This is a genomic window from Mesorhizobium oxytropidicola (assembly GCF_056174625.1).
The window spans coordinates 3,457,482-3,572,034 of sequence record NZ_CM149692.1; the positions used below are offsets into that span (position 1 = coordinate 3,457,482).

The window sequence follows — 114,553 nt, forward strand, 5'->3', positions numbered from 1 at the left end:
GCCGATATTGATCAGAAGTTCGCCGGCAAAATGCGGCGAGACTTTCAGCTTGGCCACCTCGCCCGCGGCATAATTGTCCTTGTCGAGAGCGATCTCGAGGCCGTCAGGCGTTTCAGTGGTGGTCGAGGCGACATACCAGCCGGCATCGAATTCATAGCTGGTGGCAGGCCCTTCGGGGTCCGAGGTTTCGACCTCGAGCCGGTACTGGCCCCAGTCGACCGGAACGGAGACGGTGGCGTCGCCATCGGCGCTAAGGTCGATCTGGCCGTTGGCGATCGACTTGGTCAAGGAGACCGGCTCGTAGTTCCAGGAATTGTTGTTACGGTACCACTGGTAATTGCGTTCGACCTTGACCAGCGTCCACTGCGCGCCTTTCAGCGCCTCGCGCTTGCCGGCCGGATCGACGGCGATCAGGCTGAACTTGGCCGTGCCGCCCTGCGGCACTTCATCATCGGCGAAATCCGGACGGATGCCGATCATATGGCCTTGCGGGCGGATGCCGATATTGAGCGAGCGCTCGATGGCGCGGCCACCGGTTTCGCGCATGCGCACCGTCACCTTACCGTTGACCAGCTTGGTGGTCGAGGGCAACTGGTCGACAGTGATCGGAAAGGTCGCCTTGCCGTCATCGCCAACCACGGGCAGGTCGGTGAGTGGCGTGACCGTGGGCTCCGCCGACTGCTCGTCGGCGAGGCCGAAGGAGAAGTTGGGGAAGCGGTCCCAGTCGCGCGCCGTCGACAGCGTCAACTCGCCTTCCAGCGCCAGGCCCGCCGCCGGCGCGCCATAGAGGAAGCGGCCGTCAATGTTGATGTTGGCGGTTTCGCCGCGCTCGATCTCCTGCTTGTCGGCCTTCATGTCGAATTCGATGCGATCCGGCACGAAATCCTCGACCAGGAACATCTGCGTGGCGGCGGCCGGCTGCTTGGGATCGGTGTAGATCGACACCGACCAGGTGCCGCGCATCGCGTTGGGTTCGAGCGGCAGGTCGACGGCATGGCCACCGGCTGAAGCGCCGTCGCTGACGATGCGGCGGTCCTCGACGCCGTCGGGACGAGAGAAGATGAAGGTCAGCGGCAGATTCTCCACCGCCTTGGCGGCGCCATCGCGGGCAAGGGCGGCAACATGGACATCCTCGCCGGCACGATAGATGCCGCGTTCGGTCCAGGCATAGACGTCGAGCGCGCCGGGCGCCGCGCGTCCGGTGACGCCGCGGTCGGACAGGTCGAAGCCGGCCTTGGACATGTCGAGGAAGACGAAATCATTGTCGCCCTGCTTGGCCATCAGCACGGCCGGCACCATGCCGCCGTCGCCGCGCGTCAGGCCGGGATTGAAGACGGCGTGGCCGTCGGCATCCGACGTCGCGGTGCCGAGAACCTCGTTGTTCCTGGCAACCAGCGTCAGTTCGGCGCCGGCTATAGGCTTGGCCGAGCCCAGCGAACGGGCAAAGACATTGAGACCGTCCTGACCGGTATAGGTCGACAGGCCGATGTCGGAGACGACGAACCACTGTGTGGCCAGCGAACCGTAATCGTCGCTCTTGTCGTTGACGGCCTGGGCGGTCAGCACATAGACGCCGGGCTTGCGCTGCGGCAGCGCTTCATCGACCGGGAAGGAGGTGGTGACCTCCTTGTTGAGGTCGTTGACGATGTCGAGCTGGCCCTTCCAGACCGGCGCGCCCATCTGCTCGGAAATGTTGGAGATGTCATAGCTGTCGAGTTGGTGCAGGAACTGGTAGCCCGACAGAAGCTGCGCCAGCGAACGATCGCCGATGCGGTAGAGCTTCATTTCGGCGGCGTTCATGTTGACGGTGACGACCGGAATGCCACGGCGTGCGCCGGCCGGCAGCACGAAGCTGTCGCCGGTGAAGCGGGCGGATGGCGCGCGGTCCTGCACATAGATCGACAGCACCACCGGAGCGGCGGTCACTTCGCCGATGGCCGCCGGCAGGCCGGCGCGGAAGGTGACGTCATAATGCTGGCCGTGTTCGAGCCCTTCGACGCAGATCTGCTTGTCCTTGGCCTCGACGCCTTTCGGCGGCGCGTTGTCGACGGTCACGAACTGCGCATAGTCGACGCCGGTTTTGACCAGTTCCTCGGAGAATTGCGCGCAAATGCGCGGCGCGCTGGTGTCGGCATCGACACTGTGGTCGATGACACGGAAACCCTTGCGGGCCTTCAGATCGGCATAGTCGGCCTGCACGGCCGGCGACGTCACCAGCGCAAGGCTGGCTTCATAGGCCTGCAGCGCCGGGCGGTAGAGATCGCGCTTGTCGAGGCCGGCGCCGAGCAGCGTCAGCACGTCGGCGCGCGTCTTGGTGGTGCGCAGCAACTTATAGGCGTTGAAGGCGGCCGAAGTGGCGTTCATCGGGAAGGTGGACGCTTCGGAGGTATTGGTGGCAGGCTGCACGGCCAGCGTTTCGCGCGCCAAATTGAGCCAGAGCTGGCCATCGTCGGGCATTACCGAGACCGGCGGACTCGTATTTCTGCATGGCGGAGCGATGGTCGCCTGTCAGAACGGCCTGTTCGGCGGAGCCGATCAGGGCGGCCATGCCTTCGGTCGGCTTGTCAAAGGCCGGGCCAAGCAGCCTGTTGCGGTATTGCTGGGCCTGATCGGCCATCCAGTTGGGGAAAAAGGCGAGTTCCGGCGGGGCGCCGATATCGGGATCGCCGTCGATGTTGACGATCTTGCCCGCAACCGCTCCGTTGAAGGGCTTCAACTGGTTGTAGTCGGATTTGAGAAAGCACCATTTGGCCTTGGTGTTGTAGGTGAAGGCGCGGCAGGCCGGATCGCCAAGGCATGTCGTCTTGCACTGGTCGAGGGTGACATTCTGGTCGGATCTGAGATCAAAGCCGAAATAATCGGAATTGTCGGTCGTTGCGATTCGCCGGGCCTCGGCCGCTTGCGCGACGCTGTTCCAGGCTAAGACATTGGCCCAGGCGAAGAAGAGAAGGATCAGGATCGACAGACCACGAGCCGCGCGCATTGCCATAACACCCTCCAGACAATTGCAGACGTCCAGGCATGTTCAAGCTTCAGTCAAGCTTGTCAACACAAGGACGCGGCAGGGTTCCGCCTGCCAACGGTTTCCTTTCCGGCCAATGACCGGTAGTACCTCCATAGGACAGGGGATCACGCATTCTTGCGGCGACGCAAAAGGTGTGAATTCCAAGCCCGTCCTATTTCAGACAATTGGATTGTGGCCCCTTTACGAGCGCTTCAGAACTTCATTCCAATTTTAGTTTTGTAACCTAGGTTGTCTTAATGCCGGCGCATGAAGAGCAGATGTCAGGAGGGACCGCGCCAGGGCGCGCTCTTCCGCGCGCCCTGCTTTTGGCCATGATTTGCGCGACCGTGCTGGTTGCCGAATCGCAGCCTGCGGCTGCTTTCGAGCTTTTCGGCATCAAGCTGTGGGGATCGTCCAACGACGAGGACGCCGACATTGTCGACCCGCTGCGCTATGCCGTGACCATCACCGTGCCCGATGCCGACAAGGACCTTATCAAGAAGCTTGAAAACGCCTCGTCGCTGAAAGGCGACGAGGACCGCCCGGTTTCGGGCTCGCTCGGGCTGATGGCAAAGGCGCGCAGCGACCGTGAACAGCTGGTCGCCGCCCTCTACGCTGATGCCCGCTACGAAGGCCTGGTGACCATCACCATCGACGGCAAGCCGATCGACGAATTGCCGCCGGACGCTGAATTCAAGGGTCCGCAGCCGATTCCGGTGGCGATCAACATCGCCGCCGGGCCTAAATTCACGCTTGGCAACATCAGGCTGGAAGGCGACGCGGCCGGGCTGATGAGCGCCGATTATGGCCTGATATCAGGCGGCGACGCCGGGTCGGGCGCGGTGCTCAAGGCCGAGGCGCTGATCGTGCGGACGCTGAAGGAGCAGGGCAGGCCGCTGGCCAAGGTGACCGACCGGCAGATCGTCGCCGACCACGCGACCTCGACGCTCGACGTGACGCTGACGGTGGCAGCCGGTCCGGTCGCCGGCTATGGCGCGACGACGGTGGAAGGCACCGAGAAGGTCGACCGCGACTTCACCGAGTACATGACCGGGCTGAAGCGCGGCAAGCAGTACTCACCGCAGGAGATCAGCGACGCGCGCGACAGGCTGCTGGCACTCGAGGTCTTCAACAGCGTGACGTTCAAGGAAGCCGACAAGCTCGACGCCGACGGCAACATTCCGATCGGCGTCCAGGTCAGCGAGCGCAAGCCGCGCTATTTCGGGCTGGGCGGCACCTTCTCGAACACCGAGGGCCTTGGCCTGGAAGGCTATTGGGGGCATCGCAACCTGTTCGGCCACGCCGAAAAGCTGCGCATCGACGGTGCCATCAGCGGCATCGGCAACAACAAACTGTCCGAGCTGAACTACAATGCCGGCATCATGTTCGAGAAACCCGGCGTGATCGGACCGGCGTCGAAGTTCTTCGCCAGCGTCAAGACAGTGCTCGAGCATCCGGACGCCTACGACCATTTCTCGGTCAAGGGCAGCACCGGCCTGTCCTATGAACTCGACAAGAAGCAGACCGTTTCGGCGGAAGTGGCGCTCGACTATTCCAGGATCACGGATGCGTTCGGCAAACACAAATATCTGATCGCCAGCATTCCGCTGCAATATGTCTACGACAACAGGGACAACCGGCTGAATCCGACCACGGGCTTCCGGCTGCTGGCCTATGCCGAGCCGAGCTACGACATTATGAGCGGCGCGGCCTTCCTCAAGCTGAAGGGCGAGGGATCGGCCTATCAGTCGCTGGATACGGCCTCGAAGTTCGTGCTGGCCGAGCGCGTCGCCGTCGGTTCGATCGTCGGCACCGGGCTGGAGAACGTTCCGGCCGACCGGCGTTTCTATTCCGGCGGCGGCGGTTCGGTGCGCGGCTATGCCTATCAGGGTATCGGCCCGAAAGATTTCACCGGCCAGCCGATCGGCGGCCTGTCCTTCTTCGAGACCTCGGTCGAGATGCGCATCGCCGTCACCGACACGATCGGCATCGTGCCGTTCGTCGATGCCGGCACGGTGTCGACCAGGTCGATGCCCAATTTCTCCGACGTCAAGGTCGGCGCCGGTGTCGGCCTGCGCTACGTCACACCGTTCGGGCCGCTGCGCATTGATGCCGCCGTGCCGCTCAACCGCGATCCCAGCGATCCGCATTTCGGCATCTATGCCGGCATCGGGCAGGCGTTTTGACATGAAGACGGTCCGGCGCATCCTTCGCATTGTTCTTTATACGCTGCTGATCGTGGTCGCGGGCGCGATCGGCGCACTCGTTGTGCTGACCAAGACCGAGCGCGGACGCGACAATCTCGCCGGCATCATTTCGCGGCTGGCCTCGAACGACGACCGAAAGGTCACCGTCAGCGGCATTGACGGCATCTGGTCGGGCGCGCTCAGCGTCGATCATGTCGTGCTGGAAGACCGCCAGGGCGCGTGGCTGGTGGCGCGCAAGGTGGCCGTCGACTGGTCGCCGCTTTCGCTTTTGTCGAAAAGCTTCAGCGCCGACCGCATCGCGGCCGAGCGCATCGAACTGGCACGTCTGCCGGTGGCCGGCACGCAGCCGCCGGCGCAGGGCGGCACGACGACGCTGCCGGTTTCCATCGACATCAAAGAGATCGACCTGCCGGAAATTGCCCTTGGCCAGCAGCTGGCCGGCAGTGGCATCGCCGAACTCGCTGCCAAGGGGATGCTCAAGGCCGACGCCGCGCCGCTGGCGGTCGAAACGACGCTCAACGTCACCCGCCATGACGGCAAGCAAGGCAATGTTGACGCCAAGATCCATTTTGCGCCGGCGGACAACAGGCTCGACCTCGACCTCAAGGCGTCGGAGCCGGCAGGCGGCATCATCGCCAATCTGCTCAAGCTGCCCAATACGCCGCCGGTCGACATAGCCGTCTCGGGCACGGGACCGCTTGCCAACTGGAACGGCATCGCCACATTCATGGTCGATGGCAAGATCGTTACGCAGCTGACGGGCCGTCATCAACTCACCGACAAGGGCAATCACCTCGAGGCCAAGGGCGACGGTGAGTTCGCGCCTTTCCTGCCGGAAAATTTGCGGCCGCTCTTTGCCGGCAAGACCAGTTTCGATGTCGCCGGCACCGCCACATCGGCCGGCGGCGTCAGCATCGACCGGGCCAGCATCGAAAGCGATGCCATACATGGCGCAGCGACCGGCATCGCCGACCCGGCCGGCGCCAGCGATCTGTCGGTTGAAATTGCCGCCAAAGGCGCCCCTGTGCCGATCACCGTGGGCAATGCGGCACAGCCGATCACGGTGGTCATCCGGAACATCACCGCCCGCGCCTTTGGCGACGGCAAGGCGCCGATCATCGACATCGGTGCTTCGCTGGTTTCTGTGGTTGCGGGCGGCACGCAGCTGAACGATATTTCAGCACAGATCCATTCCGACGGCTTCGACATCCAGAACCGCGCCGGGCCGTTTGCCGTCAAGCTGACCGCGGGTGGCCTGAAGACCGATGTGGCGACGCTGGCGCCGCTGATCACCGGCAAGGTCGACGTCGACCTCGGGGGATCGCTGAGCAAGGACGCCATCACCATCGACCAGGGCACGTTGCGCTCCGATGCGCTGAACGCTTCGCTGACGATGACGGTGGCGCTTGCGGACCTGTCGATGCAGCTCAAGATGAATGCCGATGCCGTGTCGACCGCTTTGCCGCCGCAGATCAGCTCGGTGCTCGGCGAGCGGGTGAAATTCTCGGCCGCCGCCACCCGCGATCCGCAAGGGGCGTTTGCCGCCAATTCGATCTCGTTGACCTCCGGTTCGCTGAGCGCCAGCGGCACCGCCAGCGCGCAAGGCAGCGACATCCAGGCCGACATCAAGGGCACGCTGGGCGACGTTTCGGTGTTGTCGCCGATGGTCGGCGTGCCGGTTGCCGGCGGCGTCGATTTCGCCCTGTCGGCAAGCGGCCCGCGCTCGGCTCCGGATTTCACCGTCTCCGCCGATAGCGACAGCCTGACGGCCTCGGGCCGGACGGTGAAGGCGATCAAGCTGACGGCGAGCGGCAAGGCCGACATAGCCAGCCCCTCGGCTGACGTTTCGCTGACCGGGACCGTCAACGACCAGCCGCTCGACATCAAGGCGGCGCTGGTGACGAGCGAGGGCAAGCGCTCGATCAACGGTTTCCTTGTTTCGCTCGGCGACAACAAGGTTTCGGGCGACCTGGCGCTCGATGACAAGTTCATGCCTCTCGGAACGCTGACGCTGGCGGCGCCGGCAATCGACCAGTTGGCGGCACTCGCCGGCCAGCAGGTGACGGGTGACATCAACGGCACCATCAACTTCGCCAAGGAGGGCGACGCGCCGTCCGTCACTATTGATGCGAAGAGCACCTCGATTGCGCGCGGCGAGGTGACGGCCAAAACGATCGCCGTCAATGCGCTGATCGCCAACTATCTCAAGGCGCCGGCGTTCTCCGGCACCATCAAGGCCGACTCGGTTACCTCGGGCGCCACCGAAATCAGCGGCATCGGCGTCGACCTGAAGCGCGACGGCGACTGGACCAATTTCACCGGCGGCGCGACGATCGCGGGTATTCCAGCGACCGCCGCCGGCCGGGTCAAGATCGCCCAGGGCACCACCAGCGTTGAGATCGCCTCGGGCGAAGCCACGGTTCGCGGCATCAAGGCTGCAATCGCTGAACCCTCGACGCTGACCATCGCCAATGGCACGACCAGCGTCGAAAAACTGGCGCTCGATGTCGGTGGCGGTTCGGTGATGCTGTCGGGCACCGCCGGCCAGACGCTCGATCTCGCGGCACAGTTTTCCGCGTTGCCGGCGGCCCTGGCCAATGATTTCGTGCCCGGCCTCGATGCCGTCGGTACACTCGGTGGCACGGCGCAAGTGACGGGAATGCCGGCTGCCCCCGAAGTCCGGTTCAACGCGCAGCTTGCCGGCGCCGAAACCAGCCAGACCCGCCAGGCCGGGCTCGGGCCGCTCGCAGTCGATGCGGCCGGCAGCTATACCTTGGCCGGCGGCGTCGCCCTCGACCATGCGACGCTGACCGGCGACAAGATTTCCGGCACGGCCTCCGGTACCATCAATCCGAACGGCGCCAGCGACTTTTCGGTGGATCTCACCTCATCCGGCCCCAGCCTGCCGCTGACGGTCGGCAGTGCTGAGAGCCCGGTCAAGATCGAGGTCAAGTCCTTGTCGGCAAAGGTGGCGGGTGAGAGCACGCAGGCCCGCCTGGATGTCTCCGCGATCCTGCCTTCAGTGGCCACCAGCCCGGCGAGAGTGGACGGGCTTGCCTTGGCGCTGCATTCGGACGCGTTCGATCTCAAGAACCGTGCCGGACCGGTTTCCGGTACGGTGTCGGTGGACAAGGTCGGTCTCGACAATGCCGCGATCGCGCCGCTGATCGCCGGCAAGGTTACGGCCGCGCTAAACGCCCGGCTGACGCCGGACGGCGTCGCCATCGACAGCGGCTCGCTCAAGAGCGATGCGCTGAACAGCCAGGTCGCCGGCCAGGTCTCGCTGCGCGACGGTGCCATCGATCTCACGCTGAGTGCGGATGCCCCGTCATCGGCCTTGCCGGCGGCGGCGCGCGGCATGCTCGGCGAACGCGCGCAGATTAGCGCGACGCTGAAGCGCGACCCCAATGGCAGTATCAATGTCGATGGGCTGAAACTGGTGTCGGGCGCACTGACCGCACAGGGGCAGGCGAGCCTTGCCGACAACAAGCTGGCTGCCGACATCACCGGTGCTCTCGCCGATGTCTCGCTGTTGTCTAAAGACGCCAAGGGCGCCATCGCCTTTGCAGTGAATGCCCAGGGGCCGGCGATCGCCCCCGATCTGTCGCTGACGGTCAACAGCGATCGACTGCTGGTGGCTGAGCGCGAGATCACCGGGTTGAAGCTCACCGCCACGGGCAAGGCGGATGCCGCCAACCCGGCGGCGAATGTGCAACTGACCGGCAATGTCGCGGGACAGGCCTTGCAAGGCAGCGCCGTGCTGGCAACGGCGGACGGCAAGAGCGCCATCAATGGCCTGCTGCTGTCGCTGGGCAAGAACCGGATTTCCGGCGATCTGGCGCTTGACGACAAATTCGTGCCTGAGGGCACCATCTCGCTCGACCTGCCCGATATCGGCCCGCTCGCCGCACTGGCACTGGAAAAGGCCGAAGGCGACGTGCGCGGCACGATTGCCTTCACCAGGAATGGCGCGGTGCCGCAAGTCGCCATCAAGGCGGCCACCGCTTCGATCACGCGCGGCGATCTCCAGGCGAAGGCGGTTTCCATCGATGCGCTGATCGCCAACTATCTCGCCGCACCGGTGATCTCGGGCAAGATCCGCGCCGACACCGTCATATCGGGCGGCACCGTGATCAGCGGTATCGATGTCGATCTGAAGCGCGATGGCGACTGGACCGGCTTTTCCGGCGGCGCCACGGTTAAGGGCATTCCGGCCAAGGCCGCTGGCCGGGTGAAGGTGGCCAATGGCACCACCACCATCGAGCTCGCTTCCGGCCAGGCGACGGTGCAGGGTATCAAGGCGGCCATCGCCCAGGCTTCGACGGTCAGCATCGCCAATGGCATGACGACGCTGGACCGGCTGGTGCTCAACCTTGGCGGCGGCACGGCGACGGTGACCGGCAAGGTCGGGCAGGCGCTCGACATCAATGCGACGCTGGCGAAGGTGCCGATGTCGCTCGCCAACAGTTTCTCGCCTGGGCTAGACGCAACGGGTTCGATTTCCGGCACCGTCAAGGTGACCGGCGCGCCTGCGAGCCCTTCCGTTGCCTTCAACATAGACGCGGCGGGCGTGCAGACGTCGCAAACCCGCGGTGCCGGTGTCGGCGCGGTGAGCGTTTCCTCGTCCGGTACCTTCGCCGGCAACAAACTGACCTTCAACGCCAATGTCGGCGATGGCGCCGGCCTTGGCCTCAAGGGCGGCGGCACGGTGACGACGGCGGGCACGCCGGCGCTGGTGCTTGATTTCAATGGCGCCGTGCCGTTCGGCGTTCTCAGCCAGAAGCTTGCCGCGCAAGGCCTGGCGCTGACGGGAACGGCCAACGTCAATGTCCAGGTGCGTGGTCCGGCGACATCGCCGGTCATCGGCGGCAGCATCAGCACCTCGGGTGCGCGGCTGGTCGATGCGCGCTCCGGGCTGGCCGTCAACGATCTCACGGCCGACGTCTCGATTGGCGGCGGCGTCGCCAGGATCAACCGGCTGACCGGAACACTGTCGACGCGCGGCAGCCTGTCGGCCAGCGGCACGGTCGGCATCAACCCCGCGCAAGGTTTTCCGGCCGACCTGTCGATCAAGCTCACCGATGGGCGCTATACGGATGGACGCGTGGTGACCGCCAATCTCGGCGGCGACCTGACGATCAAGGGGCCGCTGACATCGGCACCGGTGATTGCCGGCACCGTCAATCTCGCCAAGACCGTCATCACGGTTCCGGATAAATTGCCCGGCTCGCTCTCGGCGCTCGATGTCAAGCACAGGAACGCGCCCAGCGCGGTCAGGGCGCAGGACAAGGCACTGCGCCCGGCGACGACGTCAGGCAAGAGCGGCGGCAGCGGTCTCGCGCTCGACGTCACCGTCAACGCGCCGAACCAGATCTTCATCCAGGGCAGGGGCGTCGATGCAGAACTCGGCGGCTCGCTCAAGCTGACCGGCCCGGCCTCGTCGCCGCAGGCGGTCGGCACCTTCACCCTGCAGCGCGGGCGGCTGTCGATCCTCGGCAAGCGGCTGACCTTCACGGAAGGTACCGTCGGTTTCTCCGGCTCGCTGGTGCCCTACCTCAACCTGACCGCGACAACGACGACGACCAGCGCCACCGTCACCATCGTGGTGTCGGGCGAGGCGACCAATCCGAAATTCACCTTCTCCTCGGTGCCGGCACTGCCCGAGGACGAGGTGCTGGCGCAATTGATCTTCGGCCGCTCGATGTCGAACCTGTCGCCGCTGCAGATCGCGCAACTGGCCGAAGCCGCCGCGCAGCTGGCCGGCGTTGGCGGATCGACCTCGCTGCTTGAAAACCTGCGCAGCGCGATCGGTGTCGACGATCTCGACGTGACCACGGACAGCCAGGGCGGCACGGCGGTCTCGGCCGGCAAATACCTCAACGACCGTACCTATGTGACCATCCAGAAGGGTGACAAACCAGGTTCGGGCAAGGCGACCATCGACCTCAATGTCGGGCGCGGCGTCAAGTTGCGTGGCGAGGCGACCGACGCCGGCGAGGCCAAGGGCGGCATCTTCTACGAAAAAGAATATTGAGGGGCTGGCCCTCACCATGGCCGAGACTGGTGCTGTCGTAACTGATGTAAATGTTTCAGTTTAATCGCCTAAAAGAGATTTAGGCGAAATCTGGGCGCACTAGCAAATTTGCGTCAAGACTGTCGTTATCACGCGAACCGCCCCCCTTCCAAAGTTGCACATTCGCTAACATGTTCCCATCCCACGCTGTCTTTGACATCATGGCCTGGATGCGGAATGTTAAAAGGCGGAAAGCCAACAATGGGAGTTAAGTCATGACGATCTACAAGAGTAACGGCGATCGCGTTCCGGATCACATCCTGGCCATGGCCGAAGAAGCCAAGGCAGGCAATGTGGACCGCCGCGAATTCCTGGCCATGGCCAGCGTCTTCGGCGCCTCGACGGCCATGGCCTACGGCCTGCTCGGCCTCGCCGATCCGACGCCGGCCAAGGCAGAGGACGTGAAGGGCAAGAAGGGCGGCACGCTGAAGGTCGCGCAATGGATCAAGGATCCGAAGGATCCGCGCAAGGCCGACTGGTCGGAAATCGCGGATGCCGAGCGCCAGGCGCTCGAGCCGCTGGTCAAGTACACCACCGAATACACGTTCCGCCCCTATCTCCTGGAAAGCTGGGACGTCAATGACGACGCCACGCAGTACACGCTGCATGTGCGCAAGGGCGTGACGTGGTCGAACGGCGATCCCTTCACCGCCGATGACGTCATCTTCAACCTGAAGCGCTGGGCCGACAAGAAGGCCGAAGGCAATTCCATGCCTGGCCGTCTCGGCTCGCTGGTCAAGGACGACAAGCTCGACGAAAGCGCCGTGACCAAGCCGGACGATCACACGGTCGTGCTGAAGCTCACCAAGCCCGACATCGCGCTCATCCCGAACATGTGCGACTATCCCGGTCTCATCGTCCACAAGAGCTTCGACGAGAAGGGTGGCGATTTCAAATCCTGCCCGATCGGCACCGGACCGTTCGAACTCGTCTCCTACGACGTCGGCCAGAAGGTGGTCTACAAGCGCCGTGCCGACGACAAGTGGTGGGACGGCGAGGTGTTCCTCGACGGTATCGAGTTCATCGACTACGGCACCGATCCGGCTGCCATGGTCAGTGCCTTCGAAGCGGGCGAAGTGCACACCAACTTCGAGACCTCGGCCGACTATGTGTCGATCCTCGATGGCATGAACCTGGTGAAGTCGGAAGTGGTGACCGCGGCGACCATCGTCTGCCGCACCAACATCAAGAACAAGCCCTATGACAACCAGAAGGTGCGTCAGGCGCTGCAGCTCGGTGTCGACAACGCCGTCGTTCTCCAGCTTGGCTACGGCAATGCCGGCACTGTCGCCGAGAACCACCATGTCTGCGCCATTCATCCGGAATATTTCGAGCTGCCGAAGATCAAGCGAGATCCGGCCAAGGCGAAGGCACTGATGGCGGAAGCCGGCCAGGCCGACTTCGAGCACGAACTGATCACCGTCGACGAGGACTGGCACAAGAACACCGGCGACGCCATTGCCGCGCAGTTGCGCGACGCTGGCATCAAGGTGAAGCGCACCGTGCTGCCGGGTTCGACGTTCTGGAACGACTGGACGAAGTATCCGCTGTCGATGACCAACTGGAACATGCGCCCGCTCGGCGTCCAGGTTCTGGCCATCGCCTACCGCACCGGTGAAGCCTGGAACGAGGCGGCCTGGTCGAATCCCGATTGGGATGCCAAGCTCAACGCCGCGCTTTCGGTGGCCGATGCCGCCAAGCGCAAGGAGATGATGAAGGATATCGAGCAGATCCTGCAGGATTCCGGCATCATCATCCAGCCGTACTGGCGCAAGCTCTTCAGCCACTCGGTCAAGGCGGTGCAGAACTACAAGATGCATCCGACCTACGAGCACGACTACGGCAAGGTCTGGCTCGACCAGGCCTGATCCGGATCGAAGGGGGAAGGGGCGCTTGCCCCTTTCCCCTCGTTCTCTTGCAGCGATCTGAAGCCACGAGTGTGCACTGCAAAAAAATTGCGGACTCCCCGGATAAGGTCATGCAATAAATCAGGCGCTGATTGCATCCGAGGGCCTGTCTGACAGCCAGCCCGCCGGCAACGGTGGACAAGGCTTTGGAGCCGGCTCAAACCCCAACCCCGTCGGCAGGGGGCCGCCATGCTTTCTTTCATTATCAGGCGTCTCGGCACCATGGCATTGACGATGCTGTGCCTGACGATGATCGTCTTCTTCCTGATCAACCTCGAGCCCAATCTGAAAAAGCTGGCGATCAGCCAGACCGAAATGCACACATCGGCCGAGCAGCTCGAGAGCTGGCTGGTCGAGCATGGCTACCGGCAGAATTTCTTCATCCGTTACGGCCAGTGGCTCGGCGTCCTGCCCAAGCAACCGGTGACCGATCCGGCGACCGGCAAGCCGGCGCAGCGCTTCACCTTCTGTAACGATCCCGTGGTGCCGACCTTCGCCGGCGTCCTGCAAGGCGATTTCGGCTGCTCGACCAAATTCAAGGCGACGGTGGCCTCCAAGCTGTTTCCGGCACTTGGCGCGACCGGCATCCTGATGTTCTGGGTGCTGGCGGTCATGGTTCCGATCTCGCTCCTGATCGGCATCCTGGCCGGCATGCGCGAGGGTTCGCGAACCGACCGGGTGCTGTCCGTCGCATCCATCGCCTCGACGGCGACGCCTGAATATGTGTCGGGCGTCATCTTCACCGTCATCTTCGCCTCATGGCTCGGCTGGCTGAACGGGTCGGCGGCGTCCGCCAGCCAAGGCATCACTTTCTACAACTTCACGCTGCCGGTGATGACGCTGGCGATCTACGGTATCGGCTACATCGCGCGCATGACGCGCGCCTCGATGGTCGAGGTCATGACGCAGCAGTATATCCGCACCGCCCGCTTGAAGGGCCTCTCCTTCGGCAGTGTGGTGGTCAAGCATGCGCTGCGCAACGCGCTGATCGCGCCTTTCACTGTCATCATGCTGCAGTTCCCCTGGCTGCTCACCGGTGTCGTCATCGTCGAGGTGATGTTCCGCTACCAGGGCTTCGGCTACACGCTGGTCGAAGCTGCCGGCAACAACGACATCGACCTTTTGCTCGGCTGCTCGCTGGTCTCGGTGTTCATCGTCTTGATTACGCAGCTCATTTCCGATGTCGGCTACGCGTTTCTCAATCCGCGTATCAGGGTTCAGTAGGGGACGAAGCGGATGCAGGTCCAATATATCGGCGCCTTTACCATCATCCTCGAAGTGCTTTCGCGCTTCTGGCCGGTGTGGATCGCGCTCGTCATCGTCATGGGGGCGAGCTTCGCCTACAAGAAGAAGCTCGCACTCTACGGCCAATTGTTCGACAGCGGCGTCGGCATCGTCGGCGTCGGCATCTGCCTGTTCTGGCTGTTCACGGCGATCTTCGCATCGACCATCTCGCCTTTCGATCCGCTGGCGCAGGTGCCCGTCATGAAGGACACGCTGCCCGGCGCCATCGAGCCGCAATCGGGGCTGGTCTATCTCTTCGGCGGCGACAAGCTGGCGCGCGACGTGTTTTCGCGCATGGTCTATGGCAGCCAGATCGTGCTGATCATCGCGCCTGCCGCGACCGGCTTCGCGCTGATGGTCGGCATCACCCTCGGCCTGCCGGCCGGCTATTACGGCGGCAAGATCGACACCGTGCTGTCGTTCCTGGCCAATCTGGTGCTGGCCTTCCCGGTTATCCTGTTGTTCTACCTCCTGGTGACGCCGGGGATCATGGACACGCCGATCCCCTATGCGCTGGCCGGCGTCTTCTTCCTGTTTCCGATCATCTTCTTCTGCGTGCTGTTCTGGACACGCTTCAAGAACCGGCCGGACCGGATCTACATCCTGCTCGGCCTGACGCTGATCATTGGCGGCTGGATCTACCTCGGCCTTGTCTTCGACAGGGACCCTCTGCACATCGTGCATATCGACCCCAACCAGTTGAACATCTTCGTGGCGGTGGTGTTCGCCTCCAGCCCCGGCGTGTTCCGCATCGTGCGCGGCCTGGTGATGGACATCAAGACGCGTGACTATGTGGCGGCGGCGCAGACGCGCGGTGAATCGCCCTGGTACATCATGCTGTGGGAGATCCTGCCCAATGCGCGCGGACCGCTGATCGTCGATGCCTGCCTGCGCATCGGCTACACGACGATCCTGCTCGGCACGCTCGGTTATTTTGGCCTCGGCCTGGCGCCGGAAAGCCCCGACTGGGGTACGGCGATCAAGGACGCCAGTCGGCTGCTGCGCTCCTTCATCCACCCGGCGCTGCCGCCGACGATCGCGCTGATGTCGTTCGTGCTGGGGCTTAACCTGTTGGCCGACTCGTTGCGTGAGCAATCGATGAAAGATTGATTGACGGGCTTCGGCCCGCATCTGGTAAAATTGGATTGGAGCGACCCATGAACGAGGCAGTTCGAAATCCCGCGGCACCGATCATCGAGATCGAAAACCTGTCGATCTCCTTCTTCACCCGTAAGGGCGAGATACCGGCCGTCATGGATTTTTCCTGCACGGTCATGCCGGGCGAAGCGATGGGCATTGTCGGGGAATCCGGCTGCGGCAAGTCGACCGTGTCGCTCGGCATCATGCGCGACCTCTCCAACATCGGAAAGATCGTCGGCGGCAAGATCAAGTTCCAGGGCAAGGATATGGGCGAGCTCTCCGACGAGGAGCTGCGCGCCATCCGTGGCAACAAGATCGCCATGATCTACCAGGAGCCGATGGCCAGCCTCAATCCGGCGATGAAGGTCGGCCAGCAGCTGATGGAAGTGCCGCTCATCCACGACAAGGTGTCGAAGGAAGAGGCCTACAAACGCGCCCTCGACATGGTGCGCTCGGTCAAGCTTCCCGACCCCGAGCGCATGATGCGCTCCTACCCGCACCAGCTCTCGGGCGGCCAGCAGCAGCGCATCGTCATCGCCATGGCGCTGCTGTCGAAGCCGGCGCTGCTGCTGCTCGACGAGCCGACGACGGCGCTCGACGTGACGGTGGAGGCGGGTATCGTCGAACTGGTCAAGGGGCTGGGCGAGAAGTTCGGCACGTCGATGATCTTCGTGTCGCACAATCTCGGCCTCATCCTGGAAACCTGCGACCGCATCACGGTGATGTATTCGGGCGAGGCGGTCGAGACCGGCAAGATCAAGGACGTGTTCGACCGGATGCGCCATCCCTATACGCAGGGGCTGTTCCGTTCGATCCCGCTGCCGGGCGCCGACAAGAACTCGCGGCCGCTGATTGCCATACCCGGGCAATTGCCGCTGCCGCATGAGCGGCCCAAGGGCTGCAATTTCGGCCCGCGTTGCCACCATTTCGTCGAGGGCGTCTGCAACGCCGCCGAAATCCCCATGGTCGAGGTCGCCGGCCACGAGGGCCATTTCTCGCGCTGCGTGCGCTTCAACGAGATCGACTGGGAGGCGCTGCCGCCCGGCGCCAAGAAGGTCAATGAGCGCGTCGTGCCCGGCGCACCGGTGCTCAAGATCGAGGATCTGAGGAAGTACTACAAGGTCGGCGGCAGCGAGGTGTTCGGCTCGAGCGAAGGCCGCGTCGTCAAGGCCAACGAGACGATCTCCTTCATGGCGCGCGAATCCGAGACCGTCGCCATCGTCGGCGAATCCGGCTGTGGAAAGTCGACGCTGGCCAAGGTGCTGCTCGGACTGGAGACGGCAAGTGCCGGCACGGTAACTTTGGGCAACAAGGAAATCCAGTCGACCGGCATCGAGAACCGCAGCGTCGAAACCGTGTCGTCGATCCAGATGGTGTTCCAGAACCCGTTCGACACGCTGAACCCCAGCCATTCGGTCGGTTCGCAGATCATCCGCACGCTGGAGAAATTCAACGTCGGCAAGACGGTCGCCGACCGGCGCAAGCGCATGCTCGAACTGCTCGACCTGGTGAAGCTGCCGCGCGCCTTCGAGACGCGCAAGCCGCGCCAGCTGTCCGGCGGCCAGAAGCAGCGCATCGGCGTGGCGCGTGCCTTTGCCGGCGATGCCAAGGTGGTGGTGGCCGACGAGCCGGTCTCGGCGCTCGACGTGTCGGTGCAGGCGGCGGTGACCGAACTGTTGATGGACATCCAGCGCAAGAACAAGACGACGATGCTGTTCATCAGCCACGATTTGTCGGTCGTGCGCTACATCGCCGACCGCGTCGTCGTCATGTATCTCGGCTACATCGTCGAGCAAGGCACGACCGACCAGATCTTCGCGCCGCCCTATCACCCCTATACCGAGGCGCTGCTGTCGGCGATCCCGATCGCCGACACCAGCGTGGTCAAACGGCACATCGTACTGGAAGGCGATATCCCATCGGCGATGAATCCGCCGTCGGGCTGTCCGTTCCAGACGCGCTGCGGCTACAAGAAGCTGGTGCCGGACAATCTCTGTGAAACCAAGGTGCCGCCGGTCAAACATCTCGGCGATGGCCATATGAGCCTGTGCTGGCTGGCCGACGACGTGCTGGCGAAGATGGAACCGGTGATCAAGTTCGACAAGGAGCATGCAGCCCACGAAGGCGTGCCGGAAGACGCGCCGCATGTCACGGATGCAGGCTCGACGGCCGCCGCGCCCAAGCGTCCGCGCGGCAAGAAGCCGAGTTGAGAGGCTAAGGCCGAGGCGCGTTCAGTTGCTGCACTGCCGTAGCTGTTCGGCATAGTCCCGTGCCATTTTCTCCGTCGCCCGGGCATAGCCCTGCACGCCGGCATCGCCACGATTGCCGCGGCCATAGGCGGTCCAGCCGAGATAGTATGCGAGGTAGAGATTGTAGGTGTCGTTGCGGGCGACGCCGTAGGTGTCTGCTGTCTTGGAATGGTACCAGCCGACGAAATCGACGGCGTCGGCGAATTTGGTGCGCCGCGCCGCCCAGTTGCCGGTTTCGCGCTGATATTGCGACCAGGTGCCATCCAGCGCCTGCGAGAAGCCGGTGGCCGACGAGACGTGCTTCCACGGAATGAAGCCGAGCAGCTTGGTGCGCGGCGGCCGGGCATTGCTCTTGAAACCGGATTCCTTGCGCACCGTCGCCATCAGCACCGGCACGGGGATGCCGTATGTCCGAGAGGCGCGTTCGGCCGCCGACTGCCAATTGTCGAACCAGCCGTCATTCTGGTCGAAGACGGCGCAGACATTGTTGATGTGGCTGGGCGCGGTCGCGCAGGCCGACAATGCCAGCAACACGCCAACCGCTACAATTTTACTAAAACTCGACCTACGCATTGGGTGAGCAATAGGCCGAAATCATAAAGGGAATCTTGCTGTGTCCGTTAACGCATCGCCGGCGCCAGCTCTCGGGAAAATGCTATATTGATACTACGACATCTTCTGTCGCTTTTTATAAAAGAGAATTACAAAAATGCCGCCTTGGCTAAAATCACGCCTGTAAACGGCGTATTTCTGACAGCTTGCCTGGTTTGCCGAGGCTTTGATGCCGGGCATGAATGAACCAAGACGCAAGCGCGGCGCCGAGCGCACCAGCAACCGGGGGCCAGTGCCCATCCCGCAACTGCCGCAAAGGCGCGTGACCAATCCCTATCCGCCGATGGCGTTGCTGTCGCCAGATCAGATCGAGGCGATCCACCAGGCGTCGATGCATATTTTGGAGAATTTCGGCATCGAGGTGATGAGCCCGAGGGCGCTGTCGCTGTTCGAGAAGGCGGGTGCTGTGGTTGATCACGCCTCGGCGAATGTCCGCATCGATCGCGGCATGGTCGACGAGGCGCTGAAGACGACGCGGTCCAACTATACGCTGACACCCCGCAACCCGGCCAACACGATCCATCTCGGCGGCAACACGATCAATTTCACGCTGGTTGCCGGCCCGCCCAATGTGCACGACATGGAACGCGGCCGCCGCGCCGGCAATTTGCGCGACTATGCCGATCTCACCCGGCTGGCGCAGCATTTCAACTGCGTCCACATGCTCGGCAACCAGGTCTGCGCGCCGGTCGAACTGCCGGCCAATTCGCGCCATCTCGACACCTATTTCACCAATCTGACGCTGACGGACAAGAGTTTCCATGTCTCGGCGATCGGCCGGGGCAGGGCGCTGGACGGCATCGAGATGATGGCGATCGCGCGCGGATTGACGCTCGACCAGCTGCGCGACGATCCGGGCATCGCCACCATCATCTCGGTCAACTCGCCGCGCCGCTTCGACGAGATGATGGCCGAAGGGCTGATGACCATGGCCGAGTTCGGCCAGTCGGTGGCGATAACGCCGTTCACGCTGATGGGGGCGATGAGCCCGGTGACGCTGGCGGGTGCTTTGGCGCAGCAGAATGCCGAGGCGCTGTTCGGCGTCGTGCTGACGCAGCTGGTGCGGCCGGGGGCGCCGGTGATGTATGGCGCCTTCACCTCCAATGTCGACATGAAGTCGGGCGCGCCGGCCTTCGGCACGCCCGAAAACACCAAGGCCAACATCGCCTCGGGGCAATTGGCGCGGCGCTATGGGCTGCCCTACCGGACGACGCCGGGCTCGGCCTCTAATGCCGCCGACGCGCAAGGCGCCTATGAGACGCTGATGGCGTTGTGGGGCGCCGTGCTCGGCCATGGCAATCTCGTCTACCACGCCGCCGGCTGGCAGGAGGGCGGGCTGACGGCGTCGTTCGAAAAATTCATCATCGATGTCGAGATGATCCAGCACATGATGGAGTTCCTGCGCCCGATCGTGGTCGACGAGGCCGAGCTTGCCGTAGAGGCGCTGGGCGCGGTGCCAACAGGCGGCCATTTCTTCGGCGAGCCGCACACGCTGGAGCGTTACGCCACCGCCTTCTACCAGCCGATGCTGTCCAACTGGCAGAATTTTGAAGCCTGGCAGGAAGGCGGCGGGCTCGACGCGACAGCGCGCGCGACGCGGCTGTGGAAGAAGGCGTTGGAAGACTATGTCGAGCCGGTGATGGATATCGCCGTGCGCGAGGCGCTGGAGGCGTACATGGCCAGGCGCAAGGAAGCGATCGGGCAGGGCGAGCCGTGATACCTCCCATCCCTATTCATCTCACCCATCCAATCCGTTGATATCAGAGAAAAATCCATGAAATCGCATGCAAAGGTCGTGGTCATTGGCGGCGGGGTCGTCGGATGTTCCGTGCTGTTCCATCTCGCCCGCCATGGCTGGGCCGACGTGGTGCTTCTGGAGCGCGACGAACTGACCTCCGGCTCGACCTGGCACGCGGCGGGCGGCATGCACACGATCAATGGCGATCCCAACGTCGCCAAGCTGCAGAAATACACGATCTCGCTCTACAAGGAGATCGAGGAGTTGTCGGGTCAAGCGACCGGCGTGCACCTGACCGGCGGCGTGCTGCTCGCCGCGACCGAGGCGCGGCTGGACTGGCTGCGCGGTGTCGTCGCCAAGGGCCGCTATCTCGGCATCGACCTGGAAGTGATCTCACCGAGAGAGGCGGCCGAGCTGATGCCGCTGCTCGATCCCAAGCAGTTCGTCGGCGCCGTCAGGAACAAGGAGGACGGCCATCTCGATCCGTCGGGCGTCACCCATGCCTATGCCAAGGCCGCGCGGAAACTGGGTGCCGAGGTCGAGCGCTTCACCAAGGTCGAGGACATTGTGCGGCGGCCCGACGGGATGTGGCGCGTCATCACCAACAAGGGTGAGGTGGTGGCCGAACATGTCGTCAATGCCGGCGGCCTGTGGGCGCGCGAGGTCGGCCGCATGGTCGGGCTCGAACTGCCGGTGCTGGCCATGGAGCACATGTACCTGATCACCGAGGACATGCCGGAAGTCGCCGCCTGGAACGCCAGGACGGGTACGGAGATCATCCATGCGGTTGATTTCGACGGCGAGCTCTATCTGCGCCAGGAACGCGGCGGCATGCTGATGGGCACCTATGAGAAGGCCAACAAGCCATGGTCCGAGTATCAGACGCCGTGGAATTTCGGCCATGAATTGCTGGCGCCGGACATCGACCGCATCGCGCCGTCGCTCGAAGTCGGCTTTCGCCACTTCCCGGCCTTCCAGCACACCGGCATCAAGCAGATCATCAACGGGCCCTTCACCTTCGCGCCCGACGGCAACCCGCTGGTCGGGCCGGTGCGCGGCCTTCCCGGCTTCTGGGTCGCCTGCGGCGTCATGGCCGGTTTTTCACAGGGCGGCGGCGTCGGGCTGGCGCTGTCCAACTGGATGATCGAGGGCGACCCCGGCGCCGACATCTGGGCGATGGATGTGGCGCGCTACGGCGACTGGGCGACGATGGCCTACACCAACGCCAAGGTGCGCGAAAACTATTCCAGGCGCTTTTCGATCCGCTTCCCCAATGAGGAACTACCCGCCGGACGGCCGCTGAAGACGACGCCGGTCTACGATCTTCTGTCGGCCAGGGGCGCCCAATGGGGCGTCGCCTATGGGCTGGAAGTGCCGCTCTGGTATGCGCCGGAAGGCATCAAGGACGAGTTCTCCTGGCGGCGCTCCAGCGATTTCACCCATGTCGCCAGGGAGGTTGCGACGGTCCGCGACGGCGTCGGCCTGGCGGAGATTTCGAGCTTCGCCAAATACAAGGTGACCGGCGAGGGGGCGGTCGCCTGGCTCGACCGCATGCTTGCCTGCAAACTGCCGAAACCCGGCCGCATGACGCTGGCGCCGATGCTGAAAGACGACGGCAGGCTGATCGGCGATTTCACGCTGGCCAATCTGGGCAGCGATGGCTGGTTCCTCGCCGGCTCCGGCATTGCCGAGCAGTATCATATGCGCTGGTTCGAAGCGCATCTGCCGGAGGATGGCTCGGTCCATATCGAGGCGCTGGGCGCGAAACTCACCGGCCTTGCGATTGCCGGGCCGAAGGCGCGGGAAGTGCTGGCCAAGGTCAGCCGCGCGGATGTTTCGAACGCGGCATTTCCGTTCATGGCGGTGGCCAGGATGGATATCGGCATGGCACCGTGCCTGGTCGGCCGCGTCAGTTACACCGGCGATCTCGGCTACGAGATCTGGGTGGCGCCGGAATATCAGCGTGCGGCTTATCATGCACTGATGGCGGCCGGCGAAGAATTCGGCATTGGTCTGTTCGGCTCGCGGGCTCTGAATGCGCTTAGGCTGGAGAAGAACTACGGCTCATGGGGGCGCGAATACCGGCCGATCTACGGGCCTCTCGAAGCGGGGCTCGACCGCTTCGTCGCCTATGGCAAGGAGGCCGATTTCATCGGCAAGGCGGCAGCGCTGGCCGAGCGCAAGCAAGGCGGCAAATTGCGGCTGCGCAGCTTTATCGTCGAGACGCAAGATGCCGATGTCATCGGCGACGAACCGATCTGGTTCGGCGGCGCGGTGCGCGGCTGGGTGACGTCGGGCGGCTATGCCCATCACTCGAAAAAGTCCGTTGCCGTCGGCTATGTGCCGAAGGAGATCGCCGAGGAGAGCGACGGCTTCGAAATCGAGTTGCTGGGCAAGCGCCATGCGGCGCGCATTCAAGCGGCGCCGCTGTTCGATGCGAATTTCGAACGGATGCAGGGGTGAAGGTTCCCCCCCGCTTGCGACATCAGGCCTTGCTGCGGTTGTCGAGCGCGAAGGCGCCGGCGCCTGCAAACACCAGATAGAGGAAGATGAAGCAGAAGGAGATTGCCGCGTCGCCGCCATTGTTGGCCGGGAAGAAGTCGCGCGGGTAGTGCGCCATGAAATAGGCGATCGCCATTTCACCGGCCAGGAGGAACGCGACCGGGCGCGTGAACAGGCCAAGAGCCAAGAGAATGCCGCCGGCGAATTCGAGGATACCAGCGGTTGTCGTCAGCCCGTTGAGGGCGTGAGACTCGGCGCTGATGGGGAAGTTGAACAGTTTCTGGCTGCCATGCTCGATAAACTGCAGCGCGGTCATGATGCGCAGCACGCCGAGCGCCTGCGGTCGGTATCGGGAGAGGCCTTCGAAAAGCTTCATCTAAAACTCCATTTTCACCCTCCCGATCCGGCCATAGATTGTTGCCCGGCGATGGACCATTCACTTCCCATGGCGTGCCATCAACAATCGGTGATTGGAAATGTTCACCGGTATGCTCTTTGATATTGTTCTCGCCCTGGTTGCATTTATATCGCTATGGTTGTATTGGTATGGACACTCTGAACATGTGGATTCCCTTGCCATGAAAAAAACCGTCATCAGCCTATTCGTATTCCTTGCAGGCACCAGCTTCGCCATGGCGGAGGACGCCGGCTGCGAGGCCTTCAAATGGCCGGTGACGCGCGAACAGGCGCTGTTTGCCGCGGCGCCCGCAGCACCGCCTGGAGCGACGCTGGCGGTGGGCGCTGCCGCGGATCTGGCACTGGTCCCGGCGGAGAAAGCCGGTTTCACGCTGCCGCCCGAGCGCGCGCCGGCGGAGGGCACGTTCGGTGCCGTCGCCAGCGTGGAGGTGCCGGCCGAAGGCGCCATTCAGATCAGCCTGTCGGGCGAGGCCTGGATCGATGTCATCCAGGACGGCAAGGCGGTGAAATCGGCGGGCTATAGCGGCGTGAAAACCTGCCCCGGCATCCGCAAGAGCGTGCGCTTCAAGCTCGCGGCCGGACCGGCCACCGTCCAGTTCAGTGGTGCGAAGAAGGCTGAGCTGAAGGTCGCGGTGCTGACGCCGGAATAAGACGGCCAGGCAGAGGCATGCGGCCTTTCATCGGAGGTGCGATGAAAGGCCGTCGCTTCGAACCAGCGGTGTTGCCGTCAACGCACCGGCGCCATCAGCGCGAAATGCGCGCCTTGCGGGTCCTGGCACTGCACGATCCAACTGCCGCCGGGGACCTCCATCGGCCCCATCAGGATCTTGCCGCCATTGTCGGTGACACGCTTTGCGGCCGCGTCGATGCCGGTGACGTTGAAATAGAACTGCCAGACCGGGACGGGGATCTGCGCAGGCTTGTTCATGATGCCGCCGCCGGATTCAGGGCCGGCCGTGAAAGTCTGGTAGATGCCCATCGGACCCATGTCGAAATCGCCGGCATTGGCCCAGCCGAATTGGCCGGAATAGAAATCGAACGCGGCCTTCCAATCGCTGGTGTAGAGCTCGTGCCAGCCGATATGGCCAGGCGTGCTGGCCGGCACGACGGGCTGGTCGGGGCCGTTGGGCTGCAGGAACATGAAGGTAGCGCCTTGCGGATCGGCGACGACGGCAAAACGGCCGACGCCCGGAATGTCGTCGGGCTGGCGATGAACAGCGCCGCCAGCAGCCTTCAGTGCCTTGGTCGAAGCATCAACATCTTTGGTGTGGATATAACCGAGCCAGGCGGGCGGCATGCCCATCTTGGCGGCATCCTCGGGCATCGTCATCAGGCCGCCGACGCCGCGTTCGCCGACATTCATGACGATGTAGCGCGGCATGCCGGGCGCCTTGTCGAAGGGCTGCGCCGTCCAGTCGACAATTTTGGTGTAGAAGGCTTCGGCGGCGTCGAGGTCTGTTGTCATCAGCTCGTACCAGAAGAAGGGCATCGGGGATTTCGGCATGGTCGGTCTCCTCACCGTTCAAGCATCGATCGTTGTCCGATCCACCCCAGGACGATCCTGGCGGCGGAAATCCGACAACCGCCCGGACAATAATGTCTGCCCATGACATGCGTTCCCCGGTTGCGCGCCCCGCGGTTTTCGATTTTTGTACGGCAAGGGGGTTGTTCATGCGCCTTATGTCGCTCACGCCAGAGCTTGTCGCACTGTGTCACAGGGAAGAGGCCGATCCCGGCCCGGACCCAAGCTGGACCGAGTTGAAGGACGGGGATTTCCAGAGCCTTGCCTTGCGGCTTTCCGGCGAAGCGGATGAGGGGCCTCTCTGGGTGTTCGCCTATGGCTCGCTGATCTGGAAGCCGGAATTTGAATCGGTCGAGCAACGGCTCGCTACGGCCTTCGGCTGGCATCGCTCCTTCTGTCTCGACATGGTGCGCTGGCGCGGCAGCGCCGCGCAGCCGGGGCTGATGATGGCGCTCGAACGCGGCGGACGCTGCAACGGGGTGATCTACCGCTTGCCGGAGGGCGAAAAGCCGGCGCAGATCGAAAGGCTGCTGCGGCGTGAGATCAGCGACCATGAGAGCGTCAGCTCGGTCCGGTGGCTGCCAGTGCATACGGCGCAAGGCGCGCTGCGGGCGCTCGGCTTCTGGGTTGGCGTCAAGGGCAGGGGAACGTCACTCGGGCAGCCGTTGGACAGAGTGGCGAGCATATTGGCCAGAGCCTGCGGCCATATCGGCTCCGGCGCGGAATATCTCTACAATACGGTCAGCCACCTCGAAGCGTTCGGCATCCATGACCGCAATCTGTGGCGGCTGCAGCAACTGGTGGCGGACGAGGTCCGGGCTATCCATGGCCGGCCGGTCGACGAGGACCATCCAGCCCGACAAGAGCAGCCGTCCACTGCATAACATGAGTAAAACAATCATGTTTTTATCGAGCCTTTTCAGCAGCTTGCGGTGAAAATTGACCAATTGATAAAAAAATAAAACGTGCTAGCCTTCCCCAAAACGAAAACATGGGGAACTGACAATGCCAGAAGGCCAGTTCAAGGAAGGTATCGTCGGCGGCCGGCTTGCGGCCGAGCAGTACGCGGACAATTTTTCCGACCTGCATCCGCCGCTCGATCATCACGAGGCGCTGGTCGAATCCGACCGCTGCTATTTCTGCTATGACGCGCCGTGCATGAACGCGTGCCCGACCTCGATCGACATTCCGCTGTTCATCCGCCAGATCTCGACCGGCAACCCGATCGGCTCGGCCAAGACCATTTTCGACCAGAACATCCTTGGCGGCATGTGCGCCCGCGTTTGCCCGACCGAAACGCTGTGCGAAGAGGTCTGCGTGCGCGAGGTGGCGGAAGGCAAGCCGGTGCAGATCGGTCGCCTGCAGCGCTACGCCACCGATGTCGCCATGGCCGAGAACAAGCAGTTCTATCCCCGCCCCGAGCCGACCGGAAAGACGGTTGCAGTGGTCGGCGCCGGCCCGGCCGGCCTTGCCGCCGCGCACCGGCTCGCCCGTCATGGTCATGACGTCACCATACTGGAGGCGCGGCCGAAGGCCGGCGGCCTCAACGAATATGGCATCGCCGCCTATAAGAGCGTCGACAATTTCGCCCAGGCCGAGGTCGACTATGTCACGGCGATCGGCGGCATCGACATCCAGAACGGCAAGGCGCTCGGCCGCGACTACCAGCTCTCCGACCTGATCCGCAACTACGACGCGGTGTTCCTCGGCATGGGGCTCGGCGGCGTCAACGCGCTGCGCGCCGATGGCGAGGATGCCGCCGGCGTCACCAATGCGGTGGAGTTCATCGCCGAGCTGCGCCAGGCCAGCGATCTCGCCGGCCTGCCGGTCGGCCGCCGCGTCGTCGTCATCGGCGGCGGCATGACGGCGATCGACGCCGCCGTGCAGTCGAAACTGCTCGGCGCCGAGGAGGTGACGATCTGCTACCGGCGCGGCCAGGAGCACATGAATGCCTCCGGGTTCGAGCAGGACCTGGCCGCCGCCAACGGCGTCACCATTCGCCACTGGCTGCAGCCGAAGCGCGTCATCGCCGACGGCGGCAAAGTGTCGGGCATCGAACTGGAATACACGGCATTGAAGGGCGACAAGCTTGCCGGCACCGGCGAGACGCTAACGCTCGTCGCCGACCAGGTGTTCAAGGCGATCGGCCAGAGTTTTGTCCCGGCTGCCCTCAACGGCAGCGGAGCCTCGATCGACCTCGAAGCCGGCCGCATCAAGGTCGATGCGGAAGGGCGGACATCGCTGGCCAAGGTCTGGGCCGGCGGCGACTGCATCTTTGGTGGCGACGACCTGACCGTCTCGGCCGTGGCGCAAGGGCGCGACGCGGCGGAGAGCATACACAGGAGTCTGACGCAGGGATAAGGATCATGGCCACGGTGGAACCGGGCGTCGCCCGTCACTACGACATAGCGGGTCTCGAGCAGCGCATCCTTGCCGCGCTCGCCGAGACCGGCGTGGACATTGCCCATCTGCGTGCCGGCGATCTTGAAGCGGTCGACGAATTCCACATTGGCGGTATCGCCGCCACCAGGGAACTGCTTGGCCAGATGGGTTTGAAGCCCGGAGCCAGGCTGCTCGACATTGGTTCCGGCGTGGGTGGTCCGGCCCGTTTTGCCGCCAACGATGCCGGCGCCGATGTCACCGGCATCGATCTCACGCAAAGCTATGTCGACATCGCGACCAGCCTGTCGAAGCGCACGGGAATGGCCGAGAAGACGCGCTTCGTGCAAGGCAGCGCACTGGACATGCCATTCGCCAACGCCAGCTTTGACGCGGCCATGATCCTGCATGTCGGCATGAACCTTCCCGACAAGGCAAGGCTGATGAGCGAGGCCGCGCGCGTGCTCAGGCCGGGCGGCGTTTTTGCGGTCTACGATGTGATGCGGCTTAAGGACGGCGCGCTGACCTATCCCGTGCCATGGGCGTCAAACGAGACCATGTCCTTTGTCGCCACGCCAGACGACTATCGCTCGGCGGCCACGGCTTCCGGCTTCTCCGTCGTCGCCGAGAGGCAGCGTGGTGCTTTCGCCGTCGAATTCTTCGCCGCGATACGTGCCCGGATGGCCGCCGCACAGGCGGAAGGAAAAAAGCCGGCGCCCGGCGTCGGCCTGGTCATGGGCGAAGATGCCCGCACCAAGATCGCCAATATCACCGCCGCGCTTGAAGGCGGTATTCTCGCACCCGTTGAACTGCTTCTTCGTCTCGGCTGAAAGGGACCTGTCATGGCAGACATCCGCAACAATTTCGTCGGCATCAAATCGCCAAATCCGTTCTGGCTGGCCTCGGCACCGCCGACCGACAAGGCCTACAATGTCGTCCGCGCCTTCAAGGCGGGGTGGGGCGGCGTGGTGTGGAAGACGCTGGGCGAGGAAGGTCCGCCGGTGGTCAACGTCAACGGCCCGCGTTACGGCGCGATCTGGGGCGCCGACCGGCGCCTGCTCGGCCTCAACAACATCGAACTGATCACCGACCGCGACCTGCAGGTCAATCTGCGCGAAATCAAACAGGTCAAGAAGGATTGGCCCGACCGCGCCATCGTCGTTTCGCTGATGGTGCCTTGTGTCGAGGAGAGCTGGAAGGCGATCCTGCCGGTGGTCGAGGAGACGGAAGCCGACGGCATCGAACTTAATTTCGGCTGCCCGCACGGCATGTCGGAACGAGGCATGGGCGCTGCCGTCGGCCAGGTGCCGGAATATATCGAAATGGTGGTGCGCTGGTGCAAGGCCAACACCCGCATGCCCGTCATCACCAAGCTGACACCCAACATCACCGATGTGCGCAAGCCGGCGCGCGCCGCACTCGCCGGCGGCACCGACGCGGTGTCGCTGATCAACACCATCAATTCGATCACCGGTGTCGATCTCGACAGCTTCGCGCCTCAGCCGACCATCGACGGCAAGGGTTCGCATGGCGGCTACTGTGGCCCGGCGGTGAAGCCGATCGCCATGAACATGGTGGCCGAAATCGCGCGCGATCCGGAAACGCATGGGCTGCCGATCTCCGGCATTGGCGGCATCACCACCTGGCGTGACGCGGCCGAATTCATGGCGCTCGGCGCCGGCAATGTGCAGGTCTGCACGGCGGCGATGACCTACGGTTTCAAGATCGTGCAGGAGATGATCGCCGGCCTGGAAAACTGGATGGACGAGAAGGGCCACCGCTCGCTCGACGACATTGTCGGCCGCGCCACGCCCAACGTCACCGACTGGCAGTATCTCAACCTCAACTATGTCGCCAAAGCGCGTATCGACCAGGACGCCTGCATCAAATGCGGCCGCTGCCACATCGCCTGCGAGGACACTTCGCACCAGGCGATCACCAGCATGGTCGACGGCGTCAGGCATTTCGAGGTGATCGAGGCCGAATGCGTCGGCTGCAACCTCTGCGTCAATGTCTGCCCGGTCGAGAATTGCATCACCATGGAGCCGCTGGCCGCCGGCGTGATGGACCAGCGCACCGGCAAGCCGGTGTCGCCGGTCTACGCCAACTGGACGACGCACCCGAACAACCCGATGGCCAAGGTGGCTGCGGAGTAGGGTTTGTTCCAGCGCAGGTAGGGCTGCTTGGCAGAACTTGGGTTCCTCGCCCCACGGAGTGGGGAGAGGTGGCCCGGCCAAGCCGGGACGGAGAGGGACTTTCGGGACGACTGGGAGCTTACCCAGGCTTCAGATCGCCTTTCATCTTGCTTGCGCCTGATTCCTCACCGGTTTTGACTTCACAAAGGTCGTCCCCCTCTCCGTCCCGGCTTCGCCGGGCCACCTCTCCCCCGCTTTGCGGGGTGCGAGGAACCCAAGTCCTGTGAAGCCATCGCGAACATGTGCATTTCCGCATTTCCCTATTGCAGATAAAAATTATCCACGATAAAATATATCCATAAATAGGAGATCGGCATCATCATGAAGTTGGGCGAGGGCGTTGAAGCTGCCATCCACTGTGCTGCTACGCTGGCGAGCGTCGAGGGCAACAGCACCATGCCGGGCGCGGCCCTGGCCGAGGCCTTCGGACTGTCGCCGAGCTATCTCTTGAAGCATCTCAACATGCTGACCGCCGAGCGCATCCTGGAATCGGTATCGGGTCCGGCTGGCGGCTACCGGCTGGCGCGGCCGGCCGAACGCATCACGCTGCTCGACATCGTGCTGGCGGTCGAAGGGCGCGAACCGGCGTTTCGTTGCGGCGAAATCCGCCGCAACGGTCCGGTCAAGATTGATGCCTCGGCCTATGTCAAACCCTGCGGCATCAATGCTGCGATGCTGAAGGCGGAGCGCGCCTATCGGGCGGCGCTGGCCGAAGTGAAGCTGTCCGACATCGTGGCGGACTACGCGGCAGAGGGCGATCCGAGATCCTTTGCCGCCAGCTGCGCCTTCGTTGCGCGCCACCAGCGGCCGCAGAAACCCAATTCAACCCCGCAAACCCCAAAGCAGATGTGAAAGGAAAGACGATGAAGCCGAGACTGCAATTTTTCGCCAAGGCGCCCGAGATCATGAAGGCGGTGTCGGCGCTCAACAAGGCGGTCGACGAATGCGGGCTGGAGGTCGGCCTGCTGCACCTGATCAAGCTCAGGGCTTCGCAGATCAATGGCTGTTCCTACTGCGTCGAGATGCACAGCCGCGAGGCGCGGCGCGACGGCGAAACCGAGCAGCGGCTCTATCTCGTCGCGGCCTGGAAGGAATCGCCGCTGTTTTCCGAACGTGAGCGCGCTGCCTTCGCCTGGACCGAAGCCGTGACCCTGATTGCCAACAATGGCGTATCGGACGAGCTCTATGCCCGCACGCTCGAGCATTTCTTGGAAGAGGAACTGGTCAAGCTGTCCGTTGCGCTGGGCATGATCAACACCTGGAACCGGCTCTGCATCCCGTTCCAGGCCATTCATCCGATGCCGGCCGCCAAGGCGGCCTGACTTGTCCTGATGTGTTTTGGAGCGCCGTCGAGGAGGTGGCGCTCCAACTGTTTTCAAGGGGAGTGTTTTATGCCTGCCGATTTACCATCGACCTTCTTGTTTCTCGGCCGCCTGTTGCTCGGCGGCGCTTTCGTCTTCGCCGGCCTGCGCAACATCCAGAACGCGGCCTTCCTCACCGGGCTGATGGCCGCGCGCGGCGTGCCACAGGCGCGGCTGGCGCTGTGGGCCGGCATTGTCCTGCAGATCCTTGCCGGCGCCTTGGTGATAGCTGGGCTGTGGACCGTGATCGCCTGCGCGGTGCTGGTGCTGTTCCTGATCGTCGCCACGCTGATGTTCCACAATTTCTGGGATCATCAAGGCCCGGACCGCGCGGCGCGCATCAACGGCTTCGTCGGCAATGTCGCGCTGAGCGGTGGTTTCCTGACGCTGATCGCGCAGTCCGTTTAAAGGCTGAGGTCACGCCGCGAACCGCAGACCACCATCGCAGGTCAGCACCTGGCCGGTCATGAAGCCGTTGGAGACGAGGAAGGCTATCGCCGAGGCGACGTCCTCGGCGCGGCCAATCCTGCCCACAGGGGTCTTGCCGGCATATTCGGCAAAAACCGCCTGCCGCTGGTCCTCAGGCAAAAAATCCCACCACGGCGTATCGATCACACCAGGCGCGACGACGTTGACGCGCAGCGGCTTCAGTTCGACAGCCAGGATCGGCGTCACGGTCAGCAGCATGCCGTTGACGGCGCCGATGCCGGCGACGCCGGGCATGGTGACCTGAGCCGACACCGCCGAGATGAAGGTTACTGACCCCGATTTGTTGAGCGTCAGCAAGGCGGCCTGCAGGCAGGACAGTTGCGGCCGCACCTTCTCCTCGACGCCGCTGCCGATATCGGCAAGGTCGAGCGTCGCGAACGGGCCGAGGCCCTTGCCGCCGCTCGCCGCCAGGACGAGGTGGTCGAACGGGCCGAGACGCTCGAAGAACTGACGCACCTCGTCCGGCTTCGAAGCATCGAAGGCGGCCTTGTCGGCGGCGCCGCCGAGGCTTTTCCAGGCACCGTTGAGCTTGTCCTGGTTGCGGCCGGTGATCGTCACCTTCATGCCGGGCCCAATCAGCTTGCGCGCGGTTGCCAGGCCGATGCCGGAGGAGCCGCCGATGATGACTGTGTGTTCGGTGGTGTTGGTCATGAGTGCTGTTCCCTGGATTCTGGGGAGGCTGGGCCGACAAGGTCGAGGCTCAGGCTTCGCAATTGTTGCCTTGCCCTGGCGTCGTAAGCCTGGGCATCGGCGCCGGGATTCGCGCAGGCCGTCGAAATAGAGGCCGCTGCGCCCTGCGAGCGCGGATGAGGTCGCCAGATTAACGATGGCGTCGGCGCCGGTTTCGACAGAGCTCCATGGCGTCACGCCGGCCTGCCTGACCATGGTCGTGTCCATGTAGCTCGCCGGATGCAGCGCATTGACGGTGACGCCGGTGCCGTTCAGTTCCTCCGCCAGATCGACGGTGAACAGGATCTGCGCCAGCTTGCTCTGGCAGTAGGCACGCACGCCGCTATAGCCATGGGTCAGCATGACATCGCCAAAGTCGATCGCCTGCTGGCCGGCCGAGGCGACATTGACGATACGCGCTGGTGCGCTCGCCTTCAGCAGCGGCAGAAGTTCCGAGGTCAGCAGGAAGCCGGCGAGATAGTTGACCGCGAAACGCAGTTCGTAGCCATCGGCGCTGATCTGTCTTTTGGCGCCTGCCGTGCCGATGCCGGCATTGTTGATGAGGATGTCGAGCCGGTCCGTTCGGGCACGCACGGCCTCGGCAAGGCGGCGAATTTCGGCCAGCGAGGCGAGGTCGGCGGCGAAGAACTCGGCTCCGCCGCCGACGGCCTCGATTTCGGCTGCCACGGCCTTGCCACGCGCGGCATCGCGGCCGTGCACCAGCACGCGGGCGCCGGCGGCACCCAGCCGTTGCGCGACGACGCGGCCGACGCCGTCGGTCGAGCCGGTGATGAGGATTGTCTTGTCTTTCAGGTCCATGTCGGGAGCCTCCTGTCTGTTGCTCCAGACGCAAGATGGGACGTCCCACGGATCTCAAACAGTTCAAACTTTATCCTGGTATCAGTACTGCTATAATAGACATCATGGACGCTCCCTCTCATTCCGCTGAAGACAGCCGCCGGCGCGAACTCGGCGCTTTCCTGCGCTCACGCCGCGAAAGGCTGACGCCCTCGGCGACCGGCATCACGACCGGCCTCAGGCGGCGCACGCCAGGCCTGCGCCGCGAGGAGGTGGCGATGATCGCAGGCGTCGGCACCACTTGGTACACCTGGCTGGAGCAGGGCAGGGACGTGCGGCCTTCCGTGGAGGTGCTGACGGCGCTGTGCGGGGCGTTGCGCCTCGACGCCGCCGAGAAACGGCATCTCTTCACACTTGCCGGCCGCCAGCAGCCGGAGCGGCGGCGCATCGCGGCAGGAAAGGTCGAAGGCCCCTTGCTGCATATGTTGCAAAGCCTTGTCCTGCAGCCTGCCTATGTCGTCGGCCCGCGCTGGGACGTACTGGCATGGAACGACGCGGCCGTTGCCATTTTCGGCGATTACGGCCTGCTCGAGGGCGACGCCCGCAACATCATCCACGGCGTGTTCACCGATCCGCACCGGCGGCATTTGCTGGTCGACTGGGAACAGCTGGCGCGTGCAACCCTTGCCGCGTTCCGCGCCGAGAGCGCCAGATATGTCGGCGATCCGGATTTCGAGCGGCTGATCGCGCTGATGATGCGCTCAAGTCCCGAGTTCCGGGAATGGTGGCCGCAACGCGACGTCGTGCACCGCCTGTCCGGCATGAAGCATCTGCGCCACCCGATCGCCGGCGCGATGGTGTTCGAGCATATGAGCCTGTCGATCGATGACGGTTCGGACATGAAGCTGATCGTCTACACGCCGCTTGCCGAGCACAACTCGATCGCCAAGCTGCAGAAGCTGCTGGACGCGCTGCCGGCCGAGCGGCGCAGCGCCTGAGAGGGGTCAGCCCCTCGGCTTCAGCCCCTCAAGAAACAGTTGCTCCAGGAACCGTGCCGCGTCCTCGAAGCGGCCGTCGCCGCCGCGGTTCGGTCCGAGCACGGCGCGGACCTGGACGTCGAAATCGGCATAGTGCTGCGTGGTTGCCCAGATTGAGAAGATCAGGTGCCAGGGGTCAGTCCGGGCGATCTTGCCGGCACGCATCCAGCCCTTGATGACGGCGGCCTTCTCGTCGACCAGCGTCTTCAGTTCGCCGGCCAGCAGCGGCATGATGCGTGGCGCGCCTTGCAGGATTTCATTGGCGAACAGCCGGCTCTCACGCGGAAAATCGCGCGCCATTTCCAGCTTGCGCCTGATGTAGCTCCTGAGTTCGGTCATGGGGTCGCCGATGTCGTCGAGCTCGCGTAGCGGTGCCAGCCAGGTGTCGAGCAGGCGCTGCATCAACGTCTCGTGAATGTCCTCCTTGCGGCGGAAGTAATAGAGCAGGTTCGGCTTCGACATGCCGGCGGCTTCGGCGATCTGGTCGATGGTCGAGCCGCGGAAGCCGTTGGTGGAGAACACTTCGAGTGCCGCCTCCAGGATGAGCTCGCGCTTTTCCTGCTGGATGCGGGTGCGGCGAGGGGCTTCCGTGCCGGTGTTCACCGTTGCGAACCCTCATGTTGGCGGTCATCTGGACCAATTCTCTGGACCAGTTTTTCTCTGGGCTGTGGAACGCACTTCAGGAGCCGCATTTCCGCTAGTAATCCCTTGACCGCCGACAGGGCGGTGCTAACGTTTGTCCAATCGGTCAAAAATTTGCGTAGCATGAAAACGGCGCAAAGACCAAGCGTTGGACGCACCGAAACAGGTTACAAGGGGAAGTCTTGGTCATGTCCAACCGGCTGAAAGTCACGCCGAACGATCTCAGCGCATTCTGGATGCCGTTCACGGCAAACCGGCAGTTCAAGCAGGCGCCACGCATGTTCGTGTCCGCCAAGGACATGCATTACACCACCAGCGACGGCCGCAAGGTGCTGGACGGCACCGCCGGCCTCTGGTGCGTCAATGCCGGCCACTGCCGGCCGAAGATCACCGAGGCGATCCAGCACCAGGCCGCCGAACTCGACTACGCGCCGGCCTTCCAGATGGGCCATCCGATCGTGTTCGAACTGGCGAACCGCCTGGTCGACCTGGCGCCCAAGGGCATGGACCATGTCTTCTTCACCAATTCCGGTTCGGAATCGGTCGAGACAGCGCTGAAGATGGCGATCGCCTATCACCGGATGAAGGGCGAGGGCGCGCGCACCCGCCTGATCGGCCGCGAGCGCGGCTATCACGGCGTCAATTTCGGCGGCATCTCGGTTGGCGGCATCGTCTCCAACCGAAAGATGTTCGGCACGCTGCTCGGCGGCGTCGACCACATGCCGCACACGCATCTGCCGGAAAAGAACGCCTTCTCGAAGGGCGTGCCGGAGTATGGCGCGGAACTCGCCAACGAGCTGGAGCGCATCGTCGCCCTGCATGACGCCTCGACCATCGCCGCTGTCATCGTCGAGCCGGTCGCCGGCTCCACCGGCGTCATCCTGCCGCCCAAGGGCTATTTGCAAAAGCTGCGCGAAATCTGCACCAAGCACGGCATCCTGCTGATCTTCGACGAGGTCATCACCGGTTTCGGCCGTCTTGGAGCGCCGTTCGCCGCCGACTATTTCGGCGTCACGCCCGACATCATGACCACCGCCAAGGGCGTCTCCAACGGCGTCATCCCGATGGGCGCGGTGTTCGTGAAGAAGGAAATCCACGACGCGTTCATGACTGGCCCCGAGCACATGATCGAGTTCTTCCACGGCTACACCTATTCGGGCAATCCGATCGCTTGCGCGGCGGCACTCGGCACGCTCGACACCTACAAGGAAGAGGGCCTGCTCACCCGTGGCGAGGAACTGGCGCCCTATCGGGAAGACGCGCTGCATTCGCTGAAGGGCGAGCCGCATGTCATCGACATCAGGAACATTGGCCTGATCGGTGCGATCGAACTGGCGCCGATCGCCGGCAGCCCGACCAAGCGGGCCTTCTCGGCCTTCGTCAAGGCGTTCGAGCGCGGCGCGTTGATCCGCACCACCGGCGACATCATCGCGCTGTCGCCGCCGCTGATCATCACCAAGGGCCAGATCAACGAATTGATCGACCATGTGCGTGAAGTGCTGAGGTCGATCGATTGATGATCTGGGCGCGGATATCCCTCCCCCTCGAGGGGAGGGTGGCCGCGAAGCGGTCGGGTGGGGTCGGTGCGACCGGACGCCGACCTGATCTTTTGCCGCGAGGCCGCCGCTGATGCCCCGCACTCGTGTGAGCTACGAAATGCGCCAGAAGGCGCGCGCGCTTCGAGTTCACGCGACCAAGGGTGAATCCCTGCTCTGGTATGAGCTGCGCGATCTCAAATCGATCGGCATAAAGTTTCGCCGCCAGTGCCCGATCGGGCCGTACATCGTCGACTTCGCCTGCTTTGGTGTGAAGCTGGTGGTCGAGGTGGATGGCGATCTGCACGAGTATGAAAGGGGCAAGCGGCACGACGCCGTCCGCGATGCCTATCTGCGTTCGCTCGGCTTCGATATCTTTCGCGTTGACGAGCCCGATGTCATAAACAGCGCTTGGCATGTCGCGCAGGCGGTCAAGGGGAAGGTCGAGCTTATGTCAGGCGACCCCACCCGACCGCTTCGCGGCCACCCTCCCCTCGAGGGGGAGGGGGACGCCGCGCAATTGGAGAGGTTTTGAATGGCCGCACCCGGCGAGAATTTGCGAATCAATTCAGACCGTTTGTGGGATTCGCTGATGGAAATGGCGAAGATCGGCCCCGGCATTGCCGGCGGCAACAATCGCCAGACCGTGACCGATGAGGATGGCGAGGGCCGGCATCTGTTCAAGCGCTGGTGCGATGCCGCCGGGCTGGAAATGGGCGTCGACGAGATGGGCACGATGTTTGCCCGCCGCGAAGGCACGGACCCAACCCTCCCGCCGGTCTATGTCGGCAGCCATCTCGATACGCAGCCGACCGGCGGCAAATATGACGGCGTGCTCGGCGTTCTTGGCGGCCTGGAGATCGTGCGCTCGCTCAACGATCTCGACATCAAGACAAAACATCCGATCGTCGTCACCAACTGGACGAACGAGGAAGGTGCGCGCTTCGCGCCGGCGATGATGGCGTCGGGCGTGTTCGCCGGCGTGCTCGACCAGGCCGATGTCTACGAGCATACCGACAAGCAAGGCAAGAAATTCGGCGAGGAGCTCGAGCGCATCGGCTGGAAGGGCACCGAGAAGGTCGGTGATCGCAAGATTCACGCCTTCTTCGAACTGCATATCGAGCAGGGGCCGATCCTCGAGGACGAAGGCATCGACATTGGCGTCGTCACCCATGGCCAGGGCCTGAAATGGCTGCAGGTGACGCTGACCGGCAAGGAAGCCCATACCGGCTCGACGCCGATGCCCAAGCGCCGCAATGCCGGGCTCGGCATGGCCCGCGTGATCGAACTGGTGCACGAGATCGCCATGGACTATCAGCCCGATGCCGTCGGCGCGGTCGGCCACATGGAAGTGTTCCCGAACTCGCGCAACATCATTGCCGGCCGCACCGTCTTCACCATCGACATCCGCTCGCCCGAGAAGGAAGTGCTTGATGCCATGGACGGCCGCATCCGCGAAGGCATCGACACGATCTGCGAGGCACTCGACATTCAGTATAAGATCGAGCAGGTCGGCCATTTCGATCCCGTGACTTTCGATGCGGGCTGCGTCAAGGCCATCCGCGATGCCGCCGACCGCCTCGGCTATACCCACCGCAACATCGTCTCGGGCGCCGGCCACGACGCCTGCTGGATCAACCGCGTCGCGCCGACCGCCATGGTGATGTGCCCGTGTGTTGACGGGTTGTCACACAACGAGGCCGAAAAGATCACCAAGGAATGGGCCTCGGCTGGCGCTGACGTTCTGTTCCACGCGGTGGTGGAGACGGCCGTCATCGTGGAGTGAACTTAGACATCTAAATTCCAAACGCCGCTCATAAAGAAGCGCGAAGAGAACAAGGGAACAGAAAATGACCAAAGTTATCAAGAACGGCACCGTCGTCACCGCCGACCGCAGCTGGAAGGCCGATGTGCTGTTCAGCCACGGCAAGATCGTTGCGATCGGCTCGAACCTGCATGGCGACCATGAATATGACGCCACCGGCTGCTACGTCATGCCCGGCGGCATCGACCCGCACACCCATCTCGAAATGCCGTTCATGGGCACCTATTCGGCCGACGATTTCGAATCCGGTACGCGGGCCGCCCTTGCCGGCGGCACCACGATGGTGGTCGATTTCTGCCTGCCGTCGCCACAGCAATCGCTGCTCGAGGCCTTGCAGATGTGGGACAACAAGACCACCAAGGCTGCCTGCGACTATTCCTTCCACATGGCGATCACCTGGTGGGGCAAGCAGGTGTTTGATGAGATGGCCACCGTCGTCGACAAGGGCATCACCTCGTTCAAGCACTTCATGGCCTACAAGGGCGCGCTGATGGTGGATGACGACGAGATGTATGCGTCGTTCCAGCGCTGCGCCGACCTTGGCGCGCTGCCGCTGGTGCATGCGGAGAATGGCGACGTGGTCGCCGCTTTGTCGCAGAAGCTGCTGGCCGCCGGCAACAACGGCCCGGAAGGCCATGCCTATTCGCGGCCGCCGGAAGTGGAAGGCGAGGCCACAAATCGCGCCATCATGATCGCCGACATGGCCGGCGTGCCGCTCTATGTTGTGCATGTCTCCTGCGAACAAGCCCACGAGGCCATCCGCCGGGCGCGGCAGAAGGGCATGCGGGTGTTCGGCGAGCCGCTGATCCAGCACCTGACGCTGGATGAGACCGAGTATTTCAACAAGGACTGGGACCATGCGGCGCGGCGCGTGATGAGCCCACCCTTCCGCAACAAGCTGCACCAGGATTCACTGTGGGCCGGCCTGCAGGCTGGATCGCTGCAAGTGGTGGCGACCGATCACTGCGCCTTCACCACCAAGCAGAAGCGCAACGGCATCGGCGACTTCACCAAGATCCCGAACGGCACCGGCGGCCTCGAGGACCGCTTGCCAATGCTGTGGACCACGGGTGTCAACACCGGTCGGCTGACGATGAACGAGTTCGTCGCGGTGACCTCGACCAACATCGCCAAGATCCTCAACATGTACCCGAAGAAGGGCGCCATCGTCGAAGGTGCGGATGCCGACATCGTCGTCTGGGATCCGAAGCGGAAGAAGACGATTTCTTCGAAGAAGCAGCAGTCTGTCATCGACTACAACGTCTTCGAAGGCTTCGAAGTGACCGGCCTGCCGCGCTTCGTCTTCTCGCGCGGCGAGCTGTCGATCGAGGAAGCCGAGGTGAAGGCGAAGCCCGGCCATGGCCAGTTCGTCGGCCGCGAGCCGAACGCGGCGGTCAACCGGGCGCTGTCGACGTGGAAAGACATCACCGCGCCGCGCAAGGTCGAACGGTCAGGCATTCCGGCGACCGGAGTCTGAGCTTGGCGCGTTCGGCCGCGCTCATCTCGTTGGTCCTGGCTACTGTTGCCGGTGGTCCGGCAAGTGCGGCCGGGGTGCTGGCCGGCTCCTGGGGCAATGATGTCGGCTGTGCCGGCGTTAAGGCCGGGTATCAGGACAGCGATGCTTACATCCTGCTGACCGCAGAAGGCATCGAGACCTATGGCAGTGGTTGCCGGTTCGAGCAGCAATTGACCTCAGTGCCGGGTACGCAATCGTTGCGTTCCACCTGTTCCGCCGAGGGCGAGGCGGGGACGACGATCGAAACAATTGTGGTCACCAACAAGGGAGAGGATGGTTTCTTCGTAACCATTCCCGGCCTTGAGGAACTGGGGCCGCTGCAATCATGTTCTTAACGTTGGGCAATGGGGGAATGAGCATGCGTGGTTTTAGTCTGTCTGTTGCGATGGTTGTCGTTTTGGCTGCTGGCCAGGCTTTCGCGGCAGGCATCGACCTGTCGAAGCCCTATGGCGACCAATATGGCTGCATCAACCGCAACGGCCAGGAAGTCGCCGCCGATCAGATGCTGCTTTTGACGGACAAGGAATTGATCACCGCCGCCAGCGCCTGCACGTTCACGAAGACGCAAGCGCAGGCAGACGGATCGCTGGTGGTGACGGCGACATGTGAGGCCGAAGGCGAAGACGGACAGGCGCCGACCAATTTCACCATCAAGCGCAGTGCCAAGAACGCCAAGAAGCTGACGATTACCGATGCGGACGGCAACGTCATGGGGGAAGTTGCGCGGTGCAAATGACCGCGATCCCATCAGCGTCAGGCGACCAGCGCATCCAGTTCCGGCAGCAGGACGACGCTCTCCTGTTCGTTGGGATCGGTGCGCGCAATGACGGCCGAAGAGGGAGCGTTGCTCAGATTGGCCGGCAGATGCGGCACACCGGCCGGAATGTAGAAGAGGTCGCCGGCCTTGACGACGATGTGGTGCTCGAGCCGGTCGCCATACCAGGTATGGACCTCGCCGGAGAGCACGTAGATCGCGGTTTCATGGTTCTCGTGCAGATGCGCCTTGGCGCGGGCGCCGGGCGGCAAGGTGAGCACGTGCATGCAGATGCCGGAGGAGCCGACCGACTCCGTGGCGATGCCGGCGAAATAGGTCAAACCCTGCTTGCCTTCATAAGTGCTTTCAGGGCGGATAAGATGACAAGTGGGTTTGGGCGACATCGGGGAACTCCGGGCGTCGATTTGAGTGGGACAGCTTAATGGGACAGGGCCAAATGGGACAGGGTAAGTGGAAAACAACATCGCGATAAAAGCAATCGGAATCCGGCCGGCGCCGCTGTGGCGGGAACAGGCAGGCAACGGTCGATGACAGGGATTTCGCCAGCCGTCGTCGCGGCAAGCAAACTTGGCCTCACCTTCCAGACCAATGACGGCCCCGTTCAGGCGCTGTCCAATGTCGACCTGACGATCGGCAAGGGCGAGTTCGTCTCCTTCATCGGACCGTCGGGTTGCGGCAAGACCACGCTTTTGCGCGTCATCGCCGATCTGGAGAAGCCGACATCAGGCACGATCTCGGTCAACGGCATGACGCCTGAACAGGCGCGCGAGAAACGCGCCTATGGCTATGTCTTCCAGGCGGCTGCGCTGTTTCCCTGGCGCACGATCGAACGCAATGTCGCGCTGCCGCTGGAGATTATCGGCCTGTCCAGGGCCGAGCAGGCCGAGCGCATCAAGCGCACGATGGAGCTCGTCAACCTCTCGGGATTCGAGAAGAAATACCCCTGGCAACTCTCCGGCGGCATGCAACAGCGCGCCTCGATCGCCCGCGCGCTCGCCTTCGATGCCGACCTGCTTTTGATGGACGAGCCGTTCGGCGCGTTGGACGAGATCGTGCGCGACCACCTCAACGAGCAGCTGCTTGAGCTGTGGGGGCGCACCAACAAGACCATCTGCTTTGTCACCCACTCCATTCCGGAGGCCGTGTATCTGTCGACGCGGATCGTGGTGATGTCACCGCGTCCGGGCCGCGTCAGCGACATTATCGAATCGACGCTGCCGAAGGAGCGGCCGCTCGACATCCGCGAAACGCCGGAGTTTTTGGCGATCGCGGCGCGCGTGCGTGATGGGCTGCGGGCAGGGCACAGCTATGATGATTGAGGCGGCCCGCTAGATGGACTCCTTCCGCGACAAGCTCGTCCCCGTCACCTCGATCCTCGCTGGCGTGGTCGTGCTCTGGTACGTCTTCGCCGTCATCCTCAACGCGCCGTTCCAGCGCGATCTCGACACCCGTGCCAACGAAACCCCCGGCGCCGTCGAGTTCATCGGCAAGACGCTGGCGCAGCCGAAGCCGACACTGCCGGCGCCGCATCAGGTGGCGGTGAACTTCTTCGAAAACACTTTCCTGCGGCCCGTCACCTCGAGCCGCAGCCTCGTCTACAATGCCTGGGTGACGCTGTCCTCGACGCTGCTCGGCTTTGCCTTCGGTACCGCGCTCGGCATCATCATTGCGGTGGGGATCGTGCATGTGGCGACGCTCGACCGCAGCCTGATGCCGTGGATCATCGCCTCGCAAACCATTCCGATCCTGGCGGTGGCGCCGATGATCATCGTGGTGCTCGCGGCCATCGGCATCACCGGGCTGATCCCGAAGGCGATGATCTCGACCTATCTGTCGTTCTTCCCGGTAACGGTCGGCATGGTGAAGGGGTTGCGCTCGCCCGAAATCATGCATCTCGATCTGATGCACACCTACAATGCCAGCCCCTCGCAGACCTTCTGGAAGCTGCGCGTCCCAGCCTCGGTGCCGTTCCTGTTCACCTCGATGAAGGTGGCGGTGGCGGCAAGCCTGGTCGGCGCCATTGTCGGCGAACTGCCGACGGGCGCGGTCGCCGGCATCGGCGCCAAGCTGCTCGCCGGCGCCTATTACAGCCAGTCGATCGACATCTGGTCGGCGCTGGTCGCTGGTTCGATTATGGCGGCGCTGCTTGTGATGATGGTGGGCATTGCCGGCCGCATCGTCGACCGCGCCATGGGTGGGAGGCCGGCATGATGGGCGCCAAGCAAAGTTGGCGGACGGCCTTGGCATTCTCCCTGGTCGCTTATCTGGTTTGCCTTTTGGCCATCATGGCCTTCGGCCCCCGCTTCGCCGCGCCCTACAACAACTTCGCGGCCGGAGTTGCGATAGCGCTGTTGCTCGTCGCAGTGTTGGACCGTCTTCCCAACAAACTGTTTGAAGCGGTTCTGCTCTTTGTATGCGCCCATGGAACTGCGGTTATCCTCATTGCCGGCATTGCTGGTCGTGAGGGAACGGCGGGGCGTGTCTATTACATATTGCTTACGGCTGCATGGCTGCTCGGCTGTCGCTTCGTGGCCCTGCTGTCTTCCTTGCGCCCTACCGCGACATGGGAGCGGACCGCGCTGCGCTTGATCATCCCAGCTGTCTTCGGCGCCTGGATCCTGATCATCTGGGAAGCGGTGACGCGGGGCGCCGGCATTCCCTTCATCCTGTTGCCACCGCCGAGCGCCATCGGCGCGCGCATCGCCGCTTCGCTGCCGGTGCTCGGCGCCGATGTGCGGCAGACCATCTTCAAGGCGGTGATCTTCGGCTATGTCGTCGGCAGCGGTGCCGGATTCATCACCGCGGTGCTCGCCGATCGCGTGCCGTTCCTGCGGCGCGGGCTCTTGCCGATCGGCAACATGGTCTCGGCGCTGCCGATCATCGGCGTGGCGCCGATCATGGTGATGTGGTTCGGCTTCGACTGGCAGTCCAAGGCGGCTGTCGTCATCATCATGACCTTCTTCCCGATGCTGGTGAACACCGTCGCTGGGCTGTCTGCGTCAGGCCATATGGAGCGCGACCTGATGCGCACCTATGCGTCGGGCTATTGGCAGACGCTGCTGAAGCTCCGGCTGCCGGCGGCGGCGCCTTTCATCTTCAACGCGCTGAAGATCAACTCGACGCTGGCGCTGATCGGCGCCATCGTTGCCGAGTTCTTCGGCACGCCCGTCGTCGGCATGGGCTTCCGCATCTCGACCGAGGTCGGGCGGATGAACATCGACATGGTCTGGGCCGAAATCGCAGTTGCAGCACTAGCGGGTTCGGTCTTTTATGGCGTGGTCGCTCTTGTCGAAAGAGCCGTCACGTTTTGGCATCCCTCTGTCCGTGGTGGATAGGGGCGGTGGGTTTAGGGCACTAACTTCAGAGGGTAGAAAAATGAAAAGACTGATTATTCCCGTTCTGGCCGGCGCGATGTCGCTGGCCGCCTTCCAGGCAATGGCCGCCGACAAGGTGACGTTGCAGCTGAAATGGGTCACGCAGGCCCAGTTTGCCGGCTACTATGTTGCCAAGGCCAAGGGTTTCTATGAGGCCGAGGGCCTCGACGTCGACATCAAGCCGGGCGGCCCCGATATCGCGCCCGAGCAGGTGATCGCCGGTGGCGGCGCCGATGTCATCGTCGACTGGATGGGCGGTGCGCTGGCTGCGCGCGAAAAGGGCGTGCCGCTGGTCAACATCGCCCAGCCGTTCAAGAAGGCCGGCATGGAACTGGTCTGCCCGAAGGACGGTCCGATCAAGACCGAAGCCGACTTCAAGGGCCATACGCTCGGCGTCTGGTTCTTCGGCAATGAATATCCGTTCTATGCCTGGATGAACAAGCTTGGCCTCAAGACCGATGGCGGCCCGGATGGCGTCACCGTTCTCAAGCAGAGCTTTGACGTGCAGCCGCTGATCCAGAAGCAGGCGGATTGCATCTCGGTCATGACCTACAACGAGTACTGGCAGCTGATCGACGCCGGCTACAAGCCGGAGCAGCTCACTGTGTTCAACTACTCGGCGATGGGCAACGACCTGCTTGAAGACGGTCTCTATGCCTCGGAAGACAAGCTCAAGGACCCGGCCTTCGAAGACAAGATGGTGCGTTTCGTGCGCGCCTCGATGAAGGGCTGGAAATACGCCATCGACAACAATGACGAAGCCGCAGGCATCGTCATGGACGGTGGCGGCCAGGACGAGAACCACCAGAAGCGGATGATGAGCGAAATCGCCAAGCTGGTCGACAATGCCGACGGCAAGCTCGATCCGGCGACCTATGAGCGCACCGCCAAGGCGCTGCTCGACCAGAAGATCATCACCAAGGAGCCGAAAGGCGCCTACACCACCGCGATCACCGACAAGGCGATCAAGTAAACTTTGCAGAGCGTGATCCTGCAAAGGTCATGCTCTGACGTAAAATGGAACGGCGCCCTCAGAGGCGCCGTTCCTTTATGGTGTTCATGACGAAGCTGGTCTCGATCGAGGCGACGCATTTCAGCCGCGCGATCTTCTCCTTGATGAAGCGCTCATACTGTTCGAGGCTGCCTGTCACCACCTTCAGCACATAGTCGCGCGAGCCGGTGACGAGGTGGCACTCCAGCACCTCTTCCCAGCCGCGGATTGCCTCCTCGAACATCACGATCTCGTCCTCGTTCTGGCGGCTGAGCCGGATGGTGGCGATGGCGACCATGCTCCAGCCGAAGGCGGCGGGATCGACCAGCGTGGTGTAACCTCTGATGACGCCGGTCTCCTCCAGTCGTCGCACTCGCCTCAGGCAGGGCGACGGCGACAGGCCAATGCGCTCGGCAAGCTCGTTGTTGGTGATGCGGGCGTCCGCTCGCAGTTCGCGCAGAATCCTGAGGTCGAAATCATCGGCTATCTTCTGCTGCACTTTTGCTCTCTCTCGGCAGTTTGTTGCCGATATGCAGCCACGCGAGCCCAAGAATAGCAAGGACTGGCTGATCGGGATGGCATAAATTGCGGCGCGACATCCCTCGAACGCAGGAAAAGCCATGACCGCGCCACGCCCGTCGAAAACCCATATCGGCAACCACAAGCTCCATCCGGAGACGCTGATGCTGAGCTATGGTTTTGACCCGCAGCTTTCGGAGGGCGCGGTCAAGCCACCGGTGTTCCTGACCTCGACCTTTGTGTTCAAATCGGCGGAAGAGGGGCGAGACTTCTTCGACTACACATCCGGCCGCAAGGAGCCGCCGAGCGGTACGGCGTCAGGCCTGGTCTATTCGCGCTTCAACCATCCCAACAGCGAGATCGTCGAAGATCGGCTGGCGATCTATGAGGGGACGGATGCCTGCATCCTGTTCTCGTCGGGCATGTCGGCGATCGCCACCACACTGCTCGCCTATGCCCGCCCGGGCGACGTCATCCTGCATTCGCAGCCGCTCTATGGCGGCACCGAGACGCTCTTGACGCGCACGCTGTCCGGCTTCGGCATCGGTGCTGTCGGCTTCGCCGACGGCGTCGACGAGAAGGCGGTGCGGGCGGCCGCCGATGCCGCGGTTGCGAAGGGGCGCGTTTCGGTCATCCTGATCGAGACGCCATCGAACCCGACCAACAGCCTGGTCGATATCGCGCTGATGCGGATGATCGCCGACGAGATCGGCTCCAAGCAAGGGACGACGCCGATCATCGTCTGCGACAACACGCTGCTCGGCCCGGTGTTCCAGCGGCCGATCGAGCATGGCGCCGATGTTTCCGTCTATTCGCTGACCAAATATGTCGGCGGCCATTCCGACCTGATCGCGGGTGCGGCCATGGGCAGCAAGGCGGTCACCAAGCCGATCAAGGCGCTGCGCGGCGCGATCGGCACGCAGCTCGATCCGCATTCCTGCTGGATGCTCGGCCGCTCGCTGGAGACGCTGTCGATCCGGATGGAGCGGGCCAATGACAATGCGCGCCTGGTGGCCGAATTCCTGCGCGATCATGCCAAGGTCGAGAAGGTGCATTATCTGCCGTTCCTGGGCGAGGACACACCGGCGGGCCGCGCCTACATCAGGCAATGCAGCGGCGCCGGCTCGACCTTCTCCTTCGACATCAGGGGCGGACAGAAGGCGGCTTTCGCCTTTCTCAACGCCTTGCAGATCTTCAAGCTGGCGGTAAGCCTCGGTGGCACGGAATCGCTCGCCAGCCATCCGGCGGCCATGACCCATTCCGGCATTCCCTTCGACGTGCGCCAGCGCATCGGCGTGCTGGAGACCACGGTCAGGCTGTCGATCGGTGTCGAGCATCCGGACGATCTGATCGCCGACCTGACGCAGGCGCTGGCGGCGGTCTGACGGCTCTCTTCTCGAAGCTGGAAGGGGCGGGCGATCGCCCCTTTTTGCTTTCCCGGTCACAAAAACGTGTGCAGGGAAACATTGCGCCGCCCAGCCGTTGCGTTGGAGCATGCGCGCGTCGGGGGACCGTGACCCATGCGACAGCCAATCGGAGGTTCTTCATGCGCACACATTCTTTCCTGCCGGTATTTTCGGCGCTGGCCATTTCGACCGCTTTCCTGCTCGCATCCCCGGCCATGGCCGAGGTGGTGAAATACAAGGCGACACTCGATGGCAGCCAGCAGAGTCCGCCCGTCACCACCAAGGGCAAAGGCACCGCCACACTCACCTTCGACACCACCAAGAAGAAGCTCAGCTGGGACGTCAAATATTCCGGCCTCAGCGGACCGGCAACGGCGGCGCATATTCATGGCCCGGCGGCGATGGGGGCGAATGCCGGCCCCGTCATCCCGTTCAAAGGTAAACTCAAGAGCCCGATCAAGGGGTCGGCGACGCTGACGGATGCGCAAGCCGCCGACCTGGCGGCCGGCAACTACTATGTCAACGTCCACACCGCCGCCAACAAGGACGGCGAGATCCGCGGCCAGATCGAGGCAGCGAAGTAGCGCAAACCGCGTCGACAAAAGGGGGCGGGCGACCGCCCCCTTTTTGGGTTGGATCAGGCCTTGTCGCGGATTTGCGTCATCGTCCGGGTTGGCGTGATCGCTTCGGGATCGAGCCTGATCTCGACGATTGAGGGCTTGCCGCTGGCGCGGGCACGTTCGAAGGCCGGCGCGAAGTCTGCCGTCTTCTCGACGGTCTCGCCATGGCCGCCATAGGCGCGCGCCAATGCCGCGAAGTCAGGGTTTTTGAGATCGGTGGCGACGACGCGGCCGGGGTATTCGCGCTCTTGGTGCATGCGGATGGTGCCGTAAATGCCGTTGTTGACGACGACAACGATGATCGGCAGGTCATATTGCACTGCGGTGGCGAACTCCTGGCCGTTCATCAGGAAGCAGCCGTCGCCGGCAAAGGCGACCACGGTGCGATCCGGATAAAGCGCCTTGGCGGCAACCGCGGCCGGCGTGCCGTAGCCCATCGAGCCGGAGGTTGGCGCCGCCTGCGTGGCGAAGCGGCGGGAGCGGTGGAAGCGGTGCACCCAGGTGGCGTAGTTGCCGGCGCCGTTGGTGAGGATGGCGTCGTCGGGCAGCATCTTTTCCAGATAGTTCATGATCGGGCCCATATGGACCGGGCCGGGGCCGCTTTCCGGCGGTGTCGACCAGTCGAGATAGGCAGCATGCGCTTTTTCCGTCTCGCCCGCCCATACAGGCTTGGCCGCCGGCTTGCGCTTGGCAAAGGCTTCGACGAAAGCGGCGGGCGAGGCGTTGATCGCCAGTGTCGGCCGGTAGACGCGGCCGAGCTCGCCGGCGTCGGCGTGGACATGCACCAGCGCCTGGTCGGGATAAGGGCTTTTCAGCAGCGTATAGTCCGAGGAAGGCATCTCGCCCATACGGCCGCCGATCAGCAGCACGACGTCGGCTGCCTTGATCTGCGCCGCCAGCTTGGGGTTGATGCCGATGCCGACGTCGCCGGCGTAGTTCGCATGAAGATGGTCGAACAGCATCTGGCGGCGGAAAGAGCAGCCTACTGGGAGCGACCATGTCTCTGATATGGCGCGCATGTGCGCCACAGCGTCCTCATTCCAGCGTGTGCCGCCGAGGATGACGAACGGTCGCCTGGCGCCGTTGAGCAGCGTTTCCAGCGTATCGAGCTCGGCCGCGCCGGGATACGTCTCGACCGGCGTGTAGGGGAGCGCTTCCGGCGCCTCGACTTCGCTGGTCAGCATGTCCTCCGGCAGCGAGATGACAACCGGGCCAGGCCGTCCCGACGTCGCCACGGCGAAGGCGCGGGTGACGAATTCGGGGATGCGCGAGGCATCGTCGATCTCGACCACCCATTTGGCGATGTCGCCGAAGAACTTCTTGTAATCCACCTCCTGGAACGCCTCGCGCTCCTTGGCGTGGCTGGCGACCTGGCCGATGAACAGGATGAGCGGAACCGAATCCTGCATGGCGATGTGGATGCCGGCCGAGGCGTTGGTGGCGCCGGGGCCGCGGGTGACGAAGCAGATGCCGGGCTTGCCGGTCAGCCGACCCTGGCAGTCGGCCATCATCGCCGCACCGCCTTCCTGGCGGCAGACGATGGTGCGGATCACCGAGTCATGCAACGCGTCGAGCACCGCGAGGTAGGATTCGCCGGGCACGCAGAAGATGCGGTCGGTGCCGTTCGCTTCCAGCGCGTCGACAATCAGTTGTCCACCGGTCTTCATTTCGCTGATTTCTCCAGTTCGGCAAGGATTTCGTCGGTGTGTTCGCCCAGTCGCGGCGAGGGGCGCTCATAGACCAGCGGGGTGCCCGACATCACCATCGGCGCGCGCACCGAGGGCAGAAGATTGCCATGGCCGTCGTCGAGGTCGAGCCGCATGCCGCGCGCGATGGTCTGCGGGTCGGCGAACATCTGGCCGATCGTGTTGATCGGGCTCGCCGGCACGCTTGCTGCTTCCAGCTTTGCCAGCAGCGGATCGCGATCGATCGTGCTTAGCGCCTCGATCATGTGCTCGCGCAGCTTCACCCGGTTGGCGACCCGAGCCGGATTGGTGGCGAAGTCGGGATTGGTCGACAGTTCATCGAGCCCGACGGCGGCGCAGAATTTGGCGAACTGACCGTCATTGCCGACCGCCAGGATGATGTGGCCGTCCCGGACCGGCACCACCTCGTAAGGCGCGATGTTCATATGCGCGTTGCCCATCTGCACCGGCGACTTGCCGGAGACGAGATAGTTGAGGTTCTGGTTGCCGAGCGCCGAGATCTGCGTGTCGAACAGTGCCATGTCGATATGCTGGCCTTCGCCGGTCTGGTCGGCATGGCGCAACGCGGCCTGGATGGCGATGACGGAATAGAGCCCGGTAAAGATGTCCGAGATGGCGACGCCGGCCTTTTGCGGCTCGCGGCCGGCCTCGCCGGTGATCGACATCATGCCGGCCATGGCCTGGATGATGAAGTCGTAGCCGGCGCGTGGCGCGTAGGGTCCGTCCTGGCCGAAACCGGTGATCGAGCAATAGACGAGGCGCGGGTTGATCTTGCGCAGGCTGTCATAGTCGAGCCCGTATTTCTTCAGCCCGCCGAGCTTGAAATTCTCGATCAGCACGTCCGATGTGGCGACCAGACGGCGGATGGTCTCGGCACCCTTAGGCGTCGAAAAATCAATGGCGATGGAACGCTTGCCGCGATTGCAGGAATGGTAGTAGGCGGCGGACAGGTTCTCCCCGTCATGGCTCATGACGAAGGGCGGACCCCATTTGCGGGTGTCGTCGCCGCCATCTGGGCTTTCGACCTTGATGACATCGGCACCGAGATCGGCAAGCAATTGCCCGGCCCAGGGCCCGGCAAGGATGCGGGCGAGTTCGACGACGCGGACGCCTTTCAGGGGTGGTTCGGCCATAAATCACCGTGATTGCTGCGAAAGCAGAGCCTCTATCAAGCCCGGCAGCGGCTGTCACGGCCCTTGCAGTGGGCCAACGGGCCGGTTCGAAAGGATGCGGGTCGTTATTTCAACACGCTGTCGGCCCAGGCGGCGAAATCATCCATGATGATGTCGCGGTTCACCTCGTTCAGGCTTTCGTGGCGGGTGTCATCGTAAACCTTTGAAACGAGATTCGAAAAGCCCATCCTGCGCATGCGGTTGGCAAGATGGGTGATGCCCTTGCCGTATTCCGAAGCTGGGTCTTCTCGCCGCCGACGATGGCGACGGGAAGGTCGCGCCGGACGCCGGCAAAGCCGGCATCCTTGCCGCCGTTCAGCGCCATCGAGACCACGTCCTGCCACATCGACACCGAGGCATCCCAGCCGCACAGCGGATCGGCGATGTATTGCGCTACCTCCGCTTCGTCGCGCGACAACCAGTCGAACGGCGTGCGGTGGTTGGGCACCGCCTTGCCCCAGGCCTGGAAGGTGAGTTTGGGCAGCAGGCGTGACGGGACATCGGAACCAAGCCGCATGCGTTCCCAGGCGAGAATGCCGAGCGCCACCTGCCCAAGCCGCCCTTGCGAGAAATTGCCGTTCCAGATCGCGGCGGCATGGACGCGTGGCGAGTGTTCCGAAAAGATAGTTCAGCGCCACCGACGCGCCCATGGAATGGCCGAAGAGGATGACCGGCAGGTCCGTGCATTCGCCGGCGATGAGATCGTGGATGGCATCGACATCGGCGATCACCTTGGTCGAGCCATCCCTATCGGCGAATCTCCCGAGCGGTGCATCTGATGCCTTGGTCGCGCCGTGGCCGCGATGGTCGTGGACATAGACATGGAAGCCGCGCGCGGAGAGAAAATCGGCAAAGCGGGCATAGCGCGCGGCGTGCTCGGCCAGCCCATGATTGATCTGGACGACGGCGCGTGGCCGGACTTCGGCATGCCTGACGAAAAGGCTGAGGTCGGCGCCGGTCGGTGAGCGGACCATGCGTTGTTGATTGAAAGGCATGGCAGCCCGATCTCCCCATTTATCGTTGCTGGCTTTGTTTGCGCCGGCGCCGGTTTGGCGTCAATCCACACCAGCTGCTTCGCGCGACGATGTCTCTTGCGTTTGACCAACAAAATATCGCAATTCTGACATGGAGACAGAGGCAGTCTGTCGCCCACTTTCTCAGCCGGGGATTTCTCATGCGCATTGGTGTCGTTTTCGGATTGGCCATGCTGGCGGTGTCGCTGGCCAATGCTGCGCATGCCGACGTCAAGATGAGCGGCACCTTCGTTGCCGACGCTGCCTGTCCGGCAACGCAGGCCATCAAGAACGGCAAGAACCCCGGCAATGTCTCGACCGATGCCGGACAGAGCTACCAGCTGCTTGCCGGCAACAAGGATGCGCCGACGCATTATCTGATCCTGGTGCCGGGCGCCGATCCGGAACGCCGCTGGGTAAAGGTCACTTGCGGCCATCTGTCGGGCAGCAATGCCGCGACGGTGCCGGCGGCACCTGGCGGACAAGGCAAGCCTGCCGCCTCGGGAAAACCCGAATATGTCTTCGCACTGAGCTGGCAGCCGGCTTTTTGCGAGACCAAGTCGAACAAGACCGAATGCAGGGCGCAGAGCCCGAACGAGTTCGATGCCACCAACTTCACCTTGCACGGCCTGTGGCCGCAGCCGAACGGCAATTTCTATTGCCAGGTGGGGGCAAGCGACAAGGCCAACGACAATCCGGCCCACTGGAAGGATCTGCCGCCCGTCAATCTCGACGCCGGCACCCGCAAGGAGCTTGATCAGGTGATGCCGGGCACGGCCTCCCAGTTGGAACGGCATGAATGGATCAAGCACGGTACCTGCTACGGCAAGAGCCAGCAGGAGTATTTTTCCGATGCGCTCGGCCTGATGCGACAGGTGAACGCCTCGCCGGTGCGCGAACTCTTCGTCAAGACCATTGGCGGCAAGCTGACGGCGGACCAGATCCGTGGCGCCTTCGACACCGCCTTCGGCGCAGGGGCAGGGGACCGTGTGCGGGTATCCTGCGTCATCGATCCTTCGAACGGCCGGCGGCTGATCGGCGAACTGACGCTCGGCCTTGCCGGCCCGATCGGCCCGAACAGCTCGCTCAAGGACCTGCTGCTGGCCTCGGTGCCGACCAACAAGGCCGGTTGCCCGACAGGCACCGTTGACGCGATCGGGTTCCAGTAAGGACGCCGCGGGCTTTCGATACGCCGTCGACGGCTGTCGCCGGCCAGTGAAGTGGTGCTATGCTGTCCCCGGCATCATTGAACGGGGGCGGCAATGAATGGCATGACAAGCAGTGCGCTGGCGCGGCTGGCTTTCTGGGCCAAGGGCATGGTTTCGATCAACGACGCCCGGATGGAGTGGCCGGGCTTTTCCTACAGCGATGCCGAGTGGGCGCGCATGCGCACACTGTCCGAGCCGATCGGTGCCTGGACCTACCAGCTGTTCACCATCGTCAACGCGGTGATCTTCATCGCCATCGCGGCCATCGGCATGTTCGCCGTCTTCCTGCCGCTGGCGACGCTGCTTTTTCCGGTGCCGGCTGAAACCAGCGCGCTGAAGTTTTCGCTGTTGCTGGCCGCTTGTGCATTCCTCATCATCGGGCTCGGCCTGCCGATCTCGATGCGCCTTTCGGCCATGCTGGTGGGCGGCAAGACGGTGCGCGCGGCGCTGGTTCCCGCCACCGGCGATGAGGCGCTGGCCGCAAAAGTGTCCTGGCAGATCAACCGCATCATGCTGATCATGTGCGGGCTGCTGGTACCGGGCATTCTTTTGTTCATTGCCTATGACATCCAGGCGGGACCGATCATCACCGCGCTGAAATGGCTGGCGATTGCGCTGATGGCGGTCTCGACGCTGACCGGCATTGCGCGGCAGAGAAAATCCTAGATCAGAACTAGAACTGCGCCGACTTCGTCCAGGCAAGGGCGGTGTCCGGCTCGTGGCCGACCGGCTCACCGATGACTCGGTCGCGTCCGGTCGACTTCGCCTTGTAGAGGCGCTGGTCGGCGAGCGCGAACAGGTCGGCAAGGCAGCGTGTCGTTTCGCCGACAGTTGAAACGCCGGCGCTGACGGTCAGTTCGAAGCGGCTGGTGGCGGCCGATGCCTTGACAGCGTGGCGGATGCTTTCACCAAACAGCCTGGCGACCGGATGCGGGCGCGAACTGAGGATGGCGAATTCCTCGCCGCCGATCCGGAACACATGGTCTTCGGCGCTCGCCACTTCGCGAAGCAGGCTTGCGACCGCTTTCAGTACCTTGTCGCCTTCGGCATGGCCGAAACGGTCGTTGATCGACTTGAAATGATCGACATCGACGATCAGCAGGCTGAGGGGTCTTGCCGTGCGCAGGCTGACCTCGACGGCGGCTTCACCGTCGGCGTCGAAGCGCCCGCGATGCAGCAAGCCGGTCAGGCCGTCGCGGCCGACATGTTCGACCAGCGCTTCATAGCGCTCGCGATAGGTCAGGGTTTCGAAAATATCGGTCAGCCCGCGCGGCAGCGCAATGTCGCGGGCCTCGAACCATTTCAGGTAAGCCACGAGCATGGCGCTGAAGGTCAGCGCTGCCGCCATCTTGGCGAACCAGCCGCCGAAGAACACCGCGATCGGCGCGCCGGCGACGAAATGCAGAGCAGTGAAGAAGCCGGCCTGGTCGAAGGTCAGCACGCAGGCAACCGAGGTCAGGATGCGCGCGAACTGAGCCTTGCGTAGATGGCGCCCAAGTTTCTCATAGAGCAGGATGATCAGGATGGCGTCGATGACGAGCAGCGTCGTGCCCCACACCATCAGCCAGCCCATCTCGTCGATGAAGCCGATATCGGGAAGCTTGCCGTCGGGGAGGGGAGCGATGACGTGCAGGCGCAAGAGCAGCACCAGCCCGATCATCAGCGCATTGCCGAGCAGCAGGCCGTAGATCGGCTGGCGCACGGTGGCGGCGTCCTCCTTGATGTAGAGCAGGAGGAGCATCACCAGCTTGCCGAAAACAGCACCGCCGAGCCCGGCGAGACCATGCCGAACGGCAAGGCGACATAAAAGACGCTGGCGAGATAGGTCTCCAGGAAATGCATGACGCCGAGCGCGCAGACGAAGACGCCGAGGCCAATGCGCTTGCGAAAGCGGAAAAGCGTCACCATGACGCTGAAGTAGACGACCGCTTCGGCAATGAGCAGGAAACTGTTCAGCAATGCCGTCGATCCGCTTTCTCTACCGGAATCGCGGCCAGCCAGCGATTCCACCCCGATCCTGTTGTGACGCGGAAGGGTTAACCAGGGATTTCAACGCGCCTTGAGACCGGTGGAAAACTTCGCCGGTCAGCGCACACTTGTCCGTGTGTTCGGCTTGATCTGGCAAAAGCGATTGCCGTTCGTCGCCGCATCGCCTACATAGCGGCCAACCTCCATTCAATTCGACAATCCAGTCAAGTTTTCAGGGAAAGCGCGCGTGGCACGCCAGTTCATCTATCACATGGCCGGCCTCAACAAGGCCTATGGCACCAAGAAGGTGCTCGAGAACGTTCATCTGTCCTTCTATCCCGATGCCAAGATCGGCATTCTCGGCCCCAACGGCGCCGGCAAGTCGACGATCCTCAAGATCATGGCCGGCATCGACAAGGAGTGGAGCGGCGAGGCGTGGCTCGCCGAAGGCGCCACCGTCGGCTACCTGGCGCAGGAGCCGGCGCTCGACGCGAGCAAGACGGTGTTCGAGAACATCATGGAAGGCGTCGCCGCCAAGACCGCCATCATCGAACGCTACAACGAATTGATGATGAACTATTCCGACGAGACGGCCGACGAGTCGGCCAAGCTCCAGGACGAGATGGACCGGCTGAACCTGTGGGATCTCGAACAGCAGGTCGAAATGGCGATGGAAGCGCTGGGCTGCCCGCCCAAGGATGCCGACGTCACCAAGCTTTCGGGCGGTGAGCGTCGCCGCGTCGCGCTCTGCCAGCTTCTGCTGCGCCAGCCCGACCTTCTGCTGCTCGACGAACCGACCAACCATCTCGACGCCGAAAACCACGGCGTGGCTGGAAAAGCATCTGCGCGCCTATCCCGGCGCCGTGATGATCATCACCCACGATCGCTACTTCCTCGACAACGTCACCGGCTGGATCCTCGAACTCGATCGTGGCCGCGGCATTCCCTATGAGGGTAACTACACCAAATATCTCGAAGCCAAGGCCAAGCGCCTCAAGCAGGAAGGCCGCGAGGACGACGCCCGACAGCGCGCCATCGGCCGCGAGCGCGAGTGGATCCAGTCGAGCCCGAAGGCGCGGCAGACCAAGTCCAAGGCGCGTATCCAGGCCTTCCAGGACCTGCTGGACGCAGCCGACAAGCGCCGCCCGACCGACACGCAGATCGTCATTCCGCATGGCGAGCGGCTCGGTAATGTGGTGATCGAGGTCGACGGCCTGTCGAAGGGGTTTGGCGACACGCTGCTGATCGAGGGCCTGGAATTCAAACTGCCGCCGGGCGGCATCGTCGGTGTCATCGGCCCGAACGGCGCCGGCAAGACGACGCTGTTCCGCATGATCACCGGCCAGGAAAAGCCCGATGCCGGCACCGTCCGCGTCGGCGAGACGGTCAAGCTCGGCTATGTCGACCAGAGCCGCGATGCGCTCGATCCTTCGAAGACCGTGTGGGAAGAAATCTCGGGCGGCGCCGAAGTGGTCAAGCTCGGCAAGTTCGAGGCCAACACGCGTGCATACTGCGCGTCGTTCAACTTCCGCGGCGGTGACCAGCAGCAGAAGGTCGGCAATCTCTCCGGCGGCCAGCGCAACCGCGTGCACCTGGCCAAGATGCTGAAGACCGGCGGCAATGTGCTGCTGCTCGACGAACCGACCAACGATCTCGATACGGAAACGCTTGCCGCGCTCGAAGATGCGCTGGAAAATTTCGGCGGCTGCGCGGTCATCATCTCGCACGATCGCATGTTCCTCGATCGTCTGGCGACCCACATCCTCGCCTTCGAGGGTGACAGCCATGTCGAATGGTTCGAGGGCAATTTCGAGGACTATGAGCAGGACAAGATCCGCCGGCTCGGGCCCGAAGCCGTCAACCCGCACCGCATGACCTACAAGAGGCTGACGCGGTAGGATCGTTGCGAGGGATCGTCGTTTGACCTAAATTGGGCTGACGGAGCTTTCGATGATCACAATCAAATTGCCGCCCAAGACCGAGAAGCTTCTGGCCGACATGGCCAAGGCCAGCGGTCGAACGGCCGATCAGGTCGCAGTGGATGCTATCCTCGAGGCCATCGAGGATTGGCAGGATGCCAAGATCGCGGACGAACGCCTGAAAGATGATGACGGTGTTCGCATTCCGCTGAAGGAGATGATCCGCAAGCTTGAACGTCGTGAAGTCGAGGAGCGCGCCAAGAAGCCTGCCGCTGAATGACTTGGCGCGTCGAGTTCACCCGGCGCGCCGAGCGAGACATCGAGCAGCTTTCGACGAAAGATCAACGACGCATCCTGGAGTTCTTAAATCAGAGAGTTTCGACGCATCCCAATCCGAGGGCGCTTGCTAAGCGCCTGACCGCGACCAAGGAAGAGACTTGGCGTTTTCGCGTCGGTGACTACAGGATCATCACTCAGTTCCATGACAGCAGGCTTGTCGTCCTGGTCGTGGAAGTGGGCAACCGTCGCGAGGTCTATCGATGAACAGTACCGCTGCTTCACAAAAGCCCGACTGGTCCGCCGCCCAATATCTGAAATTCGAAGACGAGCGCACGCGGCCGGCGCGTGACCTCGTCGCGCAAGTGCCGGTCGATTTTCCGCGCCGGGTCGTCGATATCGGCTGCGGGCCGGGCAACTCGACCGAGCTTTTGGTCGAGCGCTGGCCGGATGCGCAGGTGAGCGGGTTCGACACCTCTCCCGACATGATCGAGAAGGCGAGGGCGCGCCTGCCCAATGTCAGCTTCGACCTGGCGGACGCGGCGACTTGGCAGCCGGCCGAGCCGGTCAATGTGATCTTCGCCAACGCGGTGTTCCAGTGGCTGCCCGAGCATCCGGCAGTCTTCCAGCGGCTGATGGGCTTTCTCGCCCCTGGTGGCGCGCTGGCCGTTCAGATGCCTGACAATCTGCTTGAGCCTTCACATCAGGTGATGCGCGAGACCGCCGCCGAAATGCCGTTCGCCGCAAAGATGGCAGGCGCGGCGCGCGGACCGTTGCCGCCGGTGTCGTTCTATTACGACCTCTTGTCGCCACTCTCCGACCGGCTGGATATCTGGCACACGGCCTATAATCATCCGCTTGCCGACGCCGAGGCGATCGTCGAATGGGTAAAGTCGACGGGGCTGAAGCCGTTCCTCGATCCGCTCGATGTCGACGAGCGCAAGATGTTCCTGGACAACTACACAGCCAAGATCGCCAAGGCCTATCCGAAGACCGCGAATGGCAAGGTGCTGCTGCGTTTCCCGCGAATTTTCATTATCGCCAAGCGGGCCGGCTAGGAAAGAATTACCCACTTCGCCAGCGGCCGGTTGCCGCTGCTTGACCCGGTTTCGCGGCCATGGCCAACTCATCGCGTGGGGCCATGATGGCCATGATGGCAGGGGGTGGATGATGACTTTGAAAAGATTGCTTTATGGTGGCGGCGCGTGCGCGGCAGCCCTTCTGGCATTCTCGGTTTCGGCCGAGGCCAAGCGGGCGCGCTGCTTCACCACGGATGACGGCTATTTCGCGTGCACCTACCGTGCGATCGACGATGCCGGCAGCTTCCGCATCTCGGCGCCGGGCTACCCGACCTATGTGCTGGAGATCGACGGGCCGGGCTTTGCCTATGGTTATGTCAATCTCGGCCGCCGCAACGTGCCGTTGCCGGGACAGTTTGTGCGCAGCCGCGACGACGGCGCCTGCTGGAACAACCCGCAGACGAACACCAAATTGTGCGCCTGGTAAGATCGGATTCAAGCCGGCAAAACCTTTGGTTTAAGCCGGCGTAAACCGGCCGGATGAGAAAAGTGTTGCGCCGAAGCGTTTCGGCGCCCACATGAAGCCGCAACGCCCGCGGATGGGACAGACTGAAACATGCATCGCGTCATCATCAGCGGCATCGGCGCTGAAATTCCTGAAGCTGTCATCACGAACGAAGAGCTGGTCGAGAGCTTCAACAGCTGGGTCGACACGGAGAACGCGCGCCGGCAGCGCACCGGCGAGGCGCTGCTGCAGAAATCCGACAGCGACTTCATCGTCCATGCCTCGGGTGTGAAATCCCGTCATGTCATCGAGCGCGAAGGTATTCTCGACCCGACCCGGATGACGCCGCGCATTCCGGCGCGGCCGGACGATGCACTGTCGCTGGAAGCCGAATTCGGCATCGCCTCGGCCAGGAAGGCGCTCGACCATGCCGGAATTGAATCGTCCCAGATCGACCTCATCATCTGCTCGGCCTCGCATCACCAGCGTCCCTATCCGGCGATCGCCATCGAAATGCAGGAGGCCTTGGGTACGAAGGGCGCCGGCTTCGACATGGGGCTTGGCTGTTCGTCCGCGGCGGCCGCGCTGCATATGGCGGTCAATCTGGTGCGCTCGGGCGCGCATAAGCGCATCCTGGTGACGACGCCGGAAATCATCACCGGCCATCTCAATTTCCGCGACCGGCAGACGCATTTCATCTTCGGCGACGCCTCGGTGTCGATGGTGGTGGAGGGACTTGCCCAGGGCGACAAACGGCCGGGGCGTTTCGAGGTGTTGGACACCCGCCTGTGGACGCAGATGTCGAACAACATCCGCACCAATCTCGGCTACCACAGCCGCACCGCCCAGGATGATCCCTACATGATCAATCTGGAAGGCAATCTGATCAAACAGGTCGGCAACAAGGTGTTCAAGGAAGTCACCGTCGCCGGCCAGAAATTCATCGTCGAGTTCCTGGCCGAGCACGGGCTGACCCCTCAGGCCGTCCGGCGATTCTGGCTGCATCAGGCCAATGCGCGAATGAATGCGATGATCCTGAAACTGTCCTTCGGCCACGATGTCGATCACGACCGTGCGCCGATGGTGCTGGAGCGGCTGGGCAACACGGCGGGTGCCGGCGCCATCGTGGCACTGTCGGAAAACCATGCCGACATGAAGCCCGGCGATTTCGGCTTGATCTGCGCCTTTGGCGCGGGGTATTCGATCGGCGGCGCGCTTATCAGAATGCTTTAACGTGCGCCGATATTCAGGTGATGCCGGCCTGCAAACGAAGGCTTTCTGCGCTTCCGGTGCTCGCGTACTTGAGTACGCTCCGCTCCGGTTCTCGAAAACCATCGTTTTCGGCTCGGCCTGACCTGAATCTCAACACACGTCAGGGCATTTCGAAACTTCTGGCCTGAAAGGCCAATCGGACTTTCGTCCCCAGTTGGACCGCTTAGCGCCCGTCTTCCACTCCCGTTCAGCCTGACCTGACCCTCGACACAGCCTGTGTCGGGGCGGGCTTGAATCAACGCGATCCCGTTTCAGAAAGGAGAGTTTCCAATGGTTGATGCCCGATGCAGTTGCGGCGCTCTCACGCTGACGCTTCCAGGACCCTCAAAACTGGTTGTCGCCTGCCATTGTCTCGACTGCCAGCGCAGAACCGGCGCGCCCTTTGGCGTCGGCGCCTTTTATCCGGCCGAGGCTGTCGCCATCTCCGGAACCCCGAAGGAATTCACCCGCGATGCGGCAAGCGGCGGCAAGGTCCATAGCTATTTTTGTCCCAACTGCGGCTCGACGGTCTATTGGAAGGCCGACAGGCTGCCGTCGATGATCGGCGTTGCCGTCGGCGCGCTGGCCGACCCGAAATATCCGCCTCCCATCCGGTCGGTCTTCGAACAGTCGAAACATGATTGGGTTCAAATCGACGGTGGCGTCGACCATTTTCGGCAAGGCAGCGCGACCAGCAAATCGGGCTGAACGGCGTCGCAGCGCAGCTTGCCGTGTCAGGCCGGCGTGAAGGGAACCAGCATCGGCACCCGCCGCGCGTAATCGTCATAGGCGGGGCCAAGTTCGCCGCGCAGGAAACGTTCCTCGAGCTTTGCCTTGATGATGATGCCGATGGTGAGCAGTGCGACACCTGCAATGCCCCAGACCGTGCCTTTCGCCGCCATGGTGGCGAGAAGCGCCAGCAGCAATCCTGTATAGATCGGATGCCGAACGAGGCCGTAGGGGCCGGTATCGACGACGCGGTGGTCTGCCTTCGCGGTCACCGAGGCCGACCACAGCCTGCCCAGATGGATGCGTGCCCACCACGAGAAGATGAGGCCGATGGCGATCAGGGCAATGCAAACCCAGGCCTCGGCCAGGGTTGGCGTCCACAATCTCAACCTGCCTTCGTAGCCGTGCGCCGGGACGAACAGCAGGACGGTGCCTGCCAGCCAGAAGATACGATAACGAACCTCCGCTCCGATGGTGGCGCGTTTGTGAGCCGGATCAGCCCATATGGCGGCTGCAAGCCAGGTGACCACCCAAATCAGCCAGAGCAGCCCGATTACCGTCGCCGGTCGCATGAGAAAACCTCCGCAGTGTCAGGTCTTTTTATGCATGTCGTTTTCCCAAAACCGAGGTCACTTTTGGGCGACATGCATCAGACCACCATGAAAGCGATCCGACGCGGCGGCAATGCGGCACCAATTCCATTTCCGGTAAGAAGATCGTGATCCTCATTCACTCGAACAACTGAACATCCACTGCACGCCATAGGCGTCGACCAGCATGCCAAAACTGCTCCCCCAATATTGCCGCGCCAGGGGCACGGTGATGCGGCCACCGGCGGCCATGCGGGAGAAGAGGTCCTGCATGGCGGCGAGGTTATCGAACTCCAGCATCGTGGCGGAGCCTTTCATCGGCTCCGCATCGTCATTGTCGGAGGCATGGAACAGAACGCCTGGACCTTCGAAGCGTGCATGCAGGACCTTTCCGCGCATGGCTTCGGTTCGCACCGGCATGCCATTATCGCCCCAGCGCAGCAGGATGGTTCCCCGGCCAAGGCCGCATTGTTCGTAGAAAGCCAGTGCCGGCTCGCAATTGGTGGTGAAGAACAGCGAAGGGGAGAGCCGCATCCTATCTTCCCCATCATCAGTGCGCGGCGGCCATGGCGGCAGCGACGAGCGCGTCTCCCGTAAATTGCCTGTCACCGATGCCCCAGCCGCCGTCAGGCGCGTTGACGATGTTGATCCAGGTGTTTTCGGGCCTGTGCTCGGGCACGCAGAGCTCGGCGACAATCCCGGAGGCGGCGTCGATGAAGGCCTTGCGGGCCTCGACTGAGGCAAGTCCGATATTGGGCAATTTCAACTCGACCATGACCACGGGCCGGTTGGCGCCGCCGGCATAGATGTGGTGGGGCGGCAGGACGTGGACGGTGCCGCCGACAATCGCGGTGAAGAACGAATTGCCGGTGGCGCCGGAGGCTTCGATGAGGGCGGCGCTGAGGCGCGGCAGGATCTCGCGCTCTCCGGCCACTGTCAGTACGCCTTCCGGCGCGGTCACGGTGATGGGCATTCGGTCTCTCCTTGTCCTCGGGCTGCACGGCCTTGCCGGAAGATCGTCTTCCGGCTTGCTATGTTTCGTATCAATTGTTACGTTATGCTCGCTGAGCAAGTCAACAGGTTTCGTATCGATCACTATGGATAATTTGGAAAAGGCTAGGGGTGGTCGTCCCCGCGCGTTCGATCCCGACCGGGCGCTGGATGCGGCGATGCATCTGTTCTGGGAGCATGGCTACGAGGCGACGTCGCTGGCCATGCTGCGCGAGGCGATGGGGCTGACGCCGCCGCAGATCTACAACGCCTTCACTGACAAGGAGACTTTGTTCCGCAAGGCGCTGACACGCTACCACGAGACGGAGATCGGCTTTGCGCTGGACGCGCTGAGCGCGCCGGTGCCGACGCGCGAGGCGATCCGGCGGTTGCTGCTGGGGGCGGCGGAGGCCTATTCCCGGCCCGGCAAGCCCGGCGGATGCCTTTTCGTTAGCGGTGCCCTGGCGGCCTCACCGCAGGCGCAAGCCATTGCCGATGAGCTCAAGGCCTATCGCAAGGCGAGTGAAGCGGCGATCGCCGAGCGGCTGGCCAAGGGCAGGGCGGTGGGCGACCTGCCGGAAGGCTTCTCCGTCGAGAGCTTCGCCAAATACATCGCCGGCGTCATGAACGGCATGTCGATCCAGGCGCGGGACGGCGCATCGGTCGAAGAGCTGCGCATTTTGGCCCAAACCGCTCTTGCGGCCTTGCCGGCCGAAGAGCAAAAACGGGGAGCATGATTCAAGGACGGAACGCCATGCTGGATCTCTTCCCCGAGGCCGAGAAGCCGGCCGACATCATCCCGGCCAAGAAACTTTCCGCCCGCGCTGCAGCGCTCTATGTCGCGCCGGCGGATCATTTCCAGACGCGCCTGGTAGAGGAGTTGCGGCTCGGCTTCGACGGCATTTTGGGCGATTTCCACGCCGGATCGACGCGCCGCTCGGGGGGGCGCGAGCCCTGGTATCCGCGCGGCACCGAAATGCGCAACGAGCGGCAGCTGTCGATCGTGGCGGCGGATGAACTGGCCATCGTCGCCGAGCGGATGGGTTTGCCCGAGATCAAGCCGGAATGGGTCGGCGCCAATCTGGTGATCGAGGGCGTGCCGCATCTGTCGATGCTGCCGGCGGGCACGCTGCTGTTCTTCAAGGACGGCGTGACCCTCAAGGTCGACGCCCAGAACGGACCATGCCGCCTCGCCGGGCGATCGATCGCCGAAAATGCGGGAATGGCCGACATCGAAGCCGGCGCACTGTTGTTTCCAAAAATGGCGAAGCGGTTGCGTGGCGTGGTCGCCTGGGTCGAGAAGCCCGGAACGATCAGCGCCGGCGAAGAGATTTCGGCGCGGGTGCCGGAACAGTGGATTTACTAGGCGTAGCCGCGGGCCCTCCTCGTGGCCGAAGAGCTACGCCGCCCACTGAGCGGCGTAGCAGAAGCGCTGGGCCTCAGCCCTTACGGTTCTTCCTCGCGCCTTGCGCCATGACGGAAACGTGGTCCCACTTGTCCCAGGTGGCGAGGCGGTTGGCGTATTCCTGGCGGATCATCGGCAGGCCGCCGTCGCCGAAGAACACGCGCAGCGGCGGCTCGGCGGCGTCGACGATGGCCAGCATCGCCGGACCGGTCGCCTCGGGATCGCCGGCGACAGAGTTGGCGCGGCGCTCGGCCATCTTGGCGCGGGCAGGCGCATAGGCCTCGATCGGCTTGGAGACCTTGGCAGAGGCGCCGGACCAGTCGGTGGAGAAGCCGCCCGGCTCAACCAGCGTGACATGGATGCCGAATTCCCCAACCTCGATGCTGAGCGACTGACTGAAGGCTTCCAGCGCCCATTTCGAGGCGTGGTAGAGGCCGAGCGAGGCGAAGGCATTGACGCCGCCGATCGACGAGATCTGGATGATGTGGCCGGAGCGCTGCGCCCGCATGATCGGCAGCACGGCCTGGGTGACCCAGAGAGCGCCGAACACATTGGTTTCGATCTGGTCGCGGGCTTCCTGCTCGCTGACTTCCTCGATGGCGCCGAAATGGCCATAGCCGGCATTGTTGATGACGACGTCGAGCCGGCCAAAGCGCTTGTTCGCCTCGGCGACAGCGGCATCGACGGCTTTCTTGTCGGTGACGTCGAGCTTGATCGCGGCGATGTTGTCGCCATATTTTTCGACCAGATCGGCGAGCGTGCCGGCGTCACGGGCGGTCGCGGCAACACGGTCGCCACGCGCCAATGCGGCCTCGGCCCAGACGCGGCCAAAACCCTTCGACGATCCGGTGATGAACCAAACCTTGTTTGTCATGATGTGGAATCCTTGCCCCTGCGGGCGTGATTTTGGGTGAAAGCGGAGGCTTCTCCGCTTTCACGCATATACGGTCTATGCCGTGATTTTCCAGAGGCGAGGCGGAATCTTTTTGAACGGACACCCTTTGATCAGGGATAATTCACCTGAGACGACCACGCCGGGTCGTCGTGCTTTTGCCAGTAGAGCGCCATCAGCCGGCTGGTTAGCGGACCGACCTTGCCATCAGCGATCGCCGCGCCATCGATCTCAGTCACCGGCATGATGCCACCGGCGGTCGAGGTGATGAAGACTTCGTCGGCCGCCTTGAGCGCGGCGACACTGACATCGGCCGCGGTGGCGGCAAGACCTTCCTCGTTACAGAGATCGAAGACGGTGCGCCTTGTGATGCCGGGCAGCACGCCGATGGCCGGCGTCGACAGTTTGCCATCCTTGACGCAAAAGACGTTGAAGCCCGGGCCTTCGGCGACATTGCCGTTGAAGTCGAGGAGGAGCGCGGTCTCGGCACCTTGGTCATAGGCGTCGTAGAGGCCGCGCACCAGATCGAGCCAGTGGTAGTTCTTGATCGCCGGATCGATCGAGGCCGGCGGGATGCGCACCTTGTCGCTGATGGCGACGCGCAAGCCGCGTTGCAGCTGCTCGGCATTGGCGACCGAGCCGAAAGGCACGGCGAAGGCCATGAAGCGGTTGATCGCCTGGCGCGGATCACGGCTGAAGGTCGGCGAGGCGCCGCGCGTGCACAGCATTTCGACATAGGCGGCGCGATGGCCCGACAGGGCGACGCAATTGTGCAGGATCTCGGCCACGCCATCCCGGTCGAAAGGGATCGCCATGCGTAGCTTCTCCAGCCCGCCGAAGAAGCGGTCGAGATGCAGGTCGAGGCGGAAGAAGCGGCCCTCCCAGACATGCACCGTGTCATAGGTGGCGTCGGAATGCAGGAACCCCCAATCCAGCACCGACACCTTGGCTTGCGACATCGGCAGGTACTGGCCGTCGAGGAAGGCTATGCCGTCGGGATACGCATGCGGGTCGATGTGGCGGTCGCTGACCGTGGGCAGCGGCTTTGAAGCCTGTGTTGCCGTCGTCTGGTCCATCGGGGTCTCCTCGCGCGCAGGGTCATCAGCCTATCGGCGCCGGACAGAAGACATAGAGCCAGCCATCAGGCGCTGTTCGTCCTCCACGACGATCTGGCCGATACACTGGATTAGAATTGCCTTATGGTCGTGGAACACTGAGCTGGAGGGGGATATGGGCAGGCTTGGGGCTGTCATCGCAACCATGATGATCTTCGCCGCCGCGGGTGAAGCAAACGCGCTGTGTAGCAAAGAAGGCGAAGAGCTCTGCCAAAACGGCCAGACCTATCGCTGCGAGAAGACCGGCAGCGAACTGACGCCGATCTTCCAGAACGTCCCTTGCGCGGTGAACGTCCCTGCGCCGTCTCTGACCGGCACCTGGGTCGGCAGCGGCCACCAGAGCCCGGCCGGTGACGCCGGTGCCGACTGGTCGATCGCGATGACCATCAGGGATGACGGCGGATCGATCGACTATCCCTCACTCGGCTGCGGCGGATTGCTGTCGCAGACGTCGAGGGATGAGACGTCGGCGGAATTCCACGAGAGCATCACTTATGGCCAGGACAAGTGCATCGACGGCGGCGACATCACCGTCCGCTTCTTCAAGGGGAACCTGTCCTGGACCTGGGTCGGGCAGGCCGATGGCCAGCCTTACAATGCGATCGCCGTTTTGACCCGGCAATAGCCGCCTCATTCCTCCTCATCGTCGGCGTCAAGCAGGCGTGTCGCGCGCCAGCGGGTGAGCACGATGTTTGTCTGCTCGATGACGAAGAAGCGAGCGGAGTCGCGGTCATAGCCCTCGGCCAGCAGCTTTTCGTAATCGGTGTGCATGTGGCGGATGTGGGCAATGGTTGCCAACCACACGGCGATGCCTGGCGGCAAGGTCTTCATATGCACCGCGCCGGCGTCTGTGCGGATCTTTTCCATGTCGGCGTAAGGCGCCAGCGGCAGAAGTGCGGTCAGCGCCTTGGCGATGGCGCGGCGGCGGCCGGTCGGTGCCGTCATCGTTCTTCGCGCCCATTGATGGTCGCCTCCGGTATGGCGTCGGTCGAGGCGAAGTAAGGCTTGACGTCGATCACCGGCGTGCCGTCGAGCACGTCGATGGCGTCGAGATCGATGCGCCCCGTGGCGATGTCCAGCCCGACGAGCCTTGCCACATGCAGGCCGATCGGGTTCGGTCGGGCAGGGGAGCGCAGGCCGAATACGCCTTTCGCTTCAGCTGCATGGCGGGGTTTTTGCACAATCAGATTGCGCGGCGCGTGATGCAGCCAGGACAGGATGATGACGTGGCTGGCGCGCTCCAGTCCCCGCAGGCCGCTGCGATAGGGCGCGTCGATGGTCAGCACCGCCGGCTGCCCGGTGTCGCGGGCCGCGCGCATGTTCTTCGGGCAACTCTCCCTTGTCGTCCAAGGCGAGGCGATGCGGCCGATGAAGACGACGCCGCCATCCGCCGGCATCGTTGCCGGATCCTGGTCCAGCCGCTGTTCGCCCTCGCGTGCCTCGAACATTTCGCGTGGCCCGCTCATTCTGCCCATCTCGGTGTTGGCGCCTGTCATTGTCCCAGAACCGCACCACATTTTTGGTCGGCACGCACCGAAAAATCACGCATGCGGCATTTTCTTGTCCGGTAGCGACATAGCGCTTGCAAGGTTTTGAAAATCGACATAAACATATGTTTATATCTTTTTCAAAATGAAATGCGCTGAAAAGAGAATACGCTGATGCATGTCTCGCTCGACACTATGGTGGATACGCTTAAGGCGGCGGCCGAATCCAGCCGCCTGCGCATATTGGCACTGTTGTCGCGCGGCGACCTCACCGTTTCCGATCTTACCGAGATTCTCGGCCAGTCGCAGCCGCGCGTCTCGCGGCACCTGAAGCTTTTGCTCGAGGCCGGGCTGATCGGCCGCTACCAGGAAGGGTCGTGGGCCTTCTTCCGCCTGTCGGATGCCGATTCCGCGCGTGACTTCGTCATGGGGCTGATTTCCAGCATTCGCGGCGCAGATCCGCAGGTCGAGCGCGATCTCGAACGTCTGGCCTCGGTCAAGCGCAAGCGACAGGACCGCGCCACTGAGTATTTTTCGGTGAACGCGGCAAGCTGGGACCATATCCGCTCGCTGCATGTGCCGGACCGCGCCGTCGAGGCCGCGATGTTGAAGCTGGTCGGCAAGCGGCCGTTCCAGTCGATGCTTGATCTCGGCACCGGCACCGGGCGGCTGCTCGAAATCTTCTCGCCGCTCTACCGGCGCGGCGTCGGCATCGACATGTCGCGCGAGATGCTGACCGTGGCGCGCGCCAATCTCGACAAGGCCGGCGTTTCGAACGCGCAGGTGCGGCAGGGCGATATTTCTCGCCGCCGGTCGAGCGCGATGCCTTCGATCTCGTCACCATCCACCAGGTGCTGCACTATCTCGACGATCCGGCCCGCGCCATCCACGAGGCGGCGCGGCTTTTTGCGCCCGTCGGGCCGGCTGGTCATCGTCGATTTCGCGCCGCACACGCTGGAATTCCTGCGCGATGAGCATGCGCATATGCGCCTCGGCTTTTCCGACCGGCAAATCGGCGAATGGTTTGCGGAAGCGGGGCTTGATCTCGAGGATGCCCAGGAGTTCGAGCCGCGCGGCGGCAACGAGGCCAGGCTTACCGTAAAACTCTGGCTTGGCCGCGACCGGCGCCTGCTGATCGCCGATCCCGCCAATGAGCAGACCAAAGTGAACTCGATAGGGGAAATCGCCTGATGAACCAGTTCCGCTTTTCCCGCCGCCCCGACATTGGCGACAAGGTCAAGGTTTCCTTCGAATTCTTCCCGCCCAAGAATGATGAGATGGAGGCGCGGCTATGGGACACCGTCACCAGGCTGGAGCCGCTGAAGCCGAAATTCGTCTCGGTGACCTATGGCGCCGGCGGCTCGACGCGTGAGCGCACCGCCCGCACCATCAGCCGCATCCTGAACGAGACCAGCCTGACGCCGGCCGCGCACATGACCTGCGTCGACGCCGCCCGCCATCAGGTCGATGCCGTGATCCAGGAATTCGCCGATATGGGCGTGAAGCGCTTCGTCGCCCTGCGCGGCGATCCGGCCGCCGGCGTCGGCACCGCCTACCGTCCGCATCCGGATGGTTACGCCAATGGCGCTGAGCTGGTCGGCGCGCTGAAGGACGCCGGCGATTTCGACATTTCGGTTTCGGCCTATCCGGAAAAGCATCCGGAAAGCCCTGATTTCGCCACCGATATCGACATGCTGAAGCGCAAGGTCGACAATGGCGCGACGCGGGCGATCACCCAGTTCTTCTTCGACAATGATCTCTACGAGCGCTATGTCGAGCGCGCGCGCCGGGCCGGCATCTACATCCCGATCGTGCCCGGCATCCTGCCGGTGCATAATTTCACCCAGGTCGCCAATTTCTCGGCACGCTGCGGCGCGCTGGTGCCGGCATGGCTGGCCGAGCGCTTCGACGGCTTGCAGAACGACCCGCAGACGCATGCGCTGGTTGCATCTGCTGTGGCCGCCGAGCAGGTGCTCGACCTGGTCGAGCGCGGGGTGGGCGATTTCCACTTCTACACGATGAACCGCGCCGACCTCGTCTTTGCCATTTGCCACATGATCGGCATCCGCTCGCACGAGGCGGAGGTAGCAGGCTCGGCCGCTGCGTAAGGCAGCGCCGAACAGCAAAAGGCCGGGTAAAAACCCGGCCTTTCGAATTGCTTAGACTATCTGGTGCTGGTCTTCCCCGTCTTGGCGGGTTCAGGGAAGGACGCCCATAATGAGGGCGCCGATGAAAGCAAACGCAGCACAAATCATCAATGCGTTGATTGGCCTCGTGAGTCCCATGACATAGCCTCCTCTTAAAGAGCTATGCCTGAGAGTCTAGGGTCATTTGTGCCACAGGCAAGCGGAAAATGTGCTGCATTGCGACGTGATTGTGAAATTTGCGACCTCGGTTTCGCCGTTAGCCGTTGAAACTTCTCGGCAAAAACCGGCTTCAGACCTGTGAATAAATTGTGGCGGGACGGTGTCGTTACCATGTCATGGCAGCGCTACCACCGCGAAAGTCGACTTCGACTTTCGCGCCAATGCCGGGATTTGGTTAAGTCGTTAGAGCGTCCTTTGCGCGTCCAATCAGACGCGCGGCGCTCTATCGTCTGCCGAACAGCCGTCCGTCGATGGTGACCAAGCCCAGCGCGATCAGCACCACGCCGCCGATCTCGAACAGTTCCAGCCGCTCGCCGAGGAACAGAAAGCCGAGCAGCATGGCGCTGGCCGGCACGATCAGCGTGACCAGCGAGGCATTGGTGGCGCCGGCCGAGGCGACGAGGTTGAAATAGAGGATGTAGGCAAAGGCGGTGGAGAGCAGCGCCAGCGCCAGCACCGCCACCCAGACCGAGGGCGAGGCCGAGAACAGGCCGGCCGGGCCGTGCGCCAGCAGCACGACCGGAATCATGATGATGGTCGAAGCGGTCAGCTGCCCGGTGGCGAGGACCGGCGAGGGCACGCCCTTGAAGCGGCGGGCGACCATGAGCGCGACGCCATAGGACAAAGACGCGCCGATGAGCGCGAATTTCGCCCAGACCGGGCCGCCTAGCCCGGCGAGCAGGCCGGGACCGATCATGACAGCGGTACCGGCAACGCCGAGCCCGATGCCGGCGAGCTTGTTCCAGGAGAGCTTCTCGTCCGAGGTCAGCGCGTTGGCGAGGATCAGCGTCCAGAACGGCGTCGTCGCGTTGAGCACCGAGGCGACACCGGCGCCAAGCTCAGTCTGGCCGGCGAAGATCAGCGAGAAGGGGACGACATTGTTGGTGAAGGCCAGCAGGAAGAACAGCCCGGCATGCGGAAGGGCGAGGCGGAAGGACGGGCCGCGCAGGCCGAGATAAATCTGCAGCGCGATCGCCGCGATGGCGACGCGAAACAGCACCAGCACCAGCGGGTGGAGTTCCGCCACCGCGATGCGGGCAAAGAAGAACGAGCCGCCCAGATGGCCCCAAGCAGCAGCAATTGCCCCCAGTCGGTGAGCGTCATCGGTCCGCGTGGTGCGGATGTCGCGGCTATTGCCATGTCTATCGTCCTCCCCCGGATGGGCCGACATGTCGGCCCTAATGCCGGCCGGTCAGGAAGATGGCATAGCCGGTCTGATGACAAGGGCCACCCGAAACCTGATCGCTGGCAAACGATGCTGCCAAAAACTAGAGCCGCTGCGTTAGTGCCGCGAGACACAGAATTGTTTTCATTAGCCGCTAGCTTGGATTAATTGTGCGCAGCCGAGATCGAGGATTCGTCAATGCAACGATTCGAGAATGCCCGCGAGGCAGCACTGGCGCTTCGTCCGGACGATCCGGTCTATTGCTTCCGCCCGCAGGTGCTGAAGGCCGATGCCAGGCAGTTCATGGGCATGTTCCCTGGCAAGACCGCTTATGCGGTCAAGACCAATGGCGAGCAGATCGTGTTGAAGACTTTGGTCGAGGCCGGCGTCACCGCCTTCGATGTCGCTTCGCCTGGCGAATTCGCCGCCGTGCGCGCCGTCTCTGCCGATGCCGAGATGCTCTACATGCACCCGGTCAAGGCGCAGTCGGACATCAAGCTGGCGCTGGAGAAATACGGCATCCGCGTCATCTCGCTCGACCATGAGGACGAGATCACCAAGCTGACGCGCGTGGTGCGGGCGCTCGACATCGATCCTGGCGCCATCAGCGTCTTCGTGCGCATCCAGACGAAAGGATCGGCGGCCTACGAACTGTCGAAGAAGTTCGGCGCCGGTCCGGCCTATGCCGTGGAACTCGCCGAGCGGCTGAACCGCACCGGCTACAAAGTCGGCCTCTGCTTCCATGTCGGCAGCCAGATCGAGGATCCCGATACCTATGAGCGGGCGCTGGCCTCGGCCGACTGGGTGCGCAACCGGCTGACCTTCGACCTTGCCGGGCTCGATGTCGGCGGCGGCTTTCCGGCCGAGTACGGGCACGATCCCAACCGCAAGCTGATCGAGATGCCATCGCTCGGCCAGATCATGTCGCGGTTTTCCGGAGACCTGAAAGAATATCAGTTCGACCAGATGCCGCTGGTGGCGGAGCCGGGCAGGGTGATCGTGGCGCGCTGCCTGTCGCTGATCGTGCGCGTGCTTTTGCGCAAGGGCAAGCGGCTCTACATCAATGACGGCATCTGGGCATCGCTGTCGGATTCATGGACCGGCAAGATCACGCTGCCGGCGCGTTTCATTCCCGATCCGGCGATCAGGACCCGCAATGGCGACGAAAAGAACATCGTGCCGTTCAAGGTCTGCGGCGCGACCTGCGATTCCGTCGACATCCTGTCCAGGCCATTCTGGCTGCCGGAAACCGTCGATACCGGCGACTGGATCGAGATCGGCCATATCGGCGCCTATTCGCTGTCGCTCCGGACCCGCTTCAACGGCTTCTATCCCGATACTTTCGTCGAGGTGACGACGCCCTTCGACGAGGGTGATGCGCCGCAGGGGTTTGCGAGTTTGGAGACGATGGCTGATTAGCGAATAGGGAATAGCCAGTAGCGAATAGGGAATTATCTTCTTCGCTACTCGCTACTCGCTACTCGCTACTCGCTACAATTTCGCCAAAAGCTCCTGCGTCGGCCAGCCATCCACCGGCAACCCCAGCCGCATCTGCTCCTTGCGGATGGCTTCGCGGGTGTTGGTGCCCAGAATGCCGTCGACCGTGCCGACATCGTAGCCCGGGCCTCGAGCTTGGTCTGCAGCGCTTTCATCTGCTCGTTGTTGAGGCCTGGTTCGGGGGTGCGCGGATCAAGCGGCGGTGCGCCGGCGAGCCGAGCGGCGAGGTTGGCCGCGGTCAGCGCATAGGTGAAGGACTGGTTCCATTCGAGATAGACGTCGAAATTGTCGTAGGTGAGGAAGGCCGGACCCTTGCGGCCCATGGGCAGCGCCAGGCCGGCCTTGAGACCCTTGTCGACCAGCGGCGAGCCGTCGGGGTTGGTGACACCCCACTGCGCCCACTGTGTCAGCGGCAATTTGTTGGTGCGCCCGGTCTGGTCCCACGGCATCTCGTCCGGCACGCGCACTTCCTGGATCCAGGGCTCGTCGCGCTTCCAACCGCGCGACAGAACCTTGCTGGCCGTGGTCATGATCACATCGGGCACGCTGCCGCGCAGGTCGACCTTGCCGTCGCCATCGCCATCGACGCCGTGCGTCAGATAGTCGGAAGGCAGGATCTGCGTCTGGCCGATCTCGCCGGCCCAGGCGCCCTTGACGTCGGCCGGCAGCACGCCGCGATCGATCAGCTCGAGAAGCGGCACCAGCTGCTGACGGAACAGCTGCGGGCGGCGGCAATCATGCGAAAGCGTCACCAGCGCGCTCAGCGTATGGAAATCGCCCTGTACCGCACCAAAATCGGTCTCCAGTGCCCAGAAGGCGGTGATGACCGGCGCCTGGACGCCGAACTGCTGGTCGGCGCGGGCGAAGATGTCGGCGTATTTCTTCATGTTCGCCGCACCTTGCTTCAGCCGGTAGGCTGAAATCATGCGGTTGGAAAACTCGATGAAGGTCTGGGTGAAGACGCCCTGGGCGCGGTCGCGCGCCAGCGCCCGCTCGTCGAAGGTGGCATCCTCCAGCGCGTCGAGGCCGACAGCGCCGACACCGGCCGCCTTGGCTTCCGCCGCCACGCCCTGTTTCCAGGTTTCGAAGTCGCCGCCGCATTCCTGCGCCATCGCCGGCAAGGCCGTGGCGCACAGGAATAGCGCCGCGAGGGCTTGAGAACGCAGTCGCATCAGCTTCCTTTCGAAACGAAGAGGGCATTGTCGTGCTTGGCTGGATGCCCAACGCCCTGAATTACCGGCGGTTGCACTCTTTACCGCTGGCTGTGTCGAAAAGCAGGCGGCAGGCCCGGTGTCAACGGTTCTTCTGCCACAGTCCTTCGTTGAATGCCGCTCGCTGCCGTTGGACCCGGTTCAACGGCAGTTCTGCTGGGACAACTTAGTCCAAGGATTCGCTGCCGTTGAACCTGGTTCAACGGGGGCTCTGCCGGAGTGGATGTATCCAAGGTGGTGCTGCCGTTGAACCCGAAGTCAACGGGTGTTCTGCCGCAGCCACTTATTCCAGGCGGCTTCCGAGCCGTTGAAGACGTTGATGTCGGACTTGCCGGTCATGCCGGGAACGATGCCGGTTCCGGTGTACTGCCAGAAGGTGAAGGGGTGGCTGCCGTATTTCTCGCGCGGGTGGCCGGCGACGGAGCGCAGCCAATAGGGATAGCCGCGGAAGGTTGACAGCTCGTTGTCGTCGAAGAAGTCGACCGAGGTGTAGATGATCGGCTTCTTGCCGTAATGCCGCTCGACGATCTCGAGGAAGGTGGTCATTTCGCTGCGCACCGTGGCGGCGTCGGGACGCAGCCTGCAGGTCGGCGATTTCGGGTTCCATTCCATGTCGAGCACCGGCGGCATGGCGGATCGGTCGACGGGAACATTCTGGATGAACCAGCGCGCCTGCTGGGCGGCCGGGGTGCAGAAGTAGAAGAAGTGATAGGCGGCGCGCGGAACGCCGGCGGCTTTCGTGTTCGCCCAATGCTCGTTGAAATACTCGTCGAAGCGGTCGCCGCCTTCGGTGGCCTTGATGAAGGCGAAGGAGATGCCGCTTGCCTTGGCCGTCGGCCAGTCGACCGAGGTCTGGTACTTGGAGACGTCGGTGCCGTGAACGGCATAGTTCCACGGTGCGCCGCTGTCCCATTCATGCGGCTTGGAATCGGCGAAGCGCGGCGCGCGCACGGCGACTGTCGGGCTGCTCGACGAAGAGGGTGACAGCGGCGACAGATCGTCCACGGTCGAGCAGGCGCCAAGCAGCGTCAGCATGAAAAGAGCCGCAAGACGGCGCATCACAACTTCCAAGCCGGAATCAGCCGGTCGCTGATGGGTCTGTGAACTGATGGCCGGTCTGGCCCCCTCCGAACGATCGCCCCACGCATCGTCCAGCATATCCTTTTTGTGCATGTCGTGGTCCCAAAACCGCTGCGCACTTTTGGGCGACATGCATCCATGTGATCGCCGATCATGGTTGATAATCGGTTGACGGCGCTCGACAAGAGCCCCGATTTTGCGGAAGCAATGGCGGCAATTCGATGACATAAGGGTCGGGCGAGAGCCTGGGAGGCAACGGATGCGAGTGGTCGTCAAGATCGTCAAATGGCTGCTTGGCCTGATCGTGCTGGCGGTCGCCGCGCTGTTTGCCTGGCTTTACATCGCGCCGCCGGAATTGATCCGCGTCGGTTCCGGCTATTCGGCCAAGATCGTCTGCTCCAACGTCTTCATCGCCGGGCGCGACCCCAATGACGTGCTTGCCGTCGACGTGCAGGCGCCAGGCCACCCGCTGCTGCGGTTGATGCGGGTCTCGGTCGACAAGAACAGGGGGACGGTTTCGGCGGGCCTGCTGGGTTTCCTCGGCAAGAGCGAGGCGGTTTCGCGCGACGGGCTGGGCTGCGCCTCGGTTCCCGACGGCGATGTCGGCAAGGCAAGGCGCACGGCGGTCCATGTCGGGCCCGCAGCGACCAGCCAGGATGCGCTTTGGCCGGAGGGCGAGCGGGTCGAGGCATCGCAGGATCCGGTGATTGCCAAGCTGCTCGACGACGCGGCGCTGATCGGCACCGGCATGCGCGCAATCGTGGTGGTGAAGAACGGCCGCGTCGTCGCCGAACGCTATGGCACCGGCTTTTCCGCCAAGACGCCGCTGCTTGGCTGGTCGATGACCAAGACGGTGAACGCCGCCATCATCGGCACGCTGGTTAAGGACGGCAAGATGGCCGTCGACAACAAGGGCCTGTTTGCACCGTGGAAGGCTGACGGCCGTGCCTCCATCAGCCTTGCCGACATGATGGCGATGTCGAGCGGGCTCGAGTTCAACGAGGATTATGGCGACGTCGCCGACGTCACGCGCATGCTCTATCTCGAACCCGACATGGCGGGCTTTGCCGAATCCAAGCCGCTGGCGGCCGAGGTCGGCAAGGTGTTTTCCTATTCGAGCGGCACGGCGGTGATGCTGTCGCGGCTGTGGCAGGACGCGATCGGCGACAAGGCCAAGGCCCTGACATGGCCGCGCACAGCGCTGTTCGAGCCGCTCGGCATGCACAGCGCGGTGCTCGAAACCGATGAGCAGGGCACGTTCGTCGGCTCGTCCTATCTCTACGCCACGGCGCATGACTGGGCGCGCTTCGGCCAGTTCCTGCTGCAAGGCGGGGTGTGGAACGGCAACCAGGTGCTGCCGGCCGGCTTCGTCGACTGGATGCGCGAGCCGGCGCCGGCTTCGAAAGTCTACGGCAAGGGCCAGCTGTGGATCGAGGCACCGGGCGACGAGGACAATCCCGGCGCCGGCGTCGCGGCCGGCCTGCCCAAGGACACCTACTGGATGGAAGGGCATGACGGGCAGACCGTCGCCATCATTCCGTCGGAGCAACTGGTAATCGTGCGGCTGGGGCTGACACCGGCCAAGCTCGGCTATCGGCCGCAGACGATGGTTGGGGCGCTGGTGAAGGCGCTACATTAGCTCCCTTTACCCTCCCCTTGATGGGGAGGGTCGGCGCGTAGCGCCGGGGTGGGGTGCCTCAGCGCTTCACCCCCATCCGCGCCTTCGGCGCGACCTCCCCCATCGAGGGGGAGGTGAGGTTGCGCTGCCCAATCACGCCAAGCCAGGCATAGCCGCGATAGAGCGTGCGGAAACGGAAGGTTGCGCCGGTTCGCCGAGATTCCGATTCTAGGACTTCGCGCAGGGATTCACGCGGCGCGACGTGGAATTTTTTCAACCAGCCGCGCAGTAAAGTCCGGAACCAGCCCGGCAGGCCCTCCTGCTGGCCGAAATCGACGACATGCAGGGAACCGTTAGGGGCGAGTGCCGCAAGGGCTGCCGACACCGTCTTTTCCCAACCGGGGATCATCGACAGCGAATAGGACACGAAGACGCGGTCGAAGCGCTCGATGCCGTATAGCGCGCCCGCATCGAAATCGGTGGCGTCGCCTCGGGCCAGCGCAACACGGCCGTACAGGCCTTCACGGTCGATCGCCTTGCCGGCCGTCTCCAGCATTTCGGCCGAGATATCGAGGCCGAAGAAGTGGGCGTCGGGATAGCGGCGGGCGGCCAGGATGATGTTGCGGCCGGTGCCGCAGCCGAGCTCCAGCACGGTGCCGCCTTGCGGCACCTCCAGCCCATCGATCAACCGGTCGCGGCCGAGAAGATAATATTTGCGGGTCAGATCGTAGATGTGGCGCTGCCAACGGTAGACGCCGTCCATCAGTTCGGCATGGCTGGCCGGCAGCTCCGTCGTGCTCATGCGGCGCGCTTCACATAGAGGTGGAAGCCGCCATAGATCGCGGAACGGTCGCGGGCCGAGAATTCGCGCGAGGCCTCGTCCTGATAATCCCACTGGTCGAGCAGCGAATTGGAGACGCGGCCCGGCAGCAGGCTGGGCTCGGCGGCGGTGCGGAAAATGACGCGGGCGCCAGCCGAGGCGGTGCGGCTGATTTCCGACCACAGCGCATTGAGCTGGTCATCGGTCATCCAGTCCTGCGCGTCGAGCAGGATGAAGCGGTCGACCGTGCCGGCATCCTTGCCGGCGAGGAACTCGATCAGATTGGCGTGGTGGATGGCGACGCGGTCGATGTTGCCGCGGATGGTATCGTAGTTCTGCTTTTCCAGATAGGCGGGCAGGGCGGCCTCGCCGGGCTCGGGATAGCGGCGGGCGAAAGCCTGCCAGGCGAAATAGTTGTTTTGCAGGGGAAAATCGCAAGCGAGCTTTTCCAGCCGGGCCTTCAGCACGCTGGCCATGGTGCCGTCGCCCGAGGTGATCAGTGAATCATACTGCGCAGGCGGAATGCCGAGGCCGAACAGCGAAGCCTTGCGCGACGTTGCCCATTTCAAAAGCTTCTTGTCGAAGACCGGCGCCAACTCCTCGTTGAAGAAGCGACGCTGTTCGCCAATGTTTTTGGCTTCCATCATGCGGGCCGGGTTGACGCCGAAGAATTTGGCTGTGCGATGGCCCATGGCGATGAACAAGCCGAGCAGGCCGGTCTGGTAGAAATTGCGGTCGAAGACGGCGATGCGCCGGCGGCCGCGCCAGCTGCAGTGTTCCCAATAATGGCGGCTGACCGGATCGAGATGCGGCGCGATGAAACGGTCATAGGCTTGCGAATTGTGGCTGGTGTCGGCGGCGCCGAAGAAGCGGAACAGGTCGCCCTGCGAGGGCAGGCGGCGCACCGCCTCAAGCTTCATGCGGTTCAGCGCGACATGGGCAGTGTTGAGGTCGACGGCGTCGACCCTTGCCGGCGAACGGGTGAGGTAGGCCAGGATGTTGCAGCCGCCGGAAGCGATGGTGACGACGCGGTGGCCCTGCCCGAGCTGCATGGCCTCCATGTCGACATCGGGGTCTTCCCATATCTGCGGATAGACGAGGCCGGAAAACAGGAAGGCGAACAGCCGCTCGGAGATGCCGGCTTTGGAAAGCGCGCGGTTCTGGTAGACGGCCTTTCCAACTTCCTTGCCGCGGCGAAAAACCAGATCCGAGGAGACGTCCGTCATGACAAAGTGATTCCCCATTTGCTTTGTCGCAAGCGGGTAGCGCAGCGTCATGACAGCCCGGTGACAGCCTGTTGACGTGTTCTTTACAGCGTGCCAAACCCGCCAGGCGTCGGCGTCGTCAGGACAACAGCCTCGCCGGCCTCGAGCACCGTCTGGTCGCAGGCCTCCAGCACGTCGATCGTGCCATCGTTACGACGGACCTTGGTCGAGCCGACCTTGCCGTCGCCACCTCCGTCCAGCCCTTGCGGGGGACGGTTGCGGTGCGAGGACAGGATCGCGCATTCCATCTTCTCGAGGAAACGGATGGTGCGTTTGGTGCCGTCGCCGGCGCTCCATTTGCCCTTGCCGCCGGAGCCCTGCCGGATGTGGAAATCCTCCAGCACCACGGGAAAACGCAGTTCCAGCACTTCGGGATCGGTGAGGCGCGAATTCGTCATGTGGGTGTGCACGCCCGAGGTGCCGGCAAAGCCGCGGCCGGAATTCATGTGTCCAGCGGGCGAGCCGGAGCAGATCGTCTCGTAGTACTGGTATTTCTTGTTGCCGAAGGTGAGGTTGTTCATCGTTCCCTGCGCATTGGCCATGGCGCCCATGGCGCCGAACAGCGCGTTGGTGACATGCTGCGAGGTCTCGACATTGCCGGCAACGACGGCGGCAGGGTAGGCGGGCTTCAGCATGCAGCCGTCGGGAATGACGATGTTGATCGGCCTGAGACACCCGGCATTCATCGGGATCATGTCCTCGACCATGACGCGGAAAGCATAGAGGACCGCGGCGCGGGCAACGGGTTCCGGCGCGTTGAAATTGTTCTTCATGACAGGTGACGTCCCGGTGAAGTCGACCGTCGCCTCGCGCTTTTGCCGGTCGACCGATATCTTCACCTTGATCACCTGGCCGGTGTCGGTGGGATATTCATAGGCCGACGTGTCCGGCAGCCGCTCGATCACCCGCCGCACGCTTTCGGCCGCATTGTCCTGGACGTGACCCATATAGGCCTCGACGACATCGAGGCCGAAATGCGCGACCATCTTGCGCAGCTCGGCGACGCCTTTCTCATTGGCGGCGATCTGCGCCTTGAGGTCGGCGATGTTCTGATGCGGGTTGCGGGCGGGGTAACGATGGTCGGTGAGCAGCGCATGCAGCTCTTTTTCGCGGAATTTTCCGCGGTCGACGATGCGGAAATTGTCGAACAGCACGCCTTCTTCGTCGACCGTGGTGGCGAGCGGCGTCATCGAGCCAGGGGCGGTGCCGCCAATATCGGCGTGATGGCCGCGCGAGGCAACGTAGAAGAGAATTTCCTCCCCCCTTGAGGGGGAGGTGGCGGCGAAGCCGCCGGAGGGGGTCGGATCGACCGGGCTCGGCGCTCTTGCGGTGCCTTCTGAGAGGACCCCGCCCGGCCGCTGCGCAGCCACCCTCCCCTCAAGGGGGAGGGAAAAGACTGGCGTCACCACGGTAATGTCGGGCAAATGCGTGCCGCCATTGTAAGGTGCGTTCAAGGCAAAGACGTCGCCGGGGTGGATGTCGCCGGAATTCAGCCGGATGATGGTTTCGACCGAGCGGTCCATCGAGCCGAGGTGCACCGGCATGTGCGGTGCGTTCGCGACCAGCGCCCCGGTGTGGTCGAAGACGGCGCAGGAAAAATCCAGCCTTTCCTTGATGTTGACGGAATAGGCGGTGTTCTGCAACGTGACACCCATCTGTTCGGCGATCGACATGAACAGGTTGTTGAAGACCTCCAGCATCACCGGATCGGCGTTTGTGCCAAGGGCGGCGGCGCGCGCTTTCCGTTCCGTGCGGCGGATCACGACGTGGTTGAGGTTGGTGATTTCGGCCTGCCAGCCTGGCTCGACGACGATGGTCTGGTTCGGTTCGATGATGAGGGCGGGGCCTGCGACCAGATTGGATGGGCGCAGGTTTTCGCGACGATGGATGCCGGCTTCATGCCACCGGCCTTCGGTGTAGATGCGCCGCGTCCCGGAAGCGCCCGCTTCAACCCTTGCAGGTCCGGCGGGCGCATAGGCTTCGGCGCTGCTTTCGCCGATTTCTGCGCCCTCGACGCCGACCGTCTCGACGATCATCGGCTTGTCGTCATAGACAAAGCCGAATTGTGCCTTGTGGGCGATTTCGAAATCGCGCTTTGCCTGGAAAATCGAGTCACTCTCGAAATTCACCGGCAGCGTCGTGTCGGTGCCGTCGTAGCGGATGTGCAGCACGGGCTTGGTGGCAACCGCGTCCTCGGCGATGCCTTGCGCTGCCAGCTCGGCAATGACAGCCTTTTTCAAGATGGCGATGAGGCTGCCGATCTCGGTTCTGGATTCCTCTGCGAGCGGCCTGAGCAGCGCCTGCTGGCGCGAGGCAAAGACCGAAGCCAGGCCGATGCCGTACGCCGAAAGCAGGCCGGAGAAGGGGTGGATCAGCACCGCTTCCATGCCGAGCGCGTCGGCGACCAGGCAGGCGTGCTGGCCGCCGGCACCGCCGAAGCAGTTGAGCAGATATTCGGTGACGTCGTAGCCGCGCTGCACGGAGATCTTCTTGATGGCGTTGGCCATGTTCTCGACGGCGATGGTGACGAAGCCCTCGGCAACCGCTTCGGGCGAGCGGCCGTCGCCGATCTGGTCGGCCAGGGTCGCGAATTTCGCGCGAACCGTCTCGACGTCGAGCGGCTGGTTCTGGCCGGGGCCGAAGATCGCCGGGAAGAAATCGGGCTGCAGTTTGCCGAGCATGACATTGGCGTCGGTGACGGCCAGCGGTCCGCCGCGCCGGTAGGCGGCGGGACCGGGATTGGCGCCGGCGGAGTCCGGTCCGGCGCGAAAACGGCCGGCCTCGTAATGCAGGATCGAGCCGCCGCCGGCGGCAACGGTGTGGATGCGCATCATCGGCGCGCGGACGCGCACGCCGGCGACTTCGGTGTCGAAGGCGCGCTCATACTCGCCGTCATAGTGGGCGACGTCGGTGGAGGTGCCGCCCATGTCGAAGCCGATGACTTTTTCGAAGCCGGCGAGCTTCGCCGTCTCGACCATGCCGACGACACCGCCGGCCGGACCCGACAGCAACGCGTCCTTGCCCTGGAACATGTCGGCGGCGGTGAGTCCGCCCGAGGACATCATGAACATGAGGCGAGGGGTTTGATCGCTCTCGCGCGCCGCACCCAGTTCTCCCGCCACCCTTTGCACATACCGCGACAGGATGGGCGAGAGATAGGCGTCGACCACGGTGGTGTCGCCGCGGCCGACCAGCTTGATCAGCGGCGAGACCTCGTGGCCGACCGAGACTTGGGCGAAGCCGATCTTGCGGCAGACCTTTGCCACCGCCTTCTCGTGGTCGGGATATTTCCAGGCATGCATGAAGACGATTGCCACGGCATCGATGCCGTCGGCCTTCGCCTGCTCGATCGCCGGCCGGCACGCGGCGATGTCGAGCAGCCGTTCGACGGAGCCATCGGCGAGCACGCGCTCGTCGATTTCGATGACGCGTTCATAGAGCTGCTCGGGAAGGATGATCTCCTTGGCGAAAATGTCGGGACGCGCCTGGTAGGCGATCCTGAGCGCATCGCGGAAGCCCTTGGTGATGAGCAGGAGCACGCGGTCGCCCTTGCGCTCCAGAAGCGCGTTGGTGGCCACAGTGGTGCCCATCTTGATGTCGCCGATCAGGCCGGACGGGATGGCGACGCCAGGTTCGACGCCGAGCAGATCGCGGATGCCCTGGATGGCGGCATCGGCATAGGCTTCGGGATTCTCCGAAAGCAGCTTGCGCGGATGCAGCCCGCCTTGCGGGTCACGGCCGATGACGTCGGTGAACGTGCCGCCGCGATCGATCCAGAAATCCCATTTCGCGGCCATGGCTTTAGTCTCCGGCATTTTCGTTTCCAGCTTTCGTTGTTAATGCGCCAAATCGCCGGCAGCAACGCATCCCGTTGATGTTACACGCGGAAACGCAACGTTACGAAACTCATAGCCGCGTGGTGCATTGTTTATCCGAGCGCTCACCGCATTTTGAGCGTGTATTGAAGGAGAGATATTATGAAAAAGCTCATTCTAGCTTCTGTGTCCGTCCTTGCCCTGCTGGGCGTCGCAGCCTGCAGCGACAGCGGCAAGGGCACTGACACCACCACCACGCAGAGCACCAATCCGCCGGCCGCGGAGCAGCCGATGAAGCCTGCGGCCCCTGCCGACAATTCGACTAAGCCTGCCGAGCCGGCTCCGGCAACGCCCGCTCCTGCGCCCGCGCAGTAGTTGGTACAGCAGTACAAGTGTCTTGGGAGGAAGGGCCGGCGTCTCGCCGGCCTTTTCTTGCAAAGGCAGCCACCGGGACCGACAAGGTGCCTCTGGTTCACCGACCTGACAGAGGCCGTTATTGGCTTGATAGCGGGGACCGGTTGGCTCTATGAAGCGGGCCATGTCGATTTGGGACCGCCTCGGCGAGTTTATCACACGGGTATCGTCTTCAGCGACGTCGGGTGTTGCCGACGTTGTCGAGGCCGTGCGCACAGTGTTCTCCGGCGATGCCGACCTGCGCCGCCGCGTCGCCTTTTCGGTGGCGATGATCGCGCTGTCGGCCAAGATGGCCAAGGCCGACGGTATCGTCACCCAGGATGAGGTGCGTGCCTTCCAGGAAATATTCGAAGTGCCGCCGAAGGAGACGCGCAACGTTGCGCGTCTGTTCGATCTCGCCCAACGTGACGTGGCCGGTTTCGAAACTTATGCCGAGCGCATGGCGCAGCTGTGCGGCTCCGGGCATTCCAATTGCGTGATGCTGGAAGACATACTCGACGGCCTGTTCCACATCGCCAAGGCCGACGGGCTGGTGCATGAACGCGAAGGCATCTTCCTGCATCGTATCGCCGAGATCTTCCGCATCGACGAGGCGCATTACGAATCGATCCTGGCCCGGCACGTCAATCTTGGCGCCGGCGACCCCTATGTGGTGCTCGGCATCGAGCGCGGCAAGCCGTTCGAGGAGGTCAGGAAGCGGTACCGCAAGCTGGTGTCCGACAATCACCCCGACCGGCTGATCGCGCGCGGCCTGCCGCAGGAATTCATCAAGATCGCGACGACCAGGGTCGCGGCGATCAACGCCGCCTATGAGATGATCGAGCGGGGCCTGCGGCACGTATGAGCGGCTTCCTGCCCGACGAGCCTGGTGCCGAGGTCAGGGTGTCGCCGAATTTCGGGCCAAGGCGCGATACGCTGAAGCCCGACATGATCGTGCTGCACTATACCGGCATGGCGACTGGGGCCGGGGCGGAGGCGTGGCTGTGCGATCCGGCGAGCGAGGTTTCATCACACTATCTCGTCCATGAGAACGGCCCCATCGTGCAGATGGTCCGGGAGAGCGACCGCGCCTGGCACGCCGGCAAGAGTTCCTGGTTCGGACGCACGGACATCAATTCCTGCTCGGTCGGCATCGAGATCGTCAATCCTGGCCATTCGCTGGGCTATCCCGAGTTTCCCCGGCGCCAGATCGAGGCGGTCATCGGCCTGTGCAAGGGGATTGCCGCGCGGCATGCGATCCCCGCCATGCGGGTGCTGGCGCATTCCGACGTGGCGCCGGGGCGCAAGATCGATCCGGGCGAGAAGTTCCCTTGGGCCGCCCTGTTCAAGGCCGGTGTCGGCCATCTCGTGCCGGCCGCACCCATCAGGCGCGGGACTGCGCTGAAGCCAGGTGACAGCGGTGCCGATGTCGAAGCACTGCAGTCGATGCTGGTGCTCTATGGCTATGGCGTCGAGATATCGGGTGTTTTCGACCATCAGACACGGATTGTCGTCGAGGCCTTCCAACGGCATTTCCGGCCACGCCTGGTCGACGGGCTGGCCGACGGCTCGACCATGCGCACGCTGCAAAAATTGCTTGCTTCCATGGGCCGCTGACCCAGGGGCAAGGCGCTGCCCAAGTAATCTTTTCCTCTGTCAGGTTACAAACTGTCACTCAAAGTGACTTGCCCCGCCTTCATTGGCGCCAATTCGGGCTTCAAAGGGCAATTCGTACAGTTTGTCGGACGTCTAGCCCCCGGATGTTCCGATATTAATCAAGCAGCGCCGCGCGAACATCTTCGCGTGGTCCAGACAGAACAGGATCACATGCAGAAATTGACCGTTGTAACGGCAGCTCTTGCTGCCGGCGTAATGACTTTTGCCATCAACGCGGCCGACGCCGCGCCGGTAAGCCCGCGGGCCGATCAGGGGCTCGTCGTGGCGACCGCCAAGGGCAAGGCCATTTCGGCCAAAAGCAGCAGGAGTGTGAAGGCAACGGCGAAGCAGGCTTCCGCGAAGGTGGAAAAGGCCAGTTGGGCCAAGGCGAAGAAATCCGCCGCCAAGGCCAAGCGCGGCCGCAAAACCATCGACATGACGACGACGGCATCGATCGGCCTCAGGAATGTCGCGGCGTCGACGGCAGCGGTGGCCAGCAGCGGCCAGTACTCCGCGATCGTCGCCCGCTATGCGGCGAGCTACGGCGTTCCGGTGTCGCTGGCCCAGGCCGTCATCACGATCGAGAGTAACTACCGGCCGAACATGGTCGGCAGCGCCGGCGAGATCGGCCTGATGCAGATCAAGCCGGCGACGGCGCGTATGATGGGATACAACGGTTCGGCCAAGGGGCTGTTCGATCCCGATACCAACATCAAATACGGCATGAAGTATCTCGCTTTGGCGCAAAACCTTGGCGGTGGCACCACCTGTGGCACGATCTTGAAATACAATGCCGGCCATGCCGCGACGCGGATGAACCCGATCTCGGCCGCCTATTGCAGCAAGGTCAAGGTTCAGATGGCGGCACTTTGATTACAAGTTGCGAGAGCCGGCGGACAAGCCGGCTTTTTCGTTTGCGTTTTCCCGGCTGAACCCCTTTATACGCCGTGCCAGCTGGCTGGGCGGCCGCACTCGCAAACGCCGAAAGGCCGCGAGTGAGGAAAGTCCGGGCTCCATGGAGACACGGTGCCGGTTAATGGCCGGCGGGGGCGACCCCAGGGAAAGTGCCACAGAAAGCAAACCGCCACGACTTTGTCGGGGTAAGGGTGAAAGGGTGGGGTAAGAGCCCACCGCGCGACTGGCAACAGAAGCGGCACGGTAAACCCCACCGGGAGCAAAACCGAATAGGGGCGGTGCGAGGGGCAACCCTCGAGGGCTGTTTCCGGCTCACCGTCCGGGTAGGTTGCGTGAGGCGCATGGCAACATGCGCCCAAGATGAATGGCCGCCACGTTCTCGTCCCGCAAGGGGCGAGGGCCATACAGAACCCGGCTTATAGGCCAGCTGGCAGTTTCGCCCTCGAAAAGAGAAATCCTTTGAGATCAGCAGGTTGCGCCCTCGGGTGCGCCTGTCGATTCAAGTCTTTCATCCGTTTGCCCATAAGAGCCAGGCTCGGCCGTCGCTTGAAGCTGGTGCGATTAAATCGTACCATGGTTCGAGAACGGTATCGGGAGCCTATCATGGGACAGGTCGACAAACGCAGCATCACGCTGTCGCCGGAACTGGCGCAAGCGGTGGACGATGTGGTCGCTGCAGGGGAGTACGCCTCGGCGAGCGAAGTCATCCGCGATGCGCTGCGGCAATGGAAGGACCGCCGCGATCTCTTCGGTTATACGATCGAGGAGTTGCGCAAGCTGGTGCAGGAAGGCATCGATAGCGGGCCGGGGCGATTTGCATCGATGGATGAAATCAAAGCCGAGGCACGGAGGCGCTTGCGATCTGACGGCGCAGCATGAATCTGCTGCCCATCGTCCGGAACGCACGCGCAGAAGAAGATTTGATCGCGATTTGGCAACATATTGCCCGCGATAGCGAGGCTGCAGCCGACCGGTTGCTCGACCGCTTCGAGGCGCGGTGGCAGCAACTGGCTTCCTTTCCCTTCTCAGGCGCGCCGCGCGACGACATCGCGCCCGGCATCCGTCATCTGGTCGTTGGCGACTATCTCACTTTGTATCGTGTCAACGACGACGTAATCGAAATTCTTCGCGTGCTGCATGGGCATCGCAACATCGAAGCTGAGGATGTCGGCTCGTGACCGGTTCGGTCAGCCGCTGATCCTGTCCAGCGACATCTCGATGGCCTTCCAGAGTTCTTCCACCGGTTCACAGCCGATCGACAGGCGGACAAAGCCTGGCGGCACCGCATCGCCTCGCTTCGAACGCCGCTCGGCCGAAGTGTGGACGCCGCCGAAGGAGGTCGCGGCCTCAATCAGTTGGCAATTGTTGATGAAATCCTCGGCCTTATCCTCCGAGGCGAGTTCGAAGGAGATGAGGAAGCCGAAGCGCTCCATCTGGGCGCGGGCAAGGTTGTGTGACGGATCGCCATTCAGGCCGGGAAAACGCAGGCCACTGACCGCGCGATGTCCCTTCAGCCGTTGCGCGATCGCCTCGGCCGACGAGCACATGCGGTCGAAGCGCACCTCCAGTGTTTCGAGGCCGCGATGCACAAGCCAGGCCTCGAACGGACCGGGAATGCCACCGGCCATTGCGCGCCAGTCCGTCACCTTGGTGATGATGTCGGCGTTGCGGCTGGCGACATGGCCGAACAGCACGTCCGAGTGGCCGTTGACCGCCTTGGTGTCGGCGGAGACGACGATATCGGCGCCGAAGTCGAGCGGACGCTGGCCGAAGGGCGTCATCGTCGTGTTGTCGACGACAAGGATCCCGCCTTGCTCGTGGACAGCCTTGGCGATCGCCGAGATGTCGCAGATGTCCAGCCGCGGGTTGGACGGGGTTTCCACGAAAACCAGCGAATAGCCTTCGAAGCCGCCGTCAAGGAAAGTCGGCGTCGGCCTGGTGTCGCAAACTATGCCGAGCGGCTTCAGGAAGCGTTCGGCCATCGCGCGCGTGGCGTGATAACCATCCGCCGGCAGAAGCACGCGATCGCCCGATTTCAGCAGCGCGAAAAACACCGACGAAATCGCGGCCATTCCAGAGGGAAAACTCACACCTTGCGCATCTTCCAGATGGCCGAGCACGTGTTCCACGGCGCGCCATGTCGGGTTGTCGTAGCGGCCATATTGATCGACCCCGGTCTCGACGCCGGGCGTGTGAAAGATCGAAGCCATGGTCAGCGGCAAGGGGATCGGATCGCCAGCGGCGAAATCGCGGCTGCGCAAATGGGACAGTTCGGCGGCGCGTGACTTTGCCGTCTCGGACATGAGCTCGATCCTTGTTATCTGGGCGGAAGACGTCGCTCGACGCTATGCGGGCGGGTGATTTGCGGCAAGCCCAAGTCTTTTGGGCCAGAGGGCTCTAAACGCTTCGTTAGGCTTAATGATCCATAAAGACGAGACGTGCCGTAACGGCTGCTCGGATTGGTCGCGCTGCGCGTGTTTGTGAAGCCCATTCCCGTTGACGCCCATAGTGCCCCATGATATCCCATCAAGACATCAAAGCCTTCGTTCCGCGTCAGGGTAAAGCGTACGCCAATCGGGCAGCCGCGGCGGCTGCGCGTTTGCCGGTTTTTGCCCGTGTGGGCGAGGCTGATACGGGGCAGGGAACGCGCGGCAGTGGCGCGTGCGATACAATGAAAAGGGGTGCGGCGGCGCAAGCGGCTGTAACGCGTGATGGACCGGTTTCTGTCGAACACGGTGAGCAGGATCGATGCGAAGGGGCGGGTGTCCGTTCCGGCGCATTTCCGCGCCGTCGTGCAGAAGCGCGGCTATTCGGAGCTCTATGCACTGCGCTGCCTGGACCTGCCGGCGATGGATGTCGGCGGGCTCGACCTGCTCGATCGCTACGAACAGCGCATCGCGCAGGAAGATCCCTTCCTGCAGACGGCGGACGACATGTCGTTCTTCTGCCATGGCGATGGAGCGTTCCTGAAACTCGATCAGGACGGCCGTATCACCATGAGCGATTTCATCCGCGAACACACCGGCATCTCGGCGGAGGTGGCCTTTGTCGGGCGCGGCAATTTTTTTCAGATCTGGGAGCCGGGACGGCTTGCGGCCTATGGGGCGCAGGCGCGGGCCAGGCTTTTGCAGCTTCGGCAGGGGACGAAGCCTGGGGAGCGACCGGAATGACGGTGGGCCACGGCGATGACATCCACGCCGTTGGCGGATCGGTCCGCCACATTCCGGTCCTCCTTGGCGAAGTGCTCGAGGCACTGGCGCCGGCGGAGGGCGACATCATCATCGACGGTACGTTCGGCGCCGGCGGCTACACTAAGGCCATTCTGGCGACCGGCGCTTCGGTCGTCGCCATCGACCGCGATCCCGATGCCATCGCTGCCGGGCGCGATCTGGAAGCGCAGTCAGGCGGCCGGCTGAGGCTGGTGCAGGCGCCGTTCTCGACGCTCGATGAACATGTCGAGAACGCCGACGGCGTCGTGCTCGACATTGGCGTGTCCTCCATGCAACTCGACCAGGCCGCGCGCGGCTTTTCCTTCCGCGCCGACGGGCCGCTCGACATGCGCATGGCGCAGGCGGGGCTCACCGCCGCCGATGTCGTCAACAGCTTCAAACCCGGGGACCTTGCCCGTATCTTCGGTTTCCTCGGCGAGGAGCGTCACGCCGGTCGCATCGCCCGCATGATCGAGGCGCGCCGGGAAAAGCGGCCGTTCGAGCGCACGCTGGAACTCGCCGACGCCATCGAGACGCATATCGGTCGCGCGCCGAAGGACAAGATCCATCCGGCGACCCGCGTCTTCCAGGCGCTGCGCATCTACGTCAATGACGAGCTCGGCGAACTGGCCAAAGCGCTGTTTGCGGCTGAACGCGCATTGAAGCCCGGCGGGCGCCTGGTGGTGGTGACGTTCCATTCGCTGGAAGACCGCATCGTCAAGCGTTTCATCGCCGACCGGGCCGATGTCGCCACCGGCTCACGTCATCTGCCCGAGGCGCATGCGCGCACCGCAACCTTCCGCAAGGCCGGTGGCGGCGTGACGGCTGATGATGCCGAGGTCGCGGCCAATCCGCGCGCCCGCTCGGCCAGGCTGCGCGCGGCGATCCGCACCGATGCGCGTGCGCGCGGCGGCGACTTTTCAATTTTCGGCCTTCCAAAGCTTCCCGGCATCAACCTGCCGGGGAGAGGTAAGCACGTGTTCCGTACCAGCGACATTGTCCTGATCGCCGTCATGGTTTCGGCGGCGGCCCTGACCTACAAGACCAAGCGCGAGGCCGAGGACCAGTTGGCGGCGGTGCAGAAGATCCATAACCAGATACGCTATGAGGAGGAGACGATCGACCTGCTCAAGGCTGACTGGAGCCTGCTCACCCAGCCGTCGCGGCTGCAGAAGCTCGCCGAGCTGTACAAGTCGCAGCTCGCACTCGAGCCGGTCAGCGCACGCCAGATCGTCGGCTTGAGCGATCTGCCGGCCAAGGCCCTGGACATTCAGGACATCCTGAAGGGGCGCCAGGACAGCATGGCCGACAGTTCCGACAAGGCGCCGTCCGGCGACAAGGATCCCGTCGTGACCGGAGACATCGCCCAATGATCGGCAAACTGCTGAAGCGCCGCGCCAGGACGGGTGAAGACGGTTCTATCGTCGTCGAGGGCGCCCGCAAGGCGACAGGCGGCAAGGGCAAGGCGCGCATCGTGATGACGATGGCGGTGTTCTTCGGCATCTTCTCGACCATTTCGGGGCGTCTGGTCTATCTCGGCTTCCAGACGCCTGACCTGTCGGGCGGCCCGCAGAGCCGGATCACCGCCTCGCGGCCCGACATTGTCGACCGCAATGGCGAGGTGCTGGCAACCGACATCAAGACGGCGTCGCTGTTTGCCGAGCCGCGCCGCATCGTCGATGCCGACGAGGCGATCGAGAAGCTGTCGACCGTGCTGCCCGAGATCGATTACGAGCAAACCTACCACAAGCTCAAGAGCGGCGCCGGCTTCGTCTGGCTGCAACGGCAGCTGACGCCCAAGCAGCAGGCCGACATCATGCAGCTCGGCATTCCCGGTTTCGGTTTCCGCACGGAGAAGCGCCGTTTCTATCCGAGCGGCGAAACCTCGTCCTACATTGTCGGCCTGACCAACATCGACAATCAGGGCATCTCCGGCATGGAGAAATACATCGATGAGCAGGGCCTGAGCGACCTGCAGGCGTCGGGCCTGGCGGTGGCCAAGGATCTCAAGCCGGTGAAGCTTTCGATCGATCTGCGCATCCAGCATGTGGTGCGCGACGAGATCGCCGCCGGCCTGGAGCGCTACCGCGCGATCGGCGCCGGCGCCGTCGTGCTCAACGTCAAGACCGGCGAAGTGGTGGCCATGGCCTCGGTGCCGGATTTCGATCCGAACAATCCTTACAATGCACAGGAAAAGGACCGGCTGAACCGGATGTCGGCGGGGCTCTATGAGATGGGCTCGACCTTCAAGAGCTTCACCTCGGCCATGGCGCTCGATTCCGGCAAGGCGACGATGAACAGTCGTTTCGACGCTTCGCATCCAATCCGGGTCGGCCATCAGGCCATTCACGATTTCCACGGCAAGAACCGTGTGCTGTCGCTGCCGGAGGTTTTCCTCTATTCGTCCAACATCGGATCGGCTCGCGAGGCCGAGCTGGTCGGCATCGAAGGGCACCGGGAATTCCTGCATCGCCTTGGCATCTTGGAAAGGATGCAGACCGAACTGCCGGAAGTCGCCCGCCCGACCGAACCGAAGGTCTGGAAACAGGTCAATTCGTTCACCATCGCCTTCGGCCACGGCGTGTCGACGACGCCGTTGCAAGCGGCTGTCGGTTGCGCGGCGCTGATGAATGGCGGCTATCTGATGAATCCGACCTTCCTGGTGCGCACGCAGGAGGAAGCGATGGCGATGGCCAAGAAAGTTGTCAGCGAAAAGACGGTCGAGGGCATGCGCTACCTCTATTCGCTCAACGCCGAGAAGGGTTCGGCCAGAAACGCCAGGGTCCCCGGCTACCGCGTTGGCGGCAAGACCGGAACGGCCGAGAAGGTCATCAACGGCCGCTACTCGAAGGAATTGAATTTCAATACGTTTGTCGCCGCTTTCCCGATGGACGATCCACAATACCTGGTGTTTACGATTGCCGACGCCCCGCACCCGGAAAAGCCTGGCATGACGGACGTCGCGGCCTCGAATGCTGGGGTCATGGCCGGCAATATCATCAGGCGTTCGGCGGCCATGCTTGGCGTGAAGCCAGATTTCAGCCATGAAAATGGTGCAACGCTGGTTTCCTATCAGTGATTCTTAGGGCGCGCCGGTAACTGCGCGCTATTTTGTTGCGGTGAACGGAACTCGATGAAGCTCAGAGATCTAGCCGGTGTCCTGCCAGTCGAAGGAACAGCTTCCGCCGATCTGGAGGTTACCGGGATTTCGTCCGATTCCCGCCAGGTAAAACCGGGCGTCGTCTTTTTTGCGCTCGCCGGCACCAAGGCGGACGGTGCGGCCTACGCTGCCGATGCGGCCAGGCGTGGCGCGCTGGCGATCGTGACAAGCAAAGGCAGTTCCGTCGCCGGACTGCCGGTTCCGGTGCTGGCGGTCGATGATCCGCGCCTGGCGCTGGCGCTGAGTGCTTCCCGCTATTTCGGCAGGCAACCGCAGACCATGGTCGCGGTCACCGGCACCAGCGGCAAGACCTCGGTCGCCGCCTTCACCAGGCAGATCTGGGAGCAGGCGGGCTATGCCGCGGCTTCGATCGGCACCACTGGTGTGGTCGCGCCAGGCCGTAACGAGTATGGCTCGCTGACTACGCCCGATCCGGTGGCGCTGCACCAGTTGCTGCGGGAATTGGCCGATGCCGGCGTAGCCCATGCCTCAATGGAAGCTTCCAGTCATGGGCTCGACCAGCGCCGTCTCGACGGTGTGAAGCTCGCCGCCGGCGGCTTCACCAATCTTGGCCGCGACCATATGGATTACCATCCGACGGTCGAGGATTACCACCACGCCAAATTGCGCCTGTTCGACACGCTGCTGCCGAAAGGCGCGCCCGCGGTGATCTTCGCCGACGATCCGTGGTCGGCGCCGACCATCCAGGCGGCACAGGCTGCCGGGCTCAATGTGCTGACGGTTGGCCGACATGGCGCCTTCCTTACGCTGAAGCGGGTCGAGCACGAACGCCACCGCCAGCGCGCTGAGGTCGAGGCCGAGGGCGTGCTTTACGAAATCGACCTGCCGCTGGCCGGCGATTTCCAGATTTCGAACGCGCTGGTTTCGGCGGGCCTCGCCATTTCCACCGGAACACCTGTCGCCAAAGCCTTGATGTCCTTGGAGAAACTGAAGGGCGCGCCGGGTCGGCTCGACCTCGTCGGCACCACCGCCAGCGGCGCACCGGTCTATGTCGACTACGCGCACAAGCCCGACGCGCTGGAAAATGTGCTGGCCTCGGTGCGGCCGTTCACCACCGGCCGCGTGATGGTCGTGTTCGGCTGCGGCGGCGACCGCGATCGGGGCAAAAGGCCGATCATGGGCGAGATCGCGACCCGGCTTGCCGATGTCGTTATCGTCACCGACGACAATCCGCGCTCGGAAGTGCCGGAGGCGATCCGCGCCGCCATTCTGGCCGCTGCCCCGGGTGCCATCGAGATCGGCGACCGACGCAAGGCGATCCACGAGGCTGTCGGCATGCTTCATGCCGGAGACACGCTGATCGTCGCCGGCAAGGGCCACGAGGAAGGCCAGACGATCGGCTCCGAAACCCTGCATTTCTCCGATCACGAGGAAGTCCGCGCCGCGCTGCGGGAGCGTGCCGCATGAGTCTGCTGTGGACCTCCGAAGCGCTGGTTGCCGCCATGGACGGGCGGCCGCTCGGCCTATGCCCGAAGGCATATCGGGCATTTCGATCGACAGCCGCAGCCTGCAGCCGGGTGACGCCTTCTTCGCCATCAAGGGCGAGGTGATGGACGGTCATGACTTCGCCACCGCAGCCATCAAGGCCGGTGCCGGCGTGCTGGTGGTGGCGGAAGGCAAGCTGCCGTCGCTTGGCCGGCTGACCGCGCCGATCATCGTCGTCGAGGATGTGCTGGTCGCGCTGGAAAAGCTCGGTGTCGCGGCACGCGCCCGCTCTCAGGCCAAGATCATCGCGGTCACCGGCTCGGCAGGCAAGACCACCACCAAGGAAGCGCTGCGCCATGTGCTGTCGGCCGTCGGCAAAGTCCATGCATCGGCGCAGTCCTTCAACAATCATTGGGGCGTGCCGCTGACGCTGGCGCGCATGCCCGCCGATTGCGACTATGCCGTCTTCGAGATCGGCATGAACCATCCCGACGAAATCCGGCCGCTGGTGAAGATGGTGCGGCCGCATGTCGCCATCGTCACCATCATCGCGGCGGCGCATCTCGGTTTCTTCCGCAATCTGGACGAGATCGCCAAGGCCAAGGCCGAGATTTTCGAGGGGCTGGAGCCCGAAGGTGCCGCCGTCCTCAACCGCGACGATGCGCGCTTCAAGCTGCTCGACAAGATGGCGCATGCCGCCGGCGTCGAGCATGTCTACGGTTTCGGCGAGAATGCGCGCTCGACCTTCAAGCTCACCAAATGCGAATTGTATGCAGACCATTCCGACATCGCCGCCCGGATCGGCGGCCATGACATGATCGCCCGCATCGGGGCCCCCGGTCGCCACATGGTGCAGAACGTGCTGGCGGTTCTGGGCGCGGCGCAGCTGGTTGGCGCCGATCTCGACAAGGTGGCAATCGCGCTGAACGATCTCTCGGCCGAGCGCGGTCGTGGCAAGCGCCATGTGTTGCGGCATCCCGGCGGCCCTATCACGCTGATCGACGAGAGCTACAACGCCAATCCGGCCTCGATGGCGGCGGCTATGGCGCTGCTCAACGCGACGCCGGTGACGGGCGAGGGGCGCCGCATCGCCGTGCTCGGCGACATGCTGGAACTCGGCGAGCATTCGGCCAAGCTGCATGCCGCCCTTGCCGATCTCATCGTCGGCACCGGCACGCAGACCGTCTTTCTCGGCGGCCGGGAAATGCGGGCCCTGGCGGAAGCGCTGCCTGAAGACATCAAGACGGAATACCGCGCCGGCGTCGAGGAATTGAAGCCGGTGCTGCTTGCCGCGCTGAAGCCGGGCGACGCGGTGATGATCAAATCGTCGAAAGGCATCGGTTTTGCAAAACTGGTCGATGCGCTGCTGGGCAAATACCCGGCTGAAACAACAACCAGCAAACTGACCTAGTCGGGGGACGAAAGCGCATGTTTACACTGCTGGTCGATTTCGCGGACAAGATCTCGGTCTTCAATGTCTTCCGCTACATCACGTTCCGCACCGGCGGGGCGCTGATCACCTCGGCGCTGATCGTCTTCATCTTCGGGCCGACCATCATCAATTCGCTGCGGCTCAGGCAAGGCAAGGGCCAGCCGATCCGCGCCGACGGACCGCAGACGCATTTCAAGAAGGCCGGCACGCCGACCATGGGCGGGCTGATGATCCTGTCCGGCATCATCGGCTCATCGCTTCTATGGGCGAACCTGTCGAGCATCTATGTCTGGGTGGTGCTGCTGGTGACGCTGGGCTTCGGCTCGATCGGCTTCTATGACGACTATCTGAAGGTGACCAAGCAGTCGCATCTCGGCTTCTCCGGCAAGGCGCGGCTGGGGCTCGAATTCATCATCGCCGGCATCGCCGCCTGGGTGATCATGCATAACGGCCAGGCACCGTTCTCGTCGTCGCTGACATTCCCCTTTGCCAAGGAATTCATCGTCAATCTCGGCTGGTTCTTTATTCCGTTCTCCTGCTTCGTCATCGTCGGCGCCGGCAATGCGGTGAACCTGACCGATGGCCTCGACGGACTGGCGATCGTGCCGATCATGATCGCGGCGGCCTCCTTCGGCGTCATCGCCTATCTCTCGGGCAATGCGGTATTCGCCGAATATCTGCAGATCCATTTCGTCCCCGGCACAGGCGAGCTGGCTGTCGTGCTCGGCTCGGTGATCGGCGCCGGCCTCGGCTTCCTCTGGTTCAATGCGCCGCCGGCGGCGATCTTCATGGGCGACACCGGTTCGCTGGCCATGGGCGGCCTGATCGGCACGGTGGCGGTCGCCACCAAGCACGAGATCGTGCTGGTGATCGTCGGCGGCCTGTTCGTGGTCGAGATCCTCTCGGTCATCATCCAGGTCGGCTACTTCAAGATGACCGGCAAGCGCGTGTTCCTGATGGCGCCGATCCACCATCATTTCGAAAAACTCGGCTGGACCGAGAGCCAGGTGGTGATCCGTTTCTGGATCATCGCCGTCATCCTGGCGCTGGTCGGCCTCTCCACCCTGAAGCTCAGATAGGAAGACCTCGTTGATCCCCGCCGCATCCTTCGCAGGCAAGCACGTCTCGCTCTTCGGGCTCGGTGGCTCTGGGATCGCGACCGCGCGGGCATTGATCGAGGGTGGCGCGGACGTGCTGGCCTGGGACGACAATCCCGACAGCGTCGCCAAGGCTGCCGCCACCGGCATCGCCACCGCCGAGCTGCGGGGTGCGGACTGGGCGAAATTCTCGGCCTTCGTGCTGTCACCCGGCGTGCCGCTGACGCATCCCAAGCCGCATTGGACGGTGGAGCTGGCGAAGGGTGCCGGCGTCGAGGTGATCGGCGACATCGAACTTTTCTGCCGCGAGCGGATTTTGCAGGCGCCGACGTCACCTTTCATCGCCATCACCGGCACCAACGGCAAATCGACGACAACCGCGCTGACGGCGCATATCCTCAAATCGGCAGGCCGTGACACCCAGATGGGCGGCAATATCGGCCGCGCGGTGATGACGCTCGATCCGCCGACGCCCGATCGCCACTATGTCGTCGAGTGCTCGTCCTACCAGATCGACCTTGCGCCCTCGATCAATCCGACGGCCGGCATCCTGCTCAACCTGACGCCGGACCATCTCGACCGCCACGGCACCATGCAGCACTACGCCTCGATCAAGGAGCGGCTGGTGGCGGGCAGCGAGACGGCGATCATCGGCATCGACGATTCCTGGTGCGCGCAGATCGCCGAGCGGCTGGAGCGGGCAGGTCGGCAGGTCATCCGCATTTCCAAGCGGCTGCCGCTGACCGACGGCTACTTCGCCGACGGCACCAATCTGATGGAGGCCGTACACGGCCGCTACAGCAAGGTCGCCTTCCTCGAAGGCATCGGGTCGCTGCGCGGCCAGCACAATGCGCAGAACGCGCTTGCCGCGGTCGCTGCGTGCCTGAAGGTCGGGCTCGACCTCGGCGAAATCCAGTCCGGGCTCGAAAGTTTTCCGGGCCTTGCCCACCGCATGGAGCAGGTCGGCCGCAAGGACCATGTGCTGTTCGTCAACGATTCCAAGGCGACCAATGCCGATGCGGCCGCACCCGCCCTGTCGAGCTTTCCGCGCATCTACTGGATCGCCGGCGGCCTGCCAAAGGAAGGCGGCATCGAGCCGCTGCGCGGCTTCTTCCCGCGCATCGCCAAGGCCTATCTGATCGGCGAGGCCGCCCCCGCCTTTTCGGCGACGCTGGGCGAGGCGGTGCCTTACGAGATATCGGGCACGCTGGCCGCGGCGGTCGAGCACGCCGCGCATGATGCGGCCAAGGACGACAGCGGCGAGGTGGTGGTGCTGTTGTCGCCGGCCTGCGCCAGTTTCGACCAGTTCAAGAATTTCGAAGTTCGCGGCGAAGCCTTCAGGCAAGCTGCGAGCGCTATAGATGGCGTCAAACCCATCGGAGGGGCACGATAATGCAGAGCCGTCTCGATAAAAGTCCTGTCGCAACCTGGTGGTGGACGATCGATCGCTGGTTCCTGGCGGCGTTCCTGTCGCTGATGGGCCTCGGCATCGTGCTGTCCTTCGCCGCCAGTCCCGCGGTCGCCGAGCGCATCGGCCTCGACAGTTTCCACTTCGCCACCAGGCAGATCATCTTCACCGTGCCGGCGCTCGGGGTGATGCTGGCCGTGTCCTTCCTCGATTCCAGGCAGATCCGGCGCATGTCGCTGATCATGCTGTGCCTGATGCTGGTGCTGATGGTGGCGGTGCTCTATGTCGGCGTCGAGGTGAAAGGTGCGCGGCGCTGGGTCTCGCTGGCCGGCCTGTCGATCCAGCCGTCCGAGTTCCTGAAGCCGGCCTTCGTCATCATGTGCGCCTGGCTGTTCGCCGAGCACAAGCGCCAGCCCGACATTCCAGGCAATCTGTTCGCCATGCTGCTGCTGGTGCTGGTCGTGTCGCTGCTGGTGGCGCAGCCGGACCTTGGCCAGACCATGCTGACGACCGGCACCTGGGGCATCATGTTCTTCATGGCCGGGTTGCCCTGGCTGTGGATCATCGTTTTGGGTGCGGCCGGCGTCGGCGGCGTCTTTGCAGCCTACACGGTGTTTCCGCACGTTGCCTTGCGCATCGACAAGTTCCTCACCGGCGAAGGCGATACGTTCCAGGTCGACATGGGACGCGACGCGCTGATCAATGGCGGCTGGTTCGGCGTCGGCCCGGGCGAGGGCACGGTCAAGCGGGTCATCCCCGACAGCCATGCCGACTTCGTCTTCTCGGTCGCGGGCGAGGAGTTCGGACTGATCATGTGCTTCTTCATCATGTCGATCTTCGCCTTCATCGTGCTGCGCGGCCTCAACACGGCGCTCAAGGAACATGACGATTTCACCCGCTATGCGGTAGGCGGCCTCGTCACCGTGTTCGGCCTGCAGGCCGTCATCAACATGTGCGTCAACCTGCAGCTGGTGCCGGCCAAGGGCATGACGCTGCCCTTCATCTCCTATGGCGGCTCCTCGCAGATCGCCATCGCCATCTCGATGGGCATGGTGCTGGCGCTGACGCGCAAGCGGCCGGAAAAGCGCAAGCAAATGGGCTTTACGATGCCGCAGCGCGCCATGCCGGCGGAGTGACATGGCGAGGGGCGTCATCCTTCTCGCGGCGGGCGGAACCGGTGGACATCTGTTTCCGGCCGAAGCGCTGGCGCATGAGCTGAACGGGCGCGGCTGGACGGTGCATCTGGCAACCGACGATCGCGCCGAGCGGTTTGCCGGCCACTTCCCGGCTGCCGCCATCCATCCGATCCAGTCGGCGACGATGGGCTCGAAAAATCCCATCGCCGTGCTCGGCGCCTTCTGGAAAATATGGCGCGGCGTGCGCCAGGCCTCCGCCATCATCGGCAGGATCAAGCCGGATGCGGTGGTCGGCTTTGGCGGTTATCCGACTCTGCCGCCGCTCTATGCGGCGACGCGACGCAAGGTGCCGACGCTGATCCATGAGCAGAACGCGGTAATGGGGCGCGCCAACCGGGCGCTGGCCGGCCGTGTCGATGCCATCGCCGGCGGCTTCCTGCCGCAGGATACGAGCGCCATCGGTGAAAAGACGGTGACGACAGGCAATCCGGTCAGGCCGGCTGTGCTGGAAGCGGCCAAGACGCCCTATGCGGCGTCGACCGGCGAGGAGCCGTTCCGCCTGCTGGTGTTCGGCGGCAGCCAGGGCGCCCAATTCTTCTCCGATGCCATGCCTGGGGCCGTCGCGCTGCTTTCGGATGCGCAGCGCAAGCGGCTGGTCATCACCCAACAGGCCCGCGCGGATGACGTGGCGCGGGTGAAGGCGGCCTATGCCGCCCTTGGCGTCGCCGTCGAGGTCTCGCCCTTCTTCACCGACATGGCGGCACGCATGGCGGCGGCGCATCTGGTGATCTCGCGCTCCGGCGCCTCGACCGTCTCGGAGATCGCCGTCATCGGCCGGCCGGCGCTGCTGGTGCCCTATCCCTATGCGCTCGACCACGATCAGGCGGCGAATGCTGCGGCCCTTGCCGCTGCAGGCGGCGGCGAGGTGCACCCGCAATCGACGCTGTCGCCCGAGCGCATCGCAGCCCTTATTGGCGGGCTGATGGACATGCCTGAGCGGCTGGTGGCAATGGCCGCGGGCGCGAAATCGGCCGGCAGGCCGGACGCGGCACGGTTGCTCGCCGATCTCACAGAGGCTATTGCGTCCCGAAAAAACCGTTACGGATTTCAGGAAGGGGACGCACCCATGAAGATGCCGCAGACCATCGGCCTTGTGCATTTCATCGGTATTGGCGGCATCGGCATGAGCGGCATCGCCGAGGTGCTGCACAATCTCGGCTACAAGGTGCAAGGGTCCGACCAGGCCGACAGCGCCAATGTGCAGCGGCTGCGCGACAAGGGCATCGAATGCTTGGTCGGCCACAAGGCCGAGAATCTCGGCGATGCCGAGGTGGTGGTCGTCTCGACGGCGATCAAGAAATCCAATCCGGAGCTGAAAGCCGCGCGCGAAAAGCTGTTGCCGATCGTGCGCCGCGCCGAGATGCTGGCCGAGCTGATGCGCTTCCGCCAGGCGGTGGCGATCGGCGGCACGCATGGCAAGACGACGACGACCTCGATGGTGGCGACGCTGCTTGAAGCCGGCGGGCTCGACCCGACCGTGATCAATGGCGGCATCATCAACGCCTATGGCACCAATGCCCGCATGGGCGACGGCGAATGGATGGTGGTCGAAGCCGACGAGAGCGACGGCACGTTCCTCAAGTTGCCGGCCGAGATCGCGGTCGTCACCAACATCGATCCCGAGCATCTCGACCACTATGGCAGTTTCGACAAGGTGCGCGAGGCGTTCCGCCAGTTCGTCGAGAACGTGCCATTCTACGGTTTTGGGGTAATGTGCACCGACCATCCGGAAGTGCAGGCGCTGGTCGGCCGCATCGAGGACCGCCGCGTCATCACCTATGGCGAGAACGCGCAGGCCGATGTCCGCTTCACCAACCACCGCATGGCGGGTGCCACCTCTGAGTTCGACGTGGTGATCCGCGACCGCAAGACCGGCAGCCAGAGCACGATTTCAGGCCTGCGCCTGCCGATGCCCGGCCGTCACAATGTCTCCAACGCAACGGCAGCGATTGCCGTCGCGCATGAGCTTGGCCTGTCCGGCGAGGCAATCAAGAAGGGTCTGTCGTCCTTCGCAGGCGTCAAGCGCCGCTTCACCCACACGGGCTCGTGGAACGGCGTCGACGTGTTCGACGATTACGGCCACCATCCGGTCGAAATCTCGGCGGTGCTGAAGGCGGCGCGCAGCGCCACCAAGGGCCGCGTCATCGCCATTGCCCAACCGCATCGCTTCACCCGGCTGCATGATCTCTTCAACGAGTTCTCGGCCTGCTTCAACGACGCCGATACGGTGATAGTGGCGCCGGTCTACGCGGCTGGCGAAGACCCGATCGACGGTGTTACGTCGGACGAACTGGTGTCGCGCATCCGCGCCGGCGGCCATCGCGACGCGCGCTACATCGAGGGGCCGACGGCGATCGCGCCGATCATTCGCGACCTGGCCAAGCCCGGCGATTTCGTCGTCTTCCTCGGTGCCGGCAACATCACCCAATGGGCCTATGCTCTGCCAAAGGAGCTTGCCACCTCATGATGCACGGCCAGGCCCTGATCGACAGACTCGGCGACCGGCTTGCCGGCCTGCGCGGCCGCCTCACGCCGAATGCCGAGATGGACAAGATCACCTGGTTCCGCGCCGGCGGCCTGGCCGAGGTGCTGTTCCAGCCGGCCGACGAAGAAGACCTTGCCGCGTTCCTGCGCGCGGTTCCCGAAGAGATTCCGCTGACCATTGTCGGCGTCGGCTCAAACCTGCTGGTTCGCGACGGCGGCATTCCGGGTTTTGTCATCCGGCTTTCGGCCAAGGGCTTTGGTGAGGCCGAAGCCATCGGGCCAACCAGCATCAAGGCGGGTGCCGCCACGCCCGACAAGCGTGTCGCGGCCCTGGCGCTGGAAGCGGGCATTGGCGGCTTCCATTTCTATCACGGCATTCCGGGCGCCATTGGCGGCGCGCTGAGGATGAATGCCGGCGCCAATGGCGTCGAGACGCGCGAGCGCGTCGTCGAGGTGCGTGCGCTCGACCGCAAGGGCAATATCCAGACGCTGAGCAATGCCGAGATGGGCTATGCCTATCGCCATTCATCCGCCCCAGTCGGCCTGATCTTCACCTCGGCCGTGTTCGAAGGCTTTGCCGAAGACAAGGCCACGATCAAGGCGGCGATGGATGCGGTGCAGAACCACCGCGAGACCGTGCAGCCGATCCGCGAGAAGACCGGCGGCTCGACCTTCAAGAATCCCGAAGGCACGTCGGCCTGGAAGGAGATCGACAAGGCAGGCTGCCGCGGCCTGATGATCGGCGGTGCGCAGATGTCGCCCATGCATTGCAATTTCATGATCAACACCGGAACGGCGACCGGTTACGACCTCGAATATCTCGGCGAGACGGTGCGCGCCCGCGTGCTCGAACATTCGGGCATCCGGCTGCACTGGGAGATCAAGCGCATCGGCAATTTCCGGCCCGGCCATGCCGTGCAGGAATTTTTAGGTCAGCTTCTCTGACATGTGTTGAAGTTCATGTGATGCATGAACTTCAACGCGCTCGCAAAATGCGCAAAACCGTTGCTGCAAAAACTCAGCGACACGGTTTTCGCAGCCATTTTCTCACAAAGTGAATCTCTCGGATTCATAAGCACTTGCCAGTGAATCAACTCTCTGATTCTCTGCTCCAAAGTGTTTCCTGATTTGAGTCGTTCGACGCGTTACCCGCGTTTTTCCGTCTGGGGGGCAACCTGCCGGGAGACTCGGACTCAATGTTGCGGAAATCTTGGTTTTTGGTCCGCCGTGAGAGGGGATGACGGGGAATGAAAAGCAAGCATGTGGCCGTCCTGCTGGGAGGTTTTTCGTCCGAGCGGCCCGTGTCCCTGTCTTCCGGAAAGGCCTGTGCCGATGCGCTTGAGCAGGAAGGCTACCAAGTCACCCGTGTCGATGTCGGGCGTGATGTCGGCTCCGTGCTCGCCGAGCTCAAGCCTGACGTTGCCTTCAATGCGTTGCATGGCCCATTCGGCGAGGACGGCACCATTCAGGGCATCCTCGAATATCTCGGCATTCCCTACACCCATTCCGGCGTACTCGCCTCGGCGCTCGCCATGAACAAGGAGCAGGCGAAGAAGATCGTGAAATCGGTCGGCGTTCCCGTCGCCGAATCGAAGGTTGCCAATCGCTTCGCCATCCAGAACAAGCACCCGATGAAGCCGCCCTATGTGATCAAGCCGGTCAATGAGGGGTCGAGCTTCGGTGTCGTCATCGTGTCGGAGGGGCAGTCGCATCCGCCGCAGGTCGTCGGGTCGTCCGAGTGGAAATATGGCGATACCGTCATGGTCGAGCGCTACATCCATGGGCGCGAGCTGACCTGCGCCGTCATGGGTGATGTGGCGCTCGGCGTCTGCGAGATCATTCCGACGGGCCATTCCTTCTACGATTACGATTCAAAATATGTCGCGGGCGGATCAAAACACGAATGCCCCGCAAAAGTTTCACCGAATATTTACCAAAAAATACAGACACTGGCGCTCAAGGCTCACCAAGCTGTCGGCTGTCGGGGCGTTTCCCGGTCGGACTTCCGTTATGACGATCGTCACTCCGAAAATGGCGAGGTTGTATGGCTCGAGGTCAACACTCAGCCGGGTATGACGCCGACGTCTTTGGTGCCTGAAATCGCTGCCCAGGCCGGGCATTCGTTTGGTGAGTTGTTGAGTTGGATGGTGGAGGACGCTTCGTGTCTGCGTTGAAATGGGGACAAGGCAAGGGGAAGGGCGCGGCCGGGCCGTCGCTGTTCGGCTTGTCGTTGTCATCAGGCCATTTCGTGCTGCCGCGCGTGCTTCGCCGCCCGGTGCGCATCCTGGCGCGCCTGGGCGATGGTGAATTCGAGGCGCCGCGCTTCTCCGCCGCGATGATGTCGGCGGTGCTGCTCGCTTCGAGCGGCGCCTATGGCGCCTATCTCGGCGGTCATGCCGACGGCATCATCCAGAGCATCACCGCCCGCACCGGTTTCGCCGTCGATCAGGTCAAGGTGGTCGGCAACCGCCAGACCTCCGAGATCGACATTCTCGACAGGCTCGAACTCGATGGCTGGACCTCGCTGATCGGTTTCGACGCGGAGGCCGCGCGCGAGCGCATCTCCGGCCTGCCGTGGATCGAGGTGGCGGCGGTGCGCAAGGTCTATCCGCATACGCTGGAAGTGCGCGTCGAGGAGCGCGAGGCCTTCGCGCTCTGGCAGCAGGGCAATGATCTCTCGGTCATCGAAAAGGATGGCGCCGTCATCGCGCCGTTCTCGGGTGGCAAGCAGGTGATGTTGCCGCTGCTGATCGGCGACGGCGCGCCGGCCAAGGCGCCTGACTTCCTGGCCAAGGTCGAAAAATATCCCGACCTCGCGAGCCGGATCAAAGGCTATATCCGCGTTGGCGATCGGCGCTGGGACCTGAAGCTGGACAATGGCATCACCGTCAAGCTGCCCGAGGACGAAGAAGACCAGGCGCTCGCCGAACTGGTCAAAATGGACAAGGACAAGGGCTTGCTGTCGCGCGACATCGCTGCTGTCGACATGCGCCTGACAGACCGGCTGGTCGTGGAGCTGACGCCCGAAGCGGCGACGCAGCGCGAGGCCGCGCTCAACGAGAAGCCGAAGACCCTCAAGCGCAAGTCGGAGACGAAGATATGAGCTGGCTTGGCGGTTCAGGCGATGCCTCGTCGCGCCGGTCCGGCACTCTCACTGTGCTGGACGTCGGCTCGAACAAGGTCTGCTGCATGGTGGCCAAGCTCAAGCCGAACGATGACGGCAAGCTTTTGCGCGGCCGCTCGCACCGGATCCAGGTGATCGGCATCGGCCATCAGAAGTCGCAAGGCGTGAAGTCGGGCGTGGTCGTCGATCTCGACCGGGCCGAGCATGCCATCCGCCTGTCCGTCGATGCCGCCGAGCGCATGGCGGGGCTGACGGTCGATTCGCTCATCGTCAACATGACCGCCGGCCGGCTGAAGAGCGAAAGCTTCTCGGCGACCATCAATCTTGGCGGCCACGAGGCCGACGAGGCCGACATCAAGCGCGTGCTCGGCGCCGGCGCCAAGCAGGCGCTGAAGGCCGAGCGCGAGGTGATCCATTCGCTGCCCGTCGGCTTCTCGCTCGATGCCGAGCGCGGCGTGCGCGATCCGCGCGGCATGGTCGGCGACTCGCTGGCGTCGATATGCATGTGCTGACGGGGGACGCTGCCCCGATGCGCAACCTCGAACTTTCCATCAACCGTTCGCATCTGTCGGTCGAACGCATGGTGGCGACGCCCTATGCCAGCGGCTTGGCGGCGCTCGTCGACGACGAGCTGGAACTGGGTGCAGCCTGCATCGACATGGGCGGCGGCACGACGACCATCTCGGTGTTTTCCGGAAGGCAAGTTCGTCCACGGCGACGCCATCGCCATTGGCGGCAACCACGTCACGCTGGATATGGCCAAGGGGCTCTCGACCTCGCTCGATGCCGCCGAACGGCTGAAGGTGATGCATGGTTCGGCGCTGCCGGGCAGTGCCGACGACCGCGACCTGGTCTCGATCCAGCCGATCGGCGACGATGGCGACGTGCCGCTGCAGATCCCGCGCTCGGTGATGACGCGCATCGTGCGCGCCCGCATCGACGAAACGCTCGAGCTCCTGCGCGACCGGCTGAACAAGTCCGGCTACGGCAATGCGGTCGGCAAACGCGTGGTGCTCACCGGCGGCGCCAGCCAGCTGGCCGGCCTGCCGGAGGCGGCGCGCCGCATCCTGGGACGCAATGTACGCATCGGCCGCCCGCTCGGCGTGGCCGGCCTGCCCGAAGCGGCGAAGGGTCCGGCCTTCTCGGCCGCCGTCGGGCTTCTGATCTATCCGCAGATGGCGAGCTTCGAGAGCCATCCGGCGAAAGGCATTTCCGGTCTCAGGATGACCGGAACGGGTGGAAAACTGCATCGCATGAGTCAGTGGTTGAGAGACAGTTTCTAATTGACGGGGACAGCCCCATAGGCGGCCGCGGCGGCGAAGCGGCGTGAAAGGCAAAGGACGGAGACAATGACCATCAATCTGCAGAAGCCGGACATCACCGAGCTTAAGCCGCGCATCACCGTGTTCGGTGTCGGCGGCGGCGGCGGCAATGCCGTGAACAACATGATCACCGCGGGCTTGCGCGGTGTCGAGTTCGTCGTGGCCAACACCGACGCGCAGGCGCTGACCATGTCGAAGGCCTCCCGGCTGATCCAGCTCGGCGCGCATGTCACCGAGGGGCTCGGTGCCGGATCGCAGCCGGAAGTCGGCCGCGCGGCGGCGGAAGAGTGCATCGACGAGATCCTCGATCATCTCACCAACACCCATATGTGCTTCGTCACCGCCGGCATGGGCGGCGGCACCGGCACGGGTGCTGCTCCGGTCGTTGCCCGCGCCGCGCGCGAAAAGGGCATCCTCACCGTCGGCGTCGTCACCAAGCCGTTCCACTTCGAAGGCCAGCGCCGCATGAAGACGGCCGACATGGGCATTGAGGAGCTGCAGAAGTGCGTCGACACGCTGATCGTCATCCCCAACCAGAACCTGTTCCGGCTGGCCAATGACAAGACCACCTTCGCGGACGCCTTCGCCATGGCCGACCAGGTGCTCTATTCCGGTGTCGCCTGCATCACCGACCTGATGGTCAAGGAAGGCCTGATCAACCTCGACTTCGCCGACGTGCGTTCGGTGATGCGCGAGATGGGCAAGGCGATGATGGGGACTGGCGAGGCTTCGGGCGAGGGCCGCGCGATGGCCGCCGCCGAGGCTGCCATCGCCAACCCGCTGCTCGACGAGACCTCGATGAAGGGCGCCAAGGGCCTGCTGATCTCGATCACCGGCGGTCGCGACCTGACCCTGTTCGAAGTCGACGAAGCGGCGACCCGTATTCGCGAGGAGGTCGACCAGGACGCCAACATCATCCTGGGCGCCACCTTCGACGAGGAGCTCGAAGGCGTCATCCGCGTCTCGGTGGTTGCCACCGGCATCGACAAGTCGGCGGCTGAAATCGCCGCAGCACCCATCTCGATCCGTACGGCGCCGCCGAAGCCGGCCGCTCGTCCGGCAGTGGCTGCCGTGGAAAGCCGCCCGGCACCGGTCCAGCAGCCTGTCTACGAGCCGCGTGCCGCGGATCCGGTCGCCGAGGCTATCCAGCTCGCCGAGGCAAACGCCGCCGCCATGGCGCAGGCTCGTCCGGCTCCTGTCGCCCATGCGGACGATTTCCGTCCGCAGAGCAAGATCTTCCAGGCGCCGCCGCAGCAGCCGCAGCCAATGCTGCAGCCGGTCGTCCAGCAGATGCAGCCGGCCCCGCAGCCGCGTGAAATGCTGCGTGAGGTCCAGCAGCCGGTGGCGATGGCACCGCAGCGCATGCCGCGCGTCGAGGACTTTCCGCCGGTCGTCAAGGCTGAGGTCGACGCCAAGAGCCGCCCGGTGGACCACGAGAACAACAGCGGACCGATGGGCCTGCTGAAGCGCCTGACCAACGGCCTGACCCGCCGCGAGGAGGAGCCCGCAAGGCTGCAGCCGGCGCAGCCGCGCGAGCCGAAGCTGCGCCAGGCCGCCCCCGAAGTGCGTCGTCTCGCCAGCCAGGACGCCCAGCTCTACGCGCCGCGCCGCGGCCAGCTGGATGACCAGGGTCGGCTGACGCCGCAGACCAGGGCGACTTAGGACGACGATCAGCTGGAGATTCCGGCGTTCCTGCGCCGCCAGGCCAACTGAGCGGTTAACGGACTGTAACATTTGTTAACAGGCAGGCAAGGAATTGCTTGCCTGTTAACGTTTTAGATGCAGTAAAATCAAAGGGTTATAATATAGAGCTCGCTCCGGCCCGCGGTTACAAAGGGTAAGAAACCGTGATTTGGAGTCTCCCTGCCGGAACATTATCTTCGCTGCCTACCATAGTCGGTGTGTCGGGATTTCGGGGGAAGTGACCCTGCCTGCCGATTTTCACAAGAGCCGCGCCCACGGGCTGGAGAAGCGGACCTAGGCATTTCGGGCTTATGGGGATTGTCTTGCACGACTATCAGACGACAGTGAAGACGCGCGCGTCGCTTACGGGCACCGGCGTTCACAGCGGCAAAGAAGTTTCCATCAGTTTCCTGCCAGCGGATGCCGATACCGGCATCGTGTTCCAGCTTGTCAACGGAGACGGGCAGGGCCGCGAGTTCCGCGCCTTGGTTGCCGAGGTCGGCGCCACCGATCTGTGCACCATGCTTGGCGATCCCGCGGGCGAGCACATCGCCACGGTCGAGCACATCATGGCTGCCCTGTTCGGGCTTGGCATCGATAATGTCGTCATCGAGATCGACGGTTCCGAGGTTCCCATCCTCGACGGCAGCGCCATGGCCTTCGTGGAAGCCATTGATCAGGCAGGTATCGAGACGCTTTCGGTCAAGCGGCGCTACATCAGGGTCATCAAGCCGGTCCGTATCGAGAACGGTGCGTCCTGGGCGGAGTTCAGGCCTTATGACGGCACCCGTTTCGAGATCGAGATCGATTTCGAAAGCCCGGCAATCGGCCGCCAACTGTTCGCCTCCGACCTCAATGCCGATATTTTCCGCCGCGACATTGCGCGGGCCCGCACCTTCGGCTTCATGAAGGACGTCGAGCGACTGTGGGCCGCCGGCTATGCGCTCGGCTCCTCGCTCGAGAATTCGCTGGTGATCGGCGACGACAACCGCGTCATCAACATGGGCGGCCTGCGCTATCCCAACGAATTTGTGCGCCACAAGACGCTCGACGCCATGGGCGACCTGGCGCTGGCCGGAGCCCGCTTCATCGGCTGCTTCCGCTCCTATCGCGGCGGCCACAGGATGAATGCCGCCGCGTTGCGGCGCCTGCTGTCGGACCGCACGGCCTTCGAGATTGTCGAAACGACCCGCCGCGAGCGTGGTCGCGCGGCAGAGATGAGCGCCGTCAATGCGCCGCTCTACGCACCCTGGATGATCTGAACTCCGCACGTTTTCGCACCTTGTGGCGGGAAGCCCTAGTGTTGCAGGAATGCATCATCGCTCGGTGAAATCACAGGGATGCTCCGGCGCCGCCGCGCCGCCACAAAAATGCGCGATTGCCTAGACATAGCGTTGCCCGGCAAGGCGGTTATGGTTTATGGCTGCTGCCGTCGATTAGTGCATGTCGCTCAAAAGTGGGGACCAGTTTCGGGACAACAGCATGCAAGAGGCATTAAAATAACGCCGAAAGGGCGCAATCCAATCATGTTCTTCAAGCGAGCCGGTCGATCGAAAGCGCCCCAGCGGTCTGTTATCCTGGCGCTTTCGCTGGTTGTTCCTTCGCTCTTTCTGTCGGCCTGCATGTCGTCGGAGAAAGACATCGACCTGTCGAAATATGTCGACCAGACCGAGCCGGCCGACGTTCTCTACAATCAGGGTCTCGCCAATTTGAATGCCGGCCGCCTGGACGAGGCGAGCAAGAAGTTCGACGCCGTCGACCGCCAGCATCCCTATTCGGAATGGGCTCGTAAATCGATGGTGATGGGCGCGTTCGCCGACTATCGAAAGGGCAGCTACGACGACGCGATCTCGTCGGCCAAGCGCTATCTGGCGCTGTATCCGTCCACCGATGACGCGCCTTACGCGCAGTACATTATCGGCCTGAGCTACTATCGCCAGATCAAGGATGTGACGCAGGACCAGAAGGAAGCGCGCCAGACGCTGCAGACGATGCAGGATCTGGTCACGCGCTGGCCGACATCGGAATATGTCGATGACGCCAAGGAGAAGATCCGCTTCGCCAACGATCAGCTCGCCGGCAAGGAGATGCAGATCGGCCGCTACTATCTGGAGCGCCGCGAATACATTGCCGCCGTCAAGCGCTTCCGCACCGTGGTGGAGAACTATTCCAACACGCGCCACGTCGAGGAAGCATTGGCCCGCCTGACCGAAAGCTATTATGCGTTGGGGCTGACCTCGGAGGCCCAGACGGCCGCCGCGGTGCTCGGCACCAACTATCCCGACAGCCCGTGGTACAAGGATTCCTACAAGCTCCTGCAGAGCAATGGGCTTTCGCCGCGCGAGAATGCCGGATCGTGGATTTCCAAGGCCGGCAAGCTGATCACCGGCGCCTGAGCCTAAAGCGCGTCGCAGCGACGCGCTTTTCGGATTGATCCGATGCTGAAACAAAAAGATAGTGCGGCGCTGCGACTCCAATCGGTCGCGTGCCGCTTCATGGCGGTTCAGTGGTTTGATTGAAGCGCTGAGCCGTCCCAACTTTTTGTTCTACGCAATTCCGGTGGGAAAAACGCTACGCACTTTTCCTGGAATTGCCTGAGGTCCGGGTTCTGATGCTTTCCAGACTGTCGATCCGCGATATCGTCCTGATCGAGAAGCTGGATATCGACTTCCAGCCGGGCCTTTCCGTGCTGACGGGTGAAACCGGTGCCGGCAAATCCATCCTGCTCGATGCCCTGTCGCTGGCGCTCGGCGCGCGCGGCGACGCCTCTTTGGTGCGCCATGGCGCGGCGCAAGGCCAGGTGATTGCCGTGTTCGATGTGCCGCGCAACCATCCGGTGCGCACGCTGCTTGTCGAAAACGCTATCGAGGATGACGGCGACATCATCCTGCGCCGTGTGCAGACGGCCGACGGCCGCACCCGCGTGTTCGTCAACGACCAGCCATCCAGCGTGACCCTGATGCGCGATGTCGGGCGCGCACTGGTCGAGATCCACGGCCAGCATGACGAGCGCGCCTTGGTCGATCCCGGCGCCCACCGTGACGTGCTCGACGCTTTCGGCGGCCATCTTGGCGCCGTTCGTTCGACCGGCGAGGCCTGGCGGCACTGGCGCGCCGGCGAGCAGGAGCTTACGCGCCATCGCGCCAAGGTAGCGGCTGCCGCGCGCGAGGCCGACTATCTGCGCGCTGCGGTGGCGGAACTGACCAAGCTCGATCCGCAGCCCGGCGAGGAAACGGAACTTGCCGAACTGCGCGCCCATATGATGCGCGCCGAAAAGATCGCGTCCGAAATCCACGACGCGCAGGATGTGCTGTCCGGCCCGTCCTCGCCCTTGCCGCAGCTCGCCAGTCTGCTGAGACGGCTGCAGCGCAAGGCGACGGAGGCGCCTGGCCTGCTCGAGGATGTGGTCAAGTCGCTCGACGAAGCCATGCTGTCGCTCGACGCGGCGCAATCCGGTGTCGAGGCGGCACTTCGTGCCACTGAATACGACCCGCAGCGGCTGGAAAAGGCGGAGGAGCGGCTGTTTTCGCTGCGCGCCGCGTCGCGCAAGCACAGTGTCGCCGTCGACGATCTGGCGCAACTGCGCGACACGATGGTTGCCGATCTCGCCGATCTCGATGCCGGCGAGGAACGCCTGCATGGGCTGGAAAAGCAGGCCGCCGCGGCACGCGAGGCCTATGACATCGCCGCTGCTCAGCTCTCCTCGCTTCGCCACGCGGCGGCCGCCGGCCTGACCAAGGCCGTGATGGCCGAATTGCCGGCGCTGAAACTCGAACGCGCCGCCTTCATCGTCGAGATGAAGAGCGAGGCCGAGACCCGGATGCAAGAGGGCATCGACCAGATCGAGTTCTGGGTGCGCACCAACCCCGGCACGCGGCCCGGGCCGATGATGAAGGTGGCATCCGGCGGCGAGCTGTCGCGGTTCCTGCTGGCGCTGAAGGTGGCGCTGGCCGACCGTGGTTCGGCACCGACGCTGGTCTTCGACGAAATCGACACCGGCGTGGGCGGTGCCGTGGCGGACGCCATCGGCCAAAGGCTGGCGCGGCTGTCGAAGCGCGTGCAGGTGCTTTCAGTCACCCATGCGCCACAAGTGGCGGCGCGCGCGGCGACGCATTTCCTGATCTCCAAATCGGGCAGCACTGACCGCGTGGCGACAGGCATTGCCGAGATGGACAGGACAGCGCGGCAGGAAGAGATCGCCCGCATGCTGGCCGGCGCCACCATCACCGACGAGGCACGCGCGGCCGCCGAGCGGCTGCTGCGTGAAAATACAAACGCGGCATAAGACCATCCGGCGTCATGGCCGATTTTGGATATGGGACCGAGTCAGGATATGGCTCCATCCTGCTGTTCAGGAATGATTTTCCCAAAATCCTGATCTATGGTGACGCGCCACCGTTCGGGGGAGAAAAGCATGGCCGAAAAACCTGTCGATACGCTCAGCGAAAGCGAGGCTGAAGCCGAACTCCAGCGGCTGGCCGAGGAGATCGCCGGGCACGACCGGCGCTACCATACCGAGGACGCGCCGACGATCACGGACGCGGAATATGATGCGTTGCGACGGCGCAACCTTGCCATCGAAGAACGCTTTCCCGGCCTGGTGCGCGAGGATTCGCCGTCGCGCAGGGTGGGTGCTGCGCCGGCGGAGGGCTTCGCCAAGGTGCGCCATGCCGTGCCGATGCTCAGCCTCGCCAAGGCCTATACCGACGAGGACGTCACCGATTTCATCGAGCGCGGCCGGCGCTTCTTCGACCGCGACAAGGATCTCGACATCGCCTTCACCGCCGAGCCGAAGATCGACGGGCTGTCGGCGTCGCTGCGCTATGAGAAGGGCATGTTCGTGCAGGGGGCGACGCGCGGCGACGGTGCCGTCGGTGAGGACATCACCGCGAATCTGAGAACCATCGCCGACATTCCCGCCAAGCTGCAAGGCTCGGGCTGGCCCGAGACCATCGAGATACGCGGCGAGGTCTACATGACCTATGCGGAATTCGAGGCGCTGAAGCAGCGCTCGGCCGCTGCCGGCGGCCAGGATTACGTCAATCCGCGCAACACGGCCGCCGGCTCGCTGCGCCAGAAGGACGCCGCCGTCACCGCCAGCCGCAACCTCAAATTCTTCGCCTATGCCTGGGGCTACACGACAGCGGATCCGGCGCCGACTCAGTACGAATCGGTGCAGAAATTCGCCGATTGGGGCTTCAAGATCAGCCCGTTGATGGTGCGGGCGAAGTCGGCCGAGGAACTCGTCGCGCATTACCATCGGATCGAGGAGCAACGCTCATCGCTCGGCTATGACATAGACGGCGTCGTCTACAAGGTCGACCAGCTGGAGCTGCAGCGCCGCTGGGGTTTCGTCACCGGCGAGCCGCGCTGGGCCGTTGCCCACAAATTCCCGGCCGAGCAGGCGATGACGACGGTAGAGAAGATCGACATCCAGGTCGGTCGCACCGGGACGCTGGCGCCGGTAGCGCGGCTGGCGCCCGTCACGGTCGGCGGCGTTGTGGTCGAGAACGTCACGCTGCACAATGAGGACTATATCAAGGGTTTCGACAGCAATGGCCTGCCAATCCGCGATGGTATCGACGTGCGCATTGGCGACACGGTGGTGATCCAGCGGGCAGGGGATGTCATTCCGCAGATCGTCAGCGTCGTCATCGACAAGCGTCCGGCCAATGCCGTGCCTTACGAATTCCCGCATACCTGCCCGGTTTGCGGTTCGCCGGCCACGCGCGAGATCAACGAGAAGACCGGTAAGGAGGATTCGCGGCGGCGCTGCACCGGCGAGCTGATCTGCGCAGCACAGGCCGTGGAAAGATTGCGCCATTTCGTCTCGCGCGGCGCCCTGGATATCGAGGGCCTTGGCGCGGAGAACATCGATACGTTCTTCAATGCCGGGCTGATCAAGACGGCCGCCGATATCTTTACGCTCAGGGACCGTCGCCCCGCCGTCACCAAGGCGCTGGCCGAGCGGCGCGAGGAGCAGGCCAGGCAGCGCGAGGCGGCGTCCGGCAAGACACGCAAGAATGTGCGCAGCGTCGAGGATCGCAACTATGAAGGCCTCGACAAGCTGTTTGCGGCCATCGATTCGCGCCGCGAACCGGAACTCGACCGCTTCATCTTCGCGCTCGGCATCCGCCATATCGGCGAGACGACGGCCGCCGTGCTTGCCAAGACCTTTTCCACCATCGAGGAGCTGATCCGCGTCGGCAAGGAGACGGCGGCAGCGGAGGATCCGCACACCGTTTTCCCATCGGTCAACGGCATCGGCGACACAGTGATCGATGCGTTGCGCGATTTCTTCGGCAATGAGCGCAATGACGACGTGCTCGACAAGCTGCTCGAACAGGTCAAGCCGAAGCCGTATATCGTCACCGTCTCGGCCGACAGCGAGGTTGCCGGCAAGACCATCGTCTTCACTGGCTCGCTGGAAAAGATGACGCGCTCGGAGGCCAAGGCGATGGCCGAGCGTCTCGGCGCCAAGGTCGCCGGCTCGGTTTCGGCCAAGACCGACCTGCTGGTGGCGGGACCGGGTGCCGGGTCCAAGCTCAAGCTTGCCAGTGAACTCGGCGTCGAGGTGATCGACGAGGACACCTGGCTGCAGCGGGTTGGCAAGTCGTGATGGCGTTCAAAGGGTTCGGCCCAAAAGCCATTCCGTTCCTGAAGGCGCTGGATTTCCACCAGAGCCGGGAGTGGTTTCTGGAGAACCGCGACCTGTTCGAACAGGAATTGCGCGATCCCCTTGGCGATCTCGTCGAGACGCTGACGCAGTGCTTTGCAGTGGCGGGCCTCGGTCTGCGTGGCGACCGCAAGAAGTCACTGTTCCGCATCAATCGCGACGTGCGATTCGCCAAGGACAAACGGCCATATAACCGGCATGTCTCGGCGATCCTGTCGCCTGATGGCAGCAAGGCCGTGCAGGGCGTGTTCTACGTTCATATCGGGCTTGAGGGCTGCTTTGCCGGCGTCGCCTGGTGGCAGCCGGAGGCCGCGCTGCTGCTGGCGATGCGGCGGGCCATCGAGACATGGCCCGACAGGTTTCGCGCCATGGTGAAGGCGTTGAAGAAGAACGGCCTTGAACTCGATGCAGAGGATCGCATGAAGCGCACGCCGCGCGGCTTCGAGCATGTCACCGACCAGGATCTTGTCGCTGCCATCCGCAACCGGCATTTCGCCGTCCGCCACGCCATCGATCCGGCTGCGATCCACAGCCCGGCGCTGGTCGAGGAACTTGTCGATTTCACCTTGCGCGCCAAGCCGCTGCTCGACTGGGGCAGGGCGATCGAGGGCAAGGCGTTGGATTAGGCACTCGCGGGGTCGAGTGCAAGCTACATCCGCATCAACAGTCCACCATCAACGGCGAGCTCAATTCCGGTGATGTAACTTGCGGCGTCGGAGAGCAGGAAGAGCGCAGCATTGGCCATGTCTTGCGGCGTGCCGATCCGGCCTAGCGGCGTGTAGTCGGCAACGGCTGCGCGTTTCTCCTCGGTATCCCAGCGGGCTTGCAAGGGGGTGAGCGCCATGCCCGGGCAAATCGCATTCGAACGGATGCCCTCGCTTGCAAGCTGTATCGCCAGCGACTTCGAAAGCGCACAGACGCCGGCCTTGGATGCCTGATAGGCGTCCTGGGGTTTCGGATCGCCGCGGTACCATTGGATCGTCGAGAAGTGCACCATCGCGCCACCGCGTCCGCCCGAGCGCATATAAGGAACGACCGAGCGCGCGGTGTGCACGAAGGATTTCAGATTGATGTTGAAAACCTGGTCCCAGACGTCGAGATCCATTTCCAGTGCCGACCTGTCGCGACCGAACCAGAGCACGCCGGCGACATTGGCGAGATAGTCGATGCCGCCGCGCTCACGGCCCGCCGCACTCACGACCTGCTCGACAAAGGCAGCGTCGGTGAGGTCGCCCTGTGCAAAAGTGAGCCTGTCTCCGAATTTGGACAGCGAGGCCGGAACGGGCTTGACGTCAATGGCGGTAACCGACGCGCCGGCTTCGAGCAGCGCGAGCGCGATCGCCTCGCCCATGCCGCCGCCAGCGCCGGCGACGACCGCGTGCCTGCCGGTGAAATCATAAACGATCATCTGGAACCTCATTTGCTTGCGCGACCCAAGACATCAGTTTCGCTGATCTGTTGGCTCAAACGAATTCGTCTGACTTTCCAACCGCTCGCCCCTACATATCAGCGCAACTTGGGAACGGGATATGTCTGCTGAGACCTTGAGCGAAAATTCTTTGGCCGGTGATTTCTGGAGCGGCGTCCGGCTCTCCATGCCTGTCGTGGTGGCGTCGGCGCCGTTCGCGGTGCTGTTCGGGGCGCTTGCCGTCGACAATGGCTTCTCGGTCCTCGAAGCCTTCCTGATGAGCGCACTGGTGTTCGGCGGCGCCAGCCAGATGGTCGGTATCCAGCTCATCGGCCAGCATGTCGCGCCGTGGCTGATCGTGCTGTCGATCTTCGCCGTCAATTTCCGCCATGTGCTCTACTCAGCCGGCATCGGCCGGCGCATCGCACACTGGCCTGTCGTCTGCCAAGCGCTCGGCTATTTCATCCTCACCGATCCGCAATACGCCGTGGCCGAAGCCCGGGCGCAATCCGGCCAGACCGTCGGCTTCGCCTGGTATCTGGGGCTTGGCCTGCCGGTCTATGTGTTCTGGGTGATCGAAAGCGCGCTCGGCGCGGTGTTCGGCAAGCTGATCCCCGACACGCATGCGCTGGGCATCGATTTCCTGCTGCCGATCTATTTTCTCGGCCTCGTCATGGGTTTTCGCAAACGGCCGCTGTGGCTGCCGGTGGTGGTCGCCAGTGCCTGCGCATCGATCATTGCCTACAAGACGGTCGGCTCGCCCTGGCACGTCTCGATTGGCGCCATTGCCGGCGTGCTGCTTGCCGTCATCCTGCCACCGCATCATAGCGGCGTGGGAGAACGGCCATGAGCACGACACTCTGGATCATCATCGCCGGCGCGATCGCCACCTATCTCACGCGCATCGGCGGACATCTGGTCATCTCCCGCTTCGACAACATCCATCCACGCGTCGAGGCCGGCCTCAACGCCGTGCCAGCGGCGGTGCTGACGACGCTGGTGGCGCCGGAACTGCTAAATGCCGGACCCGCCGAATGGGCGGCACTGGTCGTCACGGCCGTGGTGTCGCTGCGCGG

The 114,553-nt window shown here is 63.5% G+C and carries 92 protein-coding genes, 1 other RNA gene and 12 pseudogenes (2 of these 105 only partly in view); 76 read left to right on the forward strand and 29 right to left on the reverse strand.

All coding sequences use genetic code 11. The features are described from left to right. Window positions 1-2,989 (reverse strand): annotated as a pseudogene (locus tag AC0V8S_RS17280) (alpha-2-macroglobulin family protein) (it extends 2,512 nt beyond the left edge of the window). A gap of 272 nt (window positions 2,990-3,261) precedes the next feature. Here AC0V8S_RS17280 and AC0V8S_RS17285 point away from each other — a divergent pair. The 6 genes from AC0V8S_RS17285 to AC0V8S_RS17310 all read left to right on the forward strand — a co-directional run bounded on the left by AC0V8S_RS17285 (window position 3,262) and on the right by AC0V8S_RS17310 (window position 17,825). Then, window positions 3,262-5,190 carry an autotransporter assembly complex protein TamA gene (locus tag AC0V8S_RS17285; protein ID WP_475438481.1) on the forward strand — a complete coding sequence of 643 codons (1,929 nt, stop codon included), beginning with the start codon at window positions 3,262-3,264 and terminating at the stop codon, window positions 5,188-5,190. 1 nt (window position 5,191) lies between these two features. Continuing rightward, a complete protein-coding gene (locus AC0V8S_RS17290; protein WP_475438482.1) occupies window positions 5,192-11,245 on the forward strand; it encodes a translocation/assembly module TamB domain-containing protein in 6,054 nt (2,017 codons plus the stop codon). A 254-nt stretch (window positions 11,246-11,499) separates the two neighbouring features. After that, a complete protein-coding gene (locus AC0V8S_RS17295) occupies window positions 11,500-13,152 on the forward strand; it encodes an ABC transporter substrate-binding protein (protein WP_183460952.1) in 1,653 nt (550 codons plus the stop codon). Window positions 13,153-13,380: 228 nt separating this feature from the next. Then, window positions 13,381-14,415 carry an ABC transporter permease gene (locus tag AC0V8S_RS17300; RefSeq protein WP_183460950.1) on the forward strand — a complete coding sequence of 345 codons (1,035 nt, stop codon included), beginning with the start codon at window positions 13,381-13,383 and terminating at the stop codon, window positions 14,413-14,415. A 12-nt stretch (window positions 14,416-14,427) separates the two neighbouring features. Beyond that, window positions 14,428-15,585, forward strand: coding sequence for an ABC transporter permease (locus AC0V8S_RS17305; protein WP_095202081.1), 1,158 nt, complete (start codon window positions 14,428-14,430; stop codon window positions 15,583-15,585). 47 nt (window positions 15,586-15,632) lie between these two features. Further along, a complete protein-coding gene (locus tag AC0V8S_RS17310) occupies window positions 15,633-17,825 on the forward strand; it encodes a dipeptide ABC transporter ATP-binding protein (protein WP_475438483.1) in 2,193 nt (730 codons plus the stop codon). A gap of 21 nt (window positions 17,826-17,846) precedes the next feature. On the opposite strand, the gene AC0V8S_RS17315 is transcribed toward AC0V8S_RS17310, so the two are convergent. After that, on the reverse strand, window positions 17,847-18,437 hold the full coding sequence (locus tag AC0V8S_RS17315) for a transglycosylase SLT domain-containing protein (protein ID WP_475438484.1): 591 nt from the start codon (window positions 18,435-18,437) through the stop codon (window positions 17,847-17,849). 217 nt (window positions 18,438-18,654) lie between these two features. Here AC0V8S_RS17315 and AC0V8S_RS17320 point away from each other — a divergent pair, with 217 nt between their 5' ends. Together AC0V8S_RS17320 and AC0V8S_RS17325 are read left to right on the forward strand one after the other, a co-directional pair. Continuing rightward, complete coding sequence (locus AC0V8S_RS17320) at window positions 18,655-20,193, forward strand: trimethylamine methyltransferase family protein (RefSeq protein WP_475438485.1); 1,539 nt, start codon at window positions 18,655-18,657, stop codon at window positions 20,191-20,193. A gap of 57 nt (window positions 20,194-20,250) precedes the next feature. Further along, on the forward strand, window positions 20,251-22,677 hold the full coding sequence (locus AC0V8S_RS17325) for a GcvT family protein (protein WP_475438486.1): 2,427 nt from the start codon (window positions 20,251-20,253) through the stop codon (window positions 22,675-22,677). Window positions 22,678-22,699: 22 nt separating this feature from the next. Here the strand turns inward: AC0V8S_RS17325 and AC0V8S_RS17330 are convergent, their stop codons facing one another. After that, window positions 22,700-23,092, reverse strand: a complete 393-nt coding sequence (locus AC0V8S_RS17330) for a DoxX family protein (protein ID WP_475438487.1) — start codon at window positions 23,090-23,092, stop codon at window positions 22,700-22,702. A 100-nt stretch (window positions 23,093-23,192) separates the two neighbouring features. Between AC0V8S_RS17330 and AC0V8S_RS17335 the strand changes: the two genes are divergently transcribed. Then, a complete protein-coding gene (locus AC0V8S_RS17335) occupies window positions 23,193-23,783 on the forward strand; it encodes a hypothetical protein (RefSeq protein ID WP_475438488.1) in 591 nt (196 codons plus the stop codon). A 77-nt stretch (window positions 23,784-23,860) separates the two neighbouring features. Here AC0V8S_RS17335 and AC0V8S_RS17340 read toward each other — a convergent pair whose 3' ends face one another. Next, window positions 23,861-24,637 carry a VOC family protein gene (locus tag AC0V8S_RS17340; protein ID WP_475438489.1) on the reverse strand — a complete coding sequence of 259 codons (777 nt, stop codon included), beginning with the start codon at window positions 24,635-24,637 and terminating at the stop codon, window positions 23,861-23,863. A 167-nt stretch (window positions 24,638-24,804) separates the two neighbouring features. Between AC0V8S_RS17340 and AC0V8S_RS17345 the strand changes: the two genes are divergently transcribed. The 7 genes from AC0V8S_RS17345 (at window position 24,805) to AC0V8S_RS17375 (ending at window position 30,998) form a co-directional block, all read left to right on the forward strand. Next, window positions 24,805-25,539, forward strand: a complete 735-nt coding sequence (locus AC0V8S_RS17345) for a gamma-glutamylcyclotransferase (protein ID WP_475438490.1) — start codon at window positions 24,805-24,807, stop codon at window positions 25,537-25,539. Between the two features lie 121 nt (window positions 25,540-25,660). After that, window positions 25,661-27,016, forward strand: coding sequence for an NAD(P)-dependent oxidoreductase (locus AC0V8S_RS17350; protein WP_475438491.1), 1,356 nt, complete (start codon window positions 25,661-25,663; stop codon window positions 27,014-27,016). A 5-nt stretch (window positions 27,017-27,021) separates the two neighbouring features. Next, window positions 27,022-27,864 carry a class I SAM-dependent methyltransferase gene (locus AC0V8S_RS17355; RefSeq protein WP_475438492.1) on the forward strand — a complete coding sequence of 281 codons (843 nt, stop codon included), beginning with the start codon at window positions 27,022-27,024 and terminating at the stop codon, window positions 27,862-27,864. Between the two features lie 12 nt (window positions 27,865-27,876). Then, window positions 27,877-29,190, forward strand: a complete 1,314-nt coding sequence (gene preA / locus AC0V8S_RS17360) for an NAD-dependent dihydropyrimidine dehydrogenase subunit PreA (protein ID WP_183460929.1) — start codon at window positions 27,877-27,879, stop codon at window positions 29,188-29,190. A 360-nt stretch (window positions 29,191-29,550) separates the two neighbouring features. Further along, entirely contained in the window at window positions 29,551-30,081 is a 531-nt protein-coding gene (locus AC0V8S_RS17365; RefSeq protein WP_475438493.1) for an RrF2 family transcriptional regulator, read from the forward strand. Between the two features lie 11 nt (window positions 30,082-30,092). Further along, window positions 30,093-30,551, forward strand: coding sequence for a carboxymuconolactone decarboxylase family protein (locus AC0V8S_RS17370; protein ID WP_475438494.1), 459 nt, complete (start codon window positions 30,093-30,095; stop codon window positions 30,549-30,551). A gap of 69 nt (window positions 30,552-30,620) precedes the next feature. Continuing rightward, on the forward strand, window positions 30,621-30,998 hold the full coding sequence (locus AC0V8S_RS17375; protein ID WP_475438495.1) for a DoxX family protein: 378 nt from the start codon (window positions 30,621-30,623) through the stop codon (window positions 30,996-30,998). 9 nt (window positions 30,999-31,007) lie between these two features. Here AC0V8S_RS17375 and AC0V8S_RS17380 read toward each other — a convergent pair whose 3' ends face one another. After that, a complete protein-coding gene (locus AC0V8S_RS17380) occupies window positions 31,008-31,730 on the reverse strand; it encodes an SDR family oxidoreductase (RefSeq protein ID WP_475438496.1) in 723 nt (240 codons plus the stop codon). Then, window positions 31,727-32,567, reverse strand: a pseudogene (locus AC0V8S_RS17385) (SDR family oxidoreductase). The gene AC0V8S_RS17380 and the pseudogene AC0V8S_RS17385 overlap by 4 nt, the downstream one beginning before the upstream one ends. A 104-nt stretch (window positions 32,568-32,671) precedes the next feature. On the opposite strand from AC0V8S_RS17385, the gene AC0V8S_RS17390 reads away from it, so the two are divergent. Continuing rightward, a complete protein-coding gene (locus AC0V8S_RS17390) occupies window positions 32,672-33,544 on the forward strand; it encodes a helix-turn-helix transcriptional regulator (protein ID WP_475438497.1) in 873 nt (290 codons plus the stop codon). Between the two features lie 6 nt (window positions 33,545-33,550). Here the strand turns inward: AC0V8S_RS17390 and AC0V8S_RS17395 are convergent, their stop codons facing one another. Continuing rightward, window positions 33,551-34,186, reverse strand: a complete 636-nt coding sequence (locus AC0V8S_RS17395) for a TetR family transcriptional regulator C-terminal domain-containing protein (protein WP_183460915.1) — start codon at window positions 34,184-34,186, stop codon at window positions 33,551-33,553. A gap of 227 nt (window positions 34,187-34,413) precedes the next feature. Here AC0V8S_RS17395 and aptA point away from each other — a divergent pair, with 227 nt between their 5' ends. The 6 genes from aptA to AC0V8S_RS17425 all read left to right on the forward strand — a co-directional run bounded on the left by aptA (window position 34,414) and on the right by AC0V8S_RS17425 (window position 39,837). Continuing rightward, window positions 34,414-35,742: an omega-aminotransferase AptA gene (aptA, locus tag AC0V8S_RS17400; RefSeq protein WP_475438498.1), complete on the forward strand. Its 1,329-nt coding sequence runs from the start codon at window positions 34,414-34,416 to the stop codon at window positions 35,740-35,742. A gap of 139 nt (window positions 35,743-35,881) precedes the next feature. Then, window positions 35,882-36,295 (forward strand): endonuclease domain-containing protein, encoded by a 414-nt coding sequence (locus AC0V8S_RS17405; RefSeq protein ID WP_244661759.1) that lies wholly within the window; start codon window positions 35,882-35,884, stop codon window positions 36,293-36,295. Beyond that, window positions 36,296-37,546, forward strand: coding sequence for a Zn-dependent hydrolase (locus AC0V8S_RS17410; protein WP_475438499.1), 1,251 nt, complete (start codon window positions 36,296-36,298; stop codon window positions 37,544-37,546). 64 nt (window positions 37,547-37,610) lie between these two features. Continuing rightward, the gene (gene hydA / locus AC0V8S_RS17415) at window positions 37,611-39,062 is read left to right on the forward strand and encodes a dihydropyrimidinase (RefSeq protein ID WP_475438500.1); all 1,452 of its coding nucleotides are present in this window, start codon (window positions 37,611-37,613) and stop codon (window positions 39,060-39,062) included. Window positions 39,063-39,064: 2 nt separating this feature from the next. After that, on the forward strand, window positions 39,065-39,436 hold the full coding sequence (locus AC0V8S_RS17420) for a hypothetical protein (RefSeq protein ID WP_475438501.1): 372 nt from the start codon (window positions 39,065-39,067) through the stop codon (window positions 39,434-39,436). A 23-nt stretch (window positions 39,437-39,459) separates the two neighbouring features. Further along, entirely contained in the window at window positions 39,460-39,837 is a 378-nt protein-coding gene (locus tag AC0V8S_RS17425; RefSeq protein ID WP_475438502.1) for a hypothetical protein, read from the forward strand. 17 nt (window positions 39,838-39,854) lie between these two features. Here AC0V8S_RS17425 and AC0V8S_RS17430 read toward each other — a convergent pair whose 3' ends face one another. Further along, entirely contained in the window at window positions 39,855-40,259 is a 405-nt protein-coding gene (locus AC0V8S_RS17430) for a cupin domain-containing protein (RefSeq protein ID WP_475438503.1), read from the reverse strand. A 144-nt stretch (window positions 40,260-40,403) separates the two neighbouring features. On the opposite strand from AC0V8S_RS17430, the gene AC0V8S_RS17435 reads away from it, so the two are divergent. The 4 genes from AC0V8S_RS17435 to AC0V8S_RS17450 are packed head-to-tail and all read left to right on the forward strand — an operon-like array spanning window position 40,404 to window position 44,223. Next, complete coding sequence (locus tag AC0V8S_RS17435) at window positions 40,404-41,195, forward strand: ABC transporter ATP-binding protein (protein WP_475438504.1); 792 nt, start codon at window positions 40,404-40,406, stop codon at window positions 41,193-41,195. Between the two features lie 13 nt (window positions 41,196-41,208). Next, a complete protein-coding gene (locus AC0V8S_RS17440) occupies window positions 41,209-42,087 on the forward strand; it encodes an ABC transporter permease (protein WP_475438505.1) in 879 nt (292 codons plus the stop codon). Further along, window positions 42,084-43,211 (forward strand): ABC transporter permease, encoded by a 1,128-nt coding sequence (locus AC0V8S_RS17445; RefSeq protein ID WP_475438506.1) that lies wholly within the window; start codon window positions 42,084-42,086, stop codon window positions 43,209-43,211. Before AC0V8S_RS17440 ends, AC0V8S_RS17445 begins: the two co-directional genes overlap by 4 nt. Before the next feature lie 40 nt (window positions 43,212-43,251). Next, a complete protein-coding gene (locus tag AC0V8S_RS17450; RefSeq protein ID WP_475438507.1) occupies window positions 43,252-44,223 on the forward strand; it encodes an ABC transporter substrate-binding protein in 972 nt (323 codons plus the stop codon). A 58-nt stretch (window positions 44,224-44,281) separates the two neighbouring features. On the opposite strand, the gene AC0V8S_RS17455 is transcribed toward AC0V8S_RS17450, so the two are convergent. Further along, the gene (locus AC0V8S_RS17455) at window positions 44,282-44,740 is read right to left on the reverse strand and encodes an Lrp/AsnC family transcriptional regulator (protein ID WP_056571969.1); all 459 of its coding nucleotides are present in this window, start codon (window positions 44,738-44,740) and stop codon (window positions 44,282-44,284) included. A gap of 121 nt (window positions 44,741-44,861) precedes the next feature. Between AC0V8S_RS17455 and AC0V8S_RS17460 the strand changes: the two genes are divergently transcribed. Both AC0V8S_RS17460 and AC0V8S_RS17465 read left to right on the forward strand, forming a co-directional pair. After that, complete coding sequence (locus AC0V8S_RS17460) at window positions 44,862-46,145, forward strand: cystathionine gamma-synthase family protein (RefSeq protein ID WP_183460897.1); 1,284 nt, start codon at window positions 44,862-44,864, stop codon at window positions 46,143-46,145. Window positions 46,146-46,306: 161 nt separating this feature from the next. Beyond that, complete coding sequence (locus AC0V8S_RS17465; RefSeq protein WP_475438508.1) at window positions 46,307-46,750, forward strand: CHRD domain-containing protein; 444 nt, start codon at window positions 46,307-46,309, stop codon at window positions 46,748-46,750. Between the two features lie 53 nt (window positions 46,751-46,803). Here AC0V8S_RS17465 and AC0V8S_RS17470 read toward each other — a convergent pair whose 3' ends face one another. The 4 genes and pseudogenes from AC0V8S_RS17470 to AC0V8S_RS17485 all read right to left on the reverse strand — a co-directional run. Then, window positions 46,804-48,453 (reverse strand): thiamine pyrophosphate-binding protein, encoded by a 1,650-nt coding sequence (locus tag AC0V8S_RS17470; RefSeq protein WP_475438509.1) that lies wholly within the window; start codon window positions 48,451-48,453, stop codon window positions 46,804-46,806. Further along, window positions 48,450-49,625 carry a CaiB/BaiF CoA transferase family protein gene (locus AC0V8S_RS17475; protein WP_183460893.1) on the reverse strand — a complete coding sequence of 392 codons (1,176 nt, stop codon included), beginning with the start codon at window positions 49,623-49,625 and terminating at the stop codon, window positions 48,450-48,452. The genes AC0V8S_RS17470 and AC0V8S_RS17475 overlap by 4 nt, the downstream gene beginning before the upstream one ends. A 169-nt stretch (window positions 49,626-49,794) precedes the next feature. Beyond that, on the reverse strand, window positions 49,795-50,181 hold the full coding sequence (locus AC0V8S_RS17480) for a serine aminopeptidase domain-containing protein (RefSeq protein ID WP_475438646.1): 387 nt from the start codon (window positions 50,179-50,181) through the stop codon (window positions 49,795-49,797). A gap of 25 nt (window positions 50,182-50,206) precedes the next feature. Then, window positions 50,207-50,548 (reverse strand): annotated as a pseudogene (locus AC0V8S_RS17485) (alpha/beta fold hydrolase); the annotation flags it as partial. Here AC0V8S_RS17485 and AC0V8S_RS17490 point away from each other — a divergent pair. The 3 genes from AC0V8S_RS17490 (at window position 50,486) to AC0V8S_RS17500 (ending at window position 52,551) form a co-directional block, all read left to right on the forward strand. Next, complete coding sequence (locus tag AC0V8S_RS17490; RefSeq protein ID WP_475438510.1) at window positions 50,486-50,629, forward strand: hypothetical protein; 144 nt, start codon at window positions 50,486-50,488, stop codon at window positions 50,627-50,629. The pseudogene AC0V8S_RS17485 and the gene AC0V8S_RS17490 sit on opposite strands and share 63 nt — an antisense overlap. 209 nt (window positions 50,630-50,838) lie before the next feature. Continuing rightward, the gene (locus tag AC0V8S_RS17495; protein ID WP_475438511.1) at window positions 50,839-51,846 is read left to right on the forward strand and encodes a ribonuclease T2 family protein; all 1,008 of its coding nucleotides are present in this window, start codon (window positions 50,839-50,841) and stop codon (window positions 51,844-51,846) included. Window positions 51,847-51,939: 93 nt separating this feature from the next. Then, entirely contained in the window at window positions 51,940-52,551 is a 612-nt protein-coding gene (locus AC0V8S_RS17500) for a hypothetical protein (RefSeq protein ID WP_475438512.1), read from the forward strand. A gap of 7 nt (window positions 52,552-52,558) precedes the next feature. On the opposite strand, the pseudogene AC0V8S_RS17505 reads toward AC0V8S_RS17500, so the two are convergent. Further along, a pseudogene (locus AC0V8S_RS17505) lies at window positions 52,559-53,844 on the reverse strand (GGDEF domain-containing protein). A 256-nt stretch (window positions 53,845-54,100) separates the two neighbouring features. Here AC0V8S_RS17505 and ettA point away from each other — a divergent pair. From ettA to AC0V8S_RS17540, 7 genes and pseudogenes are all read left to right on the forward strand, one after another. Beyond that, window positions 54,101-55,751, forward strand: a pseudogene (ettA, locus tag AC0V8S_RS17510) (energy-dependent translational throttle protein EttA). 52 nt (window positions 55,752-55,803) lie between these two features. Further along, a complete protein-coding gene (locus AC0V8S_RS17515; protein WP_095202121.1) occupies window positions 55,804-56,052 on the forward strand; it encodes a DUF6290 family protein in 249 nt (82 codons plus the stop codon). After that, window positions 56,049-56,315 carry a type II toxin-antitoxin system RelE family toxin gene (locus tag AC0V8S_RS17520; RefSeq protein WP_183460883.1) on the forward strand — a complete coding sequence of 89 codons (267 nt, stop codon included), beginning with the start codon at window positions 56,049-56,051 and terminating at the stop codon, window positions 56,313-56,315. The genes AC0V8S_RS17515 and AC0V8S_RS17520 overlap by 4 nt, the downstream gene beginning before the upstream one ends. Then, window positions 56,312-57,106: a trans-aconitate 2-methyltransferase gene (gene tam, locus AC0V8S_RS17525; protein ID WP_183460881.1), complete on the forward strand. Its 795-nt coding sequence runs from the start codon at window positions 56,312-56,314 to the stop codon at window positions 57,104-57,106. The genes AC0V8S_RS17520 and tam overlap by 4 nt, the downstream gene beginning before the upstream one ends. A 112-nt stretch (window positions 57,107-57,218) precedes the next feature. Continuing rightward, window positions 57,219-57,554 (forward strand): hypothetical protein, encoded by a 336-nt coding sequence (locus AC0V8S_RS17530; protein ID WP_475438513.1) that lies wholly within the window; start codon window positions 57,219-57,221, stop codon window positions 57,552-57,554. A gap of 129 nt (window positions 57,555-57,683) precedes the next feature. After that, window positions 57,684-58,805: a beta-ketoacyl-ACP synthase III gene (locus AC0V8S_RS17535; RefSeq protein ID WP_475438514.1), complete on the forward strand. Its 1,122-nt coding sequence runs from the start codon at window positions 57,684-57,686 to the stop codon at window positions 58,803-58,805. Between the two features lie 309 nt (window positions 58,806-59,114). Then, complete coding sequence (locus tag AC0V8S_RS17540) at window positions 59,115-59,531, forward strand: GFA family protein (protein WP_475438515.1); 417 nt, start codon at window positions 59,115-59,117, stop codon at window positions 59,529-59,531. A 26-nt stretch (window positions 59,532-59,557) separates the two neighbouring features. Here the strand turns inward: AC0V8S_RS17540 and AC0V8S_RS17545 are convergent, their stop codons facing one another. The 3 genes from AC0V8S_RS17545 to AC0V8S_RS17555 form a co-directional block, all read right to left on the reverse strand. Further along, window positions 59,558-60,124 (reverse strand): methyltransferase family protein, encoded by a 567-nt coding sequence (locus AC0V8S_RS17545; protein WP_475438516.1) that lies wholly within the window; start codon window positions 60,122-60,124, stop codon window positions 59,558-59,560. A 153-nt stretch (window positions 60,125-60,277) separates the two neighbouring features. Continuing rightward, window positions 60,278-60,676 (reverse strand): VOC family protein, encoded by a 399-nt coding sequence (locus tag AC0V8S_RS17550; RefSeq protein ID WP_475438517.1) that lies wholly within the window; start codon window positions 60,674-60,676, stop codon window positions 60,278-60,280. A 16-nt stretch (window positions 60,677-60,692) separates the two neighbouring features. After that, window positions 60,693-61,115 (reverse strand): tautomerase family protein, encoded by a 423-nt coding sequence (locus tag AC0V8S_RS17555; RefSeq protein WP_475438518.1) that lies wholly within the window; start codon window positions 61,113-61,115, stop codon window positions 60,693-60,695. Between the two features lie 124 nt (window positions 61,116-61,239). Here AC0V8S_RS17555 and AC0V8S_RS17560 point away from each other — a divergent pair, with 124 nt between their 5' ends. Together AC0V8S_RS17560 and AC0V8S_RS17565 are read left to right on the forward strand one after the other, a co-directional pair. Further along, window positions 61,240-61,869 (forward strand): TetR/AcrR family transcriptional regulator, encoded by a 630-nt coding sequence (locus tag AC0V8S_RS17560; protein WP_475438519.1) that lies wholly within the window; start codon window positions 61,240-61,242, stop codon window positions 61,867-61,869. A 17-nt stretch (window positions 61,870-61,886) separates the two neighbouring features. Beyond that, window positions 61,887-62,498, forward strand: a complete 612-nt coding sequence (locus tag AC0V8S_RS17565) for an MOSC domain-containing protein (protein ID WP_475438520.1) — start codon at window positions 61,887-61,889, stop codon at window positions 62,496-62,498. Window positions 62,499-62,571: 73 nt separating this feature from the next. Here the strand turns inward: AC0V8S_RS17565 and AC0V8S_RS17570 are convergent, their stop codons facing one another. Together AC0V8S_RS17570 and AC0V8S_RS17575 are read right to left on the reverse strand one after the other, a co-directional pair. After that, window positions 62,572-63,411 carry an SDR family oxidoreductase gene (locus tag AC0V8S_RS17570; RefSeq protein WP_475438521.1) on the reverse strand — a complete coding sequence of 280 codons (840 nt, stop codon included), beginning with the start codon at window positions 63,409-63,411 and terminating at the stop codon, window positions 62,572-62,574. Window positions 63,412-63,542: 131 nt separating this feature from the next. Next, a complete protein-coding gene (locus AC0V8S_RS17575) occupies window positions 63,543-64,505 on the reverse strand; it encodes a D-amino acid aminotransferase (RefSeq protein ID WP_475438522.1) in 963 nt (320 codons plus the stop codon). A gap of 154 nt (window positions 64,506-64,659) precedes the next feature. Here AC0V8S_RS17575 and AC0V8S_RS17580 point away from each other — a divergent pair, with 154 nt between their 5' ends. Next, entirely contained in the window at window positions 64,660-65,169 is a 510-nt protein-coding gene (locus tag AC0V8S_RS17580; protein WP_475438523.1) for a hypothetical protein, read from the forward strand. 5 nt (window positions 65,170-65,174) lie between these two features. On the opposite strand, the gene AC0V8S_RS17585 is transcribed toward AC0V8S_RS17580, so the two are convergent. Further along, window positions 65,175-65,489, reverse strand: coding sequence for a DUF2293 domain-containing protein (locus tag AC0V8S_RS17585; protein WP_095202134.1), 315 nt, complete (start codon window positions 65,487-65,489; stop codon window positions 65,175-65,177). Continuing rightward, window positions 65,486-66,010: a tRNA (N6-threonylcarbamoyladenosine(37)-N6)-methyltransferase TrmO gene (gene tsaA / locus AC0V8S_RS17590; protein ID WP_475438524.1), complete on the reverse strand. Its 525-nt coding sequence runs from the start codon at window positions 66,008-66,010 to the stop codon at window positions 65,486-65,488. Before tsaA ends, AC0V8S_RS17585 begins: the two co-directional genes overlap by 4 nt. Before the next feature lie 195 nt (window positions 66,011-66,205). Here tsaA and AC0V8S_RS17595 point away from each other — a divergent pair. Both AC0V8S_RS17595 and metF read left to right on the forward strand, forming a co-directional pair. Continuing rightward, window positions 66,206-67,222, forward strand: a pseudogene (locus AC0V8S_RS17595) (ArsR/SmtB family transcription factor). Beyond that, window positions 67,222-68,139, forward strand: coding sequence for a methylenetetrahydrofolate reductase [NAD(P)H] (gene metF / locus AC0V8S_RS17600; RefSeq protein WP_475438525.1), 918 nt, complete (start codon window positions 67,222-67,224; stop codon window positions 68,137-68,139). Before AC0V8S_RS17595 ends, metF begins: the two are co-directional and overlap by 1 nt. 481 nt (window positions 68,140-68,620) lie before the next feature. Here metF and AC0V8S_RS17605 read toward each other — a convergent pair. After that, window positions 68,621-69,537: pseudogene (locus AC0V8S_RS17605) on the reverse strand (DMT family transporter). 223 nt (window positions 69,538-69,760) lie between these two features. On the opposite strand from AC0V8S_RS17605, the gene AC0V8S_RS17610 reads away from it, so the two are divergent. Next, on the forward strand, window positions 69,761-70,981 hold the full coding sequence (locus AC0V8S_RS17610; protein WP_475438526.1) for an alanine racemase: 1,221 nt from the start codon (window positions 69,761-69,763) through the stop codon (window positions 70,979-70,981). A 72-nt stretch (window positions 70,982-71,053) separates the two neighbouring features. Here the strand turns inward: AC0V8S_RS17610 and AC0V8S_RS17615 are convergent. Further along, window positions 71,054-72,231, reverse strand: a pseudogene (locus AC0V8S_RS17615) (lytic murein transglycosylase). A gap of 297 nt (window positions 72,232-72,528) precedes the next feature. Further along, window positions 72,529-73,329 carry a glycoside hydrolase family 25 protein gene (locus AC0V8S_RS17620; RefSeq protein WP_183460847.1) on the reverse strand — a complete coding sequence of 267 codons (801 nt, stop codon included), beginning with the start codon at window positions 73,327-73,329 and terminating at the stop codon, window positions 72,529-72,531. A 280-nt stretch (window positions 73,330-73,609) separates the two neighbouring features. Here AC0V8S_RS17620 and AC0V8S_RS17625 point away from each other — a divergent pair, with 280 nt between their 5' ends. Continuing rightward, window positions 73,610-74,989: a serine hydrolase domain-containing protein gene (locus tag AC0V8S_RS17625; RefSeq protein WP_475438527.1), complete on the forward strand. Its 1,380-nt coding sequence runs from the start codon at window positions 73,610-73,612 to the stop codon at window positions 74,987-74,989. Between the two features lie 58 nt (window positions 74,990-75,047). Here the strand turns inward: AC0V8S_RS17625 and AC0V8S_RS17630 are convergent, their stop codons facing one another. The 3 genes from AC0V8S_RS17630 to AC0V8S_RS17640 are packed head-to-tail and all read right to left on the reverse strand — an operon-like array spanning window position 75,048 to window position 80,850. Further along, a complete protein-coding gene (locus AC0V8S_RS17630) occupies window positions 75,048-75,770 on the reverse strand; it encodes a class I SAM-dependent methyltransferase (protein ID WP_475438528.1) in 723 nt (240 codons plus the stop codon). Beyond that, complete coding sequence (locus tag AC0V8S_RS17635; RefSeq protein ID WP_475438529.1) at window positions 75,767-77,065, reverse strand: BtaA family protein; 1,299 nt, start codon at window positions 77,063-77,065, stop codon at window positions 75,767-75,769. The genes AC0V8S_RS17630 and AC0V8S_RS17635 overlap by 4 nt, the downstream gene beginning before the upstream one ends. Window positions 77,066-77,097: 32 nt before the next feature. Next, window positions 77,098-80,850 carry a hydantoinase B/oxoprolinase family protein gene (locus tag AC0V8S_RS17640; RefSeq protein WP_475438647.1) on the reverse strand — a complete coding sequence of 1,251 codons (3,753 nt, stop codon included), beginning with the start codon at window positions 80,848-80,850 and terminating at the stop codon, window positions 77,098-77,100. A gap of 180 nt (window positions 80,851-81,030) precedes the next feature. Between AC0V8S_RS17640 and AC0V8S_RS17645 the strand changes: the two genes are divergently transcribed. The 7 genes from AC0V8S_RS17645 (at window position 81,031) to AC0V8S_RS17675 (ending at window position 85,010) form a co-directional block, all read left to right on the forward strand. Further along, window positions 81,031-81,243 carry a hypothetical protein gene (locus tag AC0V8S_RS17645; RefSeq protein ID WP_183460838.1) on the forward strand — a complete coding sequence of 71 codons (213 nt, stop codon included), beginning with the start codon at window positions 81,031-81,033 and terminating at the stop codon, window positions 81,241-81,243. A 163-nt stretch (window positions 81,244-81,406) separates the two neighbouring features. After that, complete coding sequence (locus AC0V8S_RS17650; protein ID WP_095202292.1) at window positions 81,407-82,126, forward strand: J domain-containing protein; 720 nt, start codon at window positions 81,407-81,409, stop codon at window positions 82,124-82,126. Further along, a complete protein-coding gene (locus tag AC0V8S_RS17655) occupies window positions 82,123-82,878 on the forward strand; it encodes a peptidoglycan recognition protein family protein (protein WP_475438530.1) in 756 nt (251 codons plus the stop codon). Before AC0V8S_RS17650 ends, AC0V8S_RS17655 begins: the two co-directional genes overlap by 4 nt. Before the next feature lie 210 nt (window positions 82,879-83,088). Beyond that, window positions 83,089-83,790 carry a lytic transglycosylase domain-containing protein gene (locus AC0V8S_RS17660; RefSeq protein WP_475438531.1) on the forward strand — a complete coding sequence of 234 codons (702 nt, stop codon included), beginning with the start codon at window positions 83,089-83,091 and terminating at the stop codon, window positions 83,788-83,790. A 77-nt stretch (window positions 83,791-83,867) separates the two neighbouring features. Continuing rightward, window positions 83,868-84,267, forward strand: an RNA gene (rnpB, locus tag AC0V8S_RS17665) — RNase P RNA component class A. 168 nt (window positions 84,268-84,435) lie between these two features. After that, window positions 84,436-84,711, forward strand: a complete 276-nt coding sequence (locus AC0V8S_RS17670) for a type II toxin-antitoxin system ParD family antitoxin (RefSeq protein ID WP_095202150.1) — start codon at window positions 84,436-84,438, stop codon at window positions 84,709-84,711. After that, window positions 84,708-85,010 (forward strand): type II toxin-antitoxin system RelE/ParE family toxin, encoded by a 303-nt coding sequence (locus tag AC0V8S_RS17675; RefSeq protein ID WP_475438532.1) that lies wholly within the window; start codon window positions 84,708-84,710, stop codon window positions 85,008-85,010. Before AC0V8S_RS17670 ends, AC0V8S_RS17675 begins: the two co-directional genes overlap by 4 nt. A gap of 9 nt (window positions 85,011-85,019) precedes the next feature. On the opposite strand, the gene AC0V8S_RS17680 is transcribed toward AC0V8S_RS17675, so the two are convergent. Beyond that, window positions 85,020-86,135, reverse strand: coding sequence for a cystathionine gamma-lyase (locus tag AC0V8S_RS17680; protein ID WP_475438533.1), 1,116 nt, complete (start codon window positions 86,133-86,135; stop codon window positions 85,020-85,022). A gap of 408 nt (window positions 86,136-86,543) precedes the next feature. Between AC0V8S_RS17680 and mraZ the strand changes: the two genes are divergently transcribed. The 21 genes and pseudogenes from mraZ (at window position 86,544) to AC0V8S_RS17785 (ending at window position 112,695) form a co-directional block, all read left to right on the forward strand. Next, window positions 86,544-87,002: a division/cell wall cluster transcriptional repressor MraZ gene (mraZ, locus tag AC0V8S_RS17685; protein WP_019859099.1), complete on the forward strand. Its 459-nt coding sequence runs from the start codon at window positions 86,544-86,546 to the stop codon at window positions 87,000-87,002. Further along, a pseudogene (gene rsmH, locus AC0V8S_RS17690) lies at window positions 86,999-88,006 on the forward strand (16S rRNA (cytosine(1402)-N(4))-methyltransferase RsmH); the annotation flags it as partial. The gene mraZ and the pseudogene rsmH, both read left to right, overlap by 4 nt. Before the next feature lie 48 nt (window positions 88,007-88,054). Then, the gene (gene ftsL, locus AC0V8S_RS17695; RefSeq protein WP_475438648.1) at window positions 88,055-88,414 is read left to right on the forward strand and encodes a cell division protein FtsL; all 360 of its coding nucleotides are present in this window, start codon (window positions 88,055-88,057) and stop codon (window positions 88,412-88,414) included. Continuing rightward, window positions 88,411-90,120 carry a peptidoglycan D,D-transpeptidase FtsI family protein gene (locus tag AC0V8S_RS17700; RefSeq protein WP_183460832.1) on the forward strand — a complete coding sequence of 570 codons (1,710 nt, stop codon included), beginning with the start codon at window positions 88,411-88,413 and terminating at the stop codon, window positions 90,118-90,120. Before ftsL ends, AC0V8S_RS17700 begins: the two co-directional genes overlap by 4 nt. 54 nt (window positions 90,121-90,174) lie before the next feature. After that, a complete protein-coding gene (locus AC0V8S_RS17705) occupies window positions 90,175-91,629 on the forward strand; it encodes a UDP-N-acetylmuramoyl-L-alanyl-D-glutamate--2,6-diaminopimelate ligase (protein WP_475438534.1) in 1,455 nt (484 codons plus the stop codon). Further along, window positions 91,626-93,058 (forward strand): annotated as a pseudogene (locus tag AC0V8S_RS17710) (UDP-N-acetylmuramoylalanyl-D-glutamyl-2,6-diaminopimelate--D-alanyl-D-alanine ligase). The gene AC0V8S_RS17705 and the pseudogene AC0V8S_RS17710 overlap by 4 nt, the downstream one beginning before the upstream one ends. Before the next feature lie 17 nt (window positions 93,059-93,075). Beyond that, entirely contained in the window at window positions 93,076-94,158 is a 1,083-nt protein-coding gene (gene mraY, locus AC0V8S_RS17715) for a phospho-N-acetylmuramoyl-pentapeptide-transferase (protein WP_095202157.1), read from the forward strand. Window positions 94,159-94,168: 10 nt separating this feature from the next. Next, on the forward strand, window positions 94,169-95,569 hold the full coding sequence (murD, locus tag AC0V8S_RS17720; RefSeq protein ID WP_475438535.1) for a UDP-N-acetylmuramoyl-L-alanine--D-glutamate ligase: 1,401 nt from the start codon (window positions 94,169-94,171) through the stop codon (window positions 95,567-95,569). Next, window positions 95,569-96,720: a putative lipid II flippase FtsW gene (gene ftsW / locus AC0V8S_RS17725; RefSeq protein WP_095202159.1), complete on the forward strand. Its 1,152-nt coding sequence runs from the start codon at window positions 95,569-95,571 to the stop codon at window positions 96,718-96,720. Before murD ends, ftsW begins: the two co-directional genes overlap by 1 nt. Before the next feature lies 1 nt (window position 96,721). Continuing rightward, window positions 96,722-97,726 (forward strand): annotated as a pseudogene (gene murG, locus AC0V8S_RS17730) (undecaprenyldiphospho-muramoylpentapeptide beta-N-acetylglucosaminyltransferase); the annotation flags it as partial. Window positions 97,727-97,846: 120 nt separating this feature from the next. Then, a complete protein-coding gene (gene murC, locus AC0V8S_RS17735; RefSeq protein ID WP_475438649.1) occupies window positions 97,847-99,247 on the forward strand; it encodes a UDP-N-acetylmuramate--L-alanine ligase in 1,401 nt (466 codons plus the stop codon). After that, a complete protein-coding gene (gene murB / locus AC0V8S_RS17740) occupies window positions 99,244-100,209 on the forward strand; it encodes a UDP-N-acetylmuramate dehydrogenase (RefSeq protein ID WP_475438536.1) in 966 nt (321 codons plus the stop codon). The genes murC and murB overlap by 4 nt, the downstream gene beginning before the upstream one ends. A 302-nt stretch (window positions 100,210-100,511) precedes the next feature. Then, window positions 100,512-101,438, forward strand: coding sequence for a D-alanine--D-alanine ligase (locus tag AC0V8S_RS17745; RefSeq protein WP_475438537.1), 927 nt, complete (start codon window positions 100,512-100,514; stop codon window positions 101,436-101,438). Beyond that, window positions 101,426-102,367 carry a cell division protein FtsQ/DivIB gene (locus AC0V8S_RS17750; RefSeq protein ID WP_475438538.1) on the forward strand — a complete coding sequence of 314 codons (942 nt, stop codon included), beginning with the start codon at window positions 101,426-101,428 and terminating at the stop codon, window positions 102,365-102,367. The genes AC0V8S_RS17745 and AC0V8S_RS17750 overlap by 13 nt, the downstream gene beginning before the upstream one ends. Then, window positions 102,364-103,671, forward strand: a pseudogene (gene ftsA / locus AC0V8S_RS17755) (cell division protein FtsA). Before AC0V8S_RS17750 ends, ftsA begins: the two are co-directional and overlap by 4 nt. Before the next feature lie 66 nt (window positions 103,672-103,737). Continuing rightward, a complete protein-coding gene (ftsZ, locus tag AC0V8S_RS17760) occupies window positions 103,738-105,372 on the forward strand; it encodes a cell division protein FtsZ (RefSeq protein WP_475438539.1) in 1,635 nt (544 codons plus the stop codon). A 332-nt stretch (window positions 105,373-105,704) separates the two neighbouring features. Further along, a complete protein-coding gene (lpxC, locus tag AC0V8S_RS17765; RefSeq protein ID WP_183460817.1) occupies window positions 105,705-106,655 on the forward strand; it encodes a UDP-3-O-acyl-N-acetylglucosamine deacetylase in 951 nt (316 codons plus the stop codon). Window positions 106,656-106,919: 264 nt separating this feature from the next. Further along, the gene (locus AC0V8S_RS17770) at window positions 106,920-107,789 is read left to right on the forward strand and encodes an outer membrane protein assembly factor BamD (RefSeq protein WP_095202167.1); all 870 of its coding nucleotides are present in this window, start codon (window positions 106,920-106,922) and stop codon (window positions 107,787-107,789) included. Between the two features lie 215 nt (window positions 107,790-108,004). Further along, a complete protein-coding gene (gene recN / locus AC0V8S_RS17775; RefSeq protein ID WP_475438540.1) occupies window positions 108,005-109,678 on the forward strand; it encodes a DNA repair protein RecN in 1,674 nt (557 codons plus the stop codon). Window positions 109,679-109,807: 129 nt separating this feature from the next. After that, the gene (gene ligA, locus AC0V8S_RS17780; RefSeq protein WP_475438541.1) at window positions 109,808-112,012 is read left to right on the forward strand and encodes an NAD-dependent DNA ligase LigA; all 2,205 of its coding nucleotides are present in this window, start codon (window positions 109,808-109,810) and stop codon (window positions 112,010-112,012) included. Continuing rightward, the gene (locus tag AC0V8S_RS17785; RefSeq protein ID WP_475438542.1) at window positions 112,009-112,695 is read left to right on the forward strand and encodes a DUF2461 domain-containing protein; all 687 of its coding nucleotides are present in this window, start codon (window positions 112,009-112,011) and stop codon (window positions 112,693-112,695) included. The genes ligA and AC0V8S_RS17785 overlap by 4 nt, the downstream gene beginning before the upstream one ends. Before the next feature lie 23 nt (window positions 112,696-112,718). Here AC0V8S_RS17785 and AC0V8S_RS17790 read toward each other — a convergent pair whose 3' ends face one another. Further along, window positions 112,719-113,420, reverse strand: coding sequence for an SDR family NAD(P)-dependent oxidoreductase (locus tag AC0V8S_RS17790; protein WP_475438543.1), 702 nt, complete (start codon window positions 113,418-113,420; stop codon window positions 112,719-112,721). Window positions 113,421-113,598: 178 nt separating this feature from the next. Between AC0V8S_RS17790 and AC0V8S_RS17795 the strand changes: the two genes are divergently transcribed. Then, window positions 113,599-114,327, forward strand: a complete 729-nt coding sequence (locus AC0V8S_RS17795; RefSeq protein ID WP_475438544.1) for an AzlC family ABC transporter permease — start codon at window positions 113,599-113,601, stop codon at window positions 114,325-114,327. After that, a protein-coding gene (locus AC0V8S_RS17800; protein ID WP_475438545.1) for an AzlD family protein crosses the window boundary here: on the forward strand, window positions 114,324-114,553 show its 5' portion. It continues 67 nt past the right edge of the window; the window shows 230 of its 297 coding nt (coding positions 1-230); it begins with the start codon at window positions 114,324-114,326; the stop codon falls past the right edge of the window. Before AC0V8S_RS17795 ends, AC0V8S_RS17800 begins: the two co-directional genes overlap by 4 nt.

Excerpts from the sequence above, each read along its gene's own strand:
- AC0V8S_RS17620 (WP_183460847.1), bottom strand. The coding sequence starts at position 73,329 with ATGCGCCGTCTTGCGGCTCTTTTCATGCTGACGCTGCTTGGCGCCTGC.
- AC0V8S_RS17440 (WP_475438505.1), top strand. The coding sequence starts at position 41,209 with ATGGACTCCTTCCGCGACAAGCTCGTCCCCGTCACCTCGATCCTCGCT.
- mraZ (WP_019859099.1), top strand. The coding sequence starts at position 86,544 with ATGGACCGGTTTCTGTCGAACACGGTGAGCAGGATCGATGCGAAGGGG.
- AC0V8S_RS17630 (WP_475438528.1), bottom strand. The coding sequence starts at position 75,770 with ATGAGCACGACGGAGCTGCCGGCCAGCCATGCCGAACTGATGGACGGC.
- AC0V8S_RS17350 (WP_475438491.1), top strand. The coding sequence starts at position 25,661 with ATGCCAGAAGGCCAGTTCAAGGAAGGTATCGTCGGCGGCCGGCTTGCG.
- AC0V8S_RS17430 (WP_475438503.1), bottom strand. The coding sequence starts at position 40,259 with ATGTCGCCCAAACCCACTTGTCATCTTATCCGCCCTGAAAGCACTTAT.
- ligA (WP_475438541.1), top strand. The coding sequence starts at position 109,808 with ATGGCCGAAAAACCTGTCGATACGCTCAGCGAAAGCGAGGCTGAAGCC.
- ftsL (WP_475438648.1), top strand. The coding sequence starts at position 88,055 with ATGGTTTCGGCGGCGGCCCTGACCTACAAGACCAAGCGCGAGGCCGAG.
- AC0V8S_RS17290 (WP_475438482.1), top strand. The coding sequence starts at position 5,192 with ATGAAGACGGTCCGGCGCATCCTTCGCATTGTTCTTTATACGCTGCTG.
- murB (WP_475438536.1), top strand. The coding sequence starts at position 99,244 with ATGATGCACGGCCAGGCCCTGATCGACAGACTCGGCGACCGGCTTGCC.
- AC0V8S_RS17445 (WP_475438506.1), top strand. The coding sequence starts at position 42,084 with ATGATGGGCGCCAAGCAAAGTTGGCGGACGGCCTTGGCATTCTCCCTG.
- AC0V8S_RS17490 (WP_475438510.1), top strand. The coding sequence starts at position 50,486 with ATGGAAGCCGCGCGCGGAGAGAAAATCGGCAAAGCGGGCATAGCGCGC.
- AC0V8S_RS17585 (WP_095202134.1), bottom strand. The coding sequence starts at position 65,489 with ATGACGGCACCGACCGGCCGCCGCCGCGCCATCGCCAAGGCGCTGACC.
- AC0V8S_RS17700 (WP_183460832.1), top strand. The coding sequence starts at position 88,411 with ATGATCGGCAAACTGCTGAAGCGCCGCGCCAGGACGGGTGAAGACGGT.
- AC0V8S_RS17465 (WP_475438508.1), top strand. The coding sequence starts at position 46,307 with ATGCGCACACATTCTTTCCTGCCGGTATTTTCGGCGCTGGCCATTTCG.
- AC0V8S_RS17640 (WP_475438647.1), bottom strand. The coding sequence starts at position 80,850 with ATGGCCGCGAAATGGGATTTCTGGATCGATCGCGGCGGCACGTTCACC.
- AC0V8S_RS17340 (WP_475438489.1), bottom strand. The coding sequence starts at position 24,637 with ATGCCGAAATCCCCGATGCCCTTCTTCTGGTACGAGCTGATGACAACA.
- tam (WP_183460881.1), top strand. The coding sequence starts at position 56,312 with ATGAACAGTACCGCTGCTTCACAAAAGCCCGACTGGTCCGCCGCCCAA.
- AC0V8S_RS17635 (WP_475438529.1), bottom strand. The coding sequence starts at position 77,065 with ATGACGCTGCGCTACCCGCTTGCGACAAAGCAAATGGGGAATCACTTT.
- AC0V8S_RS17435 (WP_475438504.1), top strand. The coding sequence starts at position 40,404 with ATGACAGGGATTTCGCCAGCCGTCGTCGCGGCAAGCAAACTTGGCCTC.
- AC0V8S_RS17320 (WP_475438485.1), top strand. The coding sequence starts at position 18,655 with ATGAATGAACCAAGACGCAAGCGCGGCGCCGAGCGCACCAGCAACCGG.
- metF (WP_475438525.1), top strand. The coding sequence starts at position 67,222 with ATGAACCAGTTCCGCTTTTCCCGCCGCCCCGACATTGGCGACAAGGTC.
- AC0V8S_RS17565 (WP_475438520.1), top strand. The coding sequence starts at position 61,887 with ATGCTGGATCTCTTCCCCGAGGCCGAGAAGCCGGCCGACATCATCCCG.
- AC0V8S_RS17480 (WP_475438646.1), bottom strand. The coding sequence starts at position 50,181 with ATGCGGCTTGGTTCCGATGTCCCGTCACGCCTGCTGCCCAAACTCACC.
- AC0V8S_RS17495 (WP_475438511.1), top strand. The coding sequence starts at position 50,839 with ATGCGCATTGGTGTCGTTTTCGGATTGGCCATGCTGGCGGTGTCGCTG.
- AC0V8S_RS17575 (WP_475438522.1), bottom strand. The coding sequence starts at position 64,505 with ATGGACCAGACGACGGCAACACAGGCTTCAAAGCCGCTGCCCACGGTC.
- AC0V8S_RS17285 (WP_475438481.1), top strand. The coding sequence starts at position 3,262 with ATGCCGGCGCATGAAGAGCAGATGTCAGGAGGGACCGCGCCAGGGCGC.
- murC (WP_475438649.1), top strand. The coding sequence starts at position 97,847 with ATGAAGATGCCGCAGACCATCGGCCTTGTGCATTTCATCGGTATTGGC.
- AC0V8S_RS17610 (WP_475438526.1), top strand. The coding sequence starts at position 69,761 with ATGCAACGATTCGAGAATGCCCGCGAGGCAGCACTGGCGCTTCGTCCG.
- AC0V8S_RS17345 (WP_475438490.1), top strand. The coding sequence starts at position 24,805 with ATGCGCCTTATGTCGCTCACGCCAGAGCTTGTCGCACTGTGTCACAGG.
- AC0V8S_RS17645 (WP_183460838.1), top strand. The coding sequence starts at position 81,031 with ATGAAAAAGCTCATTCTAGCTTCTGTGTCCGTCCTTGCCCTGCTGGGC.
- AC0V8S_RS17460 (WP_183460897.1), top strand. The coding sequence starts at position 44,862 with ATGACCGCGCCACGCCCGTCGAAAACCCATATCGGCAACCACAAGCTC.
- AC0V8S_RS17550 (WP_475438517.1), bottom strand. The coding sequence starts at position 60,676 with ATGCGGCTCTCCCCTTCGCTGTTCTTCACCACCAATTGCGAGCCGGCA.
- AC0V8S_RS17335 (WP_475438488.1), top strand. The coding sequence starts at position 23,193 with ATGTTCACCGGTATGCTCTTTGATATTGTTCTCGCCCTGGTTGCATTT.
- AC0V8S_RS17380 (WP_475438496.1), bottom strand. The coding sequence starts at position 31,730 with ATGACCAACACCACCGAACACACAGTCATCATCGGCGGCTCCTCCGGC.
- AC0V8S_RS17545 (WP_475438516.1), bottom strand. The coding sequence starts at position 60,124 with ATGCGACCGGCGACGGTAATCGGGCTGCTCTGGCTGATTTGGGTGGTC.
- AC0V8S_RS17450 (WP_475438507.1), top strand. The coding sequence starts at position 43,252 with ATGAAAAGACTGATTATTCCCGTTCTGGCCGGCGCGATGTCGCTGGCC.
- AC0V8S_RS17745 (WP_475438537.1), top strand. The coding sequence starts at position 100,512 with ATGAAAAGCAAGCATGTGGCCGTCCTGCTGGGAGGTTTTTCGTCCGAG.
- AC0V8S_RS17365 (WP_475438493.1), top strand. The coding sequence starts at position 29,551 with ATGAAGTTGGGCGAGGGCGTTGAAGCTGCCATCCACTGTGCTGCTACG.
- AC0V8S_RS17515 (WP_095202121.1), top strand. The coding sequence starts at position 55,804 with ATGATCACAATCAAATTGCCGCCCAAGACCGAGAAGCTTCTGGCCGAC.
- AC0V8S_RS17535 (WP_475438514.1), top strand. The coding sequence starts at position 57,684 with ATGCATCGCGTCATCATCAGCGGCATCGGCGCTGAAATTCCTGAAGCT.
- AC0V8S_RS17670 (WP_095202150.1), top strand. The coding sequence starts at position 84,436 with ATGGGACAGGTCGACAAACGCAGCATCACGCTGTCGCCGGAACTGGCG.
- AC0V8S_RS17315 (WP_475438484.1), bottom strand. The coding sequence starts at position 18,437 with ATGCGTAGGTCGAGTTTTAGTAAAATTGTAGCGGTTGGCGTGTTGCTG.
- AC0V8S_RS17660 (WP_475438531.1), top strand. The coding sequence starts at position 83,089 with ATGCAGAAATTGACCGTTGTAACGGCAGCTCTTGCTGCCGGCGTAATG.
- AC0V8S_RS17325 (WP_475438486.1), top strand. The coding sequence starts at position 20,251 with ATGAAATCGCATGCAAAGGTCGTGGTCATTGGCGGCGGGGTCGTCGGA.
- AC0V8S_RS17375 (WP_475438495.1), top strand. The coding sequence starts at position 30,621 with ATGCCTGCCGATTTACCATCGACCTTCTTGTTTCTCGGCCGCCTGTTG.
- AC0V8S_RS17310 (WP_475438483.1), top strand. The coding sequence starts at position 15,633 with ATGAACGAGGCAGTTCGAAATCCCGCGGCACCGATCATCGAGATCGAA.
- AC0V8S_RS17355 (WP_475438492.1), top strand. The coding sequence starts at position 27,022 with ATGGCCACGGTGGAACCGGGCGTCGCCCGTCACTACGACATAGCGGGT.
- AC0V8S_RS17370 (WP_475438494.1), top strand. The coding sequence starts at position 30,093 with ATGAAGCCGAGACTGCAATTTTTCGCCAAGGCGCCCGAGATCATGAAG.
- AC0V8S_RS17475 (WP_183460893.1), bottom strand. The coding sequence starts at position 49,625 with ATGGCCGAACCACCCCTGAAAGGCGTCCGCGTCGTCGAACTCGCCCGC.
- AC0V8S_RS17770 (WP_095202167.1), top strand. The coding sequence starts at position 106,920 with ATGTTCTTCAAGCGAGCCGGTCGATCGAAAGCGCCCCAGCGGTCTGTT.
- AC0V8S_RS17500 (WP_475438512.1), top strand. The coding sequence starts at position 51,940 with ATGAATGGCATGACAAGCAGTGCGCTGGCGCGGCTGGCTTTCTGGGCC.
- AC0V8S_RS17330 (WP_475438487.1), bottom strand. The coding sequence starts at position 23,092 with ATGAAGCTTTTCGAAGGCCTCTCCCGATACCGACCGCAGGCGCTCGGC.
- AC0V8S_RS17520 (WP_183460883.1), top strand. The coding sequence starts at position 56,049 with ATGACTTGGCGCGTCGAGTTCACCCGGCGCGCCGAGCGAGACATCGAG.
- mraY (WP_095202157.1), top strand. The coding sequence starts at position 93,076 with ATGTTTACACTGCTGGTCGATTTCGCGGACAAGATCTCGGTCTTCAAT.
- AC0V8S_RS17300 (WP_183460950.1), top strand. The coding sequence starts at position 13,381 with ATGCTTTCTTTCATTATCAGGCGTCTCGGCACCATGGCATTGACGATG.
- ftsZ (WP_475438539.1), top strand. The coding sequence starts at position 103,738 with ATGACCATCAATCTGCAGAAGCCGGACATCACCGAGCTTAAGCCGCGC.
- AC0V8S_RS17705 (WP_475438534.1), top strand. The coding sequence starts at position 90,175 with ATGAAGCTCAGAGATCTAGCCGGTGTCCTGCCAGTCGAAGGAACAGCT.
- AC0V8S_RS17405 (WP_244661759.1), top strand. The coding sequence starts at position 35,882 with ATGCGCCAGAAGGCGCGCGCGCTTCGAGTTCACGCGACCAAGGGTGAA.
- AC0V8S_RS17410 (WP_475438499.1), top strand. The coding sequence starts at position 36,296 with ATGGCCGCACCCGGCGAGAATTTGCGAATCAATTCAGACCGTTTGTGG.
- lpxC (WP_183460817.1), top strand. The coding sequence starts at position 105,705 with ATGGGGATTGTCTTGCACGACTATCAGACGACAGTGAAGACGCGCGCG.
- AC0V8S_RS17580 (WP_475438523.1), top strand. The coding sequence starts at position 64,660 with ATGGGCAGGCTTGGGGCTGTCATCGCAACCATGATGATCTTCGCCGCC.
- AC0V8S_RS17680 (WP_475438533.1), bottom strand. The coding sequence starts at position 86,135 with ATGTCCGAGACGGCAAAGTCACGCGCCGCCGAACTGTCCCATTTGCGC.
- aptA (WP_475438498.1), top strand. The coding sequence starts at position 34,414 with ATGTCCAACCGGCTGAAAGTCACGCCGAACGATCTCAGCGCATTCTGG.
- AC0V8S_RS17555 (WP_475438518.1), bottom strand. The coding sequence starts at position 61,115 with ATGCCCATCACCGTGACCGCGCCGGAAGGCGTACTGACAGTGGCCGGA.
- AC0V8S_RS17790 (WP_475438543.1), bottom strand. The coding sequence starts at position 113,420 with ATGGGCGAGGCGATCGCGCTCGCGCTGCTCGAAGCCGGCGCGTCGGTT.
- AC0V8S_RS17425 (WP_475438502.1), top strand. The coding sequence starts at position 39,460 with ATGCGTGGTTTTAGTCTGTCTGTTGCGATGGTTGTCGTTTTGGCTGCT.
- hydA (WP_475438500.1), top strand. The coding sequence starts at position 37,611 with ATGACCAAAGTTATCAAGAACGGCACCGTCGTCACCGCCGACCGCAGC.
- AC0V8S_RS17540 (WP_475438515.1), top strand. The coding sequence starts at position 59,115 with ATGGTTGATGCCCGATGCAGTTGCGGCGCTCTCACGCTGACGCTTCCA.
- tsaA (WP_475438524.1), bottom strand. The coding sequence starts at position 66,010 with ATGAGCGGGCCACGCGAAATGTTCGAGGCACGCGAGGGCGAACAGCGG.
- AC0V8S_RS17625 (WP_475438527.1), top strand. The coding sequence starts at position 73,610 with ATGCGAGTGGTCGTCAAGATCGTCAAATGGCTGCTTGGCCTGATCGTG.
- AC0V8S_RS17305 (WP_095202081.1), top strand. The coding sequence starts at position 14,428 with ATGCAGGTCCAATATATCGGCGCCTTTACCATCATCCTCGAAGTGCTT.
- AC0V8S_RS17655 (WP_475438530.1), top strand. The coding sequence starts at position 82,123 with ATGAGCGGCTTCCTGCCCGACGAGCCTGGTGCCGAGGTCAGGGTGTCG.
- AC0V8S_RS17650 (WP_095202292.1), top strand. The coding sequence starts at position 81,407 with ATGTCGATTTGGGACCGCCTCGGCGAGTTTATCACACGGGTATCGTCT.
- AC0V8S_RS17560 (WP_475438519.1), top strand. The coding sequence starts at position 61,240 with ATGGATAATTTGGAAAAGGCTAGGGGTGGTCGTCCCCGCGCGTTCGAT.
- recN (WP_475438540.1), top strand. The coding sequence starts at position 108,005 with ATGCTTTCCAGACTGTCGATCCGCGATATCGTCCTGATCGAGAAGCTG.
- preA (WP_183460929.1), top strand. The coding sequence starts at position 27,877 with ATGGCAGACATCCGCAACAATTTCGTCGGCATCAAATCGCCAAATCCG.
- AC0V8S_RS17675 (WP_475438532.1), top strand. The coding sequence starts at position 84,708 with ATGAATCTGCTGCCCATCGTCCGGAACGCACGCGCAGAAGAAGATTTG.
- ftsW (WP_095202159.1), top strand. The coding sequence starts at position 95,569 with ATGCAGAGCCGTCTCGATAAAAGTCCTGTCGCAACCTGGTGGTGGACG.
- AC0V8S_RS17795 (WP_475438544.1), top strand. The coding sequence starts at position 113,599 with ATGTCTGCTGAGACCTTGAGCGAAAATTCTTTGGCCGGTGATTTCTGG.
- AC0V8S_RS17390 (WP_475438497.1), top strand. The coding sequence starts at position 32,672 with ATGGACGCTCCCTCTCATTCCGCTGAAGACAGCCGCCGGCGCGAACTC.
- AC0V8S_RS17470 (WP_475438509.1), bottom strand. The coding sequence starts at position 48,453 with ATGAAGACCGGTGGACAACTGATTGTCGACGCGCTGGAAGCGAACGGC.
- AC0V8S_RS17530 (WP_475438513.1), top strand. The coding sequence starts at position 57,219 with ATGACTTTGAAAAGATTGCTTTATGGTGGCGGCGCGTGCGCGGCAGCC.
- AC0V8S_RS17295 (WP_183460952.1), top strand. The coding sequence starts at position 11,500 with ATGACGATCTACAAGAGTAACGGCGATCGCGTTCCGGATCACATCCTG.
- AC0V8S_RS17570 (WP_475438521.1), bottom strand. The coding sequence starts at position 63,411 with ATGACAAACAAGGTTTGGTTCATCACCGGATCGTCGAAGGGTTTTGGC.